This window comes from Amycolatopsis umgeniensis, from assembly GCF_014205155.1.
Lineage (GTDB): Bacteria > Actinomycetota > Actinomycetes > Mycobacteriales > Pseudonocardiaceae > Amycolatopsis > Amycolatopsis umgeniensis.
This window is the reverse complement of record NZ_JACHMX010000001.1, coordinates 2,243,252-2,357,277: the sequence shown is the minus strand read 5'-3', so window position 1 is coordinate 2,357,277 and position 114,026 is coordinate 2,243,252. Positions and strand designations below refer to the sequence as shown.

Sequence of the window (114,026 nt, the reverse complement as noted above, 5' to 3'; positions counted from 1 at the left end):
CGCCGAGGTGCGCCTGAACGCCGACGAGCTCACGCCTTTCGTGACCTGGGGCACGAACCCGGGCCAGGGTCTCCCGCTGGGCGCCGACGTGCCCGATCCCGAGCGCATCGGCGACGAGAACGAGCGCATCGCCGCTGAGAAGGCCCTGTCCTATATGGACCTGAAGCCCGGCACGCCGCTGCGCGAGATCGCGGTGGACACCGTCTTCCTCGGCTCGTGCACGAATGGCCGTATCGAGGATCTGAGGGCCGCCGCGGACGTCCTGCGCGGGCACAAGGTCGCCGAGTCCGTCCGGATGCTCGTCGTCCCCGGTTCGATGCGTGTCCGCCAGGCGGCGGAAGCCGAAGGGCTGGACCAGGTCTTCACCGAAGCGGGCGCGGAATGGCGTCAGGCGGGCTGTTCGATGTGCCTCGGCATGAACCCGGACCAGCTCAAGCCGGGCGAGCGCAGCGCGTCGACCTCCAACCGCAACTTCGAAGGCAGGCAGGGCAAGGGCGGCCGGACGCACCTGGTCTCGCCCCTCGTGGCGGCCGCGACGGCCGTGCGGGGAACCCTGTCCAGCCCCGAAGACCTGCAGCCCGCCACCGTCCGCTGACAGCGCTGACATCGCTGACATCCGCGAAGGAGTTCCCAACATGGATGCGTTCACCCACCACACCGGCGTCGGGGTCCCGCTGCGCAGGTCCAACGTGGACACTGACCAGATCATCCCGGCGGTCTACCTCAAGCGCGTGAGCCGCACCGGCTTCGAGGACGGGCTCTTCGCCGCCTGGCGGTCCGACGAGTCGTTCATCCTCAACCACGAGCCCTTCAAAAGTGGGTCGGTCCTGGTCGCGGGCCCGGACTTCGGCACCGGTTCCTCCCGCGAGCACGCGGTCTGGGCCCTGATGGACTACGGCTTCCGTGCCGTGATCTCGTCCCGGTTCGCGGACATCTTCCGCGGTAACTCGGGCAAGCAGGGCCTCGTCGCCGCTCAGGTCGAGCAGGCCGACGTCGAACTGCTGTGGAAGCTGCTCGAAAACGAGCCTGGGACGGAGGTCACGGTGGACCTCGAGTCGAAGACGGTACGAGCCAAGGACTTCACCGCGCCCTTCCAGATCGACGACTACACCCGCTGGCGGCTCCTCGAAGGGCTCGACGACATCGCCCTGACACTCCGCCACGCGGAGGAGATCGACACTTTCGAGATTCAGCGTCCCTCCTGGAAGCCGGTGACCCTCCCGGCGGCCACCTCCTAGGCCTGGTCAAAGGGGGCGGATTCCCTTGCTGAGCAGGGAATCCGCACCCCGGCCGAGGGTCCTTCGCAGAGCCCCGAAACCACACCGAACGGCACCTCGAGAGGCCCCGGAGGGGTCCCACGAGAGGCGGAACAGCCCCCGAGACAAGGGAAATTTCCGCGCGTCGTTTGGAATTTGTGCTGCATTGGTAATACCGTGTGCGCTAAGTCGGCCGACGGGGCCGTGTACAACAAGTTCTTCTTGGAGGACTGGAATGGCCAACAAGGCCCAGCTGATCGAGGCGCTGTCGGAGCGCCTGGGCGACAAGAAGGTCGCGTCGGAGGCCGTCGATGGCCTTGTCGACATCATCATCCGGACGGTCAACAAGGGCGAGAAGGTGAACATCACCGGCTTCGGTGTGTTCGAGAAGCGCGCCCGCGCCGCCCGTACCGCGCGGAACCCGCGCACCGGTGAGACCGTTCGCGTCAAGAAGACCAACGTGCCCGCCTTCCGCGCCGGCACGACCTTCAAGGACGTCATCAGCGGCTCGAAGAAGCTGCCGAAGGCCACCGCTGTGAAGCGCGCGACCGCAGGCACCACCACCACTCGGGCCGCCGCCACCCGCGCGACGACGACCCGGACGGCCGCCAGCCGCCCGGCCGCGACGCGTTCCACCACCACGCGGACCCGCGCCGCCGCGGCCACCACGCGCACCGCCGCGAAGCCTGCCGCCAAGGCGACCGCGACCAAGGCGCCGGCCAAGGCGACCGCCGCCAAGGCCGCGCCGAAGACCGCGGCCAAGGCCACGACTCGCGCCACCACGGCCAAGAAGGCGACAGCCACCAAGGCCGCCGCGAAGCCGGCCGCCAAGGCGACAGCCGCCAAGGCTCCCGCCAAGAAGGCTCCGGCCAAGCGGACTTCGGCGGCCGCGAAGAAGAAGTAAGCTCTCTCTCCGAGTGAGCCAACGGCAGGGCCCCGCGCACGGCGCGGGGCCCTGCCGCATTTTCGGGATAGGGCAGGCCAGGAACCCGCTGACGTGGACGGATCTCCGCGAAGCGCGCTGTGGGGCCTGATTCCCTCTGACGCGCTCGCATACGGTTTCCGGGGGAAAGGGGGCCCCGCGGATGATCCACGGCGGTCTGTGGCCGAATGCGCGGCGCCTGTGGCGATTGCCCGGCGCGAGGGAACCACGTCGCCGAATTGGTCCGTCCGCTGCCCTGGAATCATCGGGAAAAGACCCGCGCGCGGTTTCCCGTCACCCTGATGGACGCATAACCCGTTTGGCCCTCCACAGTGGAACCGCGCTCGACGGAAACACTTCACCGGGCACTGGATCGCGAGCGCGCGTCACCCACGTGGGGGAGTCACTGGCAAAAGCGCTGGGTCTCGTGAGTGGCGATTCGGGTTCTCACCCTTGTCTGCCTTGAAGTCCGTGAAGGCCTCCTTCCCTACCTTGAGCGTAGGGAAGGAGGCCTTCACGGACATATTCGCTCGAGCGTCAGGGATGTGCGGGAGCAGGCGTCGGCAGAGGCGACGCGAAGTAGTCCGCCGCCACCAGCACCGGCCCGTCCTCTTCGGTCGGCGCCCGGAACGACAGCACCCAGAACGAGCCCTTCTTCGACGGCACCACACCGCCGCGCGCGGCGGGGAGGTCGACGCCGTCGCGGTCGGCCAGCGCGCTGACGACGTCCGGGATCACACCGCCCTGGCTCGAGATCACCGGTGTCCCGCCGTCGCCCGCGATGGCCAGCAACCGTGCGACACCGAGCACGGGGTCCGGCCAGTAGCCCTCTTCCGACAGCAGCGGCTCGTGCCGGATCTCGACCCCGAGATCTTCGGCGAGCCCGTTCACCGTCTGGACGCAACGAAGCCGCGGCGCCGAGAGGACCCTGCCGGGCGCGTAGTGCCGCAGCAGCGAACGCAGTGCTTCGGCCTGACGCTGACCCGCGTCCGACAGCGGCCGCAGGTCGTCGTCGCCGTTCCACTCGTCGCGTTTACCCGCTTTGGCGTGCCGCACCAGGATCACCGTGGTGAGTTCGGGCGGCAGCGCGGAGAACTCGCGCAGCACTCGCACGTCACCCGGTCGCGTCAGCAGTTTCTCCGCCGTCACGGCGTCGAGCCAACGCAGCTCGTCGACTTCCTCGTTCGGGGCGAACGAGCCGGAAGCCGCGCGGGCGGCGAAATAGTCGACGGTCTTCGGCAGTCCCGTCACGGTGTACTCGGTGCGGACCAGATAGCGGCCGAGCACGGCCTCGAATCCGGTCTCCTCCTCGATCTCCCGGACGGTGGCTTCCGCGATGGTCTCGCCCGGATCCAGCTTTCCCTTCGGCAGCGACCAATCGTCGTAGCGCGGCCGGTGGACCAGCGCGACCTCGATCCGGTCCCCGTCGCGACGCCAGAGGACGGCTCCCGCCGCCCGCACGACCCCGCTCATCCGGCGGCTCCGTGCCGCTTCGCCAGTTCGACCTGATGGTCGCGGACGTCGTCACCGGTCGCGGGGAACGGGGTCCACTCGCCGGTGGACGTCAGCACCCAGCACCGGGTCGCCGGATGCAGCGCGGACTCGAAGATGTAGTCCAGCTGCGCCGTCAGCTTCGGATCCTTGACCCGCACCAGCGCCTCGATCCGGCGGTCCAGGTTGCGGTGCATCATGTCCGCGCTGCCGATCCAGTGCGTGCCGCCCGCGCGGAAGTTGAAGATGCGCGAGTGCTCCAGGAAACGGCCGAGGATCGAGCGGACGTGGATGTTCTCGCTCAGTCCCTCCACACCCGGCTTCAGCGCGCAGATCCCGCGCACCACGATGTCGACCGGCACTCCGGCCTGTGACGCGTGGTACAGCGCGTCGATGATCTGCTCGTCGACGAGGGAGTTGCACTTGAGCCGGATCCCGGCGGTCTGCCCGGCGCGGGCGAGTTCGATCTCCTCGCCGATCGCGCGCACGATGCCGCGGCGGATCCCGTGCGGCGACGTGAGGATGTTGCGATAGGTGTCCTGGCGGGAGTACCCGGTGAGGACGTTGAACAAGTCCGTCAGGTCCGCGCCGATCGTCGGATCGGCTGTCAGGATGCCGAGGTCTTCGTAGAGGCGCGCTGTCTTCGGGTTGTAGTTGCCGGTGCCGATGTGGCAGTAGCGGCGGATGGTCGAACCTTCCTGGCGCACCACCATCGAGACCTTGCAGTGCGTCTTCAGCCCGACGAGGCCGTACACCACGTGCACGCCCGCGCGTTCCAGCGTGCGGGCCCAGGTGATGTTGGCCTGCTCGTCGAACCGCGCCTTGATCTCGACCAGCGCGACGACCTGCTTGCCCGCCTCGGCGGCGTCGATCAGCGCGTCGACGATCGGGGAGTCGCCGGAGGTGCGGTACAGCGTCTGCTTGATCGCCAGCACCTTCTCGTCCGCGGCGGCCTGTTCGATGAACCGCTGGACGCTGGTGGAGAACGAGTCGTACGGGTGGTGCACCAGGACGTCGCCCTCGCGCAGTGTCGCGAACACCGACTTCGGCGTCTCGCGCTCACCGAACGCGGGGTGCGTCGCCGGAACGAAAGGGCGGTCCTTGAGTTCTTTCCGGTCGACACCGGCCAACTGGTGCAGACAGGTCAGGTCCAGCAGGCCGGGGACCTCGACGACGTCGCGCGGGTCGACCTCCAGTTCGCGCAGCAGCAGTTCGAGCATGTGCTCGCTCATGTCCTGCGCCACTTCGAGCCGCACCGGCGGGCCGAACCGGCGCTGGGCCAGTTCGCGTTCCAGCGCCTGGAGCAGATCCTCGTCCCGGTCCTCTTCCACCTCGAAGTCCGCGTTGCGGGTGACCCGGAACGCGTGGTGCTCGGTGACCTCCATACCGGTGAACAGTTCGCCGAGGTGGGCGGCGATCAGTTCCTCCAGGGGAAGGAACGTCGCGGTGCGGACCTCGCGCGGCTGCTGCTCGATCCGCATCAGGCGCGGCACGTTGCTCGGCACCTTGACGCGCGCGAACCGCTCGGTGCCGCCCTCCGGATCGCGGACGGTCACCGCGAGGTTGAGCGAGAGGCCGGAAATATAGGGGAACGGGTGCGCGGGATCCACGGCCAGCGGTGTGAGCACCGGGAAGATCTGCTCGCTGAAGTAGTTGGACAGCCGGAGCTGGTCGGCGCCGGTCAGGTCGTTCCAGCCGACGATGTGGATGTCTTCGTCGGCCAGCTGCGGCCGCAGGTGCAGTTCGAAGGCGTTCGTGTGCCGCTCGACCAGATCCTGGTTCCGCTTGGCGATGTAGGCCAATTGCTCGCGCGGGGTGAGCCCGTCCGCGCTGCGGACCGGGAGCCCCGTCTCGTCACGGCGCTTCAGCCCGGCGACCCGCACCATGTAGAACTCGTCCAAATTGGACGCGAAGATCGCCAGGAACTTGCCGCGTTCGAGCAGCGGCTGCGACTCGTCCTCGGCCAGCGCGAGCACGCGCGCGTTGAAGTCCTGCCACGACAGCTCACGGTTGAAGTACCGGTCATCGGGCAGCGTCTCGACGGCGGTGGGCGCCGACGTCACCGCGGGCGGTGCGGCGGGCAGCGCGCGGAACTCCTGCGCGGGACGGCTCGCCGCCCCGCCGCGGGTCGCGCGGGGAGTGCGGTGGGTGCCGTTGCTCTTCACCGCGGGACCGGTCTTCCGCGCCCTGGCGGGTTTGGCCGCGCCGCTGTCCGGTTCCGGTTTCGCGGCGGAGGTCTTCCGCTTCCTTGCCGAGTTCGGGGTGCCGCCGTCGTTTGTGCTCACGGGCTTCATTGTTCACCACTCGGCGCGATTATGTGCGCCGCGCGCGGGTCGTCGGGGTGAACTCTCGTCACATCACCACGCAGGGTGTTCCCAACAGTGTTGAAGTGCGCTTTCCGACACCGAGGGTGCGGACGTGAGCGAGATCATCCGCGGTGTCCACGTCCGCGCGGAGCGATTCCGCGGGAATGGTGAGCGGGGTCGCACCGGACGCGGTGTGCGCCCGCGCGGAACCCTCGCCGAACCGGGGTCGCAGCGCGCGGCCCGCCCCTGCGAGCAAGAGTGTCGTGCCCGTTCCCTGCCGGTCCGCGACGAAAGCCCGGTTCCCGGCGGCTTCGGCGAGCGCGGCGGTGAGGTCCTCGGTCCGCAACGCGGGCAGGTCTGCCTGCAAGGCGCCGACGAGAGCGGACGGCGAGTCCCGGCGCAGCAGTTCTTCGCCGTAGCGCAGGGCCGTGTTCAAACCGCCGCGTGAAGGCTCGACGACGATCTCCACGCCCAGCTCGGTGAGATCCGCCACCGATGCCGGGTCCGCGGCGACCACCAGCACCCGGCGGACCCCGTCCGCCGAGGTCGCCGCGGACAGGGTGTCGTAGGCCAGCGCCAGCACCAGTTCGGCGTGTCGCTCGGGCACGACCGCGCCGCGGAGCCGCGACTTGCCCTCCGCCGGGCGTTTCATCGGCACGATCAGGTCGGTACCCACACTGTCCACATCTCTCTTCTTACCCGACCCTCCCTGGACCGCGCTCGCGTGCGCGCGGCAGGATCAGTGGCCTGGGACGACACGTGTGACTTCGAGGAGGACGAATTGGCCCGGCGTGAGAAGGGCGGCATCTGGGTTGGCATCGCCGCCGCACTGTTCTACCCGGCGACGGCCATCGGCAAGCGGGTCTACCGCAACGCCGGGCGGGTCCCCCGCGAAGGCGGCGCGCTGCTGTTGCTCAACCACGTGTCCCACATGGACCCGGTGGTGGACGCGGTGTTCGTGCACCGCCAGAAGCGGGTGCCGCGTTTCCTCGGCAAGGAGAGCCTGACCAGGACGCCGCTGTTCGGCAAAATCTTCGTCGGGGCGGGCCAGATCCCGGTTTCGCGGGGTTCGAAAGCCGCGGGAGACAGCCTCAAGGCCGCTCACCAGGCGCTGCGCGACGGCAAGATCGTGGTGATCTATCCCGAGGGGACGATCACCAAGGATCCGGACGGCTGGCCCAAGAAGCCGTTCACCGGCGCCGCGCGCCTCGCGCTGGAGACCGACGTGCCGGTGATCCCGATCGCCCGCTGGGGCACGAACCACATCTTCAACGGCTACACGAAGAAGTTCACGCCGTTCCCGCGCAAGACGATCACGCACCTGGTCGGCGAGCCGATGGACCTGTCGGCCTACAAGAACGGTTCCACGCGCAGCGCGTCCAAGCTGCGCGAGGTCACCGAGCTGATGATGACCGACATCACCGCCCTCCTGGCGGAAATCCGCCAGGAGGAACCGCCCGCGAAGAAGCCGGGGGAAGACGCCTGATGGCCGGAACCGCCACCGAGGTCCAGCGCCTGACCGTGCTCGGCGCGGGGTCGTGGGGGACGGCGTTCGCCAAGGTGCTCGGCGACGCCGGACGGGACGTGACCATCTGGGCCCGGCGGCCCGAGGTCGCGGCCGAAATCCGGGACGAGCATCGCAATTCATCCTATTTGCCCGATATCGAGCTGCCTTCGAAGATCACCGCGACGGCGGATCCGGCCGAGGCGCTCGACGGCGCGCAGGCCGTGGTCCTCGCGGTGCCGAGCCAGACGTTGCGGACCAACCTGTCGGAGTGGTCCGGTCTGCTGCCGTCCGAAGCGATCCTCGTGAGCCTCGCGAAGGGCGTCGAGCTGGGCACGCTCAAGCGGATGAGCGAGGTCATCGCCGAGATCGCCCGCGTCGACGACGGGCAGATCGTGGTCGTGTCCGGGCCGAACCTGGCGAAGGAGATCGCGCTGGGGCAGCCGGCGGCGGCGGTGCTCGCCTGCACCGACCACGACAACGCCAAGGCGATCCAGCAGGCGAGTTTCAACCAGTACTTCCGGCCGTACACCAACACCGACGTCGTCGGCTGCGAACTGGGCGGGGCGTGCAAGAACGTCATCGCGCTCAGCTGCGGGATGGCGGCGGGGCTGGGGCTGGGCGCCAACACCGTGGCCACGCTGATCACCCGGGGGCTGGCCGAGATGGCCCGGCTCGGCGCGAAACTCGGCGCCGACCCGCTGACCTTCGCCGGACTCGCCGGCGTCGGCGACCTGGTGGCGACGTGCTCGTCGCCACTGTCCCGTAACCGGACCTTCGGCGAGCGGCTCGGCCAGGGCGAGACGCTGGAACAGGCGCTGGCGGCCACCGGCGGTCAGGTCGCCGAGGGCGTCAAGTCGTGCACGTCGATCCGGGAACTCTCGCTGAGCCTCGGCGTCGACATGCCGATCACCGACGCGATGCACCGCGTCTGTCACGAAGGTGTCGACCCGCGACGTGCGGGCGCGGAGCTGCTCGGGCGGTCGCAGAAGCACGAGTGGTCCTGAGGAAGACCGCACGATCGCGACAGACCGGGTCCGATTCGTGCTGCGAGCATGGTCGGCGGGTGCAGAACTCACGGTCCACGGTATGAGATCGGTTGACCGCCGGGCTCCGCACTGGTTCGCTGAGGGCATGTTCGCACGTGGGATGACTGTGTCGCGGGGCCTCTCGGGTCTTGGTGCGGTCGCGTGCGCGTGTCTCTGTTGTCGGTGAACCCCGCCCCGGCCCAGTTCGACACTTCTTTCCTTTGCGAGGACTCCTCATGTTCGCCGTCCCGGACAACACGCTCGTCATTCCCGAAAACCCCGCCCTGCGTCACCCGGTGCGGGTCGCGCTCGAGTTCGCCGCGGATCGTGACCGCTGGCGGCACCTCCTGCGCTACGACCCCGAGGCGCGGTTTTCCGCCCTCGTCGACGTCGACGAACTGCAGGAGATCTGGCTGATGAGCTGGCTGCCCGGCCAGCACACCGACCTGCACGACCACGAATTCGCCGCGGGCGCGTTCACCGTGGTCGGCGGGAAGCTGAGCGAGACCGTCGCCCGGCGCGCGTCCGACGGGCGGGCGGTGACGGAGCTGCATTCGCTGTCCGAAGGGCAGTCGCGGGTCTTCGGCCCCGGCTATATCCACGAAGTGCGCAACGACGGCCCGGATCCCGCCGTCAGCGTGCACGTCTACCGGCACCAGACCCGCACCATGCGCCCGTACCACCTGGACCCGATTTCGGGTCCGATCCGGGACTAGCCCCTTCTCTTCCCGCATTTAGTCCTCTAAATGCGGGAAGAGCGCTGGGCCCGGTCCGTGAAGGCCTCCTTCCCTACCTTGAGCGTAGGGAAGGAGGCCTTCACGGACCTGCCCCGACAGGAACCCCACTTACGACCCGCTGGGCCGATCGCGGTCAGGTCAGGTGAGGTCTCCGCGAAGCCGGAACTCGGCTTCGACGCGTTCCCGGGAGGCACCGGTGGCGAGCAGGGTGTGCAGCAGGAGCCGGGACTTGCGCGGGTCGAGCCAGCCCGCCATGGTCACGCCCATCGCGATCAGGTCGGACTCCGAACCGCGGAAGCCGTAGGTACCGCGGAACGTCGGCCCGGCGCCGGTGCGGCCGGCGACCACGATCGGTAGGCCGGGGAGCGCGCGCTCGATCACGTCGGCTGTCCCGGCCGAGACGTGGCCGCCGCCGTTCGCGGCGAGCACCACTCCCTTGACCCCGGCCTTGATCAGCGTCTCCAGGAGTTCGCCGGTGTCCTCGACGCCGCTCTCGACGATCGGCACCAATCCGGAGAAGTCCGCGTCCACCAGGGACAGCGCGGGCGGGCGCGCGGCGACCGGGTGGAAGTAGTGCACCAGGCCCTCGCTGACCAGCGCGAGCGGCCCGGCGGGATTCGAGGAGAACGCCTCGACATGGCTCGAATGCGCTTTGCGGACCCAGCGTCCGGCGTGGACGTCGTCGTTGAACGCGACCAGCGAGCCGCGGCCCCGGCTGCGGGGATCGGCGGCGACGGTGAGCGCGGCGAGCAGGTTCGCGGGACCGTCCGCGCTGGGCAGGCTCGGGTTGCGCATCGCGCCGGTGATGACGATCGGGGCCTCGAAAGCCCAAGTCAGCTCGAAGAAGTACGCGGTCTCTTCGAGGGTGTCCGTGCCCTGGACCACGACGACGCCTTCCGCGCCTTCGGCGACGGCTCGGGCGGCCCAGTCCAGGGTCTTGACGAGGGTCGCGAAGTCCATCGAGGCGCTGGAAATGCCCGCGAGCGTCTCCGCGTGGACGTCCATCTCCAGGTTTTCGCCCAGTTCGCCGAGGAGATCCGCCGCGGTCAGCCTGGGGACGGCGTGGTCCTCGCCGTCGCCGGGGACCATGGAGATGGTGCCGCCCAAGGCGGCGACGGCGACCAGCGGCCGTCGGGATTCGCTCGACATACCGTCCATTCTTCCGGGTCCGGGTCTGCTCACGCGACCTTCACGGCCTCGATGGTGAAACTGGCCGCCAGCCGCTCCGGATCCTTCTCCAGGCGCCATTCCTCGGTCGCCTCGTCCACGGTCATGAACCCGGGCAACGCGTTCCACGGCACGCTGTCGTGCTCCACCAGGCGCGTCAGCGTCAGCCCCGCCTCGAGCAGTGAAGTGACGATCTCGCCCAGCCCGTGGTTCCACTCGTGCGTCCGGTTGTTCTCGAACGAAACGTCGGTGTCCACATAGGTCCCCGGCTCGTCCAACACCAGCGGCTGGGCCTGCTCGAAGTACGGGTAACGCGGCGTGATCACCGGCTGGGTCTCGTCGAGGGTGCCCAGCATCGGGTGCATGTCCCGGATGAACAGCCGTCCGCCCGGCCGCAGCAGCGTCGCGACGACCTGTCCCCAGCGGGCGATGTCGGGCAGCCAGCAGATCGCGCCGATTCCCGTGTAGACCAGGTCGAACTCCCCGGCGCCCAGTACGTCGGCGGCACTGTACACATCGGACTGATGGTAGTCGATTTCCGTACCCGTCTCGGCCGCGAGCCGTCGCGCGATCTCCAGCGCGGGCGCGGAGAAGTCGAGGCCGGTCATCCGCGCGCCGAGGCGGGACAGGGAAAGCGTGTCCGTGCCGATGTGGCACTGCAGGTGCACCCCGCGCGCGCCGGAGACGTCGCCGAGCAGCGGCCGGTCGAAGGTGACCACACCGCTGAGATGCGCGGGGTCCGCGACGAACCGGTCGTAGCCGTAGTCCGCCGACGCGGCGTGCGCCGGAGCGCGTTCGTCCCAGTTCGCGCGGTTGACGGTGAGGTAGTCCGTCACGAGGTCGCGGCCTTTTCCGCGGCGCTGCGCAGCACGCAGAATTCGTTGCCCTCGGGGTCGCCGAGGACGGCCCAGCCGGTGCCGTCCGGGTTGCGCCGGTCGTGCAGGAGGGTCGCGCCGAGCTTCAGCACGCGCTCCACCTCTTCGTCGCGCGGGATGTCGGGTTCCAGGCAGAGGTGGATGCGGTTCTTCGTCGTCTTCGGCTCGGGGACCTGGCCGAAGAACAGCGTGACACCGTTGTCCAGCACGATGATCGCCTCGGGATCGCCGGGGTGGTCGTCGTCGGCGAGCGGTTTTCCGGTGACACCGCTCCAGAACCGCCCGAGCTCGTAGGCGTCGGTGCAGTCGAAGAAGAAGTTTTGTACGACAGAGGCCATGGGACCGCAGTCTGCCTGAGCCCGGGAACCCCTGCCAGCGTTTTACGGAGGTGGGGCGACTTCGGCTCGGGCCGGACTCGATGGTCGCCAGGGATGTCGCGAAAGCCACTTTCGGGACATCAGACGTCCCGAAAGTGGCTTTCGCGACATCGGGAGCCCGCGCTTAAGCCAGCCGCAGCCCCGGCGACCGGTGCACCTGCCGTTCCGCGTCGACGATCAGCACCTGGCAGCCCCGTTGCGAAGCGACCCAGGCGATCCCCTCGGTTCCCATCGCGAAAGTGGCGGTGGCCAGGGAATCCGCCGTGACGAGGTCGTCGGCGGTGACGGTGACGCTCAGCAGTCCGGTCGCCGGGCGCCCGGTCCGCCCGTCCAGGATGTGCGCGCCCCGCTCGTACTCCGCCGAGGTCGCGACGGCACCGCCGGACGATTCCACCACGGCGCAGATCGCGTCGAGCCGTTCGGGATGCCGGATGCCGACCCGCCAGGGGCGGCCGGGTTCGGGTTCACCGGAGGTGACCACGTCCCCGCCGGCGTTGACGCAGAAGACGTCCAGGCCCTCGGCCAGCAGCAGTGACGCGGCCCGCTGCACGGCCCAGCCCTTGACCACCGCGTTCGGATCGAGCCGCCGTCCGGGCAGCCGGGCGGTGAACGCCCCGCCGGACAGCCGTTCGTAGTGATCGCACAGCGAAAGCACCTCGAGCAGATCGTCGCTCAGCCCCGAGGGCGCGAGTTCGCCGCGGTCGTAGCGGCAGACCTCGCTGTCGGCTTTGAACGGGCTGAACCGGGCGTCGACCTCCCTCAGCCAGCCGAAGACGCCGTCGATCGCGTGGTCGACGAGTGCGCCGCCCGCCCGGACGTCCACCGAGACCGGCAGCCCCATCACCTGTTCGACCCGGTTCATCTGGCGTCCAGCGCCGCCTGCAGCGATTTGACGTACGACTCGCTCGTCGAGGTCGCGCCGGAAACGGTGTCGATGTCGGCGCTCTGCGCTGTCAGCGTCTCCTCCTGCAGGACAGGGATCGCGTCGACACCGCGTCCGCTGGTCGGCTGCCGCAGCAGCCGGACCTCGGAGATCCTGTCCTCGGCCGAGATCACCAGTCGCACCTGGACGGTGCCGTACCGGTTGCTTTCCACCGAGCCGTCGATGGTGCGTTCCGCGCCTTCGGAGGCACCACCGTCCGAAGAGGACACGGTGGACGGGGCGGGGGCGGCGACGGCCACGGTCTCCGAACCGAGCGGACCCGGTTCGTACAGCCAGACACCGAGGAAGCCGAAGGTCGAAAGAGCGACCGTGGCGGCGACGATGGTCTTCTTCATGATCGGGGACTCCCTGGTTCAGGCGGCGAGGCTGAAACGTTCGGCGTGGACCTGGCTGCCCGGCACCCGCAGTTCCCGCAGGCTGCGCAGGGTCGCCGAGGTCATCCCGGGCGGGCCGCAGACGAACACGTCGCGGTTCCGGACGTCCGGGACCATCCGCCGCAGGCTGTGCGCGCCGAGCACCGGACCGTGCGGACCGGCCTGATCGGACGGTCCACTGAGGACATGGACGACTGCTCCGCGCGCCCGTGCCAGCCCCATCAATTCCGGCAGGAGGACGGCGTCGTGCTGGGTGCGGACGCGGTAGAGCACCACGACATGACCGGAGATCTCCTCCAGCAGCGCGCGGATCGGCGTGATCCCGACGCCGCCCGCGACCAGCAGCGCGTCCGGTTTCCGTTGGTGCATCGTGGTGAACGCGCCGTACGGGCCTTCGGCGAACACCCGGGTGCCGACCTTCAGCGAACGCAAAGAAGCGCTGCCGTCGCCGGCGGCCTTCGCGGTCAGCCGCAGCGTGCGGCCGTCCGGCGCGGCCGAAAGCGAGAACGGATTGGCCTGCCACCAGCGATCCCTGGTCATGAAGCGCCAGAGGAAGAACTGGCCCGCCTTCGCGGGCATCCTGTCGAGGTGTTCGCCGGTCATGTACACCGACACGGTGTCGTGGGATTCGGGGACCACGGCGACGACCTTCAACTGGTGACGCAGGTTCCGCGCCAGCGGCAGGATCACCCGCCCGGCGAGCACCGAGCCGAGCGCGACACCCCACATCGCCCACCAATAAGCCTGCGCCCCCGGCGAAGACGCGAACGAACCGCCCAGCGCGATCTGATGGCTGAACGCCAGCACGACCGCGGCGTAGGTGTAGAGGTGGATGAAGTGCCAGGTCTCGTACGCCAGACGGCGGCGGGCGAAGCGCGCGGAAACGGCGCCGACGAGCAGGATCAGCGCGAAAGCGACGACAGCGCGCAGGATCCCCTCCAGTTTGGTCACCATCGTGACGAACTCCTCGACCACGCCGTTGTCCTCGACCTGCGCGTAGCCGAAGACGATGAAAACGAAGTGAGCGAGCAGCGTCCACAGCAGGCTGAACCCGGTCCAGCGGTGCCAGACGGTGAGCCGGTCCATGCCGAGGCGGCGGTCGAGCCACGGCAGCCGGGCGACCAGCAGCAGCTGGAACGCCATCGCCAGCGCCCCGTACAGCCCGGCGAGCCTGCCGATGCTGATGAGGACGTTGTCCGACGGCCCGGCGGCGAAGAAGAGCATGGTCACGGCGGCCACATTGGCCACGATGAAGGTCAAGAGCCCGGCGCGTGCGGCGATCCTGGGACGGATCGCCGGGCGCGGTTTCACGGCGGTCTGCGTCATGGTTGTCACACGTGGTCCCTTCCGGTCCGGTTCAAGTACCGAGCCTGATGTGCCAACCTGTGACCTTTCTTGGCGGAAGCTGTCGGCTTCCTGTCGTAAGCGCTCCCGCCTCGCTCTCGCGCGCGCGGTCACGGAGGATGGGATCCGTGCACACCGAAAACCCCGTTCGCCTGCTCGTGGTGGACGACGAGCCGCATATCGCCGACCTGGTGGCCACCGTCGCCCGGTACGAGGGCTGGCAGGCCGTCACCGCCGGATCGGGCGAGGCCGCGCTCGCCAAGGCCGCCGAATTCGCGCCCGACATCGTCGTGCTCGACCTGATGCTGCCCGGGATCGACGGGTTCACCGTGCTGGACAAGCTCCGCGAGGCCGGGACGGCGGTGCCCGTCGTCTTCCTCACCGCGAAGGACGCGACGGCCGATCGCGTCGCCGGGCTCACCCGGGGCGGCGACGACTACCTCGTCAAGCCGTTCTCCGTCGAGGAACTCATGGCGCGGCTGCGCGCGGTGCTGCGGCGTAGCAGCAGCCAGTCCAGGAGTGCCGCTCTGCTGCGGGTCGGCGATCTGACCCTGAACGAGGACACCCGCGAAGTCGCCCGTGCCGGGAAACCCGCCGAGCTGACGCCGACCGAGTACGAACTGCTGCGCTATCTCATGCGGCGTTCGCCCTCGGTGATGACCAAGGCGCAGATCCTCGACCACGTCTGGGAGTACGACTTCGGCGGCCGGTCCAATGTGGTCGAACTCGTCATCTCGCATCTGCGCCGCAAACTCGACGCCGGCCACGAGCCGCTGATCCACACCGTGCGCGGCGTGGGTTACGTCGTCCGGCAGGCGGCGAGATGAAGATGCTGCGCCGGTGGTACGACGCCTGGCGCCGTTCGAGGCTCGGAACCCGGCTGGCACTCGGACTCGGCGTGCTGGCGCTGGTCGTGTTCGCGGTCGTCGGCACCGTGATGGTCGGCATCATGAAGGGCTATCTGAACGACCGGCTCGACGAGCAGCTCGCCAAGACCCAGATCAGCCAGGTGCCGTCGCTGCGCACCACGCACGGCGGGAAACCGCAGCAGGCCTACGGCTGGTTCTCGGCCGTGTACTCGGTGCGGAACGGCGACGCGCTGCCGCAGGCGGGCGGTTCCCTGCCACCGGACACGAAGGCGCTCGAGAAGGTCGCCGAGGACGCGACGCAGACCGAGGTGCTGCGCACGGTCTACATCGAGGACAAGGGCACCTATCGCGTCCGGGCCTGCCCGATCGAGCGGAGCCAGAACATCGTGCTGGTCAGCGCCGCACCGCAGGCGGATCTGGACCGGACGGTCAGCCAGCTGGTGATGGTCGAGGTCGTCGCGTTCCTGCTGGCGCTGGCGGTGTTGGTGATCGCGGGACGGCTGGTGCTGCGGCGCGGGCTGCGGCCGCTGAGCGACATGGCCGGGACGGCGCACGACATCGCGTCGCACGATCTGACCACGAACGCCGATCTCCCGGTGCGCGCGCGGGCCAACGGCGGCGGCGCCGAGGTCGAGGAACTGCGGACGGCGTTCAACGTGATGCTGGCGCACCTCGATTCCTCACTGGTCGCGCGCCGGGAAGCGAACGAACGCCTGCGGAGGTTCATCGCCGACGCCTCACACGAACTGCGCACGCCGCTGACGTCGATCCGGGGCTACGCCGAGCTTTTCCGCTACGCGGCGGCCAACGAACCCGCCGAACGCGAGGCGCATCTGTCGAAGATCCGGGAAGAGACCCAGCGGATGAGCGTGCTCGTCGACGATCTCCTGCTCCTCGCGCGCCTCGACGCGCCGGAGACCGAAGCACCGCTTCGGCTGGTCGACGTCGACATCGCCGAGCTGATCACCGACGCGGGGGAGGCCTTCGCCGCCGGTCGCCCGGAGCATCCGCTGAGCCTCGGCCCGATCCCGGAAGGTGTTGTGCTGCAAGCGGATCCGGTGAGCCTGCGGCAGGTGCTGGACAACCTCCTCGCCAACGCCGCGGTGCACACGCCGCCCGGTACGGCGGTCACGCTGTCGGGCGCCGCCTCGGGCTCGGAGGTCGTCCTGCGGGTGAGCGACGCCGGGCCGGGGATCCCGCCGGAGGCACGGGAACGGATCTTCGACCGGTTCTTCCGGGTCGACACCGCCCGCACGCGCGGCAACGGCGGGACCGGGCTCGGGCTTTCGGTGGTGCGCTCGCTGGTTTCCGCGCACGGCGGCACGATCGACGTCGAGAGTGTGCCGGGAGCGACGACGTTCACCGTGCGGCTGCCGCGACGGCGCTGAGCGTCAGTCCCGTTCGCGTACGTGCGCGGGGACCTCCCAAGTGCTCACCAGGTCCTTCGACGGTTCCGGCTCCCCGAAGACGGTCCGCACCGGCAGCACCCCCGCCCACGAGAGATCGGCCGCGACCTCGTCCTCGGGATCGTCGGGACCTTCGCCGCGCATCTTCACCGAAGCCTCGGTGAGGTCCAGCTCCAGCACCGAAACCGACGCGAACTCCTTCGCGTTGACGTCCCGCGCGTGCTCCCACGAGCCGGGCGCGAGATGGTCGGTCAGGACGCGGAGGCCGTGCATCTTCCGCTCGGGATCGGTGACCGCGGCCGCCCTGCCCAGGATCACCGCGCTGCGGTAGTTCATCGAGTGGTTGTTGACCGAGCGCGCGTAGACGATGCCGTCGAGCAGGGTCACCGTGACGCAGACCTCGACGCCGTCGGAGTCGCGCATACTCTTCGCCCCGGTGGATCCGTGCAGGTAGAGCGTGTTCCCGTCGCGGCCGTAGCCGGTCGGGATGACCAGCGGGACGCCGTCGCGCACCACGCCGAGATGACAGATCAGGGCTTCGTCGAGCACCGCGTACAGCGCCGATCGATCGGTGAGCGCGCGGTTCTTCTTGCGGCCGAGGGTGGTCCGGTCGGTGGGAGAGAGCGGGGTGGACATGCGAGCAGTCTCACCCAGGAGAGTGGACTGTAATAATGTCCAATTCTCCTATACTTGAGAAGGCCACTTCCGAGGAGTGCGGAGTACAGCATGTCCGACACCGCCTTGCCGGTCAGCCTCGACCGCGATTCGCTCGTCCCGCTCGCGGTCCAGCTGGCCGACGCGTTGCGCGCCGCCGCGGGCGACGGGCATCTGCGCGGCGGCGACAGGCTGCCCTCGACCAGGGCGCTCGCGCACCGGCTGGGCGTCAGCCGAACGGTGACGTCGGCGGCGTACGAGCAGCTTCACGCGGAAGGCTGGATCGCCGGCCGACACGGCTCCGGCACCTACGTCACCACCACGCCACCCGCGGACAGGCCGTCGAAAGGGCCCGCGCCGGGAGTGGCCGCGGCGCCGCCCACGCTGGTCGACCTCACCCCGGGCGTGCCGTGGGCCGACGGGATCGAGAAGGCGGCCTGGCGCCGCGCGTGGCGGGCCGCCGCCGACCCTCGCCCGACCTATCGCGAGGACAGGGCCGGCCTGCCCGCCTATCGGGACGCGGTGTCGGAGCACCTCCTTCGCCACCGCGGGCTCGCCGCCGGGACGGTGCTGGCCACCGGCGGGACGACGGCGGCGGTGATCGAACTCGCGGGCGCGGTGCTCGCGCGCGGCGACCGGGTCGCGATCGAGGAGCCGGGCTATCAGCGCGCGGTGCAGGCGTTCCGGCGGGCGGGGATGGAGGTCGTGCCCGTCGGGGTCGACGAGGAGGGCCTGCGCCCGGACGCCGTCCCGGCCGACGTGCGCGCGGTGTACTGCTCGCCCGCGCACCAGTACCCGCTCGGCAGCCGGATGAGCGCGTCGCGCCGGGTCGAACTCGTCGAACTCGCCCGCGCCGAGGGCATGCTGGTGATCGAGGACGACTACGACGGGGAGCTGCGGTTCGACGTCGCGCCGCTGCCGCTGCTGGCCGCGCTCGCTCCCGACGTCGTCGCGCATCTGGGGACCACGAGCAAGATCCTCACCCCGGCGCTGGGTGCGGGCTGGATGGTCGCGCCGTCCCCTGTCGCGGCCGCGGTGCTGGAGTACCGAGAAGGGACCGGGACGCGTCCTTCGCCCGCGGGGCAGCGGGTGCTCGCGGAACTGGCGCGGCACGGCGATCTGGGGCGGCACCTGCGGAAGCTCCGCCGGGAACTGTCGGAGCGCCGGTCCCTGGTTTCGGCGACGCTGACGTCGGCGGGGATCCCGGTGCTCGGCGACGACGCGGGCGCGCATCTGGTCGTCCCTTGTGGATCCGCCCCCGAGGAAGCGGCGCGGATGGCGGCGGCGGAACGCGCGGGGATCCGGCTCGACGGTCTGGCGCGGCATTTCGCGGGGACGCCCACGGTGTTCGGGAACCTCATCGGTTACGCGGGTTGCTCGCGTGAAGCGCTCCACTCCGCCCTCAAGCCGCTTCTCGCCGTTCTGGGTTGACCTCTACCTTGCTGGAGGTCGTAACTTTCGATCATGCAGGCGATCAGAGTGTCCCGATTCGGTGGTCCCGAAGTTCTCGAACAGATCGAACTCCCCACTCCCGAACCCGCGGAAGGTGAGCTCCGCGTCGCGGTGACGGCGGCCGGAGTCGGCTGGCTCGACGCCCTCATCCGGCGAGGAGACGGCCCGGAAGTGTTCGCGATCGAGCCGCCGTACGTGCCGGGGGGCGCGGTGGCGGGCACCGTCGACGCTGTCGGCGCCGGGGTCGACGAGACCTGGCTGGGCAAGCCGGTCCTCTCCCACGCGCCGGGCGGATACGGCGGGGGATACGCGGACACGGTCATCGCACGGCCGGAAGACACCTTCGAGATCCCGCCCGGCCTCGACCCGCGGCACGCGGTGGCCCTGCTCGACGACGGCAGTACCGCGTTGGCGCTGCTGGAAAAGACCCCGGTCGCGGCCGGGGAACGGATTCTGGTGGCGCCGGGTGTCGGCGGTCTCGGCAGCCTGCTGGTGCAGCTCGCCCGCGCGGCGGGTGCGACGGTCATCGCGGCCGTCCGCGGCGAGGAAAAGGCGGCGATCGCCCGGAAACTGGGGGCCGAGCCGGTCGACTACTCGGTGGCGGACTGGACCGGTGAGGCCCTCGCCCTCACCGGGGGCAAGCGGCTCGACGTGGTGTTCGACGGCGTCGGCGGCGAACTGGGCGCGGCCTCGCTCGCGCTGCTCGGGAACGGCGGCCGGTTCTCCGGCTACGGCATGTCCAGCGGCGCGGAAACCGTGATCGGCGACGCCGACCGGGCCCGGCTGACCATTGTGGACATGGCGCAGCTGGTCGGCTTCTGGCCCGACAACCCGCGCCGGGTGCGGGAGGTGCTGCGGCTGGCGGCCGCAGGGAACCTGACGCCGATCATCGGCCGGACGTACCCGCTGGCGGAGGCGTCCGCCGCGCACGCGGACATCGAGGGACGGCGGTACACCGGGAAGACCCTGCTGGTCGTTCCCTGATCAGAAACGCGGGCGGTCAGAAACGCAGTGGTACCGCGGGGAGGTTGGCGGCGATGACGTCCGAAACGGTCTGGAGCGGCCCCGTCCCCGCGGTATCCGGCACGGTGAGTGCCGTGTAGACGGGACGGTCCACCACGAACCAGGTCGCGGTGCCCTCACCCTGGACCTGCAGCCACTGGACCTTGTTGATCGTCCGCAGCTGCGAGGTCGGGTTGAGCTCCGGCGGCTTGCCGAGCCCGCACCGCAGGACCACCGGTTCGCCGGTGCCCCAGCCGACCGACGCCTCGGGAGCCGGTTCGGCCAGCTTCCGCCGGACCAGCGTGTTCCCGGACGACGTGAGTTCGTGCGGAAGCGCGCCGATGAGCTTCGCACAGTCGGGTGAACCCGACTGGAACGCCGGGATCGGGACGAGCGGAAGCGGGCCGTCGGCGGCCGGGGTGACGGGATCCGCGCCGCGGGTCAGCCCGAAGACGGCCACACCCGCGGCGAGCAGGACCGCCAGGCAGGCGGCCGCGATCAGCAGTGGTTTCGGGGGAGCGCCGGTGTCCGTGTCAGCCACCGGACAACTACACCACCTCTTACAGATTCACGACCGGGCAGGTCAGCGTACGGGTGATGCCCTCCACGTTCTGCACCTTGGCGACCACGAGCTGGCCGAGCTGATCGACCGTCTCGGCCGCGGCCTTGACGATGACGTCGTACGGGCCGGTGACATCCTCCGAACTGGTGACACCGGAGATGGTGGAGATCTCCGCGGCGACCGCGGCGGCTTTGCCGACCTCGGTCTGGATGAGGATGTATGCGTGGACCACGGCGCGCCCCTTCGTAAAAGTCGGCTCAAAATAGGAACGTTGTAGCAACGTATCGCCAGCCCCGGGAAAAACCTAGGGCTTCCGACTATCGGTGATCGACATTTGTCCGGACAAGGGAAAGTGGAGGTGACGGGTGTCACCGAACGACGGCACGGTCGCCGGGACCGGTGAATTCCGGTTGATCGAGGCGGTGACCTCCGGCCGGAAACAGCCGGAGTCGACGCTGCTCGGACCGGGGGACGACGCGGCCGTCGTGGCCACCCCGGACGGGCGGACGGTGGTCTCCACCGACGTTCTCGTACAGGGCGTGCACTTCCGGCTCGACTGGTCCAGCGCCGAACAGGTGGGGCGCAAGGCGGTCGCGGTGAACCTCACCGACATCGCCGCGATGGGTGCCCGCCCGACGTCCGTCCTCATGGGATTCGCCTGTCCACCGGACACCGAGACGTCACTCGTCACCGAGCTCACCAAGGGCATGTGGGCCGAAGCCGACCGCGCCGGTGTCGGGATCGTCGGCGGCGACATGGTGAGCGCGAGCCAGATAGTGATCAGTGTCACCGCGCTGGGCGACCTCGGCGGCCGGGAACCGGTGACGCGGTCCGGCGCCCGTCCCGGCGACGTCGTCGCGGTGTGCGGACGGCTCGGCTGGGCGGCCGCCGGTCTCGCCGTGCTCGGGCGGGGGTTCCGCTCACCGGTGAGCGTGGTCAACGCGCAGCGCTGTCCCGAACCGGATTACGAGGCGGGCGTCCGCGCGGCCGACGGCGGCGCGACGTCGATGATCGACGTGTCCGACGGGCTGCTGTCCGACCTCGGTCACATCGCCACCGCCTCCGGCGTGGGGATCGACGTGCGGACCGCGGATCTCGACGTGTCGAGCAGGCTGACCGAGGTCGGCACCGCCCTCGGCGCGGACCCGCTGAAGTGGGTCCTCACCGGCGGCGAGGACCACGCGTTCGCGGCGACCTTCCCCGCTTTCGCCGACCTGCCGGAGGGCTGGACCGAAATCGGCGTCGTGACCATGCCGGATTCGGGGGTGACGGTGGACGGGAAGCGGTACGGGCACAACGGCGGCTGGGAGCACTGGCGCTAGCGGTCAGCGTGAGGCCCACCAGGTCGACTCGGCGGAGACGGTGAAGCCGAGGGATTCGTACAGCGGCCTGCCCGCCTTGGAGGCGGTGAGGGTGACCGGCAACTCGGCCAAGGGCGCGAGGGAGCCGAGCATCGCGGCCCGTCCGACGCCACGGGAGCGGAAGGCCGGCGGCGTGCCGACCCAGTAGTGGCTGCCGAAGCCGTCCTCGACGACCGTGACGGCCGCCCCGGCGACCTCGCCGTCGAGCCGCGCGACGAACACCTCGACCCCCGGCTGTTCGAGCAGGGCCATCGGGAACAACTCACCCGCGCGGTAGGGCTCGAACCGGGTGAGTTCGAAGCCCGCGATCACCACGAGTTCGGCCGCCCGCAGGTCCGCCTCCGTGCGCGCCCGGACCACCTCCATCGCGGGCTCGGCGACGGGGCCGGGCGGGCGGAGCATGACGGGCATCCGCCAGCTGCGCATCTCCCCGAGATGGTGCAGATCGGTGGTGCTGAAGGGATCCTCCGCGTCCACCGGGCCGGCCGCCCGCGCGGCCAGCTCGGTGATCTCCGCCACCTCGTCGGCGGTGAGGCCGGGTTCCTGGATCAGCACGCGCAGCCCCGCGCGCTCGTCACCGGCGACGGCGAGGAAGCCGCGACGGCGGATCACCTCGTGGCCGCGGGCCCGGCCGGTCGCGGCCCAGAACGCGGCAGAGTTGCGGGCCTGGCGCCGGGGCGCCCCGGTTTCGATCGACATGATCGGAACCTAAGGCGCGGGAAGGCCGAGGCGACAGTGCCGATCACGTCACATCCGCTTGGGCCAATTCTGCTTTCCCCGCGCCACGGCCGCTCGCTAACCTCGCGCTCATGGACCTTCGTGTGCTGCCCTACGACCACCCCGACGCGGTGAAGCTCCTGGCCGAAGCCCAGCTCGAGCTGGCCGCCCGGTACGGCAGCGAAGACGAGACGCCGATGGACGGGGCGCAGTTCGCCGCGCCACGAGGGCTGTTCCTGGCCGCCTACCTCGACGACGTCCCGGTCGCTTGCGGCGCGTGGCGTGCGCACGACGGACCGGATCCGTTGCGGCCCGGCGACGCCGAGATCAAGCGCATGTTCGTGATGGCCTCGGCACGCGGACGAGGCGTCGCGCGGGCGATCCTCGCCGACCTCGAACGGACGGCCGCCGAAGCCGGACGGATGCGTATGGTGCTGGAAACCGGCGACAAACAGCCGGAGGCCATCGCGCTGTACCTGTCGGCGGGTTACCGGGAGATCCCGGGTTTCGGGTACTACAAGGACGAACCGGAAAGCGTCTGCTACGGCAAGTCGCTGGTCTAGGAGAACGCATGCCGATCTACGCACTGGGCGACCTCGAACCCTCGATCCACCCCGACGCCTACGTCCACCCCGACGCGACGGTGATCGGCGACGTCCGCATCGCGGCGTTCGCGTCGGTGTGGCCGCAGACCGTGCTGCGCGGTGACCACGGCTACATCGAGATCGGCGAGCGGTCCAACGTCCAGGACGGCTGTGTCCTGCACTGCACCCGCGAGGAACCGACGGTGATCGGGAATTCTTCCGCCGTCGGGCATTCCGTGCACATCGAAGGCGCGCGGATCGGCGAAGGCTGCCTCATCGCGTCGGGATCGGTGGTGCTGAACGGAACCGTCGTCGAGGACGGCGGGATGGTCGGCGCGGGCGCGGTTCTCTCCTATGGGTCTCATGTGGACAGTGGCCACATCGCGCTCGGCGTCCCGGCGAAGACGCGGCCGAACACTTCGTTCGGACCGGATTCGATCAAACGCGTCGTCGACGGGTATGTGGAGCGCGCGGCCCGGTTCCGGGTCGAACTCCGGCGGCTCGACTAGGACTTGTCCGGCGGTTCCGCGTCCTCGGCCTTTCCCGATTCGACGTGATAGAAGGGCAGCCTGATCTTGAACGGGGCGCCTTTGCCGTTGCGCAACTGCTGACGCTGGGTCAGCCAGCCCGCGAGGAAGATCAGCAGGAGGATGCCCGCCGTCACCAGCAGCGCGGGAACGGACATCCCGAGCAGACGGACGAAGAAGCTCTCGAACGGCACAGCCCAGCCCTCACCTGCCGACGAGTCCCGGGGCATCCCCACCAGCCGGTCAGGGTTGGTGTGCGGACCTGCTTGCTCGTGCTTCGGGTGCCCCGGCCCCGGGTGACCCTTGGAGGTAGGCCAGGCGGAACACCACATCTCACAAACCTGCTAGACCGGGCAGGCAGCCGGTGGGGAGATCACGACGCCTTGGCGCGAACGTCGTTCTCCGCCGGGCCAGGATACGAGCTTGTGACCGCGGTCTCAACCGGCCGGGAAAACGACCTTCGACCGGCCTGGGTAAGCTCGCTCGCCGTGACCGCACGACCGCTGCAGGACATCGTCGAAGCAGGCTGGGCGCAGGCCCTCGAACCGGTGGCGCCGCAGGTCGCCGCGATGGGGGAATTCCTCCGCGCGGAGATCGGCGCGGGCCGGACCTATCTCCCGGCGGGTGAACACGTGCTGCGGGCCTTCCAGCAGCCGTTCCACGACGTCCGGGTGCTGATCGTCGGCCAGGACCCGTATCCGACGCCCGGGCACGCCGTCGGCCTGAGCTTTTCGGTGGCGCCGGACGTCCGGCCGATCCCGAAGAGCCTGATCAACATCTACAAGGAGTACTGCGAGGACCTCGGGCACCCGTCGCCGTCGAACGGCGATCTGACCCCGTGGGCCGACCAGGGAGTCCTGCTGCTCAACAGGGCGCTGACGGTGCAGCCCGGCAAGTCCAACTCGCATCAGGGCAAGGGCTGGGAAGACGTCACCGAACAGGCCATCAAGGCCCTCGCCGCGCGGGACGAGCCGATGGTGGCGATCCTGTGGGGCCGCAACGCGCGGAACCTGAAGCCGATGCTGGGGAAGGTGCCGTGCATCGAGTCGGCGCACCCGAGCCCGCTTTCGGCGCACGCCGGCTTCTTCGGCTCGCGTCCGTTCAGCCGGGCGAACCAGCTGCTCGCCGACCAGGGCGCCGGTCCCGTGGACTGGAAGCTCCCCTGACTGCCGCTTGAAGTACATGAAGGGGGCCTTCATGTACTTGGGAGCGCGGGGTGAGCGTGGCCGGCCGACTCGGTACTTCACGTGATTGCGTGGACGTCACGTGTGATCAGACGGGCAACTCGCGTGATTGGACGGGCCACACGCGCGCGGCCGGGGTCTCACCGCGAGTCGGCCGTCCAATCACGCGAGTTGTCCATCCAATCACGCGAAACCGCCGACCGTAGGTACCTGAGACACGCTTGGCCCCAACCCGAAACGCCACTCACGACCCACCACGGCGCGGCTCCCTGGTCGCCTTCATGTACTTGGGGAAGGTGTGAAGGTCGAGTTCCCTCGGCTGAGCCGCGTGAAGGGGTCCTTCACGCGGCACCGCAGTGACTGCTGGTGCGCGTGGGGCAGGCGTGGCGATCCGCAAGGCCGTGAAGGCCTCCTTCACTACCTTCAGGGTAGGTAAGGAGGCCTTCACGGACCGGACCCACGACCAACAGCGACCAGAATCCAGATAGGTACCTAAGACACCCGGCGCCGGACGGGGAACCACCCCGCCCATAAAAAATGGCGGGTGCTCCGAAGAGCACCCGCCATTCCCCAAAAACCCGGCTCAGCCGCGAACGACCTTGCCCGCCTTGATGCACGAGGTGCAGGCGTTCAGGCGCTTGCGCTGGGACAGACCGATCTTGGCGTGAACGGTCTGGATGTTCGGGTTCCACCGGCGGTTGGTACGCCGGTGGGAGTGCGAGACCGACTTGCCAAAGCCCGGTCCCTTGCCACAGACGTCGCACACGGCAGCCACGTCGAACTCCTCTGGATCTGGGACGAAAGAATGGTGCCCAGCATGCTGGGCAACTCGACCATAGTAACCAGTGGCTCAGAGCCCTCCGGCACCGGGTCGATACCCTCGCTGGAACAGCTAGGAGGTTACGGAGTGCGGGTGCTGGACGTGGCGGCGGTCTCGGCTTGGTCGGCGGCCTGTGTGCACAGCCTGTCGGTGCTGCGGCCCGCCATCGACGGCATCAACGTCTACCCGGTCGCCGACTCCGATACCGGCTCCAACCTGCTGTTCACCATGACGGCGGCGCGCGACGCGCTGGCAGAGGCGGAGCCAGGGACCACCGCCGAGGCGCTGGCGGCGTTCGCCAAGGGCGCGGTCGCGGCGGCCAAGGGCAACTCGGGCGTGATCATGTCGCAGGTCGTGCGCGGGATCGCGGAGTCGGCGGCGGCGAGGGAGCTCGACGGGCCCGGGCTCGCGGACGCGCTCGGGTGCGCGGACAGGGCGGCCACGGGGGCGGTGAGCCGTCCGGTCGCCGGGACCATCCTGACCGTCCTCCACACCGTCGCCGCGACAGTCCGCGACGCGACCGGGTCACTCGAAGAGGTGGCCGCCACCGCGGCGAGCGTCGCCGCCGAGGCCCTGGAAGAGACCCCCAAGCAGTTGCCCGTCCTGGCGGTGGCCGGGGTGGTCGACGCGGGTGCCCGCGGGCTGGTCGCGGTTCTCGACGCCCTTTCCGGCGTGATCTCCGGCGGTCTCACCGAACCGGAGCATCCGCTCGAGGCGCATCACCATCACACGATCGACGCGCCGACGGCCTGGGAGGTCATGTACCTCCTCGACGGCGTCGACGAAGGCAGTCTCCCCGCGCTTCGCAAGACCCTCAGCGGCCTCGGCGACAGCGTCACGGTGGCCGGTGACGGCGCCGGCGCGTACGCGGTCCACGTGCATTGCGCGGACATCGGCGCGGCCCTGGAGGCCGGGATCGAGCTGGGCCGCCCGCGCAAGGTCCGGGTCGAGCCGTTGATCACGCCCACGCCGGTCGAGGTCGGCGGCGGTATCGACCGTTCGGTGGTCGCCGTGGTCCACGGCGGGCCGCTCGCCGAACTGCTGCGGGCCGAGGGGGTCGCGGTGCTGTCCGTGCCGCCGGGGGTGTCGCCGACGGTCGAGGAGATGCTGGGCCTGATCAACGAGGCCGCCGGGCACCACGTCACCGTCCTCCCCGGCGGTCAGCAGCTGACCGCCGCGGCCGACGCGGCGGCCGGTCACGCGATGGCCGCGGATCGCGACGTCGTCGTCATCCCGTGCGTGTCACCCGTTCAGGTGCTCGCCGCGCTGGCCGTGCACGACAAGGACCGCCGCACCAACGACGACGTGGTCGCGATGGCCGAAGCGGCCGCCGCCACCAGGCGTGGCGAGCTGCGGATCGCGCGGGAAGAGTCGCTAACCTGGGTGGGCCGGGCGCAGGCCGGTGACGTCGTCGGTCTCGTCGACGGCGAGGTCGTGCTGATCGAGCCCGCGCCCGCCTCGGAGACGAGCCTGGTCGCGGCGGCGGTCGGTGTGCTGAACCGGATGCTGGCCCTCGGCGGCGAGCTGGTCACCGTGCTGACCGGCGTCGACGTCCCGGTCCGGTTGCCCGGTGAGCTGGCCGATCAGCTCCGCCTGGAACATCCCGAGGTCGAGTTGACGAGTTACGCCGGCGGCCAGACCGACGCCGTGCTGCTGATGGGGGTGGAGTGACCGGATGACGAACCTGCGCGCGGACCTCAAGCTGGTCGTGGGCGCGGCGACGGCGAAGGCGCTCGCCAAGGGCCTCAAGATCGAGACGGTCAGCGATCTGCTGCGCCACTATCCGCGCCGCTACGCCGAACGCGGCCAGCTCACCGACATCGCCGGTCTCGAACTCGGTGAGCACGCGACGGTGATGGCGCGTATCGAGCGGGTCAACAAACGCCGGATGAAGGCGCGCAGCGGCACCTTGCTCGAAATGGTGATCACCGACGGCAAACGCCGCCTGCAGTGCACCTTCTTCAACCAGGCTTGGCGTGAGAAGGACCTCGTGCCCGGCAAGAACGGCCTCTTCGCGGGCAAGGTCACCGCCTTCCGCGACGTCCTGCAGCTGGCGAACCCTGAGTACGAGCTGTTCGACGCCGAGCGCCAGGCCGAGGCGATGGACGACTTCCTCGCCGAGATCATCCCCGTGTACCCGGCCGCGCAGGGGATCCCGACCTGGGTGATCGCCAAGAGCGTGCGCCAGGTGCTGGACGTGCTTGAGGTCGACGAGGACCCGATGCCGATGGAGCTGCTCGCCCAGTACGGCTTGCCCAGTCTGGAAAGCGCGCTGCGCGGCATCCACCGCCCGTCGGGCTGGGACGCGCTGAACTCCGCGCGCCGCAGGCTCAAATGGGACGAAGCCATGGCGGTGCAGCTGATTTTCGCGCAGCGACGGCATTCCCTGGTCTCCCGGCCGGCGAAAGCCTGTCCGCACACCGAAGGCGGCATCCTCGAAGCCTTCGACAAACGGCTCCCGTTCGCGTTGACGTCGGGCCAGCAGGAGATCGGCGAGGAGATCTCACGCGACCTGTCCACCGAGCATCCGATGAACCGGTTGCTGCAGGGCGAGGTCGGCTCCGGCAAGACCGTGGTCGCGCTGCGCGCCATGCTGCAGGTCGTGGACTCCGGACGGCAGGCGGCGATGCTCGCGCCGACGGAGGTCCTCGCCGCGCAGCACGCCCGGTCGCTGCGCGAGATGCTCGGCGACCTCGGGCAGGCGGGTGAGCTCGGCGGCGCGGAGAACGCGACGCGCGTGACCCTGCTGACCGGTTCGATGGGCGCCAAAGAACGCAAGAAGGCGTTGCTGGAAACGGTCAGCGGCGAGGCGGGGATCGTCGTCGGCACGCACGCGCTGATCCAGGACACGGTGTCCTTCGCGGACCTCGGTCTGGCCGTGGTCGACGAGCAGCACCGCTTCGGCGTCGAGCAACGGGACGCGCTGCGCTCCCGCGGCGCCGACGAGACCAGCCCGCACGTGCTCGTCATGACGGCGACGCCCATCCCGCGTACAGTCGCGATGACCGTCTACGGCGATCTGGAGATTTCCGCGCTGCGCGAGATGCCGGTCGGCCGGTCGCCGATCAAGACGTCGGTCGTGCCGGTCGCGGAGCGGCCCGCGTGGCTGGACAGGGCGTGGCAGCGGGTCCGCGAGGAATGCGGCAAGGGGCACCAGGCGTACATCGTCTGCCCGCGCATCGGCGACGAACCGGCGTCGGACAAGGGCGACAAGCGGCCGGCGCTCGCTGTCCTCGAGGTGGCGCCCGAGCTGGCCGAAGGACCGTTGAAGGGCTTGAAGATCGCGGCCCTGCACGGCCGGATGCCCGCCGACGACAAGGACGCCGTGATGCAGGCGTTCTCCAAGGGCGACCTGGACGTGCTCGTCGCGACCACCGTGATCGAGGTCGGCGTGAACGTGCCGAACGCGACGGCGATGGTGATCATGGACGCCGACCGGTTCGGCATCAGCCAGCTGCACCAGTTGCGCGGCCGGGTCGGCCGGGGCAGTGTGCCGGGGCTGTGCCTGCTGGTCACCGAAACCCTCGACGGGACGACGACCCGGGAGCGGCTGGCCGCCGTCGAGTCCACGACGGACGGCTTCGAACTGTCCAGAATGGACTTGGAACTGCGCCGCGAGGGCGACATCCTCGGCGCCGCGCAGTCGGGGAAGAAGTCGACCCTGAAACTGCTGTCGCTGCTGCAGGACGAAGAGGTCATCGCCGAGGCGAGGGCCCGTGCGTTGGAAATAGTCGAAAAGGACCCGGCATTGGGGAATTACCTGGGGCTGGCGCATATGATCGCCGACGTCGTCGACGAAGATCGTGTGGAGTACCTGGAAAAAAGCTGACGTGAACATCTCTGCCCGATCGGACCTTGCCGCCGGGCGGGCACAGGCGTGTGCTTGTTCCGCACAGCCTCGTTCTGTGCGGGCGAGGGAGGCCGGGGATGACGTCAGCGGTGCGGGTCCAGCTCGGTGAGGACGGGGCCGACGCGGAGCGCGTCGAGCAACTCGCCGGGTACCTCCGTGGGGAACTGATCGAGCGCGGGGTCGCCGACGTCAAGGCGCTGCCCGCCGGTCCGGCGCCGCCCGGCTCGCGCGGATTCGACGTCGTGACGGCGGGCGGGCTGCTGGTCACCCTGGGGAAATCCGCCGATGGCCTGCGCTCGGTCGTCGCAGCCGTGCGGGAATGGCTTTCGCGCGGCGGTCGGGTGAAACGCACGGTGCGCCTCGAGATCGACGGCGACGTGCTGGAGCTGACCGAAGCGACCATCACCGATCAGGACAAACTCGTCGACCTCTTCGTGAGCAGGCATTCGTCGTCATGACCGGCGAGCGGCGGGCCCTGATCATCGCCAACGGGGAGTACGACAACCCCGGGTTGAGTTCTCTGCGGTCCCCGGCGGCCGACGCCGAGGCACTCGCCGAGGTCCTCGCCGACCGCGGCGTCAGCGAGTTCGACGTCCAGGTGGTGCGCGACGAGACGGCGCACGTGATCGCGAGCCGGGTCGAAGACCTGTTCGCCGACAGTGCGCCGGACGACGTCCTGCTGGTGCATTTCTCCTGCCACGGCTTGAAAAGCGAGTCGGGCGAGCTGTTCTTCGCCGCCCGCAACACGCGGCCGGAACGGCTGGCGTCGAGTGCCGTCCCCGCCGATTTCGTCCAGCGCTGCATGCGGATGAGCCGGTCGCGGAGCATCGTCCTCCTGCTGGACTGCTGCTACGGCGGCGCTTTCAGCCAAGGGGTCGCGGTGCGCGCCTCCGGGGACGTCAACGTTCTCGACGCGTTCCCCGGCGGCGGTTTCGGCGGCCGCGGCCGTGCGGTGATCACCGCGTCGAACTCCATCGAGTACGCCTTCGAGGGCGATCACCTCGCCGACGAACACGCCCGGCCTTCGGTGTTCACTTCCGCGCTGGTCGACGGTCTCCGGACGGGGGACGCCGACCGCGACGAGGACGGCTGGATCGCGCTCAGCGAGCTTTACGACTATCTGTTCGACAGCGTCCGCGAGCGGAACCCGAACCAGACGCCCAGCCGCGACATCGAGATGCAGGGCGAGCTGTACCTGGCCCGGAGCAGACGCCGCCGGATCAAGCCGTCGCCGGTCCCCGCCGATCTGCGCGCGGCGAGCGAGGATCCGAACATGTTCACCCGCCTCGGCGCGGTGACGGAACTCCAGCGGCGGCTGACGAGTGAGAACCTCCCCGTCGCCATCGGAGCCCACGAAGTCCTCACCACGATGGCGCAGACCGACATCCAGCACATCGCCGAGGCCGCGGCACTGGCGCGGCGGGAGGCGAGGGTGCGCGCCGAACCCGGAGAACTCCGGTTCGGCGAAGTCGTCCGGGGAACGCGGCCGGTGGCGCGGATCCGGCTGGAAGGGCCGCCGATCGCGCGGGCCTGCCGTTTCTCGTCGTCGCACTCCTGGCTGCGGGTGACCGAAGTCGGCGACGGGGCCGAGATTTCCCTGGACCTGGCGGAGATCGGGGCTTTCGACGGGCGGGTCACCGTGACCGGGCCGACCGGTGAAACCACGGTCCGGGTCGAAGGGCAGGTCGTCCAGGAACCCGCGCCCGCGCCGGAACCCGAGCCGGTTCTCGTTCCCCCGCCGCCGCCCGAACCCGCGCGGCGGGCCGAATCCGTGGCACCGCGCGCCACGGCCGATCCGTTCACCCGGGTGGCGGGCGGGTTCGCGATCGCGGCCGCGATCTTCCTGGTGGTCATCGCGTTCACCCTCGGCAAGGACGTGGAAGACTTCTTCGAGGACGGAGGCTGGACCACGATCCCGTACTTCGCCCTCGTTTCGGGTGGGGCGGTCGCGATGTTCGTCCCGAAGACGCGCCGGATGATCGGTCCAGGATCGGTCTGCGGGCTGGCGTTGCTCATGGCGATCCCGCTCGGCGCTCCTGTCTACGTGCTCGCAGGCGGATGCCTGTTCGTCGCGGCGGTCTGCGCCTTGGTGGCGGTGCGGCGTGACCGCGGTTTCCGGCTGGGACTGGGCAGACCCCGTGACGGTTTCGCCGTGGCCGCCCTCGTGCTCGCCCTGGTCGCCACGACCGGGCTGGCGATCCAGGCCGGCGAGCTGATCGACTACTCGTCGAGTCGCGCCGACGAGGGCGCGGTGTACCTCGAGGTCTCGGTGATCTTCCTGATCGGGGCGGTGCTGGGCGCGCTTCTGCGTCCGGAGGCGTTCGGTATCGCGTTCCTCGGCGGGGTGACCGGAGGCGGCATCGTCATGGTGTGCGTGCTGGTTTACGCGCTGCCGAGCAGTTCGTCCGTGACCGGCGCGGGCTGGGGCATCGCCTTGGGAGCGGTGCTGGCGCTCGCCGCCGTCACCGCCTTCGCCGCGTTCGGAAAAACGGCGAAGGCTTGAGCACGGCCACGATCCGCCCCGCGACCGTCGAGGACGCCTGGCCCATCGCCGAGGTGAACGTCCGGTCGTGGCAGTCGGCGTACCAGGGCCTGCTGCCCGAGCTCTACCTGCGCGATCTTTCGGTCGAGTGCCGGGCCGGCCGGTGGCAGCGGGTCCTCGCCGATCCCGCGAACCGGGACGACGTCCTGGTCCTCGTCGAGGACGGCTCGCTCCTCGGTTTCACCGCCGTGGACCGGATCCGCGGGGAACTGCGCGCGATCTACCTCGAGCCGGAGCGCTGGGGAACGGGGCTGGGCAGGCTGCTGCTCGACACCGCCGTCGCCGCGCTGCGGGATTCGGGTCATCGCGAGGCGACGCTCTGGGTGCTCGACTCCAACGAGCGCGCCCGGCGGTTCTACTCGGCCGCGGGATGGATGCCGGACGGGGCGAAGAAAACCGACACCATGCCCGGCGAGGACGTCCCGCTTTCCGAAGTGCGCTACCGGATCCGCCTCGTCAGCGGGTGAACCAGGCGCGTTCCTCGGGTTTGTTGAGGACGACGATGATCCCGATCCCGATGCCGATCCCGATCAGCTGGGTGGGCGCCCCGCCGCTGAACAGGCTGATCGCGCCCATCACCACGGCCAGCCCCTCCACGCCGATGACCGTCGGCCGCACCCAGGACGAACCGTGGGAGATCCGCACCGCGCAAGCGATCAGCACGATGGCGACCACGAAGCCGAGCAGCGCCAACGCCAGCGCGAGCCCCGCTTCTTCGTCGCCGTGGTCCAGGGCGTTGATCGAGAGGTAGGTAAGGAGCGCGCTCACGAGGATGTTGAGGACCGCCTGCAACCAGAGGAAGCCTCGGACGAGCTTGAGCTGGCGTGGCATCTCCAGCGGTCTGTTCCGGACTTCTTCGGTCATGACGGACTCCCTCTTTCGGCACGAGAGATCAGTCTCGGCCCGGGAGACACTTGCGGTTGAGGGTAAAACTGTCCTCAGCGGGTGACCAACCTCCGGAACTCGCGTGATCAGGGACCGCACTCACGTGATCAGGGACGGAACTCACGTGACTGGAGGCCGCACTCAGGAGTGCGGTCCCTGATCACGCGAGTTCCGGGTCTGACCACGCGAGTGCGGTGCTGAGTCACCCCGTACGTAAGCGCCCTCCCGCGCGGCGGACGCCACCGCCCGCGCCGTGACCCGCGCGTCCGCCACCGTGACGTCCTCCCGCGACAGGAAAAGCCGGTAGAACATCGGCCCGCACACCGCCCGCACCAGCTCGTCGCCGTCCGTACCGGGTGGGACCTCGCCCCGCGCGACGGCTCGTTCCGCGATCGGCGCCATCCGCACGTGCCGGTCCTGATAGAAGTCGTGCAGTGCCTCGGCCGCTTGGGGCGACTGGAAAGCCGCCAGTACCGAAGCCGTCGGCAGTTCCTTCAGCGCTGGCCCGGTGAAGTACCGCACGACCTCCGCCGCCACCTCGTGCAGATCGTCCTCGAGCGACCCGGTGTCAGGCGCCTTCCAGTCGTCCTCCGCGCCCATCTGCAGCGCGGCGGCGACGAGACCGTCCGGTGAGGACCAGCGCCGGTACACGGTCGTCTTGTGCACTCCGGACCGCTCGGCGACAGCGTCCACGGTCAGCTCGCTGAACCCGCGTTCGGCCAGCAGGTCGAGGGTGGCGTGCAAGACGGCCTGGCGCGTGCGTTCGGTCCGGCCGCCGGGCCGCTGGGTACCGGAGGTTGCCAATTGCTACTCCTGTTGCGTTAGTCTGGTCAGTATGTCAGACCTTGCGAAGATCGCCGAACTCATCGGGGACGCGAAGATCGTCGCCATCGGCGAGAACAATCACCACCTCCACGAGTTCGGGGACCTGCGCAATCGTTTGCTCCGGCACCTCGTCGAGCACCACGGCTTCCGGGTGGTCGGTTTCGAGTCCGGTTTCGCCGAGGGCAAGATCGTCGAAGACTGGCTGGAGGGCGCTCCCGGAGACGTCGCCGACATCGGTCGCGAGGGTTTCACCTTCTCGCTCGGCGAGTCGCCCGAGGCGCACGAGATGCTGACCTGGCTCCGCGAGCGCGGTGACGTTCGCTACTACGGCCTCGACGTCCCGAGTTCCGCGGGCTCGCCCGTGCCGTCGCTCGACGCCGTACGCGCCTACCTGTCCACTGTGGACGAAGCCGCCGTGGGCCTTGTCGACGCCGCGATCGAGGCGACCGCGGGGTACGCGTCGGTCAGCAGCGCGGAATCGCCCGCCAAGTACGCCGCCCTCGACACCGTGACAAGAGACAAGGCGACCGCGGCGCTCACCCGGCTCAAGTCGCACCTCGCCTCGTTGTGTCCCTTCTACGGGAACACGGCCGTCGCGGAGCACCACGCCGAAGGAGCGCTGTGCCTCGACGCCTACCTCGCCGAGGTGGCGGCGATGATGTCCGGCGAAGCGCCCGCCCTGCAAAGCGGTTCGCGTGACGCGTACATGGCCGAGACCGTCCGGCTGATCCGGCGCCTCCACGGCGACGACACGAAGATCGTCGTGATGCTCCACAACGGACACCTCCAGCGCGTGCCGTTCTCGCCGTTCCCCGGGCTCACTTCGCCTTCGGCCGGAACGCATCTGGCCGCCGAGTTCGGTGACGACTACTTCGCGCTCGCGCTCACCGCGGTCAAGGGGAAGACCACCGGCCTCAAACCCGATCCGGCCGCGAGGCTCGGTTTCACCGTGTACGAACAGGATCTGGACGACCCGGCCGAGGGCAGCGTCGAAGCCGAAGGCCCCGGGCTGGTGGACCTCCGCGCCCGGCGCGGGACCGGAGGACCCCGGAGCATCCGGCACGCGCATATGTTCAATCCCGTCGACGTCGTCAACGCCTTCGACGCGCTGGTCTGCTTTCCGGAGTCGACGGTCAGCGGCCACCTCCGACCGGCGCCAGCCGATCGAGTGGTTGAGGTTGCCCCTCGCGGGTGACAGGCGTAGGCCCGAGGCATGATCATTCGACTGGTAAGGGTCATGGCCGCGCTCGCCCTAGTGGTGCTCGTGGCGCAGCCCGCCTCCGCGACGGAAGTCCAGCAGAACCCGCCGAACTGGGGACTGGACCGGATCGACCAGCGAACGGGCCTCGACCAGCTCTATCACTACGAGACCGATGCCAAGGACGTCACGGTCTACGTGATCGACAGCGGTGTCGACGCGGCGCATCCGGACTTCGGCGGCCGGGTGAAGACCGGTAAGGACTTCCTCAACGGCGGCACGGACACCTCCGACACCAACGGTCACGGCACGTACCTGGCCGGTGTCGCCGCGTCGAGGACTTACGGCGTCGCGAAGGCCGCGCAGATCGTCCCGGTCCGGGTGATCGACGCGCAGGGCGGCGGCGCGACGGACAAGATCATCGCCGGTATCGACTGGGTGACGCAGAACGCGAAGCAGCCCGCAGTCGCCGTCCTCGGCATCGGCGGTGCGCCCAACGACCAGCTCGACGCCGCTGTCCGCGCGCTCGCGGCGGTCGTCCCGGTCGCCCTCCCGGCCGGTGGGGAGGCCACGGACGCGGGGAAGTTCTCACCCGGCCGGGTCACCGAAGCGCTCACCGTCGGCTCGACCGACGCCAGTGACCAGATCGGTTCCACATCGAACCACGGCGAGGTTGTCGACCTGTTCGCGCCCGGCGTCGACGTGCCGGGACCCAACGCCGGGGGCAGCGGCGGACGGCTGCTCAGCGGGACCTCTTCGGCCGCCGCGCATGTCGCGGGCGTGGCCGCGCTGTACCGCGCCCTGCACCCCGAGGTCGCCGCGGCGGACGTCACGAAGGCACTCGTGGACCTCGCCGCCGTCGACGTCCTGACCGGTGTCCACGAGGGCACCGCGAACCGGTTGCTGCAGAGTCCGGGGACGCAACTCAGGAGGGGATGACGTCCATCACCTGGGCAACAACTCCCGCCCTGCGGGACCGAGCAGGTAACGTGCCTCACCTACCGATCCGATGATGGGAAGGACCGGCATGTTCCGCAAGGTACTGGTCGCCAACCGGGGTGAGATCGCCATCCGCGCGTTCCGCGCCGGATTCGAGCTCGGCGCGGGCACGGTGGCTGTGTTCCCGCACGAAGACCGCAATTCGCTCCACCGGCTGAAGGCCGACGAGGCCTATGAGATCGGCGAACCCGGTCATCCGGTGCGGGCCTATCTGTCGGTCGAGGAAATCGTGGCGGCCGCCAAGAAGGCGGGCGCAGACGCCGTTTACCCCGGCTACGGCTTCCTCTCCGAGAACCCGGACCTCGCGCGCGCGTGCGAGGACGAAGGGATCACCTTCGTCGGGCCGAGCGCGGACATCCTCGAGCTGACCGGGAACAAGGCCCGTGCGGTCAAGGCCGCGCGCGAGGCCGGGGTGCCGGTGCTGGGCTCCTCCGAACCGTCGTCCGACATCGACGCGCTGATCGCCGCGGCCGAGGAGATCGGCTTCCCGGTCTTCGTGAAGGCCGTCGCGGGCGGTGGCGGGCGCGGTATGCGCCGTGTCCTGGAGCCCTCGCAGCTGCGTGAGTCCATCGAGGCCGCCGCGCGTGAGGCCGAGTCGGCCTTCGGCGACCCGACGGTGTTCATCGAGAAGGCCGTCGTCGAGCCCCGCCACATCGAGGTCCAGATCCTCGCCGACGGCGAGGGCAATGTGATCCATCTCTACGAGCGTGACTGTTCTGTCCAGCGGCGGCACCAGAAGGTCATCGAACTGGCGCCCGCGCCGAACCTGCCGTCCGAGCTCCGTGATCAGATCTGTGCGGACGCGGTCAAGTTCGCGCGCCAGATCGGCTACCGCAACGCCGGTACCGTCGAGTTCCTGCTCGACAAGGACGGCAACCACGTCTTCATCGAGATGAACCCGCGGATCCAGGTCGAGCACACGGTGACCGAGGAGGTCACCGACGTCGACCTCGTCCAGTCGCAGCTGCGCATCGCCTCCGGCGAGACGCTCGACGACCTCGGGCTCTCGCAGGACAAGGTGTACCTGCGCGGCGCCGCCCTCCAGTGCCGCATCACCACCGAGGATCCCGCCAACGGCTTCCGCCCCGACACCGGGATGATCAGCGCGTACCGCTCGCCCGGCGGTTCCGGCATCCGTCTCGACGGCGGGACGGCGTTCTCCGGCACCGAGATCAGCGCGCACTTCGACTCGCTGCTGGTGAAGCTCACCTGCCGCGGCCGCGACTTCAAGACCGCCGTCGGCCGTGCGCGGCGTGCCGTCGCCGAGTTCCGGATCCGCGGCGTGGCCACGAACATCCCGTTCCTGCAGGCCGTCCTCGACGATCCGGACTTCCGCGAAGGCCGCGTCACGACGTCGTTCATCGAGGAGCGCCCGCATCTGCTCACCGCGCGCCACTCGGCCGACCGCGGGACCAGGCTGCTGACCTACCTCGCCGACAAAACGGTCAACAAACCGCACGGCGAGCGTCCGCGCACCCTCGAACCGCAGGTCAAGCTGCCGAAGCTGCCCAAGGACCTCGAGCCGGCGCCCGGATCGAAGCAGAAGCTCGACGAGCTCGGCCCGGACGGTTTCGCGCGCTGGCTGCGGGAGTCGCCGACCATCGGCGTCACCGACACCACCTTCCGCGACGCGCACCAGTCGCTGCTCGCCACCCGCGTGCGGACGAAGGATCTGCTCGCCGTCGCGCCCGTCGTCGCGCGGACCACGCCGCAGTTGCTCTCGCTGGAGTGCTGGGGCGGCGCGACCTACGACGTCGCGTTGCGGTTCCTGGCGGAGGACCCCTGGGAGCGGCTGGCGAAGCTGCGGGCGGCGGTCCCGAACATCTGCCTGCAGATGTTGTTGCGCGGCCGCAACACCGTCGGCTACACGCCGTATCCGACCGAGGTGACCAACGCCTTCGTCGAGGAGGCGACGGCGACCGGCATCGACATCTTCCGGATCTTCGACGCGCTCAACGACGTCGAGCAGATGCGCCCGGCGATCGAGGCCGTCCGCGAGACCGGATCCGCGGTCGCCGAGGTGGCGCTCTGCTACACCTCGGACCTCTCGAACCCGGCCGAGAAGCTGTACACGCTGGACTACTACCTCAAGCTGGCGGAGCAGATCGTCGGCGCGGGGGCGCACGTCCTGGCCATCAAGGACATGGCGGGCCTGCTGCGGGCGCCGGCGGCGGTGCGGCTGGTGACCGCGCTGCGCAAGGAGTTCGACCTGCCGGTGCACATCCACACGCACGACACCGCGGGTGGCCAGCTGGCCACGTACCTCGCCGCGATCCAGGCCGGGGCGGACGCCGTCGACGGTGCCGTCGCGTCCATGGCGGGCACGACTTCGCAGCCGTCGCTTTCCGCGCTCGTCGCCGCCACCGACCACTCGGAGCGGCCGACCGGACTGGACCTGCAGGCCATCGGCGACCTGGAGCCGTACTGGGAGAGCGTGCGCAAGATCTACGCGCCGTTCGAGGCCGGTCTCGCTTCGCCGACAGGGCGCGTGTACCACCACGAGATCCCCGGCGGGCAGCTGTCGAATCTGCGCACGCAGGCGATCGCGCTCGGCCTCGGCGAGCGGTTCGAGGACATCGAGGCGATGTACGCGGCCGCGGACCGGATCCTCGGGCACCTGGTGAAGGTCACGCCTTCGTCCAAAGTGGTCGGTGACCTCGCGCTGCACCTCGTCGGCGCCGGTGTCTCGCCGGAGGACTTCGAGGCGGAACCGAACAAGTTCGACATCCCCGACTCGGTGATCGGCTTCCTGCGCGGCGAGCTGGGCGACCCGCCCGGCGGCTGGCCGGAGCCGTTCCGCACCAAGGCCCTCGAGGGTCGCGCGCAGCCGAAGCCGGTGCAGGAACTGTCCGAAGAGGACCGCAAGGGGCTGGCCGAGAACCGGCGCCAGACGCTGAACCGGCTGCTGTTCCCCGGGCCCACGAAGGACTTCGAGGCGCACCGCGAGCAGTACGGCGACACTTCGGTCCTGCCGTCCAAGGACTTCTTCTACGGGCTGCGCCCGGGCGAGGAGTACTCGGTCGACCTGGAACAGGGTGTCCGGCTGCTGATCGAGCTGGAGGCCATCGGCGAGGCCGACGAGCGCGGCGTGCGCACGGTGATGTCCACGCTCAACGGCCAGCTGCGCCCGATCCAGGTCCGCGACACCTCGATCGCGTCGGACATCCCGGCCACGGAGAAGGCCGACAAGGGTGACCCGAAGCAGATCGCCGCGCCGTTCGCGGGCGTGGTCACGCTGCAGGTGTCCGAGGGCGACGAGGTCGAGGCCGGTGCGACGGTCGCGACCATCGAGGCGATGAAGATGGAGGCGTCGATCACCGCGTCCTCCGGTGGCAAGGTGTCGCGGCGCGCGATCAACGCCGTCCAGCAGGTCGAAGGCGGAGACCTGCTGCTCGTCCTGGAGTGAGCAGCGGTCCGTGAAGGCCTCCTTGAGGGACCCAGTGTCCCTCAAGGAGGCCTTCACGGACTTGCGGTCGCCGCTAACGTGGTCGGGTGCTGATCAACGCCGTACCCCAGTTTCAGGGCGCGCTGAGCAAGCGCGCGCCGGAGTTGCCCGAAGGCTGCGTCGCGCTCGCCGAGCTGGCCGGTCACGTGCTGGGCGTGCCGGTGCACCACATCCGGCAGACCCGGGAGACCTCGCCCGTGGCCGACGGGATCGCCAACCGCGAGGTGCTCACCGGCGGGAACCGGGCCGCGCAGCTCGCCGCGCTGGAGGCGCCGGGCGGCCCGGTGCTCACCATCGGCGGCGACTGCGGCGTCGAACTGATCCCGATCGGTGTCGCGCGCTACCGCTTCGGCCCCGGTCTCGGCGTCGCCTGGTTCGACGCCCACGCGGACCTCAACACCGCGGAGACGTCGCCGTCGGGCGCGTTCCACGGCATGGTGCTGCGTTCGCTGCTCGGTGAGGGCGACCCGGACTTCGCCGCGAACCCGCCGGTCGAACCCGGCCGCGTCGTCCTCGCCGGGACACGGGCCTTCGACGACGCCGAGCGGGACGCTGTCGATCGCGGGCTCGTCGTCGAATCCGCCGACGTCGCCGCCGGGCTGGCCGGCGCGGACAAGGTGTACGTCCATCTCGACCTCGACGTGCTCGACCCGGGGGAGTTCGACGGCCTGAACTGTCCGGAGCCCGGTGGCTTGACGATCGAGCGTCTGGTGGCGATGCTTCGCGGGCTGAGCGGCTTCGAGGTCGTCGGCGCGGGCATCACCGAATGCGTGAGCACGGAGGTGCGCGTGCTCGAGCCGGTGCTCGAAGCACTCGGGGAATTGCTCACCGGAACGCGGTGACGCTCCGTCACCGCGGCCCTCGCTTCGGCCGTTCGTACGTACCGAGCGAGGCGTTTGCCGGGCACTTGTCATCAAAATTCAGGGACGACCCGTGATTTTGTCACGACGGTGACAAGAAATCGGTTTCTTCTGCGGAAGGTGACACATTCACGAGCGAGTTTGCGATGTGTTCGTTGTCACCCCACGACGATTGTGGGGTGCCGGACGCTGGGCGGAGCAAAGGAGCTGCGATGTCGTTGGAGCGCGGAATCGAACACGCTGCGCCGCATCCCGCAGCATTGCCGCGCAAACTGGCCGACATCCTGCGGCCGGAGCTGGGCAGTCTCGCCAACGAGATCGTCGACGAGATCCGGGCGACCATCCCCGCGTACGCGCGCCCGCTCGACGGGCCCTACGGCAAGTCGATCCGCGCGGGTGTCGAGTACGCGATCACGCTGTTCGTCGCCCAGATCGCCGACCCGACCGTCTCCAAGGAACAGTCGCATGAGGTCCACCACCGGCTCGGGCAGAACGAGATGCGGGAAGGCCGCAGCCTCGACACGCTCCAGTCGGCCTACCGGGTCGGCGCGCGGGTCTCCTGGCGGCGCATCATGCGCGTCGGCCGTCGCAGCGGGCTCTCGTCCGCGGTGATGTCGCAACTGGCCGACGCGATGCTCGCGTTCATGGACGAACTCGCGTCCGTCGCGCTGGACGGCTACCTCGAAGCCAAGGCGCGCACCGCGGGCGCCTTGGACACCTGGCGCCGGAAACTGCTGCACCTGGTGCTGGAAACCCCGCCCGCGCCGTCGAAGGCGATCGCGGAACTCGCGCAGCTGACCGGCTGGGCGGTACCCGAACGCGCGACGCCGGTGGTGCTGCACCCGATCAACGAAACCGTCAGACCCCGGCGGCACAACGCGGTGGATTCGGATGTCCTGGCCGAACTCGACTGTGCTGAGCCGCGTCTGCTCGTCCCCGGTGAGATCTCCGGCGCCCGCCTCGCCACGCTGCAGGCCGCGCTGCCGGACTACCGGCTGTCGATCGGCCCGTGCCGTCCGCTGGACTCCGTCGCCGATTCGCTGCGCTGGGCGCGCGACGCCCTGCACCTCTCCGAACGCGGGATCATCCAGGCCCGCCGCGTGATCCGCGCCGAAGAACACCTCGCCACGCTGCTCGTGAACGCCGACACCGCGCTCACCTGCCAGCTGCGCGACCGCCTGTTCGCCCCGCTCGCCGAGATGACCGGGAAACAGCAGGAACGGCTGCTCGAAACCCTTCGCGCCTGGCTCGACAGCCAGGGCAACGTCGTCGACATCGCCGAGCGGCTCCAGGTCCACCCGCAGACCGTGCGGTACCGCATGCGACAGCTGCAGGCGACCTTCGGCGAGTATCTGCGCGACCCGGGAGCGCGGTTCGAAATGGAACTCGCGCTGCGGGGCGGGTTCGGTCCGGCCGCGCAGCGGACGGCTACGGATCACGCGGTCCCGGAGGTGCTTCCGGTGCCGCGCCGCAGTCCACAGTGGACGCCGAGCTGACCGCGGGCCGGACGGGGCGTTCGGCGTGTCCGCGAACCCGGGACACCCCGAACGGTCAGCGGCGCGCCACCGGCGGGTCCACGTTGGGGCATTTGCGTTCCAGCTCCCACGGCAGGCCGACCTGGTTGATGCCGACACATGCCTGGTTGCCCGGCCCCGACGCCATCCCGGTCAGCAGTGAGTCGAGGTCTTCCTTCACCCCGCAACCGGAGAACGCGGGCAAGGTGAAGGCCTTGTAGGCCGGGTCCTCCCACTGAGGATCGGTGCGCACGACACCGCCGGTGAACATCCCGTACTTCTCGCCGCGAAGGTTGATCTTGATCGGCTCGGCCGTGAGGCAGTTGTCGCCGACGTCGAGGACGACCCCGTTGACGGTGACCTCGCTCAGTTTCCCGTAGACCTTGAGCGGGGTGAGGACCGTCGAGCTCCCCGACGGCTCCGGGATCGCCACCCCGTCGACGTCGATGATGTGGTTGCCGGTGGCGTGGTCCTCGGGCAGCAGTTCCATGGTCGCGTTGACCGGGACGAAGCCGTAGCCGAGGAACGTCATCCGGCTCGGCGGCATGATGAGCGAGCCGGTGACCTTTCCCGGCCCCTCGGTGTTCTCCAGGTCGACTTCCCAGACCGCGTTGATCATGATCGCGGGCTTCAGGCGCGCGAAGGCGCCGAGCTTGGTGATCGACGACGTGCCCTGCAGTTCGAACGGCTGCAACGCGATGGGGTACAGGCCGCTGGCATGGACGTCGTCCGCGGCCCGCGAGTCGGCCCCGGGCTTCTTCTGCTCCTCGGGCTTGCCGGACTGTGGCTTGGGTTTCCCGAGGGGGAGCAGCGCGACACTGCCGAGCAGTGTGTCCTGGTCCGGGGCCTGGGTGCAGGTGATCGGCTTGAGGGGTGTTTCGGCGGCGGTCAGCGTCAGTGACGGTACCCCGGTGCTCAGCCGCAGTTCGGACGGCACGTTCAGCAGGATCTCGGGAACCTTGCCCGTCGCGACCAGCTTCAGTTCGCCGGTGGCGGGTATCTTCGTCGCCGGGATCGTCAGGGACACCGGTATCGGGGTCTTCTTGTCCCCGTTCGCGGCCGTGAGTTCGACGGACGCTCCACCCGCGACCTCGGCGGCGGGCCCGAGTGCTCCTTCGCCGATGGTGAAGGTCAGGGAGAAGTCCTTGACCTGCACCGGTTTTCCGGTTGGGACGACTTTCGGCAACGTGGCCTTGGTGTCCACTGTGACCGGTCGCGCCCCGACGGGATCCGGGAAGACGCAGGTGTTGGCCAGGGTCCGCTGCGCGGCGGCCTCGCCCTGCAGCGGCGTCTTGGGCGGTGCCGTCGGATCGGTCGCCGCCGACGAGGCCAGCGCGCCGTTGACCCCCGCGAGCAGGATGACGCCCGCCAGAACGGGAAACCTCCCGAGTGCCCGGCGAACCTGCTGCGTCATAGGGGTTCCTCTCGTGCCTTGAGCCAGTGTGTCAGGTGATCGTGATCGCCGGGCCGAACGCGCGGTTCTGCGCCGGGTTGGTGTTCTTCACGGTGCAGTTGAACGTCCAGGGGCTCCGCGTCCCGTCCTTCTGGTGAAGATCGGCTTCGATGCGGAGCTTGGTCCCGAGCGAGAGGACCGCCTGACCGGGCGTGCCCGCGCCGAAGCCGGGGACGACGGTGCTCGCGTCCTGCGTGAACTGGATCGTGCGTGGCCCCGGAACATAAGGTGCGATCTGTTCGGGAATCCTCAAAGACGTGACGACCGCCGAAGCCGGGGTGACGTTCGTTCCGGTCACCGGTGCGGTCATCGTGCCGCGAAGGCCGTCTCTGTTGCTGGCGTTGAAGGTCACGGCGTTGAGCGTCGGGTTGAACACGAGGCTCCCGGTGATCCCGGCCGGGGTGACCGAGCCGCCCGCGGGCACCGAATCGGGGCCGGTGAAGGCCATCTTCACGTCGAGCGGCTGCTGACCGATCGTCGGAAAGCTGCACATGTACGTGATGGTCCCCGTGGCGAAGGACGTGGTGGCCGCCGCCGGTGCGGCGGTGAGCAGGGAGACCGCGCCGACCATGACGGCCGCGGTCGCGCCTGCCCGGCGGATCCGCTGTCCCATGAGGACTCCCTTCGTTTCGGGCGGGTGGAGCCCGTGCGGGGCGGGCGTCCCCGCCCCGCACGGATGGTTCATCAGGTGATGGTGATCGACGGGCTGAACGCGCGGTTCTGGGCCGGGTTGGTGTTCTTCACGGTGCAGTTGAAGTTCCACGCGGTCCAGGTGCCGTCCTTCTTGTGGAAGTCCAGCGGCGCGTTGATCGTGGTACCGAGCGAAGCGGTCGCCGAGCCGGGGGTGCCGGCGGTGAACGTCGGGACGCCGGTGCCCGTGGCCTGGACGATGTTGAACGACCGGGGGCCGGGCACGTAGGGGTTGATCTGGGTCGGGACGTCCAGGTTCGTCACCGTCGCCGACGCCGGGGTGGCGTTGGTGATGGTGATCGGCATGTTGGCCTTGCCGCGGACGCCGTCGTAGTTGGCGGCGTTGAGCAGGGCGTTGATGGTGGCGTTGATCGTCGCGGTCCCCGAGATGTTCGTCGGGGTGGCGGTGGCGCCCGAGGCGATCGACGTCGGGCCGTCGAACTGGGCCTTCACGTCCAGCTGCTGCTGGCCGATGCCGGGGAAGTTGCACATGTACGCGACCGTGCCGGTGGCATAGGTGGTCGCGGCGAGGGCCGTGCCGGCGGTGAGCACGGCGACCGCGCCCATCACGATGCCGGTGGTGGCGACGCCTGCTGACAACTTGCCAAGTCTGCGGGACATACCTGTCATCTCCTTTGATCCAGTTTACGTCTCGGGCGGCTTTCCCCATGCGCCTTTCGGCGGATTTTTCTGATCAAATATGCTCGACTTGAGCGGCTTTCTCGGTGGTGGGGTAAACCGAGGTTACCCGCGAGTTATGTACGTAACAAGGATTCATGTCTACCTGTTTCAGGGTGGGTGAGTAGCCCGTTCTTTCTTGTCAGCGCGCGCTGAATGCGATTATGAAGTTTGTCCGGCGGTGACAAAGACGCGGCCGATCGGTGGAGCCGGGTTAACATTTCGCCCATGGCTTCCGAGAATCGACGATCCACGACACGGCGCGTGACGAGTGGCGCGATAGCCGTAATGATCGCCACGGTTTCCCTTTCCGGTACCGCCCACGCCGCGCCCACCGGCGAAGCGCGGCCGTGGGGGAGCAACGACTACGGGCAGGGGACCATCCCTCCGGCGGCGCTCGGGGCGAGCGCCGTCTCCGCGGGTGCGATCACGCACCTGGCCCTCAAGGACGGAGGCGTGATCGCCTGGGGCAACGACAGCTACGGTCAGGCCACCGTTCCGGCCGCGGCCACGTCCGGGGTTTCGGCGATAGCCGCGGGCTGGGCACACGAACTCGCGCTCAAGAACGGCGGCGTCATCGCCTGGGGCAACGGCTTCTACGGCCAGAACGTCGTCCCGGCGGCCGCGACCTCGGGGGTCACCGCGATCTCCACCAGCGCGTACTTCAACCTGGCGCTCAAAACGAACGGCAGCGTGCTGAGCTGGGGTTCGCGAACCGCTGTTCCCGCAACGGTTTCGTCCGGTGTCTCGGCGATCTCCGCCGGCGGCGACCACGGACTGGCGCTCAAGAACGGCGGCGTCGTCGCTTGGGGCAGCAACGGAAAAGGGCAGATCACCGTGCCCGCGGCGGCGACGTCCGGGGTGTCTGCGGTCTCGGCGGGCTTCCGGCACAGCATCGCGCTGAAGAACGGCGGCGTCATCGCGTGGGGCGACAACGGCTACGGGCAGGCCACGGTCCCGCCGGAGGCGCAGTCCGGCGTCGTCGCCATCGACGCCGGTTTCAACCACAACGTGGCGTTGAAGTCCGACGGCAGCGTCTTCGCCTGGGGCAGCAACGTGAAGTCGGAGAGCCGGGACGTCAGCACGGAACCGCCGACGGACTTCTGGAAGTTCTCCGGCGTCTGCACTCCGGTGTACGCCATTTCCGCAGGTGACAGCACCGGGGTGGCGCTCGTGGACCCGACCGCGCCGTACTTCTGCTGAACCTGTCGTGAGTGCGGGTGGGATGGGCGTTCACGTGTGTTCGGGGGGCGATCACGTGTGATTGGAGCCGGATCTCGTGTGATCGGGCGACGATAACGGAGTTCGCCGTCTGAGCACGCGAGATCCGTTCCTGAGCACGGGAGTCACGCCTTCGCTCACCTGGGCCATGTTTGCGTTACCCCTCGATAACACGCCTGTGACGGCTGAGCACTCACCATCGCGCTGGCCGGTCGGGCGTCGAAGTCGACGATGAAGGAATTGGGACGTTCAGTGTCCTGAATCCTTCATCGTCGCGGGGCGTGCTGGTCACGCCGGCCTGAGCTCCGCAAGCTCGCCGAGACGACATCCCTCGAGGGAACCAGGGTCCCTCGAGGGATGTCTTCACGGACAGGTTCTGGGATCGGCCAAGAGGTTCAGGACAGGTTCGACTTCATGTTCAGGTTGATCGTGTTGCCGGGACCGGAGATCAACGCGCCCAGCGCGAGGTCGTTGATGAAGCAGTCCTTGAACTCGGGGATGGTGAACACGCCCGACGACGGGATGATCTCCGCGAACAGGTCGACGTTCTTCGACACCAGGGTGAGGTCGAGCGGTTTGACGGTCTTGCAGGCGTTCGGCACCGTCGGGAGCGGGATGACCGGCCAGAACAGGCCGACGACGATGTTGTCGATCAGCATGTTCGCCTGCGAATGGGTGGTCAGGTCGCCGTTGGCCAGTGTGCCGGTGACCGGGCCGGTCGGCTCGACCCGCACGCGGGCCTTGATCTTGAAGACACCCGAGACCAGCGAGATGTTCGCGGTGGACGGGGGTAACGCGAGGTCGCCCCGGATCCCGACGTTGTCACCGTCGATGACCAGGGCACCGTTGAGCTGACCGGGGCCGAGGTCGAGGCTGCCGCCGGTCTTCTTCACCACGGTCTTGCCGGTGACGGTGTAGGACACCGGGATCTCCACCGGGTCGTCCGCCAGGGCGGGGGTGGCGGCAAGGGAGCCCGCCATGGCGGCCGCGGCGGTGAGTGCGACGACCGTGCCGAGACGGCGGCGGACGGTTTTCGGGCGCGTTCGACCGAACATGGGTTTCTCCTTGTTTTCTCTCGTGTTTTATAACGGGGACGAAAGGGGGAACGACCGGTTTGTCACCGGGGGACGAGGTCGGTTATGACCCAGTTGTCGCCTTCTCGTTCGGCCGTGACCGAAAGCTGCGCTGCCGCCGCCGTCGAAGAATTGCTGTCGGCCCGGGTCGCCGCTTGATCGAGGAATACCAGCAGTCGCGCTTTGGCGCCGTCGAGTTCCTGGACGGCAGACGAGGAGACGCGGGTCGTGAGAACGAGTTTCTGCGCCGGAGCCTTTTCCCTGACTTGTGCGAACAACTGGTTGTAAGACTCCAGCGCCTTACCTCTCAGCGTCGAAGCCGCCGCCTTTTCGGTGACATCGGTCCGGTCGTAGGAATAGGAGAAGATCTTGTTGAGCGCCACCGTCACCGCCGAGTTCACCTCGGCCGTGGCCCCCACGTCGGTGAGCGCGGTGTTGGCCGCCGACGGCGCCGCCGAGATCGACCTCGCCTCCAGCGTGGACCACACCCCCGCCGCCACCAGCACGGCGGCCGCGACCAGCAGGATCAGTGGCAGCTTCGGCCGGCGGGACGGCTGTTCGGGGGTCTCTTCGGTGACGGGTTCGGCCGCGGCCTCGGTCGTGGTTTCGGTCTCGGTGACATCGTCGGTGTCGGCGTCGGTATCGGCGGTGGCGGTCATCGCGCACCCACCGGGAGTTGGTCGAGCGCGCTGAGCTTCCAGCCTTCGCCGGTCCTGGTCAGCCCGGCGGCGAACCGGTTGCGCTTCGTCGTCGGCGCCGCGCCTTCCCGCGCCATCGTGATCTCCACCGAAGCCAGCATCTTGGCCGTTCCCGCGTGGTCGTCCAGTTCGCTGATCGCCGCGTCGAGCACCTTGCCCGTCGAAACGGTCGCGTCCTTGGTCAGGGTCTGCTTGGTCGCGTCGTCGGTCTTGCTCAGCTGATCGCGCAGCGGACCGGTCGACGCGGCGAGCCAGTCGGCGATGCCCTGGTCGACGCGGTGGTGGTCGAGGCTGGTCAGCCGGGCGACGAGCTCACGACCGTTCTTCAACGCGTCGTCGCGCGAGCTCCCGTAGGACACGGCCTCGGAGCTCGTCGCGGTGAACCAGGTGTACCCGGCCCACCCCGCGAAAGCGCAGGCCGCGGCGAACACGGCGATCGCGATCTTCAGTTGCGCAGCCACAACATCTCCTCGAGGCTGGTGGACGTCGGCTGACCGTCGGCGCCGAACCCGCCGGGGACGGCGGCGGGCGGGACACCGCCCTTCGGCGCGTTCTGGGAGCCGCGGACCGAACTCGGGTTGCCCTTGTCGAGCGTGCACGCGGCGGCGGTGTTGAACGGCAGCGACGAAAGGTCCCTGCTGTCGCGGATCTCCGTGTCGCCGTAGCCCTTCGTGCAAGGCATCGGATCGAAGAAGGTCAGGACCAGCCCGATCTTCCCGGAGGTTTCGTCGACGGCCGCGTCGACGGCGGAGACCGCCTTCGGGGTGTTGATCAGCAGCTGCCGCAGGCCGTCGGTGCGCGCGGAGAACACGTGCGACGTGGTGAGCAGGTTCGCCAGCAGGATCGGCAGACCCGGCTCGTTGTCCCGCAGCAGTCCGGAGAGCTGGGTCGCCGCCTCGGGCGCTGTCGCGATCAGCCGGCGCAGGTCACCGTCCGAACGGGACAGCTGTTCGGCGAACTGCCTGGCGTTGTCGCTGAACCGCCGCCACTCCTGCGACGAGTCGACCTGGGTCTTCAGCACGGTCGAGCCGTCGGTGAGCAGTTTCTCCGTCTGCGGCAGGTGGTTCGCGGCCTGTTTGGTGAAGTCGGTGGTGGAGTCCAGCAGCACCTGGAGGTTCGCGCCGGAACCGCGCAGGGCGTTGTCGAGTTCGTCGACAACGGTCCGCAGATCCTCGGTCGGCACGGACGCGGTCAGCGAGTCCAGATCGGTCAGCAGGTGCTGCACCGGCAGCGGCACGCTCGTCGCCTCACGCGGGATGACCGAGCCTTCGGCCAGGAAAGGGCCGTCGCCGGTGCGCGGCTGCAGGTCGACGAACTGCTCGCCGACCGCCGACCGATTCGCCACGACCGCCCGCGAGTTCGCGGGGATCCGGGGCGCGTCGTCGTCGATCAGCAGATCCGCTTCCATGCCCCCGGCGGTGAGCCGCAGTTCGCCGACCCGGCCGACCGCGACGCCGCGGTAGGTCACCTCGCCGTTGGTGAACAGGCCCCCGCCGTCGGTCAGCGCGAGTTTCACGGTGTAGCCGCTCGCCCCGAAAAGCCGGTCGAGGCCCGCGTAGTTGGCCCCGACGAACGCCGTCGTCGCCAAGGCGATGATGACGAACGCGATCACCTGGATCCGGATACGGGCGGTCAGCATCAGCTACCTCCGGGAGACGGCAGCGGCAGCGTCGGGAGTCCCGGCGGGACACCTTCGCCCGGGGGAGGGAGTTCGGCGCCCGGCGCGGGGATCATCGAGGCGTAGACGTTCAGGTAGTCGCCCTTGATCCCCTCGAGGACGGCGTCGGTGAACGGGAACGTCGGCAGGATCTCCAGCGACTGGGGGAGGCTCTGACCGGCGTCGGCCAGCCGCTTGAGGATCGGCGCGAGGGCGGTGAGGTCGGCGACGAGGTCGTCCCGGCTCTTCTTGATCACGTCGACGCCGACACCGGAAAGCTGATCCAGCGACTGGAGCATCGAGACGAGCTGGGTGCGCTGATCGGAGAGGCTCTTGAGGCCGGGCGTGAGATCGGTGAGCGCGCCTTCGACCTGCTTCTTCCGGTTGGCCAGCGTCGTCGAGAGCTGGTTGAGCCCGTCGAGCGCGGAGGTGATGTCGGTGCGGTGCGAGTCCAGATTGGACACCAGCTGTTCCACGGTGGACAGGAACGAGCGGATCTCCTCCTCGTTGCCGTCCATCACCTTCGACAGTTCGCGGTTGATGGTCTGCAGCTGGCCGATCCCGCCGCCGTTGAGCAGCAGGGACAGCGCGCCGAAGATCTCCTCGAACTCCGGGTTGCGGTTCGTGTTCGCGACAGGGATCACGGCGCCGTCACCCAGCCTGCCTTCGGCCTTCGCCGCGCTCGGGGCGAGCTCGATGAACTTCTCGCCGAGCAGGCTGGACTGCCGCAGCCGCGCGATGGCGTTGGCGGGCAGGAGGACGTCGCCGTTGACCGCCAAGACCGTCTCGGCCGTCCAGCCGTCTTCGCCGAGTGCGATCGTCTCGACCCGGCCGACCGGGACGTCGCCCACCTTCACCGCGGCCTGGGGGACCAGGTCGAGTACGTCGGCGAACTGCACGGTCACCCGGTACGGATGGTCGCCGATGTCCGCGCCGCCGGGCAACGGCAGGTCGTAGACACCCTTGAAGTCGGAGGAACAGGCGGTGAGCGCGAGGCAGCAGGCGGCGAGTACGGCGATCTTCCGGTTCGCGGTCATCAGCGCCCCCCGGTGTAGGTGGCGCCGGCGACCGGCAGCGGGAGCGGGGCGTACTCGAGCAGGTTGCCGCGGCTCTGCAGCTTCCCGGTCTTCGGATCGATGGCCTCGAGCACGTTCGTCACCGCCAGCGGGATCGTGTCGAGGGTTTCGGCCAGCGCGGCGCGTTTGTCGACCAGCGTCCCGGTGGTCACCGCGAGCTTGTCCACATTGGACTTGATCAGCGCGCGGTTGTCGCGGATGAATTGCTGGATCTCGGCCAGCGCGCCGCCGAGGCCGTTGAGCGCGCGGGCGAGTTCGTTCTTGTTCTGTGCCAGCGTGCCGGTCACCGAGGCGAGCTGCTTGTTGATCTCGCTGACGTTCCGGTCGTTGGTCGCCAGCATCGAGGTGAACCGCTGCAGTTCGTCGACGGTGGCGAACAGGTTCTGCGAGTTCCCGGACAGGGTCCTGGCGAGGTCGGCGAAGTTGCGCACCGACTCGTTGAACGGTTTGCCGTTGCCCTGCAGGTTCTTCGCGCCGGTGCGCAGCAGGTCCGACAGCGCGCCGTCGGCGTTGGCGCCGTTGGGGCCGAGCGCCTTGGCGAGGGTGTCGAGGCTGGAGTAGAGCTGGTCGAGCTCCACCGGGGTGCCGGTGCGCTCGACGGGGATGACCGCGCCGTCGTCCAGCCGGTTCCCGGAGCGGGTGAGCTTGGTGAACTGGACGTACCGGTCGGCCACCACACTCGGCGCCACCACCAAGACGTTGGTGTCGGTGGCGATCGGCGTCGAACCGTCGACGGTCAGCACGACCTTGACCTGTTCCCCTTCCGGGGCCACCGATTCGACCTGGCCGACCCGGACGCCGAGCACCCGGACGTCCGATCCACTGTAGACACCGACGGCGCGCGAGAAGTACACCGTGACGCGGTCGAGCCCGCTGCCGGAGAAGATCCACCAGAGACCGCCGACGACGGCCAGCGCGAGCACGAGCGCGAGAGTGACGAATCTGCTGGTCATCGGCCACCTCCGGGCATCGGCGGCGTGCAGGGATCCCGGTTCTCCGGGATCAGCCCGCACAGGTAGCCGTCCACCCAGCGCCCGTTGCCGAGCGAGTTGTTCACCACGCGGAAGTACGGTCCGGCGAGGTCGAGGCTCTTGGCGAGATTGTCGTTCTGCCGCTGAAGGATGTCGGTCACCTCTCCGAGCTGGCTGAGCGCGCCGCCGAGCTGGTCCTTGTTGTCCTTCACCAGGCCCGAGAGCTGCGTGGCGAGTTCCTGTGAGCCGGTGAGCAGGTCGTGGATCGCCTGCCGCCGGTTGTCCAGTTCGGTCAGCAGCAGATTGCCGTCCGAGAGGAGTTTCGCGAAGTCGTCGTTCGAGTTCGCGAGCGTGGTGGTGAGGCCGTGCGCGTTGGACAGAAGGCTGTTGAGTTCGGTGTCGCGTGAGGAAACCGTCTTCGACAGCGACGTCAGCCCGTCGAGCGCCTTCCGGATGTGCTCCGGCGAGTTCTTGAACGTGTCGCTGAGCGTGGTGAAGCTCTCCGCGAGCTGATCGGTGTCGATCGCGCCGGCGGTGTCGGCCAGCCCGTTGAACGCCTCGGTGACGTCGTAGGGCGTCACGGTCCGGGTGCGCGGGATGACCTGCTTCGGGTTCTGCACCGTGTCGCCGGTCGGGCGCAGCGCGAGGAACTTCCGGCCCAGCAAGGTCTTGATCTTGATCTCGGCGGCGGTCTTGTCGCCGACCCACGCGTCCTTGACCCGGAAGCTCACCACGACGTGGTCTTCGGCGAGCCGGACTTCGCTCACCGCGCCGACCTTGATCCCGGCGATGCGGACTTCGTCGTCCTCCTGCAATCCCGCCGCTTCGGAGAATTCCGCCTGGTAGGTGGTGCCGGAGCCGATGATCGGAAGACTTTCGTAGTTGAGCGTCGCGGTCAGCATCCCGGCCGCGACGGCGCTGCCGACGAGCCCGATGACGATCGGGTTCCGCTCCTTGAAGGGTTTCACGACGTGCACCTCTCCGCCGTCGCCGGGACCCCGCGGGGAGGCTTGGTCTGGAGGACGCTCGAGCAAAGGTAGAAGTTCATCCAGGATCCGTAGGAGCTGATCCGCCCCAGTTCGTTCAGCTTCTGCGGCAGTACGGTGAGGGACCGCTCGATCTCGTCCTTGCCCTTCACGAGTTGCTCCGAGAGCAGGCCGACGCCGGTGATGCTGTCCTTGAGCGGCTTCCGGCCTTGTTCGAGCAGACCGGCCGTGGCGGTGGTGAGATCCGCGAGCCCGGAGACGGCCTCCCCGATCTCGGTGCGGTCACCGGCGAGGCCGGAGACCAGCTCGCGCAGCGTCGAGACCAAAGTGGACAGAGCGTCGCCCTTGCCGTTGATGGTCTTCAGCACCGTGTCCAGATTCGTGATCACGTCGCCGATCACCTTGTCGCGGCCGGCGAGCGTGGTGGTCAGCGAACCCGTGTGCGCGAGCAGGCTTTCCACCGTGCCGCCTTCGCCCTGCAGCACCTGGACGATCTCGCCGGAGAGCTGGTTGACGTCCTTGGGGGACAACGCCTGGAACAGCGGTTTGAAGCCGTTGAACAGTTCCGTGAGGTCCAGCGCGGGAGTCGTGCGCTCCAGCGGGATCTCCGCCCCCGGCCGCAGGTACTCCGGGCTGCCCTTGCCGCGTTCGAGGGCGATGTAGCGCTGGCCGACCATGTTGCGGTACTTGATCACCGCGTTGACGTCGGCGGGCAGCCTGCGCTGCGAATCGAGCGAGAACCTGATGCGGGCCAGGCTGTGGTCGGCGATTTCGAGTTCCTCGATCTGGCCGACGCGCACCCCGGAGATCCGGACGTCGTCGCCGACGTTCAGCGACGTCGCGTCGAGGAATTTCGCGCTGTAGGTCTTGGTGTCGCCGAGACCGGTGTTCGTGATGGACACCGCCAGCAGCACCGTGGCCAGCGTCGTGATGACGACGAAGATCAGCCCTTTGATCAGCGGGCTCACGAAGTTCCTCATCGCAGGGTCACCTCCGTGCCGCGGTAGAGCGGGCCGACGAGCACGCTGCCCCAGGCGGGGACCTGCGCGGACGGGACGCCGAGCGACGGCGCGACCAGTGTGGAGATCAGCTCGCGTTCCTGCGGTGAGTTCGCCAGGCCGAGGTCGCCTTGGACGCCCGGGAGCGCGGCGGTGGTCTCACCGGTCGCGGCGATTCCCTGGCCCATCAGGCCGTTCGACGGATAGCAGCGCGGCTCGCCGGTGGCGTTGTACACCGGGTCGTCCTTTCCCGGTACGTACTTGCCTCGGGGCTGGGTGACGACGATGTCCGCGTGCAGGCCGGGTTCGGCGGTGCCCGCCCCCAGCACCTTGTCCATCTGCGGCTTCAGTTCGGCCATCGCGATCAGCGTGCAGGCGAAACTCGGCGAGTACTTCGCGGCGACCTCGAGCGGTGCCCTGCTGTCGGTCGCGAGCGCGATGATGTTGGCGCGGTTGTTGGTGAGGAACGTCGTGACATGCTGGGAAGACGCCGTCACCTGCTGGTACACGGTGGCCAGTTCGGCTCGTTTCTCCTGGACGGTGTCGAGGGTGACCGCCGAGGCGCTCAACGCGTCGAGCAGATCCGGCGCGATGTCGCCGTACAGCTTCGAAACCTTCGCCAGGTCGCGGATGTTGTCGTTCAGCGTCGGGAGGTTCGGGTTGAACTCTTCGAGGTACCGTGCCGCGGTGGCCAAGGTGTCGCCGATCTGGTCGCCGCGGCCTTCCAGCGCGGTGGAGACCGTGGTCAACGTGGTCGCGAGCTTCTGCGGCTGTACCGCCTTGAGCAGCGGCAACAGATTGTCGAAGACCCGCTCGAGTTCGATCGCGTTGGCCGAGCGGTCCTGCGTGATCACGTCGCCGGAGGCCAGTGGCGGGCCCGCCGGTCCGTCCGGAATGGACAGTTGCACGTACCGCTCGCCGAACAGGGTCTTCGGCACGAGCAGCGCGGACACGGTCTTCGGCAGCTGGGAGACCTTGCCGGGTTCCATCGCGAGGTCGATCTCCGCGCCGGCCGGGGTCGCGCGGACGTCGCGGATCTCGCCGACCATCACGCCGCGTGCCTTGACCTGACCGCCCACGCGCAACTGGTTGCCGACCCGGTCGGCTTGCAGCGTCACCGGGACCGAGGTGACGAAGTCCTTCTGGTAGATCTTGATCGACAGCAGCACGAGGGCGGACATCACCACGAGGAACAACACCCCGGCCGTCCTGACCCCGGCTTTGCGCAGCCCGCGCCGGCTCATCCGGCCACCTGCACCGTCGTGGTCGCGCCCCAGATCGCGAGGCTGAGGAAGAAGTCCAGCACGCTGACGGCCACGATCGCGGTGCGGACACCGCGGCCGACGGCCACCCCGACACCCGCGGGCCCGCCGCTCGCGCGGAAACCGTAGTAACAGTGGGCGAGCACGATCACGACACTGAACACCAGCACCTTGCCGAACGACCAGAGCACGTCCCCGGGTGGCAGGAACAGCAGGAAGTAATGGTCGTAGGTGCCCGCGGACTGGCCGTAGAACCAGACGGTGATCTGGCGTGACGCGAGGTACGAGGTCAGCAGGCCGATCGCGTACAACGGGATGACCGCGAGGAAGCCCGCGATGATCCGGGTGGTCACCAGGTACGGGACGCTGGGGATGCCCATCACTTCGAGGGCGTCGATCTCCTCGGAGATCCGCATCGCGCCCAGTTGCGCGGTGAACCCGCAGCCGACGGTGGCCGACAACGCCAGGCCCGCGACGAGCGGGGCGATCTCGCGGGTGTTGAAGTACGCGGAGACGAACCCGGCGAACGCCGACGTGCCGACCTGGTTGAGCGCCGAGTATCCCTGGAGCCCGACGACCGTGCCGGTGAACACGGTCATCCCGATCATCACGCCGATCGTGCCGCCGATGACCGCGAGCGCGCCGCTGCCGAAGCTGACCTCGGCCAGCAGGCGGGTGATCTCACGGACGTAGCGGTGCAGCGCGCGCGGCACCCAGGCGAGTGCCTTGAGGAAGAAGAGGATCTGGTCGCCGAGCGTGTCCAGGAAACCGAACCGGCGGTCCACGGCCTCGCGGACCCGCGTGGAACGGGTGGGTGTCGTCGTGGTCATCAGCTGCCCTTCGCCGGGACGAGCTGCAGGTAAAGCGTCGTCAGCACCAGGTTCAACAGGAACAGGAGCAGGAACGTGATCACCACGGATTGGTTCACCGCGTCACCGACGCCTTTCGGGCCGCCTTTGGGATTGAGCCCGCGATAGGAAGCGACGATCGCCGCGACGAAACCGAAGATGACCGCCTTGATCTCGCTGATCCAGAGGTCCGGCAGTTGCGCGAGAGCGGAGAAACTGGCCAGATACGCACCGGGTGTCCCGTTCTGCATGATGACGTTGAAGAAATAGCCGCCGAGGACGCCGACCACGCTGACCATTCCGTTCAGGAATGCGGAGACCCCCATCGCGGCGAGCACACGCGGCACGATCAGGCGCTGGATCGGGGAGACCCCGAGCACCTCCATCGCGTCGATCTCCTCGCGGATCGTGCGTGACCCGAGGTCCGCGCACATCGCCGACCCGCCGGCGCCCGCGATCAGGAGCGCTGTCACGATCGGGCTGGCCTGCTGGATGATCGCCAGCACACTGGCCGCGCCGGTGAAGGACTGCGCGCCGATCTGCGCGGTCAGCGAGCCGATGTGCAGCGCGATCACCGCGCCGAACGGGATCGCGACCAGCGCCGTCGGCAGGATCGACACACTCGCGATGAACCAGAACTGCTGTATCAGCTCGCGGGCCTGGAACGGCCGCCGGAAGGTCAGGCGGACGACGTCGAGGCCGAGTGAGTAGAGCCTGCCGGTCTCCCGGAGGGCACCCGCACCGGGAAATGAGGGTGCGTTAGTCCGGACGCCCACGCCGACCCTCCAGTTTTTCGGGCACGGCTAATACACCCCAGCTACCTCAATTCCTTTGCTCCGAATGGCGGAACGGAATCGTTGAATAGGGTCAACGGGGTGTTACCGTGCTGTTTGCTACTGGTCGGTACGCTAATGACGCGCCTGCTTGGTGACAAGAACTTCGGTGTGATCAAGACATCACGTCCTGGTAACCGGTGAATTCTTGTTCTTTTGTGACAAAGGCGGGCGGGGGCCTTGTCCGTTCTTTCGTGATCCCGGGTGCGGTGGGCCGTTCGGGGAGCGGGGGTGGGTGAAAGCCCTGGCGCCAAGTCCGTGAAGGCCTCCTTGAGGGACTCTGGGTCCCTCAAGGAGGCCTTCACGGACCGGGGCGCGGTCTGGCGGGGCGGGAGCCGGCGGGGCGTTGTGGCGTGTCGCGAAAGCCACTTTCGGGACGTCAGATGTCCCGAAAGTGGCTTTCGCGACATGGGGCGCTGCCGGAGGTGACCCGCGGACGGTGCTGTTGCGAAAGCCCCGTTCGCAACGTTGAAGGTTGCGAACGTGGCTTTCGCAACGCGCCTCGGCGCGACCGCCTGCCTGGCGTCAGCGCGCCAGTTCGGACACCAGTTCGTAGGACCGCACCCGGTCCGCCTGGTCGTGCACCATGGTCGTGATCATCAGCTCGTCCGCGGCCGTGTCGGCCAGCAGCGTCTCGAGTCCCTTGTGGACCGTCTCGGGCGAACCGATGATGCTGCTCGAAGCCCTGTCCTCGATGAACACGCGCTCGATGTCGGTGTACGGGTAGGCCGCGGCGTCTTCCGGCGTCGGCAGCGGGATGGGGCGGCCCTTGCGGAGGCTGAGGAACGTCAGGCCGCTGGGCGCGGCCAGGTACTGGGCCCTTTCGTCGGTCTCGGCCGCCACCACGGAGACGCCGAGCATGACGTACGGCTCGTCCAGGACGTCCGACGGTTTGAACGAGTCGCGGTAGAGCGCGACGGCGGGCAGCGTGTTCTCGGCGCTGAAGTGGTGCGCGAACGAGAACGGCAGGCCCAGCTCGCCGGCCATGCGCGCGCTGAAGCCGCTCGAACCGAGCAGCCACACCGGCGGCTTGTTGCCCTCGGCGGTCACGGCGTTGACGGCGCGCTGGTTGGAGTGCTCGAAGTAGGCCAGCAGCTCCGCGAACTGCTGCGGGAAGTTCTCCGCGGTGAGCCCGCCGGGGCCGCGCAGCGCCAGCGCGGTCCGCTGGTCGGTACCCGGGGCGCGGCCGATGCCGAGATCGATCCGGCCGGGGTGGAACGCCTCCAGGGTGCCGAACTGCTCGGCGACCACCAGCGGCGCGTGGTTCGGCAGCATGACCCCGCCGGAGCCGACCCTGATGCGTTCGGTGGCGGCCGCGACCTGGCCGATCATCACGGCGGTCGCGGAACTCGCGATCCCGGGCATGTTGTGGTGCTCGGCGAGCCAGTACCGGTGGTAGCCGAGGGCTTCGGTCCGGCGGGCGAGGTCGAGGGTGTTGCGCAGCGAGTCGCCAACGCCGCCCCCGGCCACGACGGGCGAGAGGTCGAGCACGGACAGCGGGATGTCAGGCAAGGAGGTCACGCATCGGTACAACGCCTCCGGACCCCGATCCCTTCCCGTGACGTCGGGCACCTGTCAATCGATCGAAATTAACCGACGCGATGTACCCGGTACCAGGCGGACTTCGTCCCTATTCGCGGTACGGTGGCCCCCGAATGCGACCGTGGGAAAACCACTGAAAAGAAAGGATTGAGGTGCCGCGTCCGGAGCGACCTTTGGGCCCTGGGGACGATCCGTTGCTGGAGTTCGCCGCCGATCTCCGGCGATTGCGGGAGAAAGCCGGGAACCCGACGTACCGAGAGCTGGGCAGGCGTGCCCATTACTCGGCGGGCACCCTCTCCGAAGCCGCCGGCGGGAAGAAGATGCCCAGCTTGGCGGTGGCCTTGGCCTACGTCCGGGCCTGCGACGGGCCCGAGGCGGAGTGGGAAGCCCGGTGGCACGACGTGACCGAGCGGACGCGTACTGGAGTCAGCGATTCACCGGTTGTGCCGCTGAATGGGGAATCGGCCCCTTATATCGGCCTGACCGCATTCGGTCCCGATGACGCGAGCCGATTCTTCGGGCGCGAACGACTGGTCGAAAAACTCGTCTCGAGGCTTTCGGGGCAGCGATTCCTGGCCGTTCTGGGAGCGTCGGGTTCCGGTAAGTCCTCCTTGCTCCGGGCGGGTCTGCTGCCCGCCTTCGGCGAGAGCTCCATCACGGTGCTGATGACGCCCGGTTCCCGGCCGTTGCAGGAGTGCGCCGTCCAGTTCGGGGCCGCGCTCGGGCTCGCCCCCGGCGGCCTGCTCGCGGAGTTCACCGAGCATCCGCGCAACCTCGGCCTCGCCGCGCGCCAGCTCGTCGCCGATCGCGAGGGCGATGTCGTCCTCGTCGTCGACCAGTTCGAAGAGGTCTTCACGCTCTGCCAGGACGCCGGCGAGCGGGCGGCCTTCCTGTCCGCGCTGGTCACCGCGACGACCGAACCGGAGAGCCGGACCAGGGTGGTCCTCGGCATCCGCACCGACTTCTACACCCACTGCGCGCGGCATCCCGAACTCGTCGAGGCCATGCAGGACGCGCAGATCCTCGTCGGCCCGATGAGCACCGAGGAGCTGCGGCAGGCCATCTCTCGGCCCGCCATCGACGCCGGGTATCGCGTCGAGAACGCGCTGGTCTCGCGGCTGGTCGCCGACGCGACCGGGCAGCCCGGCGTGCTGCCGCTGCTTTCGCACGCGCTCCTGGAGACCTGGCGCCGCCGCCACGGCAACACGCTCACCCTCACCGGCTACGAGTCCACCGGCGGGATCGAACGGTCGGTCGCGCAGACCTCCGAGCACACCTTCACCGCGCTGAGCGAACACCAGCAGCGGCTGGCGAACCAGATCTTCCTGCGGATGACCGCGCTCGGCGAAGGCACCGAGGACACCAAACGCCGCATCACCCGCGACGAAGTGGACGCCGACGACCCGGACGTCGCCGTGGTGCTGGACAGGCTGGCGTCGTCGCGGCTGGTCACCCTCGACGACAACGGCATCGAGATCGCGCACGAGGCGCTGATCCGCGGCTGGCCGCGGCTGCGTGAGTGGCTCGCCCAAGACCGCGAGGGCCTGCGCGTGCACCGCCAGATCACCGAGGCGACGGACGCGTGGGAATCGGTCGGCCGCGACGACGGCTGGCTCTATCGCGGCGCGCGGCTGGCCATCGCCATGGAGTGGGCGGGCGAGCACGACAGCGCGCTCTCCCAGCGCGAACGCCGGTTCCTCGACGCGAGCGTGGCCATCGAGAACCACGAGCAGGCCGTCGCGCGGCGCCGCACCCGGCGGTTGCGCCAGCTCGTCGCGCTCCTGGCCGTGCTGCTGGTGCTGGCGACGGCCGCGATGGTGTACGCCGTCCGTGCCGAGCAGACCGCGACCAGCCAGCGCAACAGCGCGCTCGCGCAGAAGGTCGCGGGGCAGGCACTGGCGATGCGGCCGACGAACCCGGCCCTGGCCGCGCAGCTCGCGCTCGCGGCGTACCGCGTCGATCCGAGCGTGGACACCCGCGGCAGCGTGCTCGGGATGTTCGAGTCGCCGTATTCGACCCGCGTCGCCGGACACGACCACCGCGTCAACGCGGCCGCGCTGCGCGGCGACGGTCAGGTGATGGTGACCGGGAGCTGGGACCAGACGGCCAAGCTGTGGGACGTCAAGAACCCCCACCGCCCGATCGAACTGGCCACGCTGTCCGGGCACACCGCCAACGTCAACTCGGTGTCGTTCAGCGCCGACGGTGGCGCCGTCGCGACGGCGGGCTGGGACAAGACCGCGCGCCTGTGGAACGTCGCCGACCCCGCGAAACCGGGGCCGGGCGTCGTGGTCGGAGAGCATCCGAGCCGGGTCAACGCGGTGGCGTTCAGCCCGAAGGCGGCGGTGCTCGCCACCTCGGACGGCGACGGCACGGTGCGCCTGTTCGACGTCCGCGATCTCGCGAAACCGGTGCTCGTGGCCACCCTGACCGGGCACACCGGCAACGTCAACGGTCTCGCCTACTCCCCGGACGGGCGGACGCTCGTCTCGAGCGGCGCGGACAAGACCGCGCGGCTGTGGGACGTCGCGGACCCGCGCGGGGCCAGGCCGCTCGGAGTGGTGACGGGGCATACCGCGGGCATCCACTCGGCGGCGTTCAGCCCGGACGGCCGCACGCTCGCCACCGCGAGCATCGACCAGAGCGCGCGGCTGTGGAACATCGCCGACCCGATGGCGCCGGTCGGGCTGGGGACGATGACCGCGCACAAGACCATCGTGCGGTCCGTGGCGTTCAGCCCCGACGGGACGACGCTGGCGACGACCGGTTTCGACCGCAACGCGCGGCTGTGGGACATCAGCGATCCGGCGAAGCCGCGAGAGAAACCGCCGCTCACCGGGCACACCGCCGCGGTGGTCTGGGCGGTGTTCTCCGGCGACGGCCGCACGCTGGTGACCGCGAGCGACGACCAGACGGTGCGGCTGTGGGATCTGCCGGGGCCCGCGATCAGCGGTCCGGCGAGGTCGGCGTGCCGGGCGGTGTTCGGCTCCGACGGGAAACTGCTGGCCACCGGCAGCCAGGACGGCGTGCTGCGCCTCGTCGACGTCGCCGACACCCGGAACCCGCGCGAGCTGAGCAAGGTCGCGGGCTTCGGCCAGGGCGTCTGCGGTCTCGCGTTCAGCCCGGACGGCCGGACCATCGCGGCGGGCTCCTGGGATCACACGATGCGGCTGATCGACGTCACCGATCCGCGTGCACCGGTCGACACCGGCGTCTTCTACCGGCCGGCGGAGGAGACCGATCCGGTCGCGTTCAGCCCCGACGGCCGGACGCTCGCGACAGCGGGCAGCGGGCACACGGTGAAACTGTGGGACGTGGCCGACGTCCGGCGGCCCGTCGAACTCGCGACCCTCACCGGGCACGAGGACGACGTCCATTCGATCGCGTTCAGCCCGGACGGCCGCACCCTGCTGAGCGGCGGCTGGGATCACACCGCGCGGTTGTGGGACATCTCCCTGGCGAAAGCGCCGAAGCAGCTTTCGGTACTGAAGGGACACGCCGACACCGTGTTCTCCGTGGCCTACAGCCCGGACGGCAAACTCGCCGCCACCGGCAGTGCCGACCGCACCGCGCGGGTGTGGGATGTGACGGATCCGGCGGCTCCCCGGGAGGCGGCGGTGCTGGCCGGGCACACCGACAACGTCATCTCGGTGGCGTTCAGCGGGGACGGGAAGACCTTCGCGACCGGCAGCTACGACCGGTCCGTGCGACTATGGGATGTCTCCGATCCCGGGACGGTCCGCGAGTCGGCGAGCCTGACCGACGATGTCGACAGGGTCAACGCGGTGGCGTTCGCACCCGATGGGCACACTCTCGCGGGTTCCGTCGCGGACGGCAGCGTGCGGTTGTGGGAAACGAGCCCCGAACGGGCCGCGGAACGCATCTGCGCGACCGTCCACCCGCGGATCACGGCGGACGAGTGGGAACAACACCTGCCGGGGCTCGACTACCGGCCTCCGTGCCCGTGACCACCGCCGATTCGTTGTTCGGCGTTGTTGTTCGGTGGCGACGCCGTGACACCGAACAACGAATAGGCGCTAGAAATACCCCTGGACGTGCGATACGTCCCACGACGTTTCACTCACCGGGGGTCTGAAGGGCTCCTTCAGGACATTCACCAGTGCCCTGAAGGAGCCCTTCAGCGTATCTGCGCATCCAGTCCTCTGGATGCGAGCGCTCAGACGGACGGGATCCAGTCCGGGTTGGAAGCCAGCACCGTGAGCTGCTGGGTGGCGCGGGTCAGCGCGACGTACAGCACCCGGCGTCCGGTGGTCGACTCCGTGATGAGGTCGTTCGGCTCCACCAGGACGACGGCGTCGTACTCGAGACCCTTGGAGTCGAGACTGCCGACGACCTTGAGCCGCTCGTCCGAAAGCCCGTCGAGCCAGCCCTCGACCTCGGGCACGCGGTCCATGGCGGTGATCACGCCGACGGTGCCTTCGACGGCCCCCATCAGTTCCTTCACCGCGGCCTGTGTCGCGGACTCCAGACCGGCGGCCTCGACCGGCCGGACCTCCGGCGTGATGCCGGTCTGCCGCACCGCGTGCGGGAGTTCGCCCGCCTCGGCGTGCCCGGCGACGACCTTCGCGGCCAGGTCGAAGATCTCCGCCGAGTTCCGGTAGTTGGTGCGCAGGGTGAACCGGCGCCGAGTCGTCTTGAGCCCGAAGGCCTGGTCCCGCGCCATCGCGGCCTCGGCCGGATCCGGCCACGAGCTCTGCACCGGGTCGCCGACCACGGTCCAGCTCGCGTACTTGCCGCGTCGCCCGACCATCCGCCACTGCATCGGCGAAAGGTCCTGTGATTCGTCGATGACCACGTGCGAGTACTCGTCGTAGTGCTCGGGCCTGGTCGGGGCGCCGCCGCGTTCCGGGTGGACGTCGATGGTCTGCCTGCCGCGACGCTTCTTGGGCGGCGGGCCGATCAGGACGCGCAGCTCGTCGAGGAGCGCGATGTCCGCGATGGTCCAGCCACGGGACCGGTCGGCGAGGTCGGCGGCGAGCAGGCTGATCTCACTCCGGTTGAGCAGGCCCTTCGCGGCGACGGCCAGCTTCTTCTCGGTGCCCAGCCAGCGCAGGATCTGCGCCGGGTACAGGATCGGCCACCACACCACGAGGAACCGGTGGAACTCGATCCGCTCGCCGAGCTCCGTGATCAGCTCGCCCTTGTCGATCTGACGGCCGTCGTCCTTCGCGTGCTGCTCGGCCTTCGCGGCGAGCGCGTCCAGCAGCGCCTCGGCCGCCCGGATCCGCGACCGGTTCGGCGGCCCGCCCGCGGTGTGCACCTTGCGGCGCACCTTGTCGAGCTCGCGCGCGTTCAGCCGCAGCACCTCGCCGCGGTAGACGATCTTCATGTCCTCCGGCGCGTCCGGCGGGGTGTCGCGCAGCGCCCGCAGCAGCATCTTGCGCATCCGCAGCGAGCCCTTGATCGCGGCCAACGGGGCCGGGTCCTGACGGGTCGCTTCGAGGCCGTCGAGCACCTCGCCGAGCGCGCGCAGTTCGACGTTCGTCTCACCCATCGACGGCAGCACCCGCGAGATGTAGCTGGTGAACACCCCGGACGGGCCGATCACCAGCACGCCCGCGCCGCCGAGCTGGCGGCGGTGGCGGTAGAGCAGGTACGCCGCGCGGTGCAGCGCGACCGCGGTCTTGCCGGTGCCGGGACCGCCGGTGATCTCCGTGACACCGCGCCACGGCGCGCGGATGACCTCGTCCTGTTCCTTCTGGATGGTCGCGACGATGTCCCGCATCTTCTCGCCACGAGACCGCCCGAGCGCGGCCATCAAGGCGCCTTCGCCGACGATCTGCATGTTCTCGGGGACCGCGTCGGCGATCAGGACGTCGTCGTCGACGTCGAGCACGTTCTGGCCGGAACACCGGATCACCCGGCGCCGGACGACGTCCATCGGCTCCTCGGCGGTCGCCTGGTAGAACGCCGCCGCCGCGGGCGCGCGCCAGTCGGTGACGAGGTTGTCGAACTCGGCGTCGCGGATGCCGAGCCGTCCGACGTAGATGTGGTCGTTGTCGACGTGGTCGAGCCTGCCGAACACCAGCCCCTCGTACTCCGCGTCGAGAGTCTGGAGGGTCTGATTGGCGTGGTAGACCATCATGTCTCGTTCGAACAGCATCGACGCCTGCTCGAAGATCGCCTCACGCCCGGCGCCATGGCCGATCTCATAGCCCTTGGTACGCATGGCCTCAGCCTGGGCTCGCAGTTCGGCGAGCCGGGTGTAGACGGTGTCCACATGGGCTTGCTCGATGGCGATCTCGGCCCGTCTGACCCGAGGTTCGGACACGCAACGCTCCTAAACGCTTCTATCGCCTCCGAGGGCGAAGGACGACTCTACGCGAGCAGGACGGAGGCTTCACCAAGTCCCGGGCAACGTCACGGTGGATGTCGTTGAGGCACGATGCTCCAATGACCAGGATCGTGGCGGGGACCGCGGGCGGCAGGCGGTTGAAGGTCCCTCCGAAGGGCACGAGGCCCACGTCGGAACGCGTGCGCGAAGCGCTGTTCAACGCGTTGGAGGTCGCCGGCGAACTGCAGGGGGCCCGGGTCCTCGACCTTTACGCCGGTTCCGGCGCTCTCGGGCTGGAGGCGTTGTCCCGGGGCGCGGCGGGCGCGCTGTTCGTCGAACACGACCGGCGCGCTGTCGAAATCCTCAAGGGGAACGTCGCCGCGCTGGCGCTCGGCGGCACCGTCCGGGCAGGGACCGTCGAGTCCGTTGTCGCCGCTCCGGCGCCGGAGACCTTCGACATCGTCCTCGCCGACCCGCCGTACGCGGTGGATTCCACCCGCCTGGGGGAGGTCATGGCCGCACTCGCCGAGGGCGGGTGGATCGCGGACGGCGCGCTCGTGGTGATCGAACGGGCCGCGCGGGACGGTGAGCCGGACTGGCCGCCGGGCTTCGAGCCGATGCGGACGAAGCGCTACGGCGACACCGCGCTCTACTGGGCCGAATATCAAGTGTGACGCCGCACGGATGAACGCGCAGGGGGCCGTGGGCCTTGGTAGCGTCCGCGCCATGCGGCGTGCGGTCTGTCCCGGGTCCTACGATCCGGCCACCAATGGACATCTCGACATCATCGAGCGGGCGGCGAGGCTGTTCGACGAGGTCGTCGTCGCGGTGGGGGTGAACAAGAGCAAGAAGGGCCTGTTCACCACCGAAGAGCGGATGGACATGCTGCGCGAGATCACCGCGAAGCTGCCGAACGTGCGCGTCGACTCCTGGCAGGGCCTCTTGGTCGACTACTGCCGCGAGAACGACATCGTGGCGGTCGCGAAAGGGCTGCGCTCGGTCAGCGACTTCGACTACGAACTCCAGATGGCGCAGATGAACCGCGAGCTGACCGGTCTCGAAACGCTGCTGATGGCGAACAACCCGACGTACGGGTTCGTGTCGAGTTCGCTGGTCAAGGAGGTCACCGCGCTCGGCGGCGACATCGAGCACCTGGTGCCGCCGGTAGTGTTCAAACGGCTCGCGGAGAAGTACTCCGAACGAGGTTGACCCGAACGGCCGAGGCCGTTGGTCGGGCAGCGGTGAACGACGGTGGAGAGTTCATCTCGACGCCTTCTGGCGACCACACGATCGGGTTACGGTCCGAAAATGACCAACAAACGATCGCGGATAGCCGCCGCGCTGCTCGTTCTGCTAGTCACCTTCTTCGGCGGGATCAGTGCCGCGCAGGCCGCGACGCCCGTCTCCGTCCAGCAGAACCCCTGTGGAGATCTCACCGGGTTCAAGCACTCGTCGCTCTCGTCGCTGCCCGCCGAGGCGACGACGACGTACAACCTCATCCAGAAGGGTGGGCCGTACCCGTACCCGGACAACGACGGAACGGTCTTCTCGAACCGGGAGAACATCCTCCCGAAGTGCGCCTCGGGCTACTACCACGAGTACACCGTCCCGACCCCGGGCTCGTCGAACCGCGGCACGCGCCGCATCGTCACCGGGACGGGCGGGGAGTACTTCTACACCGGCGACCACTACAAGACCTTCTCCGTGATCGACGTCAAGGGCACGCCGTCACCGTCCTGCGGTGACACCTCGAAGCTGACGAAGATCGGCTATTCGACGCTCTCCACCGCGGCGAAGTCCGTGGTGGACAAGGCCCGCGGCGGCGCGACCGGCACGGTCTACGAGAACCGCGAAGGTGTGCTGCCCTCGTGCGCCGCCGGCTACTACCAGCTGTTCCCGGTGAGCACGAGCGACCGCGTGATCTCCGGCAAGGGCGGCGAGATCGTCTACACCCCGGACCGCTACGCGACCTTCAAGCTGGTGAATCTCGGCGCTTGATCCCGCCATGCAACGTCACGTGCCTCCTCGTCCGTGAGATACATCGGAACACGGAAGAGGAGGCACGATGCGGTCTGGGGACGAAGCGAGCTTCAGGGAATTCGCCAGGGACAAGGCGCTGCCGCTCAGGCGGACGGCGTACCTGCTCTGCGGCGACTGGCATCTCGCGGAGGATCTGGTCCAAATCGCGCTCATTCGCCTGTACCGGGTCTGGCCGAAGGTCAGCCGGAAAGGACCCGTAGACAACTACACGAGGCAGATCCTGTTGCGCTGCTGGCTCGATGAGCGGCGGCGACCGTGGCGGAGCAGAGAGAACCGCGACGGCGTCGTCCCCGAAGAGCCCGCTGCTCCGGCCGGTGCCGGGATTTCGGATTCGTTGCTTCGCGCCCTCTCCGAAGTTCCACCGAAACAGCGCGCCGCCGTCGTCCTGCGTTACTGCGCCGATCTCCCGGTCGCGGAGGTCGCCGTCGCGCTGCGCTGTTCGGAAGGGACGGTCAGAAGTCAGGCCGCGCGGGGGCTCGACGTCCTCCGCGTGGCCCTGCAGAGACAGCACGACGAGGCTGTCTCCGGGAGGAGCGCGTGATGGACGAACTCGAAAACAGGCTGCGTGGGATGACCCTGGCCGAGCCCCCGCTCGGCTTCGATCCGGACGAGGTCGCCGAGACGGCGGCGAAGAAGGTGCGAAACCGGCGAGGGGTCTTCGCGACGGGGGCGGCGACGCTGGCTGTGCTCGTCGTCGCGGTGGTGGTCATCGCGCCGGAGGACGAGCCGGCGCCGGTGTCACCGGCCGCCCCGCCGTTGACCAGGAGCGAGCAGAAGGCATGGGACCTCCGGCATCTGAAGGAGGTGCTGCCGGGTGTCCTGGCCGGTGCCAAGGATGTCTCCGTCGCCGATTTCGAGCAGGTGAACGACTGGGACCTGATGACCTCGGAGGTCAAGTACACCGACGCGGCCGGGGTGAAACGGCAGATCAACCTCACCATCAGCGGCCCGGTGAGCACGAAGGACGGCTATCCCCGCGAGGGTTACTGCAGTCCGGGGAGGCGGAGCAGCGGTACCGAAGCGATGCGATGCGAAGAACTGGTCACCCCCGAGGGGGTCCCGGTGGTGATCTACGAAGGCACGAACAAGATGTCCGAGTCGGGCAGGCAGGCCACCAGCCGCAACGCGATCGCTTGGCCGTCGGCGGGCGGTTCGGTCAACGTGCTCGACCTCGGTTCGGGGGACTCGCCGGAAGCCGAGCCGGCACTCACCGACGAACAATTGATCAAGCTCGTCGCCGACCCGGCCTTCTCCTTCCGGTGATCATGGCGCGCGGTACCGGCGGGGACACGCCCGGTACCGCGCGCTTTCACCCCTTACGACTGCGATGAGGGCAAACTGAGCTCAGGGAATGTGGGGATCGCTGTAGGTAGGGAGTGGCCGTGTACCGGGTTTTCGAGGCGCTCGACGAGCTCGTCACCATCGTGGAGGAAGCCCGCGGCGTGCCGATGACTTCCAGTTGCGTCGTACCGCGCGGGGAGGCCCTCGAGCTGCTCGACGACATCCGTGACGCCCTTCCGGGGGAAGTGGACGACGCGCAGGACGTCCTCGACAAACGTGATCAGCTGATCCAGACCGCCCGTACCGAAGCGGCGGAGACGGTCACCACGGCGAACACCGAGGCCGACCGCACGGTCGCCGACGCGCAGGCCGAGGCCGAGCGCATCCTCGCCGACGCCCGCGCCCGCGCCGAGCAGATGATGAGCGACGCGCACGGCGAGGCCGAGCGCATGGTCGCCGCCGGACAGGCCGAGTTCCAGAACCTCACCGACCGTTCGCGGGCCGAGTCGGAGCGGATGATCCAGGCGGGCCGCGACGCCTACGAGCGCGCCATCGAGGACGGCCGCGCCGAACAGGCCCGGCTCGTCGCGCAGACCGAGGTCGTCCAGGCCGCGCACGGCGAGGCGGCGCGCATCGTCGACGAGGCGCACGCCGAGGCCGACAAGCAGCGCGGTGACTGCGACGCCTACGTCGACGGCAAGCTGGCCGAGTTCTCCGAACTGCTGGCCACCACGCTGCGGACGGTCGATTCGGGGCGCAACCACCTGCGGTCCCCGGTCAACCTGCCGGGCAACAGCCGGACCTCGCTGTACGACTACCAGAGTTAATTGCTCGCGCTGTTTTATTGCTCGCGCGCTGACGTAAACGTGCCGAAGGGGCGCCGTTTCGTACGCAACTCACGTTGTGTGCGGAGGGCGCCCCTTCATCACGTTTCCGTGGGCCTTCGGCCCGAAAGAGGGCGCGCGAGGGGTGAAGTCTCCGCCCGGCGCTGCGCGCCTTCGCGGAGACCGTTCGGTGCTGGAGTCGCGGTCACCTGGGGTGTGCGGGGGTATGGCGGGGGCGTGCTCGTAAAGGGGTGGCGGGACGTGCGTACCCTGGTCACCGATGTCTGAGAACAAGTCGCCGCAGGCCAGGCCTGCGCCACTGGACGACCGGAACCCGTGGGTGCTCGACACCCGCGAACTCGGCCGTCACGCCGGCCTGAGCAAGGCCGTCCACCGCACCATCCCCGTCGAGACCGCGCTCGGGGTGCCCGACGTCATCACCATCGACGTCGGCTCCAGCCTGGAACTCGACCTGATGCTCGAGTCCGTCGTCGAGGGCGTTTACCTCAGCGGTACGGCGTCCGCCGTCGCGACGGGGCACTGCTCGCGGTGCCTCGACCCGATCACCGAGGACGTCGAGGTCGACCTGACCGAGCTGTTCGCGTACCCCGGCTCCGCGACCGAGGAGACCACCGACGAGGACGAGATCCCTCGCCTGGTGGACGACCGGATCGATCTCGAGCCGACGGTCCGCGACGCGGTGGTGCTGGCACTGCCGCTGGCCCCGCTGTGCACCGAGGACTGCCAGGGCCTGTGCATCGAATGCGGTGTCAAGTGGGCCGATCTCGAGCCCGGGCACGGGCATGAGAAGATAGACCCTCGGTGGGCCGCGCTGGTCGATCGTTTCGGCGACGAAACGGGCGATGACCAGGCCGATGGCCCCGGAAAGCAAGCCTGACGAGCACCAGCTCGTTCCGGAGAAGCAAGTTCGCTCGCGACCGCGGGCAGACCGTCTGAAGGAGATCTACTCGTGGCCGTCCCGAAGCGGAAGATGTCGCGATCCAACACCCGCGCGCGCCGCAGCCAGTGGAAGGCGGCTCCGGTGCAGCTGGTGCCCTGCTCCAACCGCGCCTGCAAGCAGCCGAAGCTCCAGCACATCGCGTGCCCGGCCTGCGGCCAGCACAACGGTCGCCAGGTCGTCGAGCCCGCCTGATCGGCAGCTGACCGACATGGGGGGCAAATCGGCCGGTGGACCGCCCGCTGACCCCGCACCACTGCTCGAAGCGCTCGGGATCACCATCGAATCCGAGCTGCTGACGCTGTCGCTGACCCACCGTTCTTATGCCTATGAGAACGGTGGGTTGCCGCCGAACGAGCGTCTGGAGTTCCTCGGGGACGCGGTGCTGGGTCTGGTCGTCACCGATCACCTCTACAACACGCATCCCGACTTGGCCGAAGGTCAGCTCGCGAAGCTTCGCGCCAGTGTGGTCAACATGCACGCACTGGCCCGGGTCGCGCGCGGCCTCGGTGAAGGCGGGCTGGGTACGCATCTGTTGCTGGGCAAGGGCGAAGAGCTCACCGGCGGCCGGGACAAGGCGAGCATCCTCGCCGACGGTCTCGAGGCCGTCATCGGCGCCGCGTACCAGCAACACGGCATCGAGATCGCACGTCAGCTCGTGCACCACCTGTTCGACGGACTGCTCGCCGAAGCGCCGCTGCGCGGTGCCGGACTGGACTGGAAGACCAGCCTCCAGGAGCTGACGGCGTCGGCGGGGCTCGGCGTGCCCGAGTACAAGGTCGAGGACACCGGCCCCGATCACCGCAAGGAGTTCAGCGCCACCGTGCTCGTCGGCGGGCGTGAACTCGGCTACGGCTCGGGGACGACGAAGAAGGAAGCCGAGCAGAAGGCCGCCGAGACGGCCTGGCGACAGCTTTCGGCCGAACTCGACATCGAACAGCCTCCGAAGACGACCTGAGCGCCCTCGCCTCGTGAGTGGTAAGGACGGTTAGAACCGTCCTTACCAGTCACGAGGACTTTTTCATGCCCGAACTCCCCGAGGTCGAGGTGGTCCGCGCCGGGCTGGAGGCGCATGTCTCCGGCCGGACGATCGCCGACGTCGAAGTCCTGCACGACCGCGCGATCCGCCGCCACGAACTCGGCGCCGAGGATTTCACCGGACGGCTTTCCGGTACCGCGATCACCGCCGCGCGCCGCCGTGGCAAATATCTCTGGCTGGAGCTGTCGGACGGCCAGGCCATGCTCGCCCACCTCGGCATGAGCGGCCAGATGCTCGTCCAGCCCGATGACGCGCCCGACGAGAAGCACCTTCGCGTGCGATTCCGCTTCGCCGACAACGGGCCGGAGCTGCGCTTCGTCGACCAGCGGACCTTCGGAGGTCTCGCGCTCGCGGAACTCACCGAAGTCGACGGGACGGCGTTGCCGAGCACCATCGCGCATATCGCCCGCGACCCGATGGACCCGCGTTTCGACCTCGACCAGGCCGTCCGCGCGCTGCGGTCGAGGCGGACCGAGGTCAAACGGGCCCTGCTCGACCAGACCCTCGTTTCCGGCATCGGCAACATCTACGCCGACGAGGCCCTCTGGCGGTCCAAGCTCCATTGGGCCCGCCCGACCGACAAGCTCACCGCCGCCCACGGCCGCACCGTGCTCACCGCCGCCAGCGAGGTGATGGCCGCCGCGCTCGTCGCGGGCGGGACGTCGTTCGACGCGCTGTACGTCAACATCAACGGTCAGTCCGGGTACTTCGACCGTTCCCTCGACGCCTACGGCCAGGAAGGCTTGCCCTGTGGCCGGTGCGGGACGGCCATCCGGCGTGACCCCTTCATGAACCGTTCGTCGTTCTCCTGTCCGCGCTGCCAGCCGCGGCCGCGTGTGAGGTGAAAACTGACGTGTATGAAAGGGGGCATCGGGTCAACTAGCATGAACGGGCACGACATGTAGGGAGTGGGATGGTGGCCGCGACCGAGCCCGGCAAGACGACGCTCGCCGAAAAGATCGACAAGCTGTTCCAGATCGTGCTGAGACCCGATCGTGAGCCGTACAGCCACGAGGAGGTCGCCAAGGCCTGCCGAGAGGCCACCGGCGAGAGTTTCTCCACGACCTACCTGTGGCAGTTGCGCACCGGACGTCGCGACAACCCCACGAAACGCCACCTCGAGGCGCTCGCCCAGTTCTTCGGTGTCTCACCGGCGTACTTCTTCGACGACGAGCAGAGCGCCAAGATCGCCGAGGAGCTCGCCCTCCTCGGAGCCCTTCGCGACGCGGGCGTCCGAGATGTCGCGTTGCGAGCCGTAACACTTTCCCCCGACGGACTCGACACCATCAGCGACATGATCGACGCGATCGCCCGCAGGGAATCCGGACGGGGCGGCCAGAAGAGGGAGGCGTGAAGTGGACCGCCGCCGTAAGGAGTTGTGGCGCCGCTGCCGGAGTCTCGCCGACGGGGTGAGCCTTCCCGAACCCTTCGACGCCGACGCCTTCATCGCCGAACTGGCCGACGAACGCGGCCGTCCGATCGAATTGATGCAGGTCAACGTCCCCTCGAGTGGCCCGTGCGGGCTTTTGATGAGCACCGAGCGCGCGGACTACATCCTGTATCCCACCAACACCACCGCCCTGCACCGGCGGCACATCCTCCTGCACGAGGTCGGCCACCTGCTGTGCGGCCACGTCGGTTCGGACGCGGGTGCCGACGGCATCGCGCTCGACGCCGCGGCCAGCAAGGCCCTCATGCCGAACCTGTCACCCGAGCTCGTCCGCCGCGTCCTCGGCCGCACCAGCTACAGCGCCGTCGAGGAACAGGAAGCCGAGCTGCTCGCCAGTCTCCTCGCGCAACGCGTCGCCAGGACGGCGGTGCGCGGCGCCGCGCACACGGACGAGAGCGGGAGCGACCTCGCCGGCGGGATGGCCAGGGTCGACAACCTCTTCGGCAGCCGGAAGCGACGCCAGCCGTGACGGAGACCATCGCGTACTTCTGCTGCGTGGTGGCCTTCGCAGGCTTCGGTTACAAGCTGATCCAGGCCCGCCACACCCAGCCGTTGCGGCGGATGTGGTTCCTCAGCGCCTTCGGGATGTGCATCGCGGGCGGCATCATGCTGCTCACCCCGGCCATGGAGAACGCCGTCGGCATCGAAGAGCCCATCGGCAGCCTCCTGAACCTCGCGGCGGACCTGCTCAAGATCGGCGCGATGGCCTTCGCGGTCGCGTTCGCGCATTCGCTGAAACTGGGGGAGGAAAAGCGGATCGGTTGGCACGCGGTGCTTTCCTGGATCGTTGTGGCCGGGGAAACCGCGCTCTTCTTCCTCTCCGACAGCTATCGCGTCGGCGAGCACACCGCCGCCGGACCGGGCAGGCTCGGCTGGTTCGTCGCGTACAACATCCTTTTCCTCGTCTACGGGCTGATCAGCCTGCTGACGTTCTCGATCGTCTTCGCCCGCTTCGCGCGCCATGCCGACCCAGGCCCGCTTCGCACCGGGCTGTGGCTGCTCGTCGGCGGCGGGGTTTCCGCGCTGGGCTGGACCTTCTGGGACGTCGACGACATCTACATCCTCGCCACCACCGGCGAAGTCGACGCCGGTGAAGACACGCTCTCGTCGATCCTGGCGGCGTTGAGCGTCGGGCTCGCCGGAGCGGGCGCGACGCTCAGCGTGTGGGGGCCCGCGCTGGCCACCCCGTTCCGCCTGATCGGCACGTACCGGACGTACCGCCGGATCGAACCGTTGTGGACCGCGATGCGCGAGGCCGTCCCGGGAATCGCGTTGGACCCGGGCCCCGGTATGCCGGGCGGCGTCGAATTCGCCTTGTACCGCAGGGTCATCGAGATCCGGGACGGCCACCTCGCCCTGCGCCCCTACTTCGATCCGGACGTCCCGCCGGCCGCGGAAGCCGAGGCACGCAAGGCCAAGATCCCCGAATCCCGTGTCCCCGCGACGATCGAGGCCGCGGCCTTGGCCGCCGCGCTCGTCGCCTCCGAGGCAGGCCGCCGGTACGCCCCCGACGACGTTCCGGCGACCTATCTCGATGAGCCCGACATCGCCACCGAAGCGGCGTGGCTGGTCGAGGTCACACATGCCTGGCGGCGGTCCACCGTGGTCGGGCGGATCCGGGACCGGGCACGCGAAACGCTGGCGGCTTGAGCGGCGGCCTGGCGTTCGATTGTCTTGAAGGCCCCCTTTGAGACGGTCACCGTCTCAAAGGGGGCCTTCAAGACGGCGGGACGGCTCCGCAAACGGACACACTCCTCATCCACACACCCCTCAGGTCTCCGGCTGTCTTGGCCGGGTCGGTCACGCGGAACCGTGTGGATTTCGGGTCATCCAACGTCCCAAATCCACACGGTCGGTGTCCTGGCGCGGACCTCACGCAAGGGTCACCGCGTTAAGCGGAAACGATCGCGGTGACGGCGGCCGCCGCCGAGATCAGCGCGAGCCAGACCGGCGGCGCGACGTCCTTGACCCCGTCGCCCGCCCGCACGTGGGAGACCGCCGCTCCGATCAGCAACGCCATCAGGCCGATCGCCGCGGCGACCCCGAGGGGCCGCCAGAAGAACCCGCCCACGAGCCCGGCCGCGCCGGCGACCTCGAGGGCGCCGATCCCCTGGATCGCCCGGACCGAGAAGCCGAGCCTCTCGGTCCGGGCGATCAACGACGGCTGACGCAGGACCTTCGCCACCCCCAGTACGGCGAAGATCGCGGCCAGCATCACCCACAGCACGACAGAGACCACTGCCATCACAGGACTCCTTGGTGTGGAAAGGATTTCAGACCGTGACGCGGCGCATCGTGGCGAACCCGCCGGCGGCGGCGACGCCGACCAGTACCGCGAGCACTCCGGTCAAGCCGGCGACGGTCACCGTGCTGAAGAACGTGCCGAGCTTCGACCAGGAATCGGTCCAGCTGAGCAACAGCACCCCGGCCAGCAGCACCAAGACCTGCGCGGCGGCGAACAGGACGACCCCCAGCACCGAAGCGCGCCGGTAGATCAGGCCGTACCACATGCCGTAGACGAACATCAGCGTCAGGAACACGAACGACGTGAGCAGGGTCAGGTACCAGGGACCGTCGAGCAGCCAAGGCACCCGGAAGTAGTTGAGGCCGAGCCCCCACCCGCCGGTCGCTTCCTCGATCGCCTGGAACACGACGATTCCCACCGCGTAGATCGCGGCCAGCCCGGTGACCAGCAGGATCGTGCCCAGATAGTACGACCGCCTCGACACCCCGAGCGCCAGCCCGAACGGCAGCGACTTCGTCATGCTCAAGGCGCCGCAGACGAGCATGAACACGAACAGCGTGAACAGGCCGCCGGAGTAGTTTTCCTCGGGTTTTTCGGGGATCACCGCGAAAATCGTGAGGTTCACCCCGAAGGCGAAGAGTGTGACGCCGACCGGGAGCACCAGGAACTGGAGCCGGTCCACCAGGTGGTAACGCGCGACTTTGACCAGGGTGTTCATGCGGACGCCTCCTCTGCGGTCGCCTGTCCGTTGGAGGTGTGCACCATCAATTGCTGCAGTGACAACGGTTCCAGCTTCAGGTGCAGGGCTTGTGCCCGTGCCTTCGCCGCCGCATCGAGCGAGTCGGCGACGGTGACCGAAGCCCGCGAACCGATCTTGCGGCGGTGCAGCACCCGGCGTCCGGCGACGAAGGTCTCCACCGCCGTGGCCGGTCCGCTGACAGTGGCGGCCGAGCCGCGCAGTTCGTCGGCGGGCGCGTCGAGGACGACACGGCCCTTGTCGATCATCACGACGTGCTCCAGCAGATCGGCCACTTCGTCGATCAGGTGCGTGGAAAGCAGGACCGTGCGGGGGTGACTCGAATAGTCGTCGAGCAACCGGTCGTAGAACAGGTGCCGTGCGACGGCGTCGAGACCCGCGTACGGCTCGTCGAGCAGTGTGAGTTCCGCTCGCGCCGCCAGGCCGATCGTGATCGACAGCGCCGAGCGCATCCCTCGCGAGAGCTTCTTGATCGGGCGCTTCAGCGGCAGGTCGAAGTCGCGAAGCAGGGTGTCGGCCAGCTCGGCGTCCCAGTTCGGGTAGAACCACGACGCCGCCGCGAGGGCGTGCCGGACCTTGAAATCCGGGAACTGCTGGTCTTCGCGGACGAGCACCAGGCGCCGGAGCACCCGCTCGTTCTCCACCGGGTTCTCCCCGAACACGCGGACCGAGCCCGCGCTCGCGAACTCCTGCGCGGTGATGATGCGCAGGAACGTGCTCTTGCCCGCGCCGTTGCGGCCGAGCAAGCCGGTGATCTTGCCTTCTTCGATGTCGACCGAGACTTCGCCGAGCGCGAGGTGGTCGCCGTAGCGCCGGGTCAGGCCGGTGGTCGAAATGGTCGGCGTCATGCGGCGGGTCCTCCGTTCCGGTGTCCGTTCCCGCGGATGAGTGAGATCAGGCTTTCGTCGTCTATGCCGAGGCGCCTCGCTTCGATCAGCATCGGGTCGAGGTACTGCTCGGCGAACCGCTGCCGCCGGTCGGTGAGCAGCTTCTGCCGTGCGCCGTCGGCGACGAACATGCCGATCCCGCGCCGCTTCTCGAGCAGGCCGTCGTCGGCCAGCACGTTGATGCCCTTGGCCGCCGTCGCCGGATTGATCCGGTAGAAGGCGGCGAGTTCGTTGGTTGACGGCACGCGTTCCCCCTCGGCCAGGCTTCCCTCGGCGATGTCGTCGGCGATCTGTTCGGCGATCTGCACGAACAGGGGTGTTCCTTCGTCGAGCACGACACCTCCGTTCCCAGTCGTCGTGCACCCTCCCCGGGTGCGGTGGTTCATTACTGGACTAAGTAACCCATGAACCCCGATCGAACGCAAGTCGCCTCCGCCGTGCACACTACTGCGCAATGCGTGGTACCTTCTGTTGCGTAAGACTGGGAGGGACACGACTGTGGAGATCAGTCAGCTACTCAAAGGCGTGCTGGACCTCGCTGTGCTCGCGGTGCTTCGCGAGGAGGACGGCTACGGCTACGACGTGCTCCGAAGACTCCGGGTCGCGGGGTTGCAGGAAGTGGGCGACGCCTCGGTGTACGGGACGCTCCGGCGGCTGTACAAAGCGGGCCTGCTGACGTCGTACGTGGTGCCGAGTGAAGAGGGCCCGCACCGGAAGTACTACAGCCTCAACGATCCGGGGCGCCAGCGCCTCGAAGAATCGGCGCAGACCTGGCGAAGTTTCGCCACGACGATGAACAGCCTGTTGGGAGAGGCAGCATGAGCACGCAGAATCCGACCGCCGTGCGGGTGTACTTGGCGAGGGTCAGGAGCGCGCTCGCCGACCTGCCCGAGAGCGAAGTCGAGGAAATCCTCGAAGACGTCCGGCCCCATCTCGCCGAAATGGAGGCGGAACTGGGGGACAACCCCAAGGTCGACGCCTTGATCGAGCGTTTGGGCAGCCCCGAGAGTTACGCCGCCGAGCTGCGGGCGTCCGGTGGCTATCCGCCGCGCCCGGCCGACGCGGGCGAACAGACCACCTTGCTGAAGGCGAAAACCGGGATCGGCGGAGCGCGGTTCGCGTTCTGGGGCCTGGTGTTCTCCGTGGGCGGGTTCGCTTTGTTCGGCTTCGCCGCCGCGTTGTGGGTCCGGGTGGAACCGTTGCTGGGCCTGCTTTTCATCGCGTCCGTGCTCGCGATCAGCGTCGTCTACGTGGCGCGGAGGGGGGTCGCCCCGATCGCGGAACTGCCTGAGGTGATCAAGCTCCGCGACATCGTGACTTCGTTCCAGGCCAACCGGAACGGCAAGGGGCTGGCCTACTTCCGTGCGCTCAAGCCCGCGTGGTGGGTGCTGTGCGCGGCGGTGCTGGTCATCTTCGGCCTGTTGCTCGTGCTTCGCGACACCGGGGCCGTCCTGCTGCTGCCGCTGATGCTGCTCGCGGCCGCCGCGGTGGTCTGGGCGGGACCGAAACTCAAGGGGGACCGGCGACTGCTGTGGCTGGCAGTGCCGATCTCGGCGTTCGTCATCGGCAGCATGCTGGGCGGGGCGGGCGCCGCGGTCGACCTGATCGCGAAACGGTCCTACGGCAGCGGTCCCTACGGCGGTGGCTACCCGCCGAACTACAGCGACACGTACGGCAATCCGCAATTGATGTACGGCAACCAGGGCGTGGACAACATCTACGCGTTCGACGCCGAGGGCAAACCGCTGACCGGGATCTACCTCTACGACGAGGAAGGTCGTCCGCTCAGCACGACCCGGTACGCCTGCGAGAAGAGCACGGGCGAGAAGCGGAAGGTCGGCGACGACAACCGCTACCCCCGCCCGCGGCTCGAGCGAGGAGTCCGGGACAGCGAGGGAAACCTCAACGGCTACAACGGTTCCCGCGGCTACTGTCAGGAACGGACCGACGTCCCGTTCAGTGCGGCCATCCCGAAGGGCGCTCCGGTGCCGCCTTCCGCGATCCCGCAGGCGCCGCCGTCGTCCTCCGTGGCGCCGCCGTCGAACTCCACCCAGCCGACGCGCTAGGTGGCCCGGGTGGAGGCGGACGTCGGGGGCCGCCTCCACCCTTTCCCCTGCGGGCCGAAGGGACGCGGAACTCACGTGATTGGACACGGAACACTCGAGTGCGGCGTCAATCACGCGAGTTCCGGCTCTGATCACGCGATTCACGCCTTCGCTCAATGACCCGATCCCGTATTTGACCGATCTTGCACACTTTCTCGTCTTACTGCGTGAATTCCTCACTGGAACTTTTTGGGGAACGTGACCCAATGGAGCCCTTTCGTCCCGCCCAGTGACCGCTACGATTCTCGGATGCGCCAACTGGCCCCTGGAGTACGGCAACTCCTCGGCCGTCCACCGCACCTGATGAACGTTTATCTGGTGGAGGACGTGCTGGTGGACTCCGGCACGCCCGGGGCGCGCCGGCGGGTCTCCCGGCAACTCGCCGGCGAGCAGGTGAGCGCGCACGTGGTCACCCACGCCCATCCGGATCACTTCGGGTCTAGCCACGCGCTCTGCGAGGAATTCGGGATCCCCTTGTGGGCCGGGGAAAAGGACGTCCAGGCGATCGAAACGGCCACCCCCGCCACGGCTCCCGGCCGGATCCCGAAACTGCTCTCCCGGATGAAGATGCCCGAACCCCACCCCGTCGACCGCGCGCTGAAAGAGGGGGACGACGTCGCCGGGTTCACGGTGCTCGACGTCCCCGGGCATTCGCCGGGGCATCTCGCGCTCTGGCGGGAGAGCGACGGCGTCCTGCTGTGCGGGGACGTGTTCTTCCACGTCGGACGGCTGACCGGCCCGCCGGATTTCCTCACCTGGGACGCGGAGCTGAATCGTGCATCGATGCGACGTCTCGCCGGGCTCCGGCCGAGTCTCGTCCTGTTCGGACACGGGAAACCGCTGCGCGATCCCGACCGGCTCGAGCGCCTGACCGGATGAGCCGCGTCGAGCCGACTCTCGAACGCGGGCGCGAACTCGGGAGGATCGAAGCGGCACTCGACTCCGCCAAGGCGGGCGAGGGCCGGGTGGTCGTCATCGAAGGCCGTGCGGGGATCGGCAAGACCCGTCTGGTTCAGGAGACCCGTGAGCTGGCGAAAGACCGTGGGTTCGGACGGCTGCAGGCGGTCGGCGACGCGCTCGAAGGCGCGATGGCCTGGGGCGTGGTCCGTCAGATGGTCGAGCGGTCGGTTTCGCGCTACAGCGGGGAGACCCGTGAAAAGATCCTCGCGGGCCCGTCCGGCGCCGCGCTCCGGGCGCTCGACGCCGCGGCCGCCGACCCGAGCGAGGCCGAACTGGCCAGGACGCTGCACGCGCTGTGGTGGGTCGCGGTCGATCTGTCGTCGACCCGGCCGTTGCTGATCACGGTCGACGACGCCCAGTGGGCGGATCGATCGTCGTTGCAGTTCCTCGTCTACCTCTCCCGCCGGATCGCCGACCTGCCGATCGTGCTCGTGGTGGCGACCCGGCCGCCCGCGGAGAACGCCGGGCCTCTCGCGCATCTGAGCGTCTCACGGCAGGCCGAACGCGTCCTGCCGAAGCCGCTTTCGCTCGAAGCGCTCGCCGAACTCGTGGCCGCCCGAGGGGTGGTCCCGGCCTGGGCCGTGGTCACCTCGTTGCACGCGGCCAGCGGCGGGAATCCCTTCCTGGCAAGGGTTCTCGTCGACGAACTCGACGCGCTCGGGCTGCCTCTGGACACCGACGCGACCGCCGGTCAGGTCGGAAAACTGGGCCCCAGCACCGTTTTCCGCGCGGCGCTGGGCAGGCTGCCCGTCGAGGCCGTCGGGCTCGCCGGCGCTGTCGCGATCCTGGGCACCGGCGGCGATCCGTGGCAGGCCGGAGCGCTGGCGGAGCTGGACGCCGCCGGGCTTTCGCTCGCCGTCGAGGCGCTGACCTCGGCCAACGTGCTCACCGGCGACGGCGACCACCTCGTCTTCATCCATCCCGTCGTCCGCGAGGCCGTCCTCGCCGACCTGGGCCCGATCGCCCGTGCGGCACTGCACGGGGCCGCCGCGAAGGCGTTGCGCGCGGCGAAGGCCCCGGCGGACCGTGTCGCCGCTCATCTCGCGCAGGCGCCGCGAGGCACCCTGCCGGACGCGGCCGAGATCCTGCGCAAGGCCGCGGCAGCGTTGCTCTCGGCGGGCGACCCGAAGACGGCCGCCGCACATCTGCGCCGGGCCGTCGACGAGACCCCGGACGACGCGGCACTGCGGGCCGAGCTCGGTCGCGCGCTGCTCCGCACGGGCGAGGCGGCAGAGGCGCGGCAACAACTCCTCGTGGCGGCGGACGGCGTCCCCGACGCCGAGCTCGTCGCGGCCGCCGCGTCGGCCACGGCAGTCGTCGACGGGCCCGAAGCCGCCGTCGCCGAACTGCTCGAGGCGATCGCCGCCCGCCCGGGCGGTCCGCGCGATCCCGGCCGGATGCATCTCGAAGCGCGGCTCGCGGTGATCCGCTCGTTCCTGCCGCACCACCGCCGGGTGGCGTCGGATCACCTGCGCGCGTACGCGAGTTTGAGCGGAGGCACCCCCGACGAACGCACTCTGCTCGGGTTGCTCGCGCAGATGGGCCGGTACGAGGTCCGGCCCGCGGACGAGGTCGCCGCGACGGCCTGCCGCGCCCTGTCCCACGGCGCCTACTTCGAAGACGCCACCGGGAGCATCGACGTGATGGTCGGCTGGGTGGTCGCGATGCTCGCGCTGATCTCGGCCGACGGCATCGACGAGGCCAGGCGGGAGATCGAGAGCGCGCGCCGCCGGGTGCGGGCGCACGGTTCGCCCGTCGAGTTCGCGATGGTCGCCAACGCCGCGCTGTTCCTGAACTGGCGTCTCGGCAACGTGAGCGTCATGGAGGCCGAAGCCGAGGGCGCGCTCGCCGCGATCGGCGCCGAGGAGCCGTTGCCGCAGGTGGTCGCGCTGCGGGCGACGTCGACGCATTTCCTTGCCTACGCCGCGATGGAGCGTGGTGACCTCGAAGCCGCCGCCGAAGTGCTGGCGCGGTTCGACAGCGACCACGGCGACGGTCCGAGCATGATGCCGACGATGTGGCTGCACGAGCCCCGCGCGCTGATCGCGCTCGCCATCGGGAATCCCGTCCTCGCCAGGACACAGGCGTTCCTGCAGCGCGACGAGATGCTCGCGGCGGGGGTCGATCCGCCGACCATCCCGTGGCGGGTGCCCGCGGTACGCGCCGCGATGCTGCTCGGCGAGTCGGACCACGCCCTGGAACTGGCCGAGGAACAGGTGATCATCGCGCGGAAGTGGGGGACCACGACGGAGATCGGCGCCGCGTTGCGGCTGCTCGCGCACGCCGACGGCGACCGGCGGCTGGATCTGCTGGCCGAGTCCGTCGGGGTGCTGGAGCGGTCCCCGGCCCGGCTGCACCTCGCCCGTTCGCTGATCGACCTCGGCGAGGCGATGCGGGTCGCGCGGCGCCGTACGGACGCGCGGACCCCGCTCAACCGCGGGATCGACCTGGCCACCGAATGCGGCTCTGTCGTGCTGCGCACCCGCGCGGTCGAAGCGCTGGAGGCCTTGGGCGACCGGCCGCGGCGGGTGATCTTCGCGGGCCCGACCTCGCTGACCGCGAGCGAACGCCGGGTCGCGGATCTCGCGGCGTCCGGACGCGCGAACCGCGAGATCGCGCAGGAACTGTTCGTCACCCCGAAGACGGTCGAAAACCACCTCGGGCGGATCTACACGAAGCTCGGCATCGCCGGACGGCGAGAGCTGGCGCGAGTGCTTTCGTGAGGGTCCCCCGGACAGCCCAGCGAGGGAGTTGAGGGATCACCCCTCATGCGTCTGGGGGGTCCGGAAGATCAGGCTTCTCCTACCAGCCGGAACCGAAAACCGAAGGTAGGAGCCATGATCCGCAGCCTGATCCTCGCCGCCGCGGCGACCCTCACCGCCGTCGCCACCCTCCCCGGAACCGCGTCGGCGGACAAGATCGGCACCCCGCCCCCCTGCGTCAAGGCCACCGACGTCTACGGCGCCGACTTCGACGTCAAGCAGTGCGGGGTCAGCGACGTCGACCAGTTCCGCGCCGGACTGGAGAACGACGGCAACGCGTACTGCGGACCGGCTTCGCTGTATAACGTCCTGCACTACTGGGGTCATGTGAAGGGCGCGCCGGTCGGCTGGTTGACCACCAAGGTCGGCCAGCTCGACCCGCTGGACCAGGCCGACTACAACGTCATCACCAACTCGATCGGGCGGATCGGCGTCGACGCGAAGTACGACGGCAAGACGACGCTCGGCAACCTGCAGAAGGCGTGGACCATCGCCACGAAACCGGCGCGAGACGCGGGCTGGACGTCCTCGACCGGGAACGTGAGCACCGCGGGCACGGCCGACTTCTCCGGCGAACTGGCGAAGAAGCTCAACGAAGGCCCGCTCCAGATCGCGTACGGCCGCTACAAGGCCGGACCATGGGGGAGCCTGCAGCGCTCCGGCGGGCACATCGTCACCGTGGTCGCGGCGAAGGGTTCGTTCAACGGCGACACCGTCCAGCTGAAGCTGTCCGACCCGGGACGCGCCGGTGACCACAACACCCCCGGCTACCTGAGCACCCAGTCGGGCTACCAGCTGCTGGACGTCACGCTGGAGAAGAAGACGATCTGGGAGTACCGGCCGGTCACCGACGACCCCGACACCGGCGTCGACGAAAGCCTGGAGCCGGGCACCTTCCGGTTCGTCGAGCGGTGGGAGCTCACCGGGCCGCAGTACATCGGCAGCACGCGGCAGATGATCGAGAACTTCAACTGGTTCGACATGGCCGCTCCGCAGCACTACGACGGTCACTGACCTCGGCGAAACAAGGATGCGAGCGTTGCCCCGGAGGACGTAACCTCCGGGGCAACGCGCTGACGGAGACGAGTAGCCGGGGAGCCCGCGAGACCGAGAGAGCCGCCGGTAGCTGTGAAGGCGGCCTCGCGCCCTTCGGTGAAGACCCTCCCGAGTGCGGGGAGGAACGGCGCACGCGCCCGATGCCCCGCCGTCCGGCCCCCGTCATCGGGCCTTCGAGGCCGCCGCTCGTCCAGGGTGGCGGCGAAAGTGCGGTGGTACCGCGAGTCCCCTTCTCGCCCGCACTCCCAAGGGATCGCGCACATCCGTACAGGAGTTGTGATGATCTCGCGTGTCCTCGTCGCCGACCTGCCCCGCCACGTCGGCGACCGTGTCCGCATCGCCGGCTGGGTACACCGCCGGCGTCGGCTGAAATCCGTCACCTTCCTGGTGATCCGGGACCGATCCGGGCTCGCCCAGGTCGTCCTCGCCGAAACCGGCTGTCCGCCGGAGGAAACCGTGGTCGAGGTGGAAGGCTTCGTCACCGCCAATCCTCAGGCACCCGGCGGCCTGGAAGTCACCGAGCCGACGGTCGGACTGCTGTCCGAACCCGCCGAACCGCCGCCCTTCGACCTCTACCGGCCGTCGCCGCAGGCCACCTTGCCCACGGTGCTGGACAACGCGGCCGTCGCGCTGCGACATCCGCGGCTGAAGGAGGCCTTCACGATCGCGGCGGCGAGTGTCGCCGGGTTCCGGTCCGCGCTCGACGGCCTCGGGTTCACCGAAACCCATACGCCCAAGATCGTCTCGTCGGCGACCGAGTCCGGTGCGAACGTCTTCGGGATCGACTATTTCGGCGAGCAGGCGTATCTCGCTCAGTCGCCACAGTTCTACAAGCAGGCGCTGGTCGGGGTGTTCGAGCGGGTCTACGAGGTCGGCCCGGTCTTCCGCGCCGAACCGCACGACACCGCGCGGCATCTCGCGCAGTACACCAGCCTGGACGCCGAACTCGGCTTCATCGACGGCCACCACGACGTGATGACCGTGCTGAGGGAGGCGCTGGCGGGAATGGTCGCGGCCGTGCCGGAGGCCGGAGTCGTGGTGCCCGAGGAAATCCCGGAGATCCCTTTCGCGGACGCCCAAGAGCTGATCGCACGGCTGTCCGAGGAGGACCCGCGCGGCGAGCCCGACCTCGCACCCGCGCACGAACGGTTGCTTTCGGACTGGGCGCAGCGCACGCACGGATCGGAATTCCTCTTCGTGACCGGGTATCCGATGGCGAAGAGGCCGTTCTACACGCATCCGGACCCGGAACGGCCGGAGTACTCCAACAGTTTCGACCTGCTGTTTCGCGGGCTGGAGCTGGTGACCGGGGGCCAGCGGCTGCACCGGCACGCCGACTATCTCGCCGCGCTGGCGGCGCGGGGTGAACCCGCCGAGCCGTACCGCGACTATCTGGCCGTCTTCGCGCACGGGATGCCGCCGCACGGCGGGTTCGCGCTCGGTCTCGAACGGTGGACGGCCCGGTTGCTCGGGCTGCCCAACGTCCGGCAGGCGACGCTCTTCCCTCGGGACCTGCACCGTCTGACCCCGTGAAAGCCGGAAGCCGGCACCTCGCGACGAGGTGCCGGCTTCCGCGGGACGAGGCTCAGTGGGTGAACGCGCTCCTGGCGGCCAGGTCGGCCAGCAGGGCACGGCCCTTCTCGGCGTTGCGCGGCTGGGCCAGGACGTCGTAACGCCGGGCGACCAGCTGGCTCTGCGAGATGAACCCGCGCTTGTTCTTCGAAGCCGCGTACCCCAGCGCGCCGAACAGCAGGTTGAACCCGATACCGCCGACGAGGCCGACGATGATCGGAACCAGTCCGGCGCCCGGGTTCAGCAGGCTCAGCACGAGGCCGAGGAACACACCGAACATCGCGCCCGAAAGCGCCGAGCTGGTGAGCACCTTGCTCCAGCCCATCCGCCCGGCGATCCGTTCGACCAGGATCGGTTCGACACCGACGATGGTGACGTCCGTGATCGGGAAGTCCGTTCCCGCGAGGTGGTCGACCGCACGCTGCGCATCGGAGTACGACTCGTAAGAGCCGATCGGCCACCCGCTGGGCAGCGTCGGGAGCTGAGCCCGCCCCTGGGGCTCGGTGAACGTGGTCTGCTGCGTGAATGCCTGTGTCATTCCTTCTCACCTCTCTTGATCCGTACAACGTTCCGGAGGTACGGATCTCCTCCCGGTCCGGCGGGATTCACAGCATCTTCTCAGCCGGGCATCAAAGACAATCCGCCCAGGGATCAACTACAGTCCGCAATGGATAACCAACCAGACCATTAGTGGAGTTGACCGGGTCGGGCTGACCCGGTAGGAAGAAGCCGCAAAGGTACCGCTTCGAACCTTTAGGTGAGGCTGATGGCGAACAGGCGCGGCATGCTCACACTGGATCGGCTCCGGGAACTGGTCGAGGAGGGCGCCGTCGACACGGTGCTGGTGGCGATCACCGACATGCAGGGCAGGCTGCAGGGCAAACGCTGCGCCGCCGAATACTTCCTCAACGAGGTCGTCGAGCACGCCACCGAAGCGTGCAACTACCTGCTCGCCGTCGACGTCGACATGAACACCGTCGACGGCTACGCGATGTCTTCCTGGGAGACCGGCTACGGCGACTTCGTCATGCGTCCGGACTTCGACACGCTGCGCCTGCTCCCGTGGCAGGAGGGCACCGCGCTCGTCCTCGCGGACCTCGAACGGGTGCAGGGCGGCGCCGTGGCCCCGTCGCCACGGCAGATCCTGCGCGGGCAACTCGACAGGCTGGCCGCGCTCGGTCTCAGCGCCCATGTCGGCACCGAGCTGGAGTTCATCGTCTTCGACGACACCTTCGAGTCGGCCTGGGACAAGCGGTACCAGGACCTCCGCCCCGCCAACCAGTACAACGTCGACTACTCGATGCTCGGCACCGCGCGGATCGAGCCGCTGCTGCGCCGGATCCGCAACGACATGGGCGGCGCGGGGCTGTACGTCGAGTCGGCCAAGGGTGAATGCAATCCCGGCCAGCACGAGATCGCGTTCCGCTACGCCGAGGCGCTGGCCACCTGCGACAACCACAGCATCTACAAGACCGGGTCCAAGGAGATCGCCGCGCAGGAGGGCAAGAGCCTCACGTTCATGGCGAAGTACAACGAACGCGAGGGTAACTCCTGCCACATCCACATCAGCCTGCGCTCCACCGCCGGTGAGGCCGTCCTCGCCGGCGACGGACCGGGCGGGTTCTCCCCGCTGATGGAGCACTTCCTCGCCGGTCAGCTCGCCGGCCTGCGCGAGCTGACGTACTTCTTCGCCCCGAACATCAACTCCTACAAGCGTTTCGTCCCCGGCAGCTTCGCGCCGACGGCCGTCGCGTGGGGCACCGACAACCGCACGTGCGCGCTCCGCGTCGTCGGCCACGGGGAGTCGCTCCGCACCGAGAACCGGGTCCCCGGCGGCGATGTGAACCCGTATCTCGCGGTGTCCGCGCTGATCGCGGCCGGGCTCCACGGCATCGAGAACGAACTCGAGCTGGAGCCCGAGTTCCAGGGCAACGCCTACGGTTCCGGCAAGCCGACCGTGCCGACGACCTTGCGGGAGGCCGCGGAGCTGCTGGACCGGAGCGAGCTCGCCAGGACCGCGTTCGGGGACGAGGTCGTCGACCACTATCTGAACGCGGCGAAGGTCGAGAACGCCGCGTACGACGCCGCCGTCACCGATTGGGAGAGGATCCGTGGCTTCGAACGGCTCTGAACCCCTCATCGGGCTCACGTCCTATCTGGAACCCGCGAAATTCCTGGTGTGGGAGACGGAAGCCGCGCTGCTGCACCGGGTCTACGTGGACGGCATCGTCGCGGCGGGCGGGATCCCGGTCCTGCTGCCGCCGGTGAGCGACGCGCACGACAGGCTGGTGTCCGCGGTGGACGGTCTCGTGCTGGTCGGCGGCGCCGACATCGAGCCCGCCCGCTACGGCCAGGAGCAGCACCCGACGACGTACGTCCGGCCGAACCGGGACGAGTTCGAATTCGGCCTGCTGCGGTCCGCTTTGGACAGTGGGAAACCGGTGCTGGGCGTGTGCCGCGGGCTGCAGGTGCTCAGCGTCGCGCTCGGCGGGACGCTCGCCCAGCACCTTCCGGACACTTTGGACACCAAGGTTCACCAGCCCGCGCCCGCGACCTTCGGTACCACTACGGTGAGGCTTGCCGAGGGCAGCCGGGCCGCGGCGATCCTCGGCACCGAGACCAAGGTGCCGTGTTATCACCACCAGGCCATCGACAGGCTCGGCGACGGGCTGGTCGCGACAGGCTGGGCCGCCGACGGGACCATCGAAGCGGCGGAACTACCCGGTGCCGGGTTCGTACTCGGCGTCCAATGGCATCCAGAACAGAATCCCGACGACACAAGGCTTTTCGAAGCGCTGGTGACAGCTGCGAAGGAGCGCTCATGACCACGTTCGAGGTGATCAACCCCGCCACCGAAGAAGTGGTGCGGTCGGTCGAGCCGACCTCGGCCGAGGAGACCGACGCGGCGATCGCCCGCGCGCAGGCGGCGTTCCCCGCCTGGCGTGCGGTGACCCCCGGCGACCGGGCACGGCTGCTGCGCCGGTTCGCCGACGCCGTCGACGCCGACATCGAGAACCTCGCCCAGCTGGAAGTCGCCAACGCGGGGCACACGATCGGCAACGCGCGCTGGGAGGCGGGCAACGTCCGCGACGTGCTGACGTACTACTCGGCGTCGCCCGAGCGGTTGAGCGGCAAGCAGATCCCGGTACCCGGCGGGGTGAACATGACGTTCCACGAGCCGCTCGGCGTGGTCGGGGTGATCGTGCCGTGGAACTTCCCGATGCCCATCGCGGGCTGGGGTTTCGCGCCCGCGCTGGCCGCCGGGAACACCGTCGTGCTCAAACCGGCCGAACTCACCCCGCTGACCGCGATCCGCCTCGGCGAGCTGGCCCGCGAGGCAGGGATCCCCTCGGACGTCTTCCAGGTGCTCCCCGGCAAGGGATCCGTGGTGGGACAGAGGTTCGTGGACCATCCGGCGGTGCGCAAGGTGGTGTTCACCGGCTCCACCGAGGTCGGCAAGCAGATCATGGCTGGCTGCGCCGCGCAGGTGAAGCGGGTGACGCTGGAACTCGGCGGCAAGAACGCGAACATCGTCTTCGCCGATTCCGATCTGGAGAAGGCCGCGGCCACCGCGCCGTACGGGGTGTTCGACAACGCGGGGCAGGACTGCTGCGCGCGGTCGCTGATCCTGGTGCAGGCGAGCGTGTACGACCGGTTCATGGAGCTGCTGGAACCCGCGGTGAAGGGTGTAGTCGTCGGCGATCCCCGCCTCGAGATGACCGAGATGGGCCCGCTGATCTCGGCCGGGCACCACGCGAAGGTGTCGTCCTATGTGGACGACGCCGCGCCGGTGGCGTTCCGGGGGAGCGCGCCGCTGGGGCCGGGCAACTGGTTCCCGCCGACCGTCGTCACCCCGCCGGACCTGCGGCATCCGCTGGCCTCGGACGAGATCTTCGGCCCGGTCGTCGCGGTGGTCCCGTTCACCGACGAGGCGGACGCGATCACCATGGCCAACCACACCGAGTACGGCCTGTCCGGCTCGATCTGGACCCGCGACGTCGGCCGCGCCTTCCGCGTCGCGCGCGGCGTCGAAGCCGGGAATCTCTCGGTCAACTCGCATTCGTCCGTCCGGTACTGGACGCCGTTCGGCGGGTTCAAGCAGTCCGGGCTCGGCCGCGAACTCGGCCCGGACGCTGTCGACGCCTTCACCGAGACCAAGAACGTCTTTATCAGCACGGAGGAATGATGGTTCAGCGTTTCGAAGGCCGCGTCGCGGTCATCACCGGCGGCAGCAGCGGCATCGGTCTCGCCACGGCGAGGCGGCTGGCGAGCGAGGGCGCGAAGGTCGTCATCGGCGACATCTCCGCCGAGGCGGGCAAAGCCGCGGCCGACGAGGTCGGCGGCCGGTTCATCCAGGCCGACGTCACCGACGCCGACCAGGTCGAGGCCCTCTTCCAGTCCACAGTGGACGAATTCGGCTCGGTCGACGTCGCGTTCAACAACGCCGGCATCTCCCCGCCCGAGGACGACTCGATCCTCACCACGGGCATCGACGCGTGGGAGAAGGTGCAGAAGGTCAACCTGACCTCGGTGTACCTGTGCTGCAAGGCCGTGCTGCCCCATATGCAACGGCAGGGGAAGGGCTCGATCATCAACACGGCGTCCTTCGTCGCGGTGATGGGCGCGGCGACGTCGCAGATCTCCTACACCGCGTCCAAGGGCGGGGTCCTGGCGATGAGCCGGGAACTGGGCGTGCAGTTCGCGCGGGAGAACATCCGGGTCAACGCGCTGTGCCCGGGTCCGGTGAACACGCCGCTGCTGAAGGAACTGTTCGCGAAGGACCCCGAGCGGGCCGCGCGGCGGCTGGTGCACGTGCCGGTCGGGCGGTTCGCGGAGCCGGAGGAGATCGCGGGCGCGGTCGCCTTCCTGGCGAGCGACGACGCCTCGTTCATCACGGCGTCGCAGTTCCTGGTGGACGGCGGGATCTCGGGAGCCTACGTCACCCCTTTGTGAGGGACCCCGCGCTGTCCGTGAAGGCCTCCTTGAGGGACCCAGGGTCCCTCAAGGAGGCCTTCACGGACTTGCTTGCCCGGGCGTCACTCGTCCCGGTTGCTGGGATGGCGTACCCCTGACCTGCGCGGTAGTCCTGAGACGCGGAGCCGCCCGGTTCCGCGATCCGAGAAGCGCGGAGGCCCCCAGGATGACCCGGCAGATGAGCACCGCCATGCGCGACTGCATCGACCTGTGCAACGAGTGCCACGTCAGGTGCGAGGAGATGATGACGCGCTGCATGGAGATCGGCGGCGCCAAGCTCGGGATGATGATGGTGACCTGCGCGGACATGTCGCGGATGAGCGCTGACATGATGATGCGCTGTTCGTCCATGGTCGCCGACCTCGAGATGATGCGCATGTGCGCGAAGATGTGCGGCCTGTCCTCCCAGATGATGCGCATGTGCGCCGAGGAGTGCGCCAAGACCGGCGACGCCGAACTCGCCGAGGCCGCCGACATGATGATGCGCTGCGCCGAGCTCTGCGGCACCATCACCGCCGAAATGATGATGGAGAACGCGGAACTCGCGTGATCAGAGCCGTAACTCGCGTGATCAGGCCCGTGACTCGCGTGATCAGAGCCGTGACTCATGAGTTCCGCCTCTGATCACGCGAGTTCCGCTTCTGATCACGCGAGTGACGGCCGTCCGGGCACCGCGGGTGTCCGGGCGAACGGGAGAAGTGACGTGTCCGGCCAGAAGTAGACGCGCGCCGAACACGCCAGGTACGGTGTGCGCACAACTGCAGACAGGGCCGTTGAGCTGGAGCGGGAGAGCCCCCACGAACGTGGTGGGGCACCGAAGGAGCAAACTCCCCGGAATCTCTCAGGTACCCACTACCGCTTCCGCGAGGCCACTCTGGAAAGCAGGCGCGCAAGTGCGCCTCACCCAAGGTGAAAGCCACCCCGTTCACGGGTGGTGAAACTCTCAGGTGCCATGACAGAGGGGGAGTTCCCAGCGCACCGGTCTATCCGGCGCCTGATTGAAGGAGCTCCCTTGACCAGTACGTCCTTCGACGACCGGCACATCGGCCCCTCGGAGTCCGAGCAGGCCAAGATGCTCGCCGAGGTCGGCTACGGCAGTCTCGATGCCCTGGTCCAGGCCGCGGTGCCGTCCGCGATCCGGGTCACCCGTGACCTCGAGCTTCCCCCCGCCGCGTCCGAAGAGGACGCCATCGCCGAGCTCCGCGCGCTCGCCGCGCTCAACAAGCCGATGACGCAGATGATCGGCCTCGGCTTCCACGACACGGTCACCCCGGCGGTCATCCGCCGCAACGTGCTGGAGAACCCGGCCTGGTACACGGCGTACACGCCGTATCAGCCGGAGATCTCGCAGGGCCGTCTCGAAGCCCTCCTCAACTTCCAGACCATGGTCTCCGAGCTGGCCGGTCTCGCCACCGCGAACGCCTCGCTGCTCGACGAGTCCACCGCCGTCGCCGAGGCCGTCATGCTGATGCGCCGCGTGTCGAAGTCCAAGTCGAACAAGGTCGTCCTCGACGCCGAGTGTCTCCCGCAGACCATCGCCGTCGTCCGCACCCGCGCCGAGGCCATGGGCGTCGAGGTCGAGGTCCGCGACCTGCTCACCGGCCTGCCGGAAGAGTTCTTCGGCGTGGTCGTGCAGTACCCGGGCGCTTCCGGCGTGCTGCGCGGCGCGGGCTTCTACTCTGCCATCTCCGAGACCGCGAAGGCCGCCGGCGCGCTGTACACCGTCGCCGCCGACCTGCTCGCCCTCACGCTGATCACCGCGCCGGGTGAGTTCGGCGCCGACATCGCCGCCGGTTCGACCCAGCGCTTCGGTGTCCCGCTCGGCTACGGCGGCCCGCACGCCGGGTACATGGCCGTCCGCACCGGGCTCGAGCGTTCGCTGCCGGGCCGCCTCGTCGGCGTTTCGGTCGACGCCGACGGCAACCCCGCGTACCGCCTCGCCCTGCAGACCCGCGAGCAGCACATCCGCCGCGAGAAGGCCACGTCCAACATCTGCACCGCGCAGGTCCTGCCCGCCGTGCTCGCCGCGATGTACGCGGTCTACCACGGTCCGGACGGCCTCAAGCGCATCGCGACCCGCGTCCACGAGCTCGCCGCCGGGCTGGCGGGCGCGCTGCGCGCAGGTGGCGTCGAGGTCGTCCACGAGGGCTTCTTCGACACCGTCCTCGCCCGCATGCCCGGTCAGGCCGAAGCGGTCGTCGCCGTCGCTCGCGAGAACGGCATCAACCTCGGCCCGGTCGACGCCGACCACGTCCGCATCGCCGTCGACGAGGTCACCACGCCCGCGATCATCGCCAAGGTCCTCAACGCCTTCGGGATCGAGAACAAGGCCGAAAGCATTCAGTCGCTGCCCACCGGCCTCGGCCGCGAGAGCGAGTACCTCACCCACGAGGTCTTCCACTCGCACCGCTCCGAGACGGCGATGCTGCGGTACCTGCGCAGCCTGTCCGACCTGGACTACGCGCTCGACCGCGGCATGATCCCGCTCGGCTCCTGCACGATGAAGCTCAACGCCACCACCGAGATGGAGCCGATCAGCTGGCGCGAGTTCGCGGGTATCCACCCGTTCGCCCCCGCCGACCAGGCCGAGGGCTACCACGTGCTGGTCGAGCAGCTGTCGAGCTGGCTGGCCGAGGTCACCGGCTACGACAAGGTGTCGCTGCAGCCGAACGCGGGCAGTCAGGGCGAGCTCGCGGGCCTGCTCGCGATCCGCGCGTACCACCACGCGAACGGCCAGGCCGAGCGCGAGGTCTGCTTGATCCCGTCGTCCGCGCACGGCACGAACGCCGCCTCCGCGGTGATGGCCGGGATGCGCGTCGTCGTGGTCAAGTGCACCGACGAGGGCAACGTCGACCTCGAAGACCTGCGCGCCAAGGTCGAGGCCAACCGCGAAACGCTCTCCGCGATCATGGTCACGTACCCGTCCACGCACGGTGTGTACGAGAACGGCATCGACGAGCTGGCCAAGATCGTCCACGACGCGGGCGGCCAGGTCTACGTCGACGGCGCGAACCTCAACGCGCTGCTGGGTCTCGCCAAGCCGGGCGAGTTCGGCGGCGACGTCTCACACCTGAACCTGCACAAGACCTTCTGCATCCCGCACGGTGGCGGCGGCCCCGGCGTCGGCCCGGTCGCGGTGCGCGCACACCTCGCGCCGTACCTGCCGAATCACCCGCTGCTGGAGAAGGCCGGTCCCTCGACCGGCGTCGGCCCGATCAGCGCCGCCCCGTACGGCTCGGCGTCGATCCTGCCGATCTCGTGGGCGTACGTCCGCATGATGGGCGCGGGCGGGCTCACCGCCGCGACGCAGGTCGCCGTCCTCGCCGCGAACTACGTGGCCAAGCGCCTCAACCAGCACTACCCGGTGCTCTACACCGGCCAGGACGGCCTCGTCGCGCACGAGTGCATCCTCGACCTGCGCGGGCTCACCAAGGAGACCGGCGTCAGCGTGGACGATGTCGCGAAGCGCCTGATCGACTACGGCTTCCACGCCCCGACCATGTCGTTCCCGGTCGCGGGCACGCTGATGGTCGAGCCGACCGAATCCGAGGACCTCGGCGAGATCGACCGCTTCATCGCGGCGATGATCGCCATCCGCGGCGAGATCGACGCCGTCGCGCAGGGCAAGTGGGCCGCGGACAACAGCCCGCTGCGCAACGCCCCGCACACCGCCGAGACCCTGGTCGGCGACTGGGACCTGCCCTATGACCGCGAACTGGCGGTGTACCCCGCCGGGGTGAACCGCAAGGCCAAGTACTGGCCCCCGGTGCGTCGCATCGACGGTGCGCGCGGGGACCGTAACCTCGTCTGCTCCTGCCCGCCGCTCAACGCCTACGAGAACTGAGGCACTCGATGTCGAAAGAGACGTCCCTGCACGGAGTCCACAAAGGACTCGGTGCGCTGTTCACCGACTTCGCGGGCTGGTCGATGCCGATCCGCTACAGCAGCGAGCTGGCGGAGCACAAGGCGGTCCGCGAGACGGCGGGCCTGTTCGACCTCTCCCACATGGCCGAGATCGAGGTGACCGGCCCGCAGGCCGCCGACGTCCTCGACTTCGCACTGGTCGGCAACCTGTCCGGCGTCAAACCGGGCCGGGCGCGCTACACGATGATCTGCGACGAGACCGGCGGCGTGCTGGACGACCTGGTCGTCTACCGCCTCGCCGACGAGAAGTTCCTGGTCGTGGCCAACGCGGGCAACGCCGCCGTCGTCGCGGAAGCACTGGCCGAGCGGGTCTCGGGCTTCGACGCCGTCGTGGACAACAAGTCCGAGGACGTCGCGCTGATCGCCGTCCAGGGGCCGAAGGCGGTCGAGATCCTCGGCGCCGTCACCGACGCCGACCTCGGCGCGCTCAAGTACTACGCGAGCGTCCCGGCCGTCGTGAAGGGTCACGACGTCCTGCTCGCCCGCACCGGGTACACCGGTGAGGACGGCTTCGAGCTGTACGTCCCGGCCGGTGAGGCTCCCGCCGTCTGGCGCATCCTCACCGAGGCCGGCGAGCCGCACGGTCTGCTCCCGGCGGGCCTCGCCTGCCGCGACACGCTGCGTCTCGAAGCCGGAATGCCGTTGTACGGCAACGAACTCAGCCTCCAGCTGAGCCCGTACGAGGCAGGCCTCGGCCGCGTGGTCAAGTTCGAGAAGCCGAACGACTTCGTCGGCAAGGCCGCGCTGGAGGAACTGTCCAAGAAGGACGTTCCCCGGGTCCGCGTCGGGCTCAAGGGCTCCGGCCGCCGCGCGCCGCGTCACGGCTACACCGTCCTTTCCGGCGAGACCGAGATCGGCGAGGTCACCAGCGGTGCCCTGTCGCCGACCCTCGGGTACCCGATCGCCATGGCCTATGTGGACCGGGAGCACTCCGAGCCCGGCACCGAGCTTTCCGTCGACATCCGTGGCCGCATCGAGCCCGTCGAGGTCGTCGCCCTGCCCTTCTACTCCCGCGCCTGAAAGGCCCTTGAACGACCATGAGCATCCCCCAGGACCTGAAGTACACGAAGGAACACGAGTGGCTGAACGTCGTCGACGGCGTCGCCACCGTGGGCATCACCGCCTTCGCCGCCGAGTCGCTCGGTGACATCGTGTTCGTCCAGCTTCCCTCGGTCGGCGACACCGTCACCGCGGGCGAGGTGTTCGGCGAGGTCGAGTCGACCAAGTCGGTCAGCGAGCTGTACGCACCCGTGGACGGCGAGGTCGTCGAGGTGAACGGCGCCACAACGGACACCCCCGAGCTGATCAACTCGGACCCGTACGCCGAAGGATGGCTCCTGAAGGTGCGTCTGTCCGGCGACGTGCCCGCCCTGCTCGACGCCCAGGCGTACGCCGTCCTGACCCAGGAGAACTGACATGTTCAACGCCGCCCTGTCCGAAGTGGACCCCGAGGTCGCCGCGGCCGTCGCCGCCGAACTCGACCGGCAGCAGTCGACCCTGGAAATGATCGCGTCGGAGAACTTCGCCCCGGTGGGCGTGCTCGAGGCGCAGGGTTCGGTGCTGACCAACAAGTACGCCGAGGGCTACCCCGGCCGCCGCTACTACGGCGGTTGCGAGCACGTCGACGTCATCGAGCAGCTGGCGATCGACCGCGCGAAGGCCCTGTTCGGCGCCGAGCACGCCAACGTCCAGCCGCATTCGGGCGCGCAGGCCAACGCCGCCGCCATGGTCGCGGTGCTCAACCCCGGCGACACCATCCTCGGTCTCGACCTCGCCCACGGCGGTCACCTGACCCATGGAATGAAGATCAACTTCTCGGGCAAGCTCTACAACGTCGTCGCGTACCACGTCGACAAAGAGACCGGGATCGTCGACGTCGAGGAGATCGAGCGCCTCGCCAAGGAGCACAAGCCGAAGCTGATCATCGCCGGCTGGTCGGCGTACCCGCGTCAGCTCGACTTCGCCGAGTTCCGCCGCATCGCCGACGAGGTCGGCGCGAAGGTCATGGTCGACATGGCGCACTTCGCCGGTCTGGTCGCGGCCGGGCTGCACCCGAGCCCGGTGCCCTACGCCGACATCGTCACCACGACCACGCACAAGACCCTCGGCGGCCCGCGCGGCGGCATCATCCTGTCCCGTCAGGAACTCGCCAAGAAGATCAACTCGGCGGTGTTCCCCGGCCAGCAGGGCGGACCGCTGGAGCACGTGATCGCCGCCAAGGCCGTCGCGCTGAAGGTCGCCGCGAGCGAAGAGTTCCGCGAGCGTCAGCAGCGGGTGCTCGAGGGCGCGAAGATCCTGGCCGACCGCCTCTCGCGCACGGACTGCGCCGAAGCGGGCGTCCGCGTGCTGACCGGCGGCACCGACGTGCACCTGGTGCTCGTCGACCTGGTCAACTCCACTTTGGACGGTCAGCAGGCCGAAGACCGGCTGCACTCGGTCGGCATCACGGTCAACCGCAACGCCGTCCCGTTCGACCCGCGCCCGCCGATGATCACCTCGGGCCTGCGGATCGGCACGCCCGCGCTGGCGACCCGCGGCTTCGGCGCCGAGGACTTCGCCGAGGTCGGCGACATCATCGCCGAGGCCCTGCGTCCGGACTTCGACGAGGCCCTGCGCCAGTCGCTGTCCGCCCGTGTCGAACTGCTGGCGAAGAAGCACCCGCTGTACGCGGACCTCAACCGATGAGCGCGCTCCCCGAGGGGCGCAAACTTCTCCGGCTCGAAGTCCGCAACGCGCAGACCCCGATCGAGAAGAAGCCGCCGTGGATCAAGACCCGCGCGCGGATGGGCCCCGAGTTCACCGAGCTCAAGGGCCTGGTCAAGCGCGAAGGCCTCCACACCGTGTGTGAGGAGGCCGGTTGCCCCAACATCTACGAATGCTGGGAAGACCGCGAGGCGACCTTCCTGATCGGCGGGGATCAGTGCACGCGGCGGTGTGACTTCTGCCAGATCGACACCGGCAAGCCGGAGGCGCTGGACACGACCGAGCCCCGCAAGGTCGCCGAAAGCGTCCAGGCGATGGGTCTGCGTTACTCGACGGTGACCGGTGTGGCGCGTGACGATCTCGAGGACGGCGGTGCGTGGCTGTACGCGGAGACCGTGCGTCAGATCCACGCGCTGAACCCGGGTACCGGTGTCGAGTTGCTGATCCCGGATTTCAACGCGGATCCGGATCAGCTGGCCGAGGTGTTCGGTTCGCGGCCGGAGGTTTTGGCGCACAACGTCGAGACGGTGCCGCGGATTTTCAAGCGGATCCGGCCGGGTTTCCGGTATGCGCGGTCTCTTGAGGTCATCACGCGGGCTCGTGAGGCCGGTTTGGTGACGAAGTCGAATCTGATCTTGGGTATGGGCGAGACGCCGGAGGAGGTGGCTCCGGCGATGAAGGACCTGGTCGACGCGGGCTGCGAAATCCTGACGATCACCCAGTACCTGCGTCCCTCGCCGCGGCACCATCCGGTGGACCGGTGGGTCAAGCCCGAAGAGTTCGTCGAGCATTCGAAGGCCGCCGAAGCGATGGGTTTCGCTGGTGTGATGGCCGGACCGCTCGTACGCTCGTCTTATCGGGCAGGTCGTCTCTTCGCCCAGACGAAGGCCCACCGCGGCGAAGCGCTGTCGGAGAACTTGGCCCATCTCGCCGCCGAAGGCCCCGCGGCACAGGAAGCCAGCTCACTGCTGGCCAGATAGGAAGGAGGGCAGATCAATGGCGATCAGCGTCTTCGACCTGTTTTCGATCGGCATCGGCCCCTCCAGCTCCCATACGGTGGGCCCGATGCGCGCCGCGCTGACCTTTGTGGACGGTCTGGCCGCCGACGGTGACCTGGCGGCCACGACACGTGTCCAGTCCGAACTCTTCGGGTCGCTCGGCGCGACCGGGTTCGGGCACGGCAGCGACAAGGCCGTGCTGCTGGGGCTGTCCGGGGAGCGTCCGGAGGAGATCGACACCGACACGGTGGCGGGCAAGATCGCGGAGATCCGCGAATCCTGCCTGCTGAAGGTGCGCGGTGAGCACGAGATCGTGTTCACCGAGGACACCGACTTGACCATGCACCGCCGGAAGTCGTTGCCCGCGCATCCGAACGGCATGATCTTCCGCGCTTTCGACGCCGACGGGAAGGTGCTGCGCGAGCGGACCTACTACTCGGTCGGCGGCGGCTTCGTACGCGACGAGTCCTACGAAACCGACACCGTCGTCGTCGAGGACTCGACGAAACTGGAGTTCCCGTTCCGCACCGGCGCGGATCTGCTGAAGCACTGCGAGGACTCCGGGCTGCCGATCAGCGAGGTCATGCTGCGCAACGAGCTTTCGTGGCGCACGCGTGAGGAGGTCCGCGAGGGCCTGCTGGAGATCTGGCAGGTCATGGTGGAGTGCGTGCACAACGGCTGCGAACACGAGGGCGTCCTGCCTGGCGGCTTGAAGGTGCCTCGGCGCGCGAAGGCGTTGCACGAGAAGCTGCTCGCCGAAGACGGTGTCGGCGATCCGCTGTACGCCATGGACTGGGTGAGCCTGTACGCGCTGGCGGTCAACGAGGAGAACGCCGCGGGCGGGCGTGTCGTCACCGCGCCGACCAACGGCGCGGCGGGGATCATCCCGGCGGTGCTGCACTACTACCAGCGGTTCATCCGGGGCTCGTCGGACGACGGCATCGTGACGTTCATGCTCACCGCGGGCGCGATCGGCTCGATCCTCAAGCAGACGGGCTCGATCTCGGGTGCCGAGGTCGGCTGCCAGGGCGAGGTCGGTTCGGCCAGCGCGATGGCCGCCGCCGGGCTCACCGAGGTCCTCGGCGGTTCGCCCGCGCAGGTGGAGAACGCCGCCGAGATCGGCGTCGAACACCACCTGGGGCTGACCTGCGACCCGGTCGGTGGGCTGGTGCAGATCCCGTGCATCGAGCGCAACGCCGTCGGTGCCTCGAAGGCGATCCACGCCGCGCGGATGGCGATGCGCGGCGACGGTTCGCACGTCGTGACGCTGGACAAGGCGATCAAGACGATGCGCGAGACCGGTGCCGACATGAGCGTGAAGTACAAGGAGACCGCGCGGGGCGGCCTGGCCGTCAACGTCATCGAGTGCTGAGCCGGGTTGCGGGCGGCCTAAACTCGAAGGGTGGAGTCGAGCACGGTCGCGAACGCGGGTGACGCGCTGTTCCGCCCGGTGCGCGCGGGCAACGCCTTCGAGGAGACCGTCGAAAGGCTGCTCCAGGCGATCCGGCTGGGCGTGGTGGGCGCGGGGGAGCGGCTGCCCTCGGAGCGCGAGCTCGCCGAGCGGCTCGGGGTCAGCCGGGTGACGCTGCGGGAGGCCATCCGCGCGCTGGCCGACGCCGGTTACGTCGAGTCGCGGCGAGGGCGTTACGGCGGGACGTTCGTCAACGACGTCCTGCCCGATCCGCCCGCCGCGGACGGGCGGAAGGTCGACAACGCCACCCTGGAGGACGCGCTCGGCCTGAGGCATGTCCTGGAGACCGGCGCCGCCGAGATGGCGGCGTCGCGTTCCCTCACCCCGGCCGATCGGCAGCACCTGACAAGCACGCTCGCCGAGGCCGCCGCCGCCGACGTCGGCGACTACCGGCGCAAGGATTCGCGGCTGCACCTGGCGATCGCCGAGGTCACCGCGTCCGGCTCGCTGACCACGGCGATGGCCGACGCGCGTATGCGGGTCAACCAGCTGCTCGACATGATCCCGCTGCTCGAGCCGAACCTGGAGCATTCCAACGCCCAGCACGAGGCCATCGTCGACGCGATCCTCGCGGGAGACTCCGAGGCAGCCCGCCGGGCGATGGCGGAGCACGTCGAAGGCACCTCTTCGCTGCTTCGCGCCTTTCTCGCCTGACCCTCTCTCCCCGCGTTTAGTCCTCTGGTTGCGGTAGTTCGTGGTGCGAACTACCGCAACCAGAGGACTAAACGCGATGGAGTCAGGACACGATTAGGTGATTTTCCCACAACCTTTTCACTCGTTCGGGCGTCTTACCTGGCGTGGAAAACCCGGATGACGAAACCGCACCCGAGTCGGAAACCACGGCAGCCCCTGAGCCGAAAGGGAAGAAACGCAGGTGGCGACGGATCGCCGCCTGGTCACTAGGCCTCCTGATCGGCCTCCCGGTGGTCGCGTTCGGGATCGCGTACGTCCTGCTCGACGTCCGCAGCCCGGAGGAGGTGCTCGCCGACCTCGACAAGACCGTCGTCCTCCAGAACGCGGACGGTTCCGAGCTGCTCAAGGTGATCCCGCCCGGCGGAGACAGGCTGTTCGTGCCCTACGACGCCATCCCGGCGAAGCTGCGCGACGCGATCGTCGCGACCGAGGACCCGACCTTCTGGGACAACGAGGGCTTTGACCTCACCGGGCTCGGCCGCGCGCTCGTGACCGGCGTCGGCGGCGGTTCGGGGATCACCCAGCAGTACATCAAGAAGTCCACCGGCAACGAGGACGCCACCCTCGCCCGCAAGTTTTCCGAACTGGTGCTCGCCACGAAGATCACCCAGCAGCAGACCAAGAAGGAGATCTTCGAGAGCTACATCAACATCATCTCGTTCGGCCGCGGCACCTACGGGCCGGCGTCGGCGATGAACGCCTACTTCGGCCGTAAACTCGACGACTCGATGACCTGGGCCGAAGCGGCCTTCCTCGCCGGGATGATCCAGTCGCCGTCGGTGCACGACCCGTACGCCTCCACCCACGAGCACGCCATGAAGCGCTGGTCCTACGTGATGAACAAGCTGGTCACGCGGGGCTACCTCAGTCAGGCCGAAGCTGTCGCGATGACCTATCCGGAGGACGCGATCCAGGCGCCGTCGGAGACCCGCGCCGGTCGCGTCACCTTCGAGAAATACCACCTCAAGCAGCGGGTCCTCGCCGAGCTGGAACAGGTCGGCTACCCGCTGGACCGGCTCCGCGGCGGCGCGATGAAGGTCGAGACGACCATCGATCCACGCGCTCAGGCCGAAGCCGAGAAAGTGCTCAAGGAGCGGCTGCAGGGCCAGCCGGAGCACTTCCGGGCCTCGCTGGTCGCCGTCGAACCCGGGACCGGCGCCATCCGCGCCTACAACGGCGGCGGCTGGAGTGTGCACGACTACGCCGGCACCCCGTACGGCACCGGCTCGGCCTTCCAGCCGTTCACCCTCGCCGCGGGACTCGAGCGGGGCATCAACGTGGACGAACCGCTGAAGTCACCGGGGAAGGTCGACTTCCTCGGCGAGACCTTCGAGTTCCAGGATCAGTGCGGCGAGGCCGGGAAGTGCACGCTGCGTGAGGCGATCGGGCGGGACGCGCGGGGGCCGTTCGTCGACCTGGCGAAGAAGCTGGGCGCGGACGCGGTCCGGGACGGCGCTCGTGCGGCCGGGATCCCCGAGGCCGTCGACGGCGCGGTGACCCTGCGCGAGAAGGACGGGTTCCTGATCGGCCCGGGCATCGCGGTCGGCCGGTATCCACTGCGGCCGAGCGACATGGCCGGGGCGTACGCGACCTTCGCCGCCGACGGCATGCGCGCGACCCCTCATCTGGTGTCGAAGATCCGGGACGAGAACGGCGAGATCGTCTGGGAACGGCCGTCGGACAAGGCGCCCGCGTTCAAGGACGACGAAGCGCTCAGCCGCCGGATCGCGGGCACGGTCGGCCAGGTGCTGACCAGCGGGTTGAAGGATCGCCCGGCGGCGCTGAAGACCGGCGACTTCCAGTACAACGAGACCGACGACAACGCCGGCGGCTGGGCTGTCGGATACACGCCGCGGCTTTCGACGGCTGTCTGGGTCGGCTCCGACGAACCGCGCCGGATGCGGGACGCCGCCGGGGAGAAGCTGACCGGCAAGACGATCCCCAGCGACATCTGGCAGCGGTTCATGAGCGGCTTCCACCGGGGGCTGCCGGTGAAGTGGCCCGCACCGGCCCAGACCGTGGCACCGGCCCGCCCACGCTGAGGAGGTCGTAGGTCCGGTCCGTGAAGGCCTCCTTGGGGGACCCAGAGTCCCTCAAGGAGGCCTTCACGGACTTGGGGATCGCCGGACCGCGCGGTCAGGACGTCACCAGGATGACGGTCAGCCCGTCGTACCCCTTCTTCCCGACGGTCTGCAGCGCTGTCGCGTCGACCCGCGGTTCGGCGGCGATCAGTTCGTGCATCCGCCGGAGTCCCACGATTTCGTCGGCGGTGCTCGACGCGTCGGCCACCGCCCCGGAGCGCACGACGTTGTCGACCACGATCACCCCGCCCGGCCGCGTCAGCCGCAGCGCCGCCTCGAAGTAGGCCGGGTTGTTGACCCTGTCCGCGTCGATGAACGTCAGGTCGATCGGGCCTTCGACACCGGGCAACAGATCGAGGGCCTCCCCGAGCCGGATGTCGACGAGCTCGCCGACCCCGGCGGCGTCGAGGTTCTTCCGCGCGACATCGGCGAATTTCGGGTAGAACTCGAGCGTCACGAGACGCCCGTCCGAGGGCAGGGCGCGGGCGAGCCAGATGGTGCTGTAGCCACCGAGTGTGCCGATCTCGAGGATCGAGCGGGCGCCGATCATCCTGGCCAGCAGGTGGAGCAGCTTGCCCTGGTTCGGCGCGACGGCGATGGGCGGCATCCCCGCCTCGTCGGAGGCGACGAGGGCCGCTTCGAGGGCCGGATCGGACGGGATGAGCGCGTCGATGAGGTATTCGTCTACTTTGGACCAGATTTCCTGAGTCATGGAACCTCCCCAGGTCAACCTAGTGTCGTGAACCGGTACGCGGTGCGTCCATCCGGGCAGCCATCGGGACGCACCTCAAGCGGCGCGGCGGCCCGCTTTCGGGATCACCAGCGGGGTCCCGGTTTCGGGGCACGGCATGACCCGGCACGGCAGCTCGAAGATCCTCTCGACGTTCTCGGCGGTCACGACCTCTTCGGGCGCACCGGTCGCCAGGACCTCCCCGTTCCGCATCGCGATCATGTGCGTCGCGTACCGGGCCGCGTGGTTGAGATCGTGCAGCACCGCGACCAGCGTCCGGCCCTGTTCCTGGTGCAACTGCGCGCACAGGTCGAGAATGTCCATCTGGTGCGCGATGTCCAGATAGGTCGTCGGCTCGTCGAGCAACAGGAGGTCGGTTTCCTGCGCGAGCGCCATCGCCATCCACACGCGCTGGCGTTGCCCGCCGGACAGTTCGTCGACCAGCCGCTCGGCGAGATCGTCGACCCCGGTGGCGCGCATGGACTCCGAGACCACGGTGGCGTCCTCGCGGGACCACTGGCGCAGCAAACGCTGGTGTGGGTAACGACCTCGGGCGACGAGGTCGGCCACGGTGATGCCGTCGGGCGCGATCGAACTCTGCGGCAGCAGGCCGAGCCGGCGCGCGACCTCCTTGGCGGGGAAGGAGCTGATCACCTGACCGTCGAGGAACACCGAACCCTGGCGGGGTTTGAGCATGCGCGCGAGCGCCCGCAGGAGGGTCGTCTTGCCGCAGGCGTTCGGTCCGACGATGACGGTGAACGACCGGTCGGGGATGACCACCCCGAGGTCTTCGGCGACGGTCCGGCCGTCGTAGGCGAGCGTCAGCGCGTCCGCGTGCAGGCGCGAGGTCGTGCTCTGCTCGGTGAGGGTTTCAACGGTCTCCACGCAGGTTAGGCTAACCTAGGAGTCCGCGGTTGTGGTGTTCCGTAGGTCGCAGTCGGCTCACATCCCTCTTCGATGGCATCATCCGCAGTGCAATTGCGCGAGCGGGCTCGGTGCGATCGAGGGTGAGGTATGGAGGACTACCGGATAGTCGCGGACGAGATCTCCGCCGACGTCGAGGCCGGCAGGCTTCGTCCTGGCGACAGGCTTCCCCCGCAGCGGCGGTTCGCCCGGGAGCGCGGCATCGCGAACTCGACGGCCGCCAGGGTCTACGGCGAACTCGTCCGGAGAGGCGTCGTCGTGGGCGAGGTCGGCCGCGGCACCTTCGTCCGCGCCGGGAGGCCGCCGCTGGAAGCCGCACTCGCCGAGCCGGGCGGCGCGAAAGTCGATCTCGAACTCAACTTCGCCGTCCTCCCGGAGCAATCCGCGCTGGTCGGGAAGGCGCTGGAGCCGCTCTTGCGTGACGATGTCCTGACAGCGGCGCTGAGGCCAGGGAGTGTCACAGGCTCGAAGCAGGCGCGCGACGCCGTCGCCGGGCTGCTCGCGAAGGACGGCTGGACTCCGGAGATCCTCTTCGCGGGAAGCGGGCGCGAGGCCATTGCGGCCGCCATCGCCGCCTTCGTGCCGATGGGGGAACGGCTCGCCGTCGAGGCCATCACCTATCCCGTGGTCAAGGCGCTCGCCGGACGGCTCGGTGTCCAGTTGGCGCCCATCGAGACCGACGACCTGGGCCTCGTGCCCGAAGCGCTCGCGGCCGCGCACGCCGCGGCACCCGTCCGGGCGCTGTACGTCCAGCCGACTTTGCACAACCCTCTTGGGTCCACAATGGACGAACGGCGGCGCGCCGAGCTGGCGGAAACCGTGCGCCGGATGGACATCCCGGTGATCGAAGACGGGATCTACACCTTCCTCCGGCCCGAGGTCCGTCCCTTCGCGACCTACGCGCCGGAACGCACGGTCTTCGCCGACAGTATGTCCAAACGGCTCGCCCCCGGACTGACCACCGGCTTCGCCGCCGTACCTCCGGAATGGACGGAGCGGCTGGCCGCGGCGGTGCGCTCGGGCGGCTGGGTCGCGCCCCGGTTCGCCGTCGAGGCCGCCACCCGGTGGATCACGGGCGGCATCTTGGAAACCGTCGAGCGAGCCAAACGGCTCGACGCCGCGGAACGTCAGCGGGTGACGGCCGAGCGGCTGGCCGGGTTCACGCTGCGTGCGGATCCTCAGGCGTATCACTGCTGGTGGGAACTCCCGGAGCACTGGCGTGCCGAGACCTTCGTCGCCGCGGCCGCGCGACGCGGGATCGCGGTCACCCCGGCGGCGGCGTTCGCCATCGTCCCCGGGCACGCCCCGAACGCCGTCCGGCTCGCGGTGTCGTCGCCGCCGTTGGAGACCCTCGCGGCCGCTCTGGACGTTCTCGCCGGTCTCGCTTCCGGCCGCCCCGAGGACGCGGGCGTCGACTGATCGCGCTAGGGGCGCGGCGCCCACTTGCCGATGAAGCTGCCGCAGGTGACGGTCTGCCCGGCGAGCCGCGACCGCAGCGCGTTCTCCAGCCCGAGGTAGTCGAAGATCGGCGTGTCCCCGGTGACCTCGGCGGGCACCGGCCCGCCCTTGGTCAGGGTCGGCATGCTCACCGTCTGGAACAGCACGAGGTAATCGCCGTCTTGGTTGAGTTCGTCGGCTGTCGCGAGCATCCGTTGTGGAGCGTCGGCGACGATCTCCAGCGGCAGCGGCCATTCCAGCGGGAACGGGTTGCGCAGGCCGAAGGCGGGGTAGGCGAACGGGTTGTCGGGCAGCACCGCGGTGCGCCCGGCGGGGAACCGCGTGACGCAGTCCTGGATCTGGGATATGTAGGTGAAAGTGCCTTGGTTCGTCCGGATCCCGCGCAGTGACGGCGTCACCGTGCCGAGGTCACCGGTCAGCTTCTCGTGCGCCATGTCGAGGTACGCGGCTTCGTCGTGATGCGCGACCACGGCCCAGCCCGACGCCAGCACCGCGACCAGGCCCATCGCCGTGGCGCCCGCCAGCCCGAGCCGGCGAGACGGGGCGGGCAGCGGCGGCAGCGCGTCCGAAAGCAGCAGGACGGCCGTCAGCGCCAGCGTTCCGGTGAACAGCGTCGGGGTGTCGTTCCCCCAGGACAGGCTGGTCATGAAGCCGGTCGCGAAGACCAGCGCGCCCATACGAGGGAACCGCCGCGTCGCCGCCCAGTTCACCAGCAGCGCGACACCGAGGATCCACCAGAGGACGTCCGCCCAGCGCGACGCGCCGGTGAAGTGCCCGTCGACGACGGTCCCGATGACCACCGCCACCCCGGCCAGCACCAGCAGTCGCGCGACGATCGCGCCGGTGAACCCGGCGCGGTCGCGGAAGATCGCGAGCAAGGCGAGAAGCGCACCCGCGATCGCGAAGAAGGTCAAGCCCCGCACCGGTGGCCGCAGGAGGGTTTCGGGATCTCCCAGCCACAGCCCGAGAAGTCGTTCGCCGTACGCGGGCACACCGCCGGTGAGCTGTTCGGCCATCGCGCCGAGCCCGCCGTCGAGGGTGACGATTCCGAGGTAGAAGACCAAAAACGCGCCGAGCGCCAGTAGATCCCAGGCCAGGCGTGCCCACCAGCGGCCGGTGCGGAACGCGCCCTCACGCAGCGATGGGTGCATCAGCAACCAGATCAGCGCGATCACCGGCACCGGCGCGAAGCTCTGCTTGACGAACACCGCGGCGCCCAGCAACACCAGGCCGAGCCGTCGCGGCCACGCCTTGCCGTTGCGCAGCCCGGAATCCAGCGCCCACGCACCGCAGGCGGTCAGGAAGATCCCGTCGATCGTGTGCCACGCCATCAGCGGGAACGCGTTGAGGTTCAGCAGCGACGCGGCCGCCGTCAGCCCGGTGAGCCCCGGCCCCCAGTCGCGGACGCGGCGGCGGGTGACCAGGACGGCGAACGCGATGGTCGCCAGGATGATCTCCAGCATGCTGAGCACGCTGGAGACGAAGAACAGCGGCCCCGGCAGGACGAAGTCGACGACGTGCAGGAACGCCGAACCCAGCGGCCGCGCGGAGATGATGTCGGAGTGCGGGACCTCGCCGTGCAGCACCCGCCACGCCTGGGCCAGGATGAAACCCTGGTCCGACGGGTGGAAACCGAAGCGCCCCACCCGGAGTTCGGTGACGACGGCGAGCACGAGCACCCAGGTCGCGTGCAGGGACAGCCGCAGCACTGTCCTGGACGGACGTACCACTGCCGCTTCCGGTCCGGCCGACAGCGGGGGACTGGCGACGTCCACACTGCCCCTTCCCGGTCGTCCCTACCTCGGCCCGTCTCCGCCGACCCCCCGGCGTATCGGAAACCGATGGTAGCGGCCGGGGGCGTCCCACGATCGAGCCCGGCGGCGGGGACGTCAGGGACGGCGGCGCCAGACCAGCCTGGTGACCGCGCCCGCCACCGAGGCGAGCGGAGCCTTCCGGGGCAGGCCACGGGATTCCGGTGCGGATTCGGGCATCGCGCGGTAGACGAGGTGTGCGAAGAACCGCGTCGTCTTCGGTGCGACGAGCGTCACCAACTCGGCGGCCGTGCCTTCGGGCAGGTTCAGGATCTCCGGTCGTTTCTCGAGGGCCTTCACCACGAGCGCGGCGGCGCGTTCGGGAGAACTCGACGGCATGCCGCGGTAGGACCCCGTCGGGGTGATCATGTCGGTGCGCACCAGCGGCATCCGGACCGAGGTGAACGTGACACCGTCGGAAAGCGTTTCCCGCCCGGCGGTCAGCCCGAACTCCTCCAGCGCGGCCTTCGAAGCCAGGTAAGCGGAAAACCGCGGGGTGTCGGTCTGGAGTCCTTGGGTGGTCACGTTGACGACGTGGCCGAAACCGCGTGCGGTCATCGACGGCAGCAGGCCCAGCGTCAGCCGCACGGGGCCGAAGTAGTTGATCGCCATCGTGCGCTCGAAATCGTGGAACCGTTCGGTGGACAGCGAAAGCGAGCGCCGGATCGAGCGTCCCGCGTTGTTGACCAGCATGTCGACGGCACCGTGCGCGGCGAGCACGTCCTTCACCAGAGCGTCGACGGCGCCACCGTCGGTGAGGTCGCACGGGTACGCCGACGCCTTCCCGCCTGCCGCGACGATCTGCTCGCGGACTTCCTCGAGCTCGTCGGCCCGCCTGGCCACGAGGATCACCTCGCCGCCCTTCGCGGCGACGGCCAGCGCGGACGCGCGCCCGATCCCCGACGAGGCGCCGGTGATCAGCACCTTGCGGCCGTCGAGCGGTTCCGGACCGGGACGGCGGCGGCCGCGATCGGGGTCCAGGTGCCCGAGCCAGTACCGGTAGAGCGGGCCGGCGTACTCCTTCAACGGCGGCAAGGAGATCCCGCTGCCTTCGAGCGCCGCGGTGGTCGCACTCGTGTCGAAGTCGACTTCCATGCTCAGATGGGGCAGGACTTCCAGCGGGATGCCGAGTTCCTTCAACACCGCCGCGCGGGCCGAACGGCCGCCCGGGACGCGGTCGAATCCCGCCGCCGCGGATTTCGCCAGACGGATCCCGGCGCGCTTCAGCGCCTCGGACGGCCGTGAGGGAAGGACAGCGGAGATCTTCGGGCCGCCGGCGACCCGCGCGAAGGCGTTGTAGACCTCGTGCAGCGGCTGCGGCCGCGGCGACGCGAGGTGGTACGTGCTGCCGTCGGGCGCGTCGACGTGCATGAGGTGCTCGATCGCTTCGACGACGTAGTCGACCGGCACGATGTTCGTGGCGCCGAGGTCCGGGGCGGCCAGCGGAAGACGTCGCGGCAGCGCGGCGAGCCGCGAGATCGCGGGGAGGAAGTAGTACGGACCGTCGATCTTGTCCATCTCGCCGGTGCGCGAATCGCCGGCCACGGCGGACGGCCGGTACACGCGGTACGGCGTTTTCCCGTGCCGTCGCACGAGTTTCTCGGCCTCGAACTTCGTCGCGTGATACGGGGACGCGAACGACTGGCCGAGGTCGAAATCGGCCTCGGTGAAGCGCCCGGCGTACTGTCCGGCGACCGCGATCGAAGAGACGTGGTGGAAGAGCCCGGCCTTCGCGGCGGCGGCGAACTCCAGGACGTTGCGGGTGCCGTCGACGTTGGCCGCCCGGTTGGCCGCTTCGTCCGCGGTGAGGTCGTAGATCGCGCCGAGGTGCACGACGTGGTCGAGATGACCCAGACGGGCGGGATCGACGCCCAGCGAGGGGTCGGTCAGATCGCCGGTGACGGGAACGAGCTTCTCGTGGCTCGGGAGCTTCCCGCGTGAGGTCTCCCTCACGAGAACATGGACGGCTACGGTCTCAGGTCGCCGTAGTAGGCGCGCGACCAGGCGTTTTCCCAGAAAACCCGTCGCGCCCGTCACGAAGTAGGTGGTCATGGCCGGCTCCTTCCGAACGGGGCCGACTCTACCTACTCAGAAGTAGGAACGGTAGTTGTCATTCACTGTGATCCGGATGTTCGGCCACCGCGACCACGGCGTCGCGGAGCGCGGCGCGCAGGCGCCCGACGTCCAGCGGCCCGAGTACGGCGGCTTCTCCGGGCGGGGCCACGAGCACGATCTTGTCGCTGCTCACGAACACCGTCACGTCCCTGCGCCTGCCGGCCAGATCCCGGCAGCCGACCGACCATTCGTCCCGGGGTGCCAACGTCCTCATCCTCCCGTATCCCATGATCTCCCTTTCTCGTCCGTGGCTGGGACGAGGTGATTTCGGGGCCGTGACGCGGGTTACCCGACATTCCTACTGATGGGTTAACCGTTCCTGCGGATCGTGATCGACTTCTCCGCTCACTAGGCCGGACGAGGGTGGACGGGAGTAGCGTCCGAGGGAAAGCCTGCTTGGGAGGTCTTTGTGTCCGAACCCAGGAAGATCGTCATCGTCGGGGCCGGCCTCGCCGGGGCGACGGCCGCCGGGACGCTGCGAGAACGTGGCTACACGGGTGAAATCCTGCTGCTCGGTAGCGACGAACACCGTCCGTATGAATTACCGCCGTTGTCCAAAGGCCTTTTGCTGGGCAACACCGATGAACCCGATTGGGTGCACGCCGAAGGTTTCTACGACGAGAAGGACATCGCCCACCGAGGTGGCGCGACCGCGACCAGGATCGAACTCGGCTCGCGGCTCGTGCACGACGACGCGGGCGGCGAGCACCGGTTCGACCGGCTCGTGCTGGCGACCGGTTCCCGGCCGCGATCGTTGCCGGTGCCCGGCGGCGATCTCCCCGGGTTGCGGACCCTGCGCACCCTCGACGACGCGCTGGCGCTGCGTTCGGCGTTCAAGGACGCCGAACGGGTGGTGATCGTCGGGGCGGGCTGGATCGGGACCGAGGCCGCCGCGGCCGCCAGGGAACACGGCGCCGAGGTGACCGTGGTCGATCAGGTCGGCTCGCCGCTGCTCGCGGTACTGGGCGAGCAGGTGTCCGGAGTCTTCAAGGACCTGCACACGGCGCACGGCGTGAACTGGCGTCTGGGTGAAGGGGTCGCCGGGTTCACCGGCGGTCCGGACGGGGTGACCGGCGTCCGTCTCCAGAGTGGCGACGAACTCCCCGCGGACGTCGTGCTGGTGGCCGTCGGCGCCGCGCCGCGAGTGGACCTCGCGCACGCCGCCGGACTGGAACTGTCCGACGACGGCGGTGTCTGCGCCGACGCCGGTTTGCGGACGGCCGCGCCCGACGTCTACGCGATCGGCGACATCGCCGCGCATTTCCACCCCCGCTACGGGAAACGCGTCCGCGTCGAGCACTGGTCGAACGCGAAGTGGCAAGGCGAGCATGTCGCGGCGAACCTGCTCGGGGAGAACGAGCCGTACCTGAAGAGCCCGTATTTCTTCTCGGACCAGTACGACCTTGGCTGCGAATACCGCGGTCTCGCCGATCCCGAAACCGATCAGTTGGTGGTGCGCGGCGACCTCGCGGCGCGGGACTTCACGGCGTTCTGGGTGCGGGACGGGCAGGTGACCGCGGCGATGAACGTCAACCAGTGGGATGACGGGGACGCCTTGAAGGCCCTGGTCGACGGCCGCGCGACGGTGACGGCGGAGCAGCTGAGGACGGCTGAGCTCAAGTCTCTTGCCTAAGTTCGCTCGTGAGCGTTTCGATACTTCCAGGCAACCAGGGAACAGTGTCTTAGGTACCTACTGCCGGGCGGCTTCGTGTGACTGGAGGGACGACATGCGTGTCCAGACGGACGACTCGCGGCGAGGGCCAGCCCGCACGCGTGTCGTCCCGCCCATCACGCGTGTCGTCCATCGGATCACGCGTGCCGTCCAACCGGTCACGCGAAAACACTGTCCCGGGCTTCTGGCCTCGTGAGTGGTGAGGACGGTTAGAGCCGTAGGCGTCTTGGTTACCTACTGGATTGGGGTCGCGGTTGGTCACGGGGTCCGCCGCGTGTCGTCGGTCTGGACACGGGAGTCCGCGTCAGTGGTGTCGCTAGGCAGGTAAAGGTCGTGAACGAGCGGGAGGGTGCACGGGGTGTCCTGAAGGCCCCCTTTGGGACGGTGAACGTCTCAAAGGGGGCCTTCAGGACGCCACGACAAACCCCTCGCAACCCTCGTGAGCGGCGATTCAAGTCAGAACCGTCCTCACCACTCACGAGGCCCTAGGCCTGCGAGGGAGCCAGGGCTTCCGAAGTGACCGAAGACCGCGTCATGGTCCCGAAGGCGAGCAGGGCGAGAACGCCGAAGCCCGCCATCGTGATCCCCATCGGCACGGCGGTACCGGCGCCGCCCAGCCCGACCACCGGCGTCGCCAGCCCGCCGACGACGAACTGCAGCACGCCCAGCAGCGCCGACGCCGAACCGGCGGACCGCGCCTGTTCGGCGAGCGCCAGCGAACTCGCGTTCGGCGCCACCATGCCGATGCTCGACACCAGGATGAACAGCGGGATCAGCAGCCCGATCAGACCCAGGTCCAGCACCGCCGCGGCCAGCACGCCGAAACCGGCCACCGCCGCGATGACGAGGCCCACGGTCAGCAGCGTCCGCTCGGGGAAACGTCCGACGATGCGCCCGTTCAGCTGGCCGACGAGCACGATGCCGATGCCGTTGAGCCCGAACACCAGGCTGTACGCCTGCGGGCTCAGGCCGTAGACGCCCTGCAGCGCGAAGGACGAGCCGGAGATGTAGGCGAACAGGCTGCCGAACATGAGGCCGGAGGCCAGCGCGTAGCCGAGGAACGAGCGGTCGCGGAACAGGGTCGCGTACTTCCGGAGCACCGAGCCGAAGCGCGCCGGCGTGCGGCGTTCCTCGGGCAGTGGTTCCGGCAGCAGGAAGAAGACGACGGCGAGCAGGATCGCGCCGAAGACGGTCAGGCAGACGAAAACGCCGCGCCACGACGTCCAGTTCAGGATCTGGCCGCCGATGATCGGCGCCAGGATCGGGGCGAGCCCGTTGACCAGCATGAGCAGCGAGAAGAACTTCGTCATCGCGGTGCCGGAGTAGAAGTCGCGCACGGTCGCCCTGGCGATCACTATGCCCGCGGCGGCGCCGAAGGCCTGGACACCGCGCGCGGCGATGAGCAGTTCGGCGCTCGGGGCGACGGCGCACAGGATCGAGCCGACCATGTAGAGGACGAGCCCGGCCACGAGCGGTTTGCGGCGGCCGATCGCGTCGGACAGCGGTCCGAGGATCAGCTGGCCGATGGCGAGCCCGATGATGAACGCGCTCAGCGTGAGCTGGACGGTCGCGTCCGCCGCGCGCAGTTCCCCCGCCATCTGCGGCAGCGCGGGCAGGTACATGTCGATGGACAGGGGCCCGAAGGCGGACAAGCCGCCGAGGATCAGGACGAACCTCACGCGTCCGGTCGTACTCGGTCGCGCGACGGTTTCTTCCACTCGCTCGGGCGCGATGGTCATGCTCGTTCCTTCCCCCAGTGATGGTTCCGCGTGGAACAACTTGCTTAGAGTAGGTAACTATTCCCACTGTGAGTCTTGCCACCCGGCCTTCGCAAGACTGATCCGATCAATTTTCCAGGTAAATCGGGGTGACCTCTAGATCTCGCCGGAGGTCGTCGGGTATACATCGGATGTCTGTTCGTTGCTGTTGGAGCCGTTGATTGTTGACGGTTCGGCCGGAAGGGAAAATCCGTGCAGCTGTTGCGTCTCGGGGAGCCGGGAAGTGAGCGTCCGTTCGTACGTGCCGGGGATGGCACGGTGCGCGACCTCTCGGGGCTGACCTCCGACATCGATGGCAGCTTCTTCGCGAGCGACGGCGTCGCCAGGGTCGCGGCCGCGCTGGCCGCCGGTGAGCTGCCCGAAGCCGGTCCTGAATTCGCGAGCGCCAGGGTCGGCGCGCCGATCGCCCGGCCGGGCAAGGTCGTCTGCATCGGTCTCAACTACCGGCAGCACGCCGAGGAGTCCGGCGCCGCCGTCCCGACCGAGCCGGTCGTCTTCATGAAGGCTGCCGATGTCGTCGTCGGACCGCAGGACGACGTGCTCGTCCCGCGCGGTTCGACCAAGACCGACTGGGAGGTCGAGCTCGGCGTCGTCATCGGCAAGACCGCGCGTTACCTCGACAGCGTCGAGGAGGCCCTCGCTCACGTCGCCGGGTACACCATCTCGAACGACGTGTCCGAACGCGAGTTCCAGCTCGAACGCGGTGGTCAGTGGGACAAGGGCAAGTCGTGCGAGAACTTCAACCCGCTCGGCCCGTGGCTGGTCACGGCCGACGAGGTGCCCGACCCGCAGGACCTCGGCCTGCGGTTGTGGGTCAACGGTGAGAAGAAACAAGACTCCTCCACCAAGGACATGATTTTCCCGGTCGCCGAGATCGTGCATTATTTGAGCCAGTTCATGGTGCTGCGTCCGGGCGACCTCATCAACACCGGAACCCCGCAGGGCGTCGCGCTCGGTCAGCCCGATCCCAAACCGTACCTGCGGGAAGGTGACGTCATCGAGCTCGAGATCGACGGCCTCGGCCGCCAGCGCCAGACAGCGAGGCAGGCGTGATGGCGAAGATCGTGGGCATGGAGGTGCTCGACGTCCGCTTCCCCACCTCGCGGGAGCTGGACGGTTCGGACGCCATGAACCCGGACCCGGACTACTCGGCCGCGTACGTCGTGCTGCACACCGACGGCGGCCCGGACGGCTACGGGCTCGCCTTCACCATCGGCCGCGGCAACGACGTCCAGGCCGCGGCGATCCGCGCGCTCGAACCGCATGTCGTCGGCCGGGAAGTGCCCACCGACGCGGCCGCGCTCGGCGACCTGTCCAGGGCGCTGGTCGGCGACTCGCAGCTGCGGTGGCTCGGCCCGGAAAAGGGTGTCGCGCACATGGCGATCGGCGCGGTGGTCAACGCCGCGTGGGATCTCGCCGCGCGGATCGCCGGGCTCCCGGTCTGGCGTTTCGCCGCCGAGATGTCGCCCGAGGACCTGGTCTCCCTCGTCGACTTCCGTTACCTGTCCGACGCGCTGACCGAACAGGAGGCGCTCGACATCCTCCGCGCCGCCGAGCCCGGCCGCGCCGAGCGGATCGCCCGGATCGAGCGTGACGGATACCGCGCGTACAGCACGTCCCCCGGCTGGCTCGGCTACTCGGACGCGAAACTCGTCCGGCTCGCCGAGCAGGCCGTCGCCGATGGCTTCGAGATGATCAAGCTGAAGGTCGGCGGGAATCTCGAGGACGACGTCCGCCGGATGAAGCTCGCCCGCGAGACCGTCGGCCCCGACATCCGGGTCGCCGTGGACGCGAACCAGCGCTGGGACGTTTCGACCGCGATCACCTGGATGACCGCGCTGGCGCCGTACGACCCGTACTGGATCGAGGAACCCACCTCGCCGGACGACGTACTCGGGCACGCCGCGATCGCCAAGGCGGTCGCCCCGATCCGCGTGGCCACCGGCGAGCACGTCCAGAACCGCGTGGTGTTCAAGCAGCTGCTGCAGGCGGGCGCCATCTCGGTACTGCAGCTGGACGCCGCCAGGGTCGGCGGGTTCAACGAGAACCTGGCGATCCTGTTGCTGGCGGCCAAATTCGGTGTCCCGGTATGCCCGCACGCCGGCGGGGTCGGGCTGTGCGAACTCGTGCGGCACCTGTCGATGTTCGACTTCGTGGCGGTGTCCGGTGCCGACGTCGACCGGTCCATCGAATGGGTCGACCACCTCCACGAGCATTTCACCGATCCGGCCGTCGTGACCGATGGCCGTTACCTCGCGCCGTCCTCGCCGGGCTTCTCCGCCCGGATGCACGACGCGACCTTGCGCAGGTTCACCTTCCCCGACAGTCCGGAATGGACGGAGATCGCCAGTGAGTGAGTTCGAAGGCCTTGTCGCGGCTGTCACCGGGGGCGCGTCGGGAATCGGCCTGGCCGTCGCGAATCAGCTCGCTTCGCGCGGGGCGACGGTCGCGGTACTCGACCTGAAACCGGACGACCTGCCCGAAGGTCTCACCGGATTCCGCTGCGACGTCGGTTCCGACACCGAGGTCCGTTCGGCGATCGACGCGGTCGCCGAACGCTTCGGCAGGCTCGACATCCTGGTCAACAACGCCGGGATCGGCGCACAGGGTGACGTCACCGCCAACGACGACGACGAATGGCACCGGGTGCTCGATGTCAACGTCGTCGGCATGGTGCGGCTCGCCCGCGCCGCGTTGCCGCATTTGAAGAACTCGCCGTCGGCCGCGATCGTCAACACCTGTTCGATCGCCGCGTGGGCGGGCCTGCCCAGCCGCGCGCTGTACTCGGCCAGCAAGGGCGCGGTGCTCTCGCTGACCCTGGCGATGGCGACCGATCACCTCGCCGACCGGATCCGGGTCAACTGCGTCTGCCCCGGCACCGCGGACACCCCGTGGGT

The 114,026-nt window shown here is 69.0% G+C and carries 107 protein-coding genes and 1 riboswitch (2 of these 108 running past the window's edge); of the genes, 63 read left to right on the top strand and 44 right to left on the bottom strand.

Annotated elements, in window-relative coordinates; translation table 11 throughout:
- The 3 genes from leuC to HDA45_RS10500 all read left to right on the top strand — a co-directional run.
- A protein-coding gene (gene leuC / locus HDA45_RS10510; protein ID WP_184894170.1) for a 3-isopropylmalate dehydratase large subunit crosses the window boundary here: on the top strand, positions 1-595 show its 3' portion. It extends 824 nt beyond the left edge of the window; only the last 595 of its 1,419 coding nucleotides appear in the window; its start codon lies off the left edge, out of view; it ends in the stop codon at positions 593-595.
- A gap of 40 nt (positions 596-635) precedes the next feature.
- Positions 636-1,238, top strand: a complete 603-nt coding sequence (gene leuD / locus HDA45_RS10505) for a 3-isopropylmalate dehydratase small subunit (RefSeq protein ID WP_184894168.1) — start codon at positions 636-638, stop codon at positions 1,236-1,238.
- A 253-nt stretch (positions 1,239-1,491) separates the two neighbouring features.
- Entirely contained in the window at positions 1,492-2,160 is a 669-nt protein-coding gene (locus HDA45_RS10500) for an HU family DNA-binding protein (RefSeq protein WP_184894166.1), read from the top strand.
- Between the two features lie 555 nt (positions 2,161-2,715).
- Here HDA45_RS10500 and HDA45_RS10495 read toward each other — a convergent pair.
- From HDA45_RS10495 to cofC, 3 genes are read right to left on the bottom strand one after another with little or no spacing between them, the layout of a single operon-like run.
- Positions 2,716-3,651 (bottom strand): NUDIX hydrolase, encoded by a 936-nt coding sequence (locus tag HDA45_RS10495; protein WP_184894164.1) that lies wholly within the window; start codon positions 3,649-3,651, stop codon positions 2,716-2,718.
- Complete coding sequence (locus HDA45_RS10490; RefSeq protein WP_184894162.1) at positions 3,648-5,963, bottom strand: RNA degradosome polyphosphate kinase; 2,316 nt, start codon at positions 5,961-5,963, stop codon at positions 3,648-3,650. The genes HDA45_RS10495 and HDA45_RS10490 overlap by 4 nt, the downstream gene beginning before the upstream one ends.
- 58 nt (positions 5,964-6,021) lie before the next feature.
- Positions 6,022-6,651, bottom strand: coding sequence for a 2-phospho-L-lactate guanylyltransferase (gene cofC / locus HDA45_RS10485; RefSeq protein ID WP_184905482.1), 630 nt, complete (start codon positions 6,649-6,651; stop codon positions 6,022-6,024).
- Between the two features lie 66 nt (positions 6,652-6,717).
- Between cofC and HDA45_RS10480 the strand changes: the two genes are divergently transcribed.
- The 3 genes from HDA45_RS10480 to HDA45_RS10470 all read left to right on the top strand — a co-directional run bounded on the left by HDA45_RS10480 (position 6,718) and on the right by HDA45_RS10470 (position 9,223).
- A complete protein-coding gene (locus HDA45_RS10480; RefSeq protein WP_184894160.1) occupies positions 6,718-7,461 on the top strand; it encodes a 1-acyl-sn-glycerol-3-phosphate acyltransferase in 744 nt (247 codons plus the stop codon).
- Positions 7,461-8,486, top strand: a complete 1,026-nt coding sequence (locus HDA45_RS10475; protein ID WP_184894158.1) for an NAD(P)H-dependent glycerol-3-phosphate dehydrogenase — start codon at positions 7,461-7,463, stop codon at positions 8,484-8,486. Before HDA45_RS10480 ends, HDA45_RS10475 begins: the two co-directional genes overlap by 1 nt.
- Before the next feature lie 257 nt (positions 8,487-8,743).
- Positions 8,744-9,223 carry a cysteine dioxygenase gene (locus HDA45_RS10470; protein ID WP_184894156.1) on the top strand — a complete coding sequence of 160 codons (480 nt, stop codon included), beginning with the start codon at positions 8,744-8,746 and terminating at the stop codon, positions 9,221-9,223.
- Between the two features lie 159 nt (positions 9,224-9,382).
- Here the strand turns inward: HDA45_RS10470 and HDA45_RS10465 are convergent, their stop codons facing one another.
- The 6 genes from HDA45_RS10465 to HDA45_RS10440 form a co-directional block, all read right to left on the bottom strand.
- Complete coding sequence (locus tag HDA45_RS10465; RefSeq protein ID WP_184894154.1) at positions 9,383-10,393, bottom strand: asparaginase; 1,011 nt, start codon at positions 10,391-10,393, stop codon at positions 9,383-9,385.
- 29 nt (positions 10,394-10,422) lie between these two features.
- Positions 10,423-11,247, bottom strand: coding sequence for a methyltransferase domain-containing protein (locus tag HDA45_RS10460; protein ID WP_184894152.1), 825 nt, complete (start codon positions 11,245-11,247; stop codon positions 10,423-10,425).
- On the bottom strand, positions 11,244-11,624 hold the full coding sequence (locus HDA45_RS10455; RefSeq protein WP_184894150.1) for a VOC family protein: 381 nt from the start codon (positions 11,622-11,624) through the stop codon (positions 11,244-11,246). The genes HDA45_RS10460 and HDA45_RS10455 overlap by 4 nt, the downstream gene beginning before the upstream one ends.
- 163 nt (positions 11,625-11,787) lie before the next feature.
- Positions 11,788-12,525: an FAD:protein FMN transferase gene (locus tag HDA45_RS10450; protein WP_184894147.1), complete on the bottom strand. Its 738-nt coding sequence runs from the start codon at positions 12,523-12,525 to the stop codon at positions 11,788-11,790.
- Positions 12,522-12,941, bottom strand: a complete 420-nt coding sequence (locus HDA45_RS10445; protein ID WP_184894145.1) for an FMN-binding protein — start codon at positions 12,939-12,941, stop codon at positions 12,522-12,524. The genes HDA45_RS10450 and HDA45_RS10445 overlap by 4 nt, the downstream gene beginning before the upstream one ends.
- Positions 12,942-12,959: 18 nt before the next feature.
- A complete protein-coding gene (locus tag HDA45_RS10440; protein WP_221471069.1) occupies positions 12,960-14,306 on the bottom strand; it encodes a ferredoxin reductase family protein in 1,347 nt (448 codons plus the stop codon).
- 146 nt (positions 14,307-14,452) lie between these two features.
- Between HDA45_RS10440 and HDA45_RS10435 the strand changes: the two genes are divergently transcribed.
- A complete protein-coding gene (locus HDA45_RS10435) occupies positions 14,453-15,151 on the top strand; it encodes a response regulator transcription factor (RefSeq protein WP_343072042.1) in 699 nt (232 codons plus the stop codon).
- The gene (locus HDA45_RS10430) at positions 15,148-16,581 is read left to right on the top strand and encodes a sensor histidine kinase (protein ID WP_184894139.1); all 1,434 of its coding nucleotides are present in this window, start codon (positions 15,148-15,150) and stop codon (positions 16,579-16,581) included. The genes HDA45_RS10435 and HDA45_RS10430 overlap by 4 nt, the downstream gene beginning before the upstream one ends.
- A gap of 3 nt (positions 16,582-16,584) precedes the next feature.
- Here the strand turns inward: HDA45_RS10430 and HDA45_RS10425 are convergent, their stop codons facing one another.
- Entirely contained in the window at positions 16,585-17,235 is a 651-nt protein-coding gene (locus HDA45_RS10425) for a pyridoxamine 5'-phosphate oxidase family protein (protein ID WP_184894137.1), read from the bottom strand.
- A 90-nt stretch (positions 17,236-17,325) separates the two neighbouring features.
- Here HDA45_RS10425 and pdxR point away from each other — a divergent pair, with 90 nt between their 5' ends.
- Together pdxR and HDA45_RS10415 are read left to right on the top strand one after the other, a co-directional pair.
- On the top strand, positions 17,326-18,684 hold the full coding sequence (gene pdxR, locus HDA45_RS10420) for a MocR-like pyridoxine biosynthesis transcription factor PdxR (RefSeq protein ID WP_184894135.1): 1,359 nt from the start codon (positions 17,326-17,328) through the stop codon (positions 18,682-18,684).
- 33 nt (positions 18,685-18,717) lie between these two features.
- Positions 18,718-19,689 (top strand): zinc-binding dehydrogenase, encoded by a 972-nt coding sequence (locus HDA45_RS10415; RefSeq protein WP_184894133.1) that lies wholly within the window; start codon positions 18,718-18,720, stop codon positions 19,687-19,689.
- 16 nt (positions 19,690-19,705) lie between these two features.
- Here the strand turns inward: HDA45_RS10415 and HDA45_RS10410 are convergent, their stop codons facing one another.
- Together HDA45_RS10410 and HDA45_RS10405 are read right to left on the bottom strand one after the other, a co-directional pair.
- Entirely contained in the window at positions 19,706-20,248 is a 543-nt protein-coding gene (locus HDA45_RS10410; protein WP_184894131.1) for a DUF3515 family protein, read from the bottom strand.
- Positions 20,249-20,267: 19 nt separating this feature from the next.
- Entirely contained in the window at positions 20,268-20,501 is a 234-nt protein-coding gene (locus HDA45_RS10405) for an Lrp/AsnC family transcriptional regulator (protein WP_101609830.1), read from the bottom strand.
- A 133-nt stretch (positions 20,502-20,634) separates the two neighbouring features.
- On the opposite strand from HDA45_RS10405, the gene HDA45_RS10400 reads away from it, so the two are divergent.
- On the top strand, positions 20,635-21,591 hold the full coding sequence (locus tag HDA45_RS10400) for a thiamine-phosphate kinase (protein WP_184894129.1): 957 nt from the start codon (positions 20,635-20,637) through the stop codon (positions 21,589-21,591).
- A 3-nt stretch (positions 21,592-21,594) separates the two neighbouring features.
- On the opposite strand, the gene HDA45_RS10395 is transcribed toward HDA45_RS10400, so the two are convergent.
- Positions 21,595-22,329: a GNAT family N-acetyltransferase gene (locus HDA45_RS10395; RefSeq protein WP_184894127.1), complete on the bottom strand. Its 735-nt coding sequence runs from the start codon at positions 22,327-22,329 to the stop codon at positions 21,595-21,597.
- Positions 22,330-22,439: 110 nt separating this feature from the next.
- Here HDA45_RS10395 and HDA45_RS10390 point away from each other — a divergent pair, with 110 nt between their 5' ends.
- Together HDA45_RS10390 and HDA45_RS10385 are read left to right on the top strand one after the other, a co-directional pair.
- A complete protein-coding gene (locus tag HDA45_RS10390; RefSeq protein WP_184894125.1) occupies positions 22,440-22,910 on the top strand; it encodes a GNAT family N-acetyltransferase in 471 nt (156 codons plus the stop codon).
- 8 nt (positions 22,911-22,918) lie between these two features.
- Complete coding sequence (locus tag HDA45_RS10385) at positions 22,919-23,440, top strand: gamma carbonic anhydrase family protein (protein WP_184894122.1); 522 nt, start codon at positions 22,919-22,921, stop codon at positions 23,438-23,440.
- On the opposite strand, the gene HDA45_RS10380 is transcribed toward HDA45_RS10385, so the two are convergent.
- The gene (locus HDA45_RS10380) at positions 23,437-23,652 is read right to left on the bottom strand and encodes a hypothetical protein (protein WP_184894120.1); all 216 of its coding nucleotides are present in this window, start codon (positions 23,650-23,652) and stop codon (positions 23,437-23,439) included. The two genes, HDA45_RS10385 and HDA45_RS10380, sit on opposite strands and share 4 nt — an antisense overlap.
- A 294-nt stretch (positions 23,653-23,946) precedes the next feature.
- Here HDA45_RS10380 and HDA45_RS10375 point away from each other — a divergent pair, with 294 nt between their 5' ends.
- Positions 23,947-24,624 (top strand): uracil-DNA glycosylase, encoded by a 678-nt coding sequence (locus HDA45_RS10375; protein WP_184894119.1) that lies wholly within the window; start codon positions 23,947-23,949, stop codon positions 24,622-24,624.
- A gap of 601 nt (positions 24,625-25,225) precedes the next feature.
- On the opposite strand, the gene rpmB is transcribed toward HDA45_RS10375, so the two are convergent.
- On the bottom strand, positions 25,226-25,417 hold the full coding sequence (rpmB, locus tag HDA45_RS10370; protein ID WP_007031450.1) for a 50S ribosomal protein L28: 192 nt from the start codon (positions 25,415-25,417) through the stop codon (positions 25,226-25,228).
- Positions 25,418-25,549: 132 nt separating this feature from the next.
- Between rpmB and HDA45_RS10365 the strand changes: the two genes are divergently transcribed.
- The 5 genes from HDA45_RS10365 (at position 25,550) to HDA45_RS10345 (ending at position 32,321) form a co-directional block, all read left to right on the top strand.
- The gene (locus tag HDA45_RS10365; protein WP_184894117.1) at positions 25,550-27,133 is read left to right on the top strand and encodes a DAK2 domain-containing protein; all 1,584 of its coding nucleotides are present in this window, start codon (positions 25,550-25,552) and stop codon (positions 27,131-27,133) included.
- A gap of 4 nt (positions 27,134-27,137) precedes the next feature.
- Positions 27,138-29,291, top strand: coding sequence for an ATP-dependent DNA helicase RecG (recG, locus tag HDA45_RS10360; protein ID WP_184894115.1), 2,154 nt, complete (start codon positions 27,138-27,140; stop codon positions 29,289-29,291).
- A gap of 98 nt (positions 29,292-29,389) precedes the next feature.
- Positions 29,390-29,770, top strand: a complete 381-nt coding sequence (locus HDA45_RS10355; protein WP_221471067.1) for a hypothetical protein — start codon at positions 29,390-29,392, stop codon at positions 29,768-29,770.
- Positions 29,767-31,815 carry a caspase family protein gene (locus tag HDA45_RS10350; protein WP_184894112.1) on the top strand — a complete coding sequence of 683 codons (2,049 nt, stop codon included), beginning with the start codon at positions 29,767-29,769 and terminating at the stop codon, positions 31,813-31,815. Before HDA45_RS10355 ends, HDA45_RS10350 begins: the two co-directional genes overlap by 4 nt.
- Positions 31,812-32,321 carry a GNAT family N-acetyltransferase gene (locus HDA45_RS10345; RefSeq protein ID WP_184894110.1) on the top strand — a complete coding sequence of 170 codons (510 nt, stop codon included), beginning with the start codon at positions 31,812-31,814 and terminating at the stop codon, positions 32,319-32,321. The genes HDA45_RS10350 and HDA45_RS10345 overlap by 4 nt, the downstream gene beginning before the upstream one ends.
- Here the strand turns inward: HDA45_RS10345 and HDA45_RS10340 are convergent.
- Together HDA45_RS10340 and HDA45_RS10335 are read right to left on the bottom strand one after the other, a co-directional pair.
- Positions 32,311-32,718 (bottom strand): hypothetical protein, encoded by a 408-nt coding sequence (locus HDA45_RS10340; RefSeq protein WP_184894108.1) that lies wholly within the window; start codon positions 32,716-32,718, stop codon positions 32,311-32,313. The genes HDA45_RS10345 and HDA45_RS10340 overlap by 11 nt on opposite strands.
- Positions 32,719-32,880: 162 nt before the next feature.
- Complete coding sequence (locus tag HDA45_RS10335; protein ID WP_184894106.1) at positions 32,881-33,543, bottom strand: TetR/AcrR family transcriptional regulator; 663 nt, start codon at positions 33,541-33,543, stop codon at positions 32,881-32,883.
- A gap of 31 nt (positions 33,544-33,574) precedes the next feature.
- Here HDA45_RS10335 and HDA45_RS10330 point away from each other — a divergent pair, with 31 nt between their 5' ends.
- The 5 genes from HDA45_RS10330 (at position 33,575) to HDA45_RS10310 (ending at position 41,562) form a co-directional block, all read left to right on the top strand.
- Entirely contained in the window at positions 33,575-34,759 is a 1,185-nt protein-coding gene (locus tag HDA45_RS10330; RefSeq protein ID WP_184894104.1) for an erythromycin esterase family protein, read from the top strand.
- An 18-nt stretch (positions 34,760-34,777) separates the two neighbouring features.
- On the top strand, positions 34,778-35,701 hold the full coding sequence (locus tag HDA45_RS10325; RefSeq protein ID WP_246480664.1) for a S8 family serine peptidase: 924 nt from the start codon (positions 34,778-34,780) through the stop codon (positions 35,699-35,701).
- Between the two features lie 88 nt (positions 35,702-35,789).
- Complete coding sequence (locus HDA45_RS10320) at positions 35,790-39,167, top strand: pyruvate carboxylase (RefSeq protein ID WP_184894102.1); 3,378 nt, start codon at positions 35,790-35,792, stop codon at positions 39,165-39,167.
- Between the two features lie 86 nt (positions 39,168-39,253).
- A complete protein-coding gene (locus tag HDA45_RS10315) occupies positions 39,254-40,048 on the top strand; it encodes an arginase family protein (protein WP_184894100.1) in 795 nt (264 codons plus the stop codon).
- 230 nt (positions 40,049-40,278) lie between these two features.
- Positions 40,279-41,562: a PucR family transcriptional regulator gene (locus HDA45_RS10310; protein ID WP_184894098.1), complete on the top strand. Its 1,284-nt coding sequence runs from the start codon at positions 40,279-40,281 to the stop codon at positions 41,560-41,562.
- 55 nt (positions 41,563-41,617) lie between these two features.
- Here the strand turns inward: HDA45_RS10310 and HDA45_RS10305 are convergent, their stop codons facing one another.
- The 3 genes from HDA45_RS10305 to HDA45_RS10295 all read right to left on the bottom strand — a co-directional run bounded on the left by HDA45_RS10305 (position 41,618) and on the right by HDA45_RS10295 (position 44,344).
- Positions 41,618-42,994, bottom strand: a complete 1,377-nt coding sequence (locus HDA45_RS10305) for a DUF6801 domain-containing protein (protein ID WP_184894096.1) — start codon at positions 42,992-42,994, stop codon at positions 41,618-41,620.
- 31 nt (positions 42,995-43,025) lie between these two features.
- Positions 43,026-43,646: a DUF6801 domain-containing protein gene (locus HDA45_RS10300; RefSeq protein ID WP_184894094.1), complete on the bottom strand. Its 621-nt coding sequence runs from the start codon at positions 43,644-43,646 to the stop codon at positions 43,026-43,028.
- 71 nt (positions 43,647-43,717) lie between these two features.
- Positions 43,718-44,344, bottom strand: coding sequence for a DUF6801 domain-containing protein (locus tag HDA45_RS10295; RefSeq protein ID WP_184894092.1), 627 nt, complete (start codon positions 44,342-44,344; stop codon positions 43,718-43,720).
- A 345-nt stretch (positions 44,345-44,689) separates the two neighbouring features.
- On the opposite strand from HDA45_RS10295, the gene HDA45_RS10290 reads away from it, so the two are divergent.
- Positions 44,690-45,604 carry an RCC1 domain-containing protein gene (locus HDA45_RS10290; protein WP_184905477.1) on the top strand — a complete coding sequence of 305 codons (915 nt, stop codon included), beginning with the start codon at positions 44,690-44,692 and terminating at the stop codon, positions 45,602-45,604.
- Positions 45,605-46,017: 413 nt separating this feature from the next.
- Here HDA45_RS10290 and HDA45_RS10285 read toward each other — a convergent pair whose 3' ends face one another.
- The 12 genes from HDA45_RS10285 to HDA45_RS10230 all read right to left on the bottom strand — a co-directional run bounded on the left by HDA45_RS10285 (position 46,018) and on the right by HDA45_RS10230 (position 57,545).
- Complete coding sequence (locus tag HDA45_RS10285) at positions 46,018-46,677, bottom strand: hypothetical protein (RefSeq protein ID WP_184894091.1); 660 nt, start codon at positions 46,675-46,677, stop codon at positions 46,018-46,020.
- 62 nt (positions 46,678-46,739) lie between these two features.
- Complete coding sequence (locus tag HDA45_RS10280; RefSeq protein WP_184894089.1) at positions 46,740-47,354, bottom strand: hypothetical protein; 615 nt, start codon at positions 47,352-47,354, stop codon at positions 46,740-46,742.
- Positions 47,351-47,854 carry a hypothetical protein gene (locus HDA45_RS10275; protein ID WP_184894087.1) on the bottom strand — a complete coding sequence of 168 codons (504 nt, stop codon included), beginning with the start codon at positions 47,852-47,854 and terminating at the stop codon, positions 47,351-47,353. The genes HDA45_RS10280 and HDA45_RS10275 overlap by 4 nt, the downstream gene beginning before the upstream one ends.
- Entirely contained in the window at positions 47,839-49,032 is a 1,194-nt protein-coding gene (locus HDA45_RS10270; RefSeq protein WP_184894085.1) for an MCE family protein, read from the bottom strand. Before HDA45_RS10270 ends, HDA45_RS10275 begins: the two co-directional genes overlap by 16 nt.
- A complete protein-coding gene (locus HDA45_RS10265) occupies positions 49,032-50,087 on the bottom strand; it encodes an MCE family protein (RefSeq protein ID WP_184894082.1) in 1,056 nt (351 codons plus the stop codon). The genes HDA45_RS10270 and HDA45_RS10265 overlap by 1 nt, the downstream gene beginning before the upstream one ends.
- Positions 50,087-51,079 (bottom strand): MCE family protein, encoded by a 993-nt coding sequence (locus HDA45_RS10260; protein WP_184894080.1) that lies wholly within the window; start codon positions 51,077-51,079, stop codon positions 50,087-50,089. Before HDA45_RS10260 ends, HDA45_RS10265 begins: the two co-directional genes overlap by 1 nt.
- Entirely contained in the window at positions 51,076-52,065 is a 990-nt protein-coding gene (locus tag HDA45_RS10255) for an MCE family protein (RefSeq protein WP_184894078.1), read from the bottom strand. Before HDA45_RS10255 ends, HDA45_RS10260 begins: the two co-directional genes overlap by 4 nt.
- Positions 52,062-53,063, bottom strand: a complete 1,002-nt coding sequence (locus tag HDA45_RS10250) for an MCE family protein (RefSeq protein ID WP_184894076.1) — start codon at positions 53,061-53,063, stop codon at positions 52,062-52,064. Before HDA45_RS10250 ends, HDA45_RS10255 begins: the two co-directional genes overlap by 4 nt.
- The gene (locus HDA45_RS10245; protein WP_184894074.1) at positions 53,060-54,325 is read right to left on the bottom strand and encodes an MCE family protein; all 1,266 of its coding nucleotides are present in this window, start codon (positions 54,323-54,325) and stop codon (positions 53,060-53,062) included. The genes HDA45_RS10250 and HDA45_RS10245 overlap by 4 nt, the downstream gene beginning before the upstream one ends.
- On the bottom strand, positions 54,322-55,173 hold the full coding sequence (locus tag HDA45_RS10240) for an MlaE family ABC transporter permease (RefSeq protein WP_184894072.1): 852 nt from the start codon (positions 55,171-55,173) through the stop codon (positions 54,322-54,324). Before HDA45_RS10240 ends, HDA45_RS10245 begins: the two co-directional genes overlap by 4 nt.
- Positions 55,173-55,967, bottom strand: coding sequence for an MlaE family ABC transporter permease (locus tag HDA45_RS10235; protein ID WP_076155564.1), 795 nt, complete (start codon positions 55,965-55,967; stop codon positions 55,173-55,175). The genes HDA45_RS10240 and HDA45_RS10235 overlap by 1 nt, the downstream gene beginning before the upstream one ends.
- A 582-nt stretch (positions 55,968-56,549) precedes the next feature.
- On the bottom strand, positions 56,550-57,545 hold the full coding sequence (locus tag HDA45_RS10230; RefSeq protein ID WP_184894070.1) for an MsnO8 family LLM class oxidoreductase: 996 nt from the start codon (positions 57,543-57,545) through the stop codon (positions 56,550-56,552).
- 173 nt (positions 57,546-57,718) lie between these two features.
- Here HDA45_RS10230 and HDA45_RS10225 point away from each other — a divergent pair, with 173 nt between their 5' ends.
- Positions 57,719-61,534, top strand: a complete 3,816-nt coding sequence (locus HDA45_RS10225; protein ID WP_425491685.1) for an nSTAND1 domain-containing NTPase — start codon at positions 57,719-57,721, stop codon at positions 61,532-61,534.
- A gap of 209 nt (positions 61,535-61,743) precedes the next feature.
- Here HDA45_RS10225 and HDA45_RS10220 read toward each other — a convergent pair whose 3' ends face one another.
- Entirely contained in the window at positions 61,744-63,858 is a 2,115-nt protein-coding gene (locus HDA45_RS10220) for an AAA family ATPase (RefSeq protein ID WP_184894068.1), read from the bottom strand.
- A 122-nt stretch (positions 63,859-63,980) separates the two neighbouring features.
- Between HDA45_RS10220 and rsmD the strand changes: the two genes are divergently transcribed.
- The 13 genes from rsmD to HDA45_RS10155 all read left to right on the top strand — a co-directional run bounded on the left by rsmD (position 63,981) and on the right by HDA45_RS10155 (position 73,103).
- Positions 63,981-64,535, top strand: coding sequence for a 16S rRNA (guanine(966)-N(2))-methyltransferase RsmD (gene rsmD / locus HDA45_RS10215; RefSeq protein ID WP_184894066.1), 555 nt, complete (start codon positions 63,981-63,983; stop codon positions 64,533-64,535).
- A 52-nt stretch (positions 64,536-64,587) separates the two neighbouring features.
- Entirely contained in the window at positions 64,588-65,070 is a 483-nt protein-coding gene (gene coaD, locus HDA45_RS10210) for a pantetheine-phosphate adenylyltransferase (RefSeq protein WP_184894064.1), read from the top strand.
- Between the two features lie 99 nt (positions 65,071-65,169).
- Entirely contained in the window at positions 65,170-65,859 is a 690-nt protein-coding gene (locus HDA45_RS10205) for a ribonuclease domain-containing protein (RefSeq protein WP_184894062.1), read from the top strand.
- A gap of 67 nt (positions 65,860-65,926) precedes the next feature.
- Positions 65,927-66,442: an RNA polymerase sigma factor gene (locus HDA45_RS10200; RefSeq protein ID WP_184894060.1), complete on the top strand. Its 516-nt coding sequence runs from the start codon at positions 65,927-65,929 to the stop codon at positions 66,440-66,442.
- Positions 66,442-67,164, top strand: coding sequence for a hypothetical protein (locus tag HDA45_RS10195; protein WP_184894058.1), 723 nt, complete (start codon positions 66,442-66,444; stop codon positions 67,162-67,164). Before HDA45_RS10200 ends, HDA45_RS10195 begins: the two co-directional genes overlap by 1 nt.
- 119 nt (positions 67,165-67,283) lie before the next feature.
- Entirely contained in the window at positions 67,284-68,009 is a 726-nt protein-coding gene (locus tag HDA45_RS10190; RefSeq protein ID WP_184894056.1) for a DivIVA domain-containing protein, read from the top strand.
- A 277-nt stretch (positions 68,010-68,286) separates the two neighbouring features.
- The gene (locus HDA45_RS10185) at positions 68,287-68,904 is read left to right on the top strand and encodes a YceD family protein (protein ID WP_184894054.1); all 618 of its coding nucleotides are present in this window, start codon (positions 68,287-68,289) and stop codon (positions 68,902-68,904) included.
- Positions 68,905-68,976: 72 nt separating this feature from the next.
- Positions 68,977-69,159, top strand: coding sequence for a 50S ribosomal protein L32 (gene rpmF / locus HDA45_RS10180; RefSeq protein WP_005160412.1), 183 nt, complete (start codon positions 68,977-68,979; stop codon positions 69,157-69,159).
- A 16-nt stretch (positions 69,160-69,175) separates the two neighbouring features.
- Positions 69,176-69,922, top strand: a complete 747-nt coding sequence (gene rnc / locus HDA45_RS10175) for a ribonuclease III (RefSeq protein WP_184894052.1) — start codon at positions 69,176-69,178, stop codon at positions 69,920-69,922.
- 65 nt (positions 69,923-69,987) lie between these two features.
- The gene (mutM, locus tag HDA45_RS10170; protein WP_184894050.1) at positions 69,988-70,848 is read left to right on the top strand and encodes a bifunctional DNA-formamidopyrimidine glycosylase/DNA-(apurinic or apyrimidinic site) lyase; all 861 of its coding nucleotides are present in this window, start codon (positions 69,988-69,990) and stop codon (positions 70,846-70,848) included.
- 68 nt (positions 70,849-70,916) lie between these two features.
- Positions 70,917-71,357 carry a helix-turn-helix domain-containing protein gene (locus HDA45_RS10165; protein ID WP_184894048.1) on the top strand — a complete coding sequence of 147 codons (441 nt, stop codon included), beginning with the start codon at positions 70,917-70,919 and terminating at the stop codon, positions 71,355-71,357.
- A gap of 1 nt (position 71,358) precedes the next feature.
- Entirely contained in the window at positions 71,359-71,922 is a 564-nt protein-coding gene (locus HDA45_RS10160) for a hypothetical protein (RefSeq protein ID WP_184894046.1), read from the top strand.
- Complete coding sequence (locus HDA45_RS10155) at positions 71,919-73,103, top strand: MAB_1171c family putative transporter (protein ID WP_184894044.1); 1,185 nt, start codon at positions 71,919-71,921, stop codon at positions 73,101-73,103. Before HDA45_RS10160 ends, HDA45_RS10155 begins: the two co-directional genes overlap by 4 nt.
- A gap of 241 nt (positions 73,104-73,344) precedes the next feature.
- On the opposite strand, the gene HDA45_RS10150 is transcribed toward HDA45_RS10155, so the two are convergent.
- From HDA45_RS10150 to HDA45_RS10135, 4 genes are read right to left on the bottom strand one after another with little or no spacing between them, the layout of a single operon-like run.
- Positions 73,345-73,698, bottom strand: coding sequence for a DoxX family protein (locus HDA45_RS10150; protein WP_184894042.1), 354 nt, complete (start codon positions 73,696-73,698; stop codon positions 73,345-73,347).
- Positions 73,699-73,726: 28 nt separating this feature from the next.
- Positions 73,727-74,416, bottom strand: a complete 690-nt coding sequence (locus tag HDA45_RS10145; RefSeq protein WP_184894040.1) for an ABC transporter permease — start codon at positions 74,414-74,416, stop codon at positions 73,727-73,729.
- A complete protein-coding gene (locus HDA45_RS10140; protein ID WP_184894038.1) occupies positions 74,413-75,303 on the bottom strand; it encodes an ABC transporter ATP-binding protein in 891 nt (296 codons plus the stop codon). The genes HDA45_RS10145 and HDA45_RS10140 overlap by 4 nt, the downstream gene beginning before the upstream one ends.
- The gene (locus HDA45_RS10135; protein WP_184894036.1) at positions 75,300-75,677 is read right to left on the bottom strand and encodes a GntR family transcriptional regulator; all 378 of its coding nucleotides are present in this window, start codon (positions 75,675-75,677) and stop codon (positions 75,300-75,302) included. The genes HDA45_RS10140 and HDA45_RS10135 overlap by 4 nt, the downstream gene beginning before the upstream one ends.
- A 163-nt stretch (positions 75,678-75,840) precedes the next feature.
- Between HDA45_RS10135 and HDA45_RS10130 the strand changes: the two genes are divergently transcribed.
- From HDA45_RS10130 to aspS, 6 genes are all read left to right on the top strand, one after another.
- Positions 75,841-76,164 carry a helix-turn-helix transcriptional regulator gene (locus tag HDA45_RS10130; RefSeq protein WP_184894034.1) on the top strand — a complete coding sequence of 108 codons (324 nt, stop codon included), beginning with the start codon at positions 75,841-75,843 and terminating at the stop codon, positions 76,162-76,164.
- Entirely contained in the window at positions 76,161-77,408 is a 1,248-nt protein-coding gene (locus HDA45_RS10125) for a DUF1700 domain-containing protein (protein WP_184894032.1), read from the top strand. The genes HDA45_RS10130 and HDA45_RS10125 overlap by 4 nt, the downstream gene beginning before the upstream one ends.
- A 288-nt stretch (positions 77,409-77,696) precedes the next feature.
- A complete protein-coding gene (locus tag HDA45_RS10120) occupies positions 77,697-78,326 on the top strand; it encodes an MBL fold metallo-hydrolase (RefSeq protein ID WP_184894030.1) in 630 nt (209 codons plus the stop codon).
- A complete protein-coding gene (locus HDA45_RS10115; RefSeq protein ID WP_184894028.1) occupies positions 78,323-81,130 on the top strand; it encodes a helix-turn-helix transcriptional regulator in 2,808 nt (935 codons plus the stop codon). Before HDA45_RS10120 ends, HDA45_RS10115 begins: the two co-directional genes overlap by 4 nt.
- Before the next feature lie 114 nt (positions 81,131-81,244).
- Complete coding sequence (locus tag HDA45_RS10110; protein WP_184894026.1) at positions 81,245-82,183, top strand: hypothetical protein; 939 nt, start codon at positions 81,245-81,247, stop codon at positions 82,181-82,183.
- A 321-nt stretch (positions 82,184-82,504) separates the two neighbouring features.
- Positions 82,505-83,758, top strand: a complete 1,254-nt coding sequence (gene aspS / locus HDA45_RS10105) for an aspartate--tRNA(Asn) ligase (RefSeq protein ID WP_184894024.1) — start codon at positions 82,505-82,507, stop codon at positions 83,756-83,758.
- A 52-nt stretch (positions 83,759-83,810) separates the two neighbouring features.
- On the opposite strand, the gene HDA45_RS10100 is transcribed toward aspS, so the two are convergent.
- A complete protein-coding gene (locus HDA45_RS10100; protein WP_184894022.1) occupies positions 83,811-84,335 on the bottom strand; it encodes a YflT domain-containing protein in 525 nt (174 codons plus the stop codon).
- Positions 84,336-84,563: 228 nt separating this feature from the next.
- On the opposite strand from HDA45_RS10100, the gene HDA45_RS10095 reads away from it, so the two are divergent.
- From HDA45_RS10095 to HDA45_RS10035, 13 genes are all read left to right on the top strand, one after another.
- Positions 84,564-85,928 (top strand): glutamine synthetase family protein, encoded by a 1,365-nt coding sequence (locus HDA45_RS10095; protein ID WP_184894020.1) that lies wholly within the window; start codon positions 84,564-84,566, stop codon positions 85,926-85,928.
- Entirely contained in the window at positions 85,909-86,622 is a 714-nt protein-coding gene (locus tag HDA45_RS10090; protein ID WP_184894018.1) for a gamma-glutamyl-gamma-aminobutyrate hydrolase family protein, read from the top strand. The genes HDA45_RS10095 and HDA45_RS10090 overlap by 20 nt, the downstream gene beginning before the upstream one ends.
- A complete protein-coding gene (locus HDA45_RS10085; RefSeq protein WP_184894016.1) occupies positions 86,619-87,983 on the top strand; it encodes an aldehyde dehydrogenase family protein in 1,365 nt (454 codons plus the stop codon). The genes HDA45_RS10090 and HDA45_RS10085 overlap by 4 nt, the downstream gene beginning before the upstream one ends.
- Positions 87,983-88,750, top strand: a complete 768-nt coding sequence (locus HDA45_RS10080; RefSeq protein WP_184894014.1) for a 3-oxoacyl-ACP reductase — start codon at positions 87,983-87,985, stop codon at positions 88,748-88,750. Before HDA45_RS10085 ends, HDA45_RS10080 begins: the two co-directional genes overlap by 1 nt.
- Positions 88,751-88,937: 187 nt before the next feature.
- Entirely contained in the window at positions 88,938-89,321 is a 384-nt protein-coding gene (locus HDA45_RS10075) for a four-helix bundle copper-binding protein (RefSeq protein ID WP_184894012.1), read from the top strand.
- Positions 89,322-89,635: 314 nt separating this feature from the next.
- A riboswitch (glycine riboswitch) is annotated at positions 89,636-89,740 on the top strand.
- Between the two features lie 43 nt (positions 89,741-89,783).
- Positions 89,784-92,615: an aminomethyl-transferring glycine dehydrogenase gene (gene gcvP, locus HDA45_RS10070; RefSeq protein WP_184894010.1), complete on the top strand. Its 2,832-nt coding sequence runs from the start codon at positions 89,784-89,786 to the stop codon at positions 92,613-92,615.
- A gap of 8 nt (positions 92,616-92,623) precedes the next feature.
- A complete protein-coding gene (gene gcvT / locus HDA45_RS10065; protein ID WP_184894008.1) occupies positions 92,624-93,715 on the top strand; it encodes a glycine cleavage system aminomethyltransferase GcvT in 1,092 nt (363 codons plus the stop codon).
- Between the two features lie 17 nt (positions 93,716-93,732).
- Positions 93,733-94,110 (top strand): glycine cleavage system protein GcvH, encoded by a 378-nt coding sequence (gene gcvH, locus HDA45_RS10060; protein ID WP_184894006.1) that lies wholly within the window; start codon positions 93,733-93,735, stop codon positions 94,108-94,110.
- Between the two features lies 1 nt (position 94,111).
- On the top strand, positions 94,112-95,380 hold the full coding sequence (gene glyA / locus HDA45_RS10055; protein WP_184894004.1) for a serine hydroxymethyltransferase: 1,269 nt from the start codon (positions 94,112-94,114) through the stop codon (positions 95,378-95,380).
- Positions 95,377-96,378: a lipoyl synthase gene (gene lipA / locus HDA45_RS10050; RefSeq protein WP_184894002.1), complete on the top strand. Its 1,002-nt coding sequence runs from the start codon at positions 95,377-95,379 to the stop codon at positions 96,376-96,378. The genes glyA and lipA overlap by 4 nt, the downstream gene beginning before the upstream one ends.
- Before the next feature lie 16 nt (positions 96,379-96,394).
- Entirely contained in the window at positions 96,395-97,768 is a 1,374-nt protein-coding gene (locus tag HDA45_RS10045; protein WP_184894000.1) for an L-serine ammonia-lyase, read from the top strand.
- A 30-nt stretch (positions 97,769-97,798) separates the two neighbouring features.
- On the top strand, positions 97,799-98,521 hold the full coding sequence (locus HDA45_RS10040) for an FCD domain-containing protein (RefSeq protein WP_184893998.1): 723 nt from the start codon (positions 97,799-97,801) through the stop codon (positions 98,519-98,521).
- A gap of 143 nt (positions 98,522-98,664) precedes the next feature.
- A complete protein-coding gene (locus HDA45_RS10035; protein WP_184893996.1) occupies positions 98,665-100,602 on the top strand; it encodes a transglycosylase domain-containing protein in 1,938 nt (645 codons plus the stop codon).
- A 94-nt stretch (positions 100,603-100,696) separates the two neighbouring features.
- Here the strand turns inward: HDA45_RS10035 and HDA45_RS10030 are convergent, their stop codons facing one another.
- Entirely contained in the window at positions 100,697-101,353 is a 657-nt protein-coding gene (locus HDA45_RS10030; protein ID WP_184893994.1) for an O-methyltransferase, read from the bottom strand.
- A 75-nt stretch (positions 101,354-101,428) separates the two neighbouring features.
- Entirely contained in the window at positions 101,429-102,256 is an 828-nt protein-coding gene (locus HDA45_RS10025) for an ATP-binding cassette domain-containing protein (RefSeq protein WP_184893992.1), read from the bottom strand.
- 129 nt (positions 102,257-102,385) lie between these two features.
- Between HDA45_RS10025 and HDA45_RS10020 the strand changes: the two genes are divergently transcribed.
- Complete coding sequence (locus tag HDA45_RS10020; RefSeq protein WP_184893990.1) at positions 102,386-103,714, top strand: aminotransferase-like domain-containing protein; 1,329 nt, start codon at positions 102,386-102,388, stop codon at positions 103,712-103,714.
- Positions 103,715-103,719: 5 nt separating this feature from the next.
- Here HDA45_RS10020 and HDA45_RS10015 read toward each other — a convergent pair whose 3' ends face one another.
- The 3 genes from HDA45_RS10015 to HDA45_RS10005 form a co-directional block, all read right to left on the bottom strand.
- A complete protein-coding gene (locus HDA45_RS10015) occupies positions 103,720-105,528 on the bottom strand; it encodes a hypothetical protein (protein ID WP_184893988.1) in 1,809 nt (602 codons plus the stop codon).
- A gap of 114 nt (positions 105,529-105,642) precedes the next feature.
- The gene (locus HDA45_RS10010) at positions 105,643-107,616 is read right to left on the bottom strand and encodes an SDR family oxidoreductase (RefSeq protein WP_184893986.1); all 1,974 of its coding nucleotides are present in this window, start codon (positions 107,614-107,616) and stop codon (positions 105,643-105,645) included.
- Between the two features lie 58 nt (positions 107,617-107,674).
- Complete coding sequence (locus HDA45_RS10005) at positions 107,675-107,893, bottom strand: hypothetical protein (RefSeq protein ID WP_039922712.1); 219 nt, start codon at positions 107,891-107,893, stop codon at positions 107,675-107,677.
- Positions 107,894-108,088: 195 nt separating this feature from the next.
- On the opposite strand from HDA45_RS10005, the gene HDA45_RS10000 reads away from it, so the two are divergent.
- The gene (locus HDA45_RS10000) at positions 108,089-109,312 is read left to right on the top strand and encodes an FAD-dependent oxidoreductase (protein ID WP_184893984.1); all 1,224 of its coding nucleotides are present in this window, start codon (positions 108,089-108,091) and stop codon (positions 109,310-109,312) included.
- 524 nt (positions 109,313-109,836) lie between these two features.
- Here the strand turns inward: HDA45_RS10000 and HDA45_RS09995 are convergent.
- On the bottom strand, positions 109,837-111,090 hold the full coding sequence (locus HDA45_RS09995) for a Bcr/CflA family multidrug efflux MFS transporter (protein WP_184893982.1): 1,254 nt from the start codon (positions 111,088-111,090) through the stop codon (positions 109,837-109,839).
- A 231-nt stretch (positions 111,091-111,321) separates the two neighbouring features.
- On the opposite strand from HDA45_RS09995, the gene HDA45_RS09990 reads away from it, so the two are divergent.
- The 3 genes in view from HDA45_RS09990 to HDA45_RS09980 are tightly spaced (each overlapping or abutting the next) and all read left to right on the top strand, a layout consistent with a single transcriptional unit that may run on beyond the window.
- Positions 111,322-112,182: a fumarylacetoacetate hydrolase family protein gene (locus HDA45_RS09990; RefSeq protein ID WP_184893980.1), complete on the top strand. Its 861-nt coding sequence runs from the start codon at positions 111,322-111,324 to the stop codon at positions 112,180-112,182.
- On the top strand, positions 112,182-113,486 hold the full coding sequence (locus HDA45_RS09985) for an enolase C-terminal domain-like protein (protein WP_184893978.1): 1,305 nt from the start codon (positions 112,182-112,184) through the stop codon (positions 113,484-113,486). Before HDA45_RS09990 ends, HDA45_RS09985 begins: the two co-directional genes overlap by 1 nt.
- A protein-coding gene (locus HDA45_RS09980; RefSeq protein WP_184893976.1) for an SDR family oxidoreductase crosses the window boundary here: on the top strand, positions 113,479-114,026 show its 5' portion. The gene runs 211 nt beyond the window's last position; 548 of the gene's 759 nt are visible here — the first part of the coding sequence; it begins with the start codon at positions 113,479-113,481; its stop codon lies beyond the right edge, outside the window. Before HDA45_RS09985 ends, HDA45_RS09980 begins: the two co-directional genes overlap by 8 nt.

Excerpts from the sequence above, each read along its gene's own strand:
- leuD (WP_184894168.1), top strand. The coding sequence starts at position 636 with ATGGATGCGTTCACCCACCACACCGGCGTCGGGGTCCCGCTGCGCAGG.
- HDA45_RS10500 (WP_184894166.1), top strand. The coding sequence starts at position 1,492 with ATGGCCAACAAGGCCCAGCTGATCGAGGCGCTGTCGGAGCGCCTGGGC.
- HDA45_RS10495 (WP_184894164.1), bottom strand. The coding sequence starts at position 3,651 with ATGAGCGGGGTCGTGCGGGCGGCGGGAGCCGTCCTCTGGCGTCGCGAC.
- HDA45_RS10490 (WP_184894162.1), bottom strand. The coding sequence starts at position 5,963 with ATGAAGCCCGTGAGCACAAACGACGGCGGCACCCCGAACTCGGCAAGG.
- HDA45_RS10475 (WP_184894158.1), top strand. The coding sequence starts at position 7,461 with ATGGCCGGAACCGCCACCGAGGTCCAGCGCCTGACCGTGCTCGGCGCG.
- HDA45_RS10470 (WP_184894156.1), top strand. The coding sequence starts at position 8,744 with ATGTTCGCCGTCCCGGACAACACGCTCGTCATTCCCGAAAACCCCGCC.
- HDA45_RS10465 (WP_184894154.1), bottom strand. The coding sequence starts at position 10,393 with ATGTCGAGCGAATCCCGACGGCCGCTGGTCGCCGTCGCCGCCTTGGGC.
- HDA45_RS10455 (WP_184894150.1), bottom strand. The coding sequence starts at position 11,624 with ATGGCCTCTGTCGTACAAAACTTCTTCTTCGACTGCACCGACGCCTAC.
- HDA45_RS10450 (WP_184894147.1), bottom strand. The coding sequence starts at position 12,525 with ATGAACCGGGTCGAACAGGTGATGGGGCTGCCGGTCTCGGTGGACGTC.
- HDA45_RS10445 (WP_184894145.1), bottom strand. The coding sequence starts at position 12,941 with ATGAAGAAGACCATCGTCGCCGCCACGGTCGCTCTTTCGACCTTCGGC.
- HDA45_RS10440 (WP_221471069.1), bottom strand. The coding sequence starts at position 14,306 with ATGACGCAGACCGCCGTGAAACCGCGCCCGGCGATCCGTCCCAGGATC.
- HDA45_RS10430 (WP_184894139.1), top strand. The coding sequence starts at position 15,148 with ATGAAGATGCTGCGCCGGTGGTACGACGCCTGGCGCCGTTCGAGGCTC.
- HDA45_RS10425 (WP_184894137.1), bottom strand. The coding sequence starts at position 17,235 with ATGTCCACCCCGCTCTCTCCCACCGACCGGACCACCCTCGGCCGCAAG.
- pdxR (WP_184894135.1), top strand. The coding sequence starts at position 17,326 with ATGTCCGACACCGCCTTGCCGGTCAGCCTCGACCGCGATTCGCTCGTC.
- HDA45_RS10415 (WP_184894133.1), top strand. The coding sequence starts at position 18,718 with ATGCAGGCGATCAGAGTGTCCCGATTCGGTGGTCCCGAAGTTCTCGAA.
- HDA45_RS10395 (WP_184894127.1), bottom strand. The coding sequence starts at position 22,329 with ATGTCGATCGAAACCGGGGCGCCCCGGCGCCAGGCCCGCAACTCTGCC.
- HDA45_RS10390 (WP_184894125.1), top strand. The coding sequence starts at position 22,440 with ATGGACCTTCGTGTGCTGCCCTACGACCACCCCGACGCGGTGAAGCTC.
- HDA45_RS10385 (WP_184894122.1), top strand. The coding sequence starts at position 22,919 with ATGCCGATCTACGCACTGGGCGACCTCGAACCCTCGATCCACCCCGAC.
- recG (WP_184894115.1), top strand. The coding sequence starts at position 27,138 with ATGACGAACCTGCGCGCGGACCTCAAGCTGGTCGTGGGCGCGGCGACG.
- HDA45_RS10355 (WP_221471067.1), top strand. The coding sequence starts at position 29,390 with ATGACGTCAGCGGTGCGGGTCCAGCTCGGTGAGGACGGGGCCGACGCG.
- HDA45_RS10350 (WP_184894112.1), top strand. The coding sequence starts at position 29,767 with ATGACCGGCGAGCGGCGGGCCCTGATCATCGCCAACGGGGAGTACGAC.
- HDA45_RS10340 (WP_184894108.1), bottom strand. The coding sequence starts at position 32,718 with ATGACCGAAGAAGTCCGGAACAGACCGCTGGAGATGCCACGCCAGCTC.
- HDA45_RS10330 (WP_184894104.1), top strand. The coding sequence starts at position 33,575 with ATGTCAGACCTTGCGAAGATCGCCGAACTCATCGGGGACGCGAAGATC.
- HDA45_RS10325 (WP_246480664.1), top strand. The coding sequence starts at position 34,778 with ATGATCATTCGACTGGTAAGGGTCATGGCCGCGCTCGCCCTAGTGGTG.
- HDA45_RS10320 (WP_184894102.1), top strand. The coding sequence starts at position 35,790 with ATGTTCCGCAAGGTACTGGTCGCCAACCGGGGTGAGATCGCCATCCGC.
- HDA45_RS10310 (WP_184894098.1), top strand. The coding sequence starts at position 40,279 with ATGTCGTTGGAGCGCGGAATCGAACACGCTGCGCCGCATCCCGCAGCA.
- HDA45_RS10305 (WP_184894096.1), bottom strand. The coding sequence starts at position 42,994 with ATGACGCAGCAGGTTCGCCGGGCACTCGGGAGGTTTCCCGTTCTGGCG.
- HDA45_RS10300 (WP_184894094.1), bottom strand. The coding sequence starts at position 43,646 with ATGGGACAGCGGATCCGCCGGGCAGGCGCGACCGCGGCCGTCATGGTC.
- HDA45_RS10295 (WP_184894092.1), bottom strand. The coding sequence starts at position 44,344 with ATGTCCCGCAGACTTGGCAAGTTGTCAGCAGGCGTCGCCACCACCGGC.
- HDA45_RS10290 (WP_184905477.1), top strand. The coding sequence starts at position 44,690 with ATGATCGCCACGGTTTCCCTTTCCGGTACCGCCCACGCCGCGCCCACC.
- HDA45_RS10285 (WP_184894091.1), bottom strand. The coding sequence starts at position 46,677 with ATGTTCGGTCGAACGCGCCCGAAAACCGTCCGCCGCCGTCTCGGCACG.
- HDA45_RS10280 (WP_184894089.1), bottom strand. The coding sequence starts at position 47,354 with ATGACCGCCACCGCCGATACCGACGCCGACACCGACGATGTCACCGAG.
- HDA45_RS10270 (WP_184894085.1), bottom strand. The coding sequence starts at position 49,032 with ATGCTGACCGCCCGTATCCGGATCCAGGTGATCGCGTTCGTCATCATC.
- HDA45_RS10265 (WP_184894082.1), bottom strand. The coding sequence starts at position 50,087 with ATGACCGCGAACCGGAAGATCGCCGTACTCGCCGCCTGCTGCCTCGCG.
- HDA45_RS10260 (WP_184894080.1), bottom strand. The coding sequence starts at position 51,079 with ATGACCAGCAGATTCGTCACTCTCGCGCTCGTGCTCGCGCTGGCCGTC.
- HDA45_RS10250 (WP_184894076.1), bottom strand. The coding sequence starts at position 53,063 with ATGAGGAACTTCGTGAGCCCGCTGATCAAAGGGCTGATCTTCGTCGTC.
- HDA45_RS10245 (WP_184894074.1), bottom strand. The coding sequence starts at position 54,325 with ATGAGCCGGCGCGGGCTGCGCAAAGCCGGGGTCAGGACGGCCGGGGTG.
- HDA45_RS10240 (WP_184894072.1), bottom strand. The coding sequence starts at position 55,173 with ATGACCACGACGACACCCACCCGTTCCACGCGGGTCCGCGAGGCCGTG.
- rsmD (WP_184894066.1), top strand. The coding sequence starts at position 63,981 with ATGACCAGGATCGTGGCGGGGACCGCGGGCGGCAGGCGGTTGAAGGTC.
- coaD (WP_184894064.1), top strand. The coding sequence starts at position 64,588 with ATGCGGCGTGCGGTCTGTCCCGGGTCCTACGATCCGGCCACCAATGGA.
- HDA45_RS10205 (WP_184894062.1), top strand. The coding sequence starts at position 65,170 with ATGACCAACAAACGATCGCGGATAGCCGCCGCGCTGCTCGTTCTGCTA.
- HDA45_RS10200 (WP_184894060.1), top strand. The coding sequence starts at position 65,927 with ATGCGGTCTGGGGACGAAGCGAGCTTCAGGGAATTCGCCAGGGACAAG.
- HDA45_RS10195 (WP_184894058.1), top strand. The coding sequence starts at position 66,442 with ATGGACGAACTCGAAAACAGGCTGCGTGGGATGACCCTGGCCGAGCCC.
- HDA45_RS10185 (WP_184894054.1), top strand. The coding sequence starts at position 68,287 with ATGTCTGAGAACAAGTCGCCGCAGGCCAGGCCTGCGCCACTGGACGAC.
- rnc (WP_184894052.1), top strand. The coding sequence starts at position 69,176 with ATGGGGGGCAAATCGGCCGGTGGACCGCCCGCTGACCCCGCACCACTG.
- mutM (WP_184894050.1), top strand. The coding sequence starts at position 69,988 with ATGCCCGAACTCCCCGAGGTCGAGGTGGTCCGCGCCGGGCTGGAGGCG.
- HDA45_RS10165 (WP_184894048.1), top strand. The coding sequence starts at position 70,917 with ATGGTGGCCGCGACCGAGCCCGGCAAGACGACGCTCGCCGAAAAGATC.
- HDA45_RS10150 (WP_184894042.1), bottom strand. The coding sequence starts at position 73,698 with ATGGCAGTGGTCTCTGTCGTGCTGTGGGTGATGCTGGCCGCGATCTTC.
- HDA45_RS10145 (WP_184894040.1), bottom strand. The coding sequence starts at position 74,416 with ATGAACACCCTGGTCAAAGTCGCGCGTTACCACCTGGTGGACCGGCTC.
- HDA45_RS10140 (WP_184894038.1), bottom strand. The coding sequence starts at position 75,303 with ATGACGCCGACCATTTCGACCACCGGCCTGACCCGGCGCTACGGCGAC.
- HDA45_RS10125 (WP_184894032.1), top strand. The coding sequence starts at position 76,161 with ATGAGCACGCAGAATCCGACCGCCGTGCGGGTGTACTTGGCGAGGGTC.
- HDA45_RS10120 (WP_184894030.1), top strand. The coding sequence starts at position 77,697 with ATGCGCCAACTGGCCCCTGGAGTACGGCAACTCCTCGGCCGTCCACCG.
- HDA45_RS10115 (WP_184894028.1), top strand. The coding sequence starts at position 78,323 with ATGAGCCGCGTCGAGCCGACTCTCGAACGCGGGCGCGAACTCGGGAGG.
- HDA45_RS10110 (WP_184894026.1), top strand. The coding sequence starts at position 81,245 with ATGATCCGCAGCCTGATCCTCGCCGCCGCGGCGACCCTCACCGCCGTC.
- aspS (WP_184894024.1), top strand. The coding sequence starts at position 82,505 with ATGATCTCGCGTGTCCTCGTCGCCGACCTGCCCCGCCACGTCGGCGAC.
- HDA45_RS10100 (WP_184894022.1), bottom strand. The coding sequence starts at position 84,335 with ATGACACAGGCATTCACGCAGCAGACCACGTTCACCGAGCCCCAGGGG.
- HDA45_RS10095 (WP_184894020.1), top strand. The coding sequence starts at position 84,564 with ATGGCGAACAGGCGCGGCATGCTCACACTGGATCGGCTCCGGGAACTG.
- HDA45_RS10085 (WP_184894016.1), top strand. The coding sequence starts at position 86,619 with ATGACCACGTTCGAGGTGATCAACCCCGCCACCGAAGAAGTGGTGCGG.
- HDA45_RS10080 (WP_184894014.1), top strand. The coding sequence starts at position 87,983 with ATGGTTCAGCGTTTCGAAGGCCGCGTCGCGGTCATCACCGGCGGCAGC.
- HDA45_RS10075 (WP_184894012.1), top strand. The coding sequence starts at position 88,938 with ATGACCCGGCAGATGAGCACCGCCATGCGCGACTGCATCGACCTGTGC.
- gcvT (WP_184894008.1), top strand. The coding sequence starts at position 92,624 with ATGTCGAAAGAGACGTCCCTGCACGGAGTCCACAAAGGACTCGGTGCG.
- gcvH (WP_184894006.1), top strand. The coding sequence starts at position 93,733 with ATGAGCATCCCCCAGGACCTGAAGTACACGAAGGAACACGAGTGGCTG.
- glyA (WP_184894004.1), top strand. The coding sequence starts at position 94,112 with ATGTTCAACGCCGCCCTGTCCGAAGTGGACCCCGAGGTCGCCGCGGCC.
- lipA (WP_184894002.1), top strand. The coding sequence starts at position 95,377 with ATGAGCGCGCTCCCCGAGGGGCGCAAACTTCTCCGGCTCGAAGTCCGC.
- HDA45_RS10045 (WP_184894000.1), top strand. The coding sequence starts at position 96,395 with ATGGCGATCAGCGTCTTCGACCTGTTTTCGATCGGCATCGGCCCCTCC.
- HDA45_RS10030 (WP_184893994.1), bottom strand. The coding sequence starts at position 101,353 with ATGACTCAGGAAATCTGGTCCAAAGTAGACGAATACCTCATCGACGCG.
- HDA45_RS10020 (WP_184893990.1), top strand. The coding sequence starts at position 102,386 with ATGGAGGACTACCGGATAGTCGCGGACGAGATCTCCGCCGACGTCGAG.
- HDA45_RS10010 (WP_184893986.1), bottom strand. The coding sequence starts at position 107,616 with ATGACCACCTACTTCGTGACGGGCGCGACGGGTTTTCTGGGAAAACGC.
- HDA45_RS10005 (WP_039922712.1), bottom strand. The coding sequence starts at position 107,893 with ATGAGGACGTTGGCACCCCGGGACGAATGGTCGGTCGGCTGCCGGGAT.
- HDA45_RS09995 (WP_184893982.1), bottom strand. The coding sequence starts at position 111,090 with ATGACCATCGCGCCCGAGCGAGTGGAAGAAACCGTCGCGCGACCGAGT.
- HDA45_RS09985 (WP_184893978.1), top strand. The coding sequence starts at position 112,182 with ATGGCGAAGATCGTGGGCATGGAGGTGCTCGACGTCCGCTTCCCCACC.